We start from the raw sequence: 112,671 nt of genomic DNA, 5'->3' as shown, positions 1-112,671 counted from the left end.
ATGACGCCCGCTCCGATGGTCACCCGGCCCGTCGCCGCGTCGGCGGTGATGGTGTCCATGTCGCGCATGTCGATGATGAGATCGTGCGAGGTGGAAAAACCCGAATAGGAGTGGCCGCCGCCACGGATGGCGAAGGGCATGTCGTAGTCGCGGCACCATTTTACGGTGTCGGCGACCATTTCCGGCGTGCGGCAATAGGCGATGCCGGCGGGTCGCACCTCGGCGAAGCGCAGATTGTTCGGCATGGCGGCGCCGTCATAGTCGCTATCGGTCGGCCGGGTCAGGCCATCGCCCAGAATGCGCGCCAGCACCTGCCAGCGGTCCGGTCCCGTGGCGGCGGCAAGCGGAGTCGCTTGTTCGGCCAGCGCAGGCGGCAGGGCCAAAGCCCCCAGAGCCGCCGAACCGGTGGCCAGAAACTGCCGCCGCGAAACCGTCCCACCAAAGACCATTGCCCTGCCCTCCTCGGCTTTCGGCCTCTGCATGGCACAGGTGCCGTTAAATCCAGGTGCATTTTGTCCCTCGGAATGATGCCAAGTCCTTGCCATGCGCATTGCTCCCCTTGGCGCAAACTTGTAGATCGGCAATAACGTGACCAGATAGGGTGACTTCACCCTGACAAAGGCCATTACCGCGCATGACCGACCTGAAACTTCTCGCGCTCGATTCGGAAGATCTCGAAGTCGTCTCCGCCCATGTTCAGGATGCGGTGATCCGCGTATCCGACATGGGCTATGCCAAGGGCGATAGACGCTTCGCGCTGTTGATGAACCGCTTCGACTGGAGCACCGGACAACCCCGCGGCAAAGGCGTTCGCAAGCGTGCGGGCATGCATTTCAACGCCGTCAACCACGTCGCCTATGCTGGGTTCGATCCGGCGGCGCCCGAAGGCGTGCTCGAGCTGCTCGCCATCCATTTCACGCCCAGTGATGCGCCAGCCGGCACCATCGAGCTCAGCTTTTCCGGCGGCGGCACGGTACGGCTCGGGGTCGACTATATCGAAGCGCGCCTTGCCGATCTGGGCGCAGCCTGGGCCGCTTCGGCCAAGCCCGCCCACTCTCTCGACTGACGAAAGTCCGCTTATGCCTCTTCGCCTCGACAGCGCCGACACCGATTTCGAACAGCGCTTTTCTGACCTTCTTGCCGGCAAACGCGAGGCCAGCCAGGAAGTCGGCGATGTGGTGGCCGGCATCATCGCCGATGTGCGCAAGCGCGGCGACGAAGCGGTGGTGGAACTGACCAACCGCTTCGACAAGGCGGATGTATCGGCCCAAACCCTGCGCTTCACGCCCGAGGAAATTGCAGCGGCCTCCGCAAGGGTGACGCCGGAGGTGCGGGCGGCACTGCAGACCGCCCATGACCGCATCAAGGCGCATCACGAAAAGCAGAAGCCGGTCGACCACGTCTACACCGACGATATCGGGGTGACGCTGGGCTCGCGCTGGACTGCGGTCGACGCCGTCGGCATCTATGTGCCCGGTGGCCTGGCCTCCTATCCTTCATCCGTGCTGATGAATGCGGTGCCTGCCCATGTGGCGGGGGTCAAGCGCATTGCCATGGTGGTCCCCACCCCGAACGGCCATTATTCGCCCGCCATCCTCGCGGCAGCCGAGATTGCCGGCGTTACCGAGATTTACCGCATCGGCGGCGCGCAGGCGGTGGCCGCCCTTGCTTACGGCACCGCGACCATTCCACGTGTCGACAAGGTGGTGGGCCCGGGCAATGCCTATGTCGCCGCCGCCAAGCGGCAGGTGTTCGGGCAGGTGGGCATCGACATGATTGCCGGCCCCTCCGAAGTTCTCGTCATTGCCGATGGCTCGGCCAACCCGGCATGGGTCGCGGCCGACCTTATTGCCCAGGCCGAACATGGCGGCGGTGCGCAGTCGATCCTCGTCACGACGGACCCGGGCCTAGCCGATGCCGTGGCGGCCGAAGTCGACCGCCAATTGAGTCTGTTGCCAAAACAGTCGATTGCCCGGGAAGGTTGGGAAGAGTTCGGTGCCATCATCACCGTTGACTCGCTCGACATCGCGACCGAATTGGCCAATCGCATTGCCTCTGAGCATGTGGAACTGGCGGTGGACGATCCGCAATCGCTGGTGCCTGCCATACGCCATGCGGGCGCGATCTTTCTGGGCCATCATACGCCAGAGGCCATTGGCGACTATGTCGGCGGCTCCAACCATGTGTTGCCCACGGCACGGTCGGCGCGCTTCGCCTCGGGGCTGGGCGTGCTCGACTTCGTCAAGCGCACCTCAATTCTGGGGTGCACGCCGTCTTCGCTGTCGGCACTGGCCGATGCCGCGGTAACCATCGCCGAGGTGGAGGCGCTCGACGGCCATGGCCGCTCCATTTCCATTCGTCTCAATCGGTGAGCGTATCCATGGGTACAGAGCAGAAGGTGACCGACAAGGACAGGCTCGTCACCGTCACGCTCGACCCCAATACCATTACCTCGATCAATCCCGACGAAGTGCATGAATGGCGGATCGCCATTTATGACCTGCTCGAGGACAACAGCTTCCGCCCGGCTCGCGTCGCGGCGGAAGGTCCGTTCGCCCTTCACGTCTCCATTGTCGGCAATTTCATTGTGCTCGACGTGCGTGATCCTGAAACCTTCAAGCCGATCGCCGCGCACTATCTCTCGCTCACCCCGTTCCGACGCTTGATTCGCGACTATTTCCGCATTCGCGACGCCTATTACGAGGCCATCCGCTCGGCCCAGCCGTTCCAGATCGAGACCGTCGACATGGCCCGGCGGGGCATGCATAACGAGGCCGCCGAGCTGTTGCGGACGCGGCTGACCAACAAGCTGATCATCGATCTCAACACGGCGCGTCGCCTGTTCACGCTCATCTGCGCGGTGCAGCCCTATGCCAGCCGCATCGACGAGGCGACCAGCGAACTGCCCACTGTGCTGTTCGTTTGCTCGATGAACTCGGTGCGCTCCCCCATTGCCGCAGCGCTGGCGCGCCAGGCTTTCCCGGGCCGCGTCATTGCCCGCTCGGTGGGCGTAAATGGCGGCAAGGCCGATGGTTTCGTGCATGAGGTGATGGAAGAGATCGGCATTGATATGTCGATCCACACGCCCCATATCCTCGACGAACTGGTTGCCAACCATTTCGATCTCGTCATCACCCTTTCCGACGACGCCCCCGAGGCCGTCGAACGCAAGGGGCTCGAGGCCGGCGCCATCGAGCATTGGAAGGTCGAAGATCCGTCCCTTGTCGAGGGCAGTCGCGAGCTGGTTCTCAACGCTTATCGCGAGCTTCGAGACGGTTTGAGACGGCGTGTGCGCGAGCGTTTGGAACCCTTGGTTTCCGGTGGTTCACAAACCGGTTGATTTGCAGTAGGTTCCGCCCAAATTTACGGCCCTGCCCGCCCTTTCTGCGCGGCTCGGGGCCTTCCCAGGAGAAAGTATGGCCAAGGAAGAAGTGCTCGAATTTCCGGGCGTGGTCACCGAATTGCTTCCCAACGCGACCTTTCGGGTCAAGCTGGAAAACGATCACGAGATTATCGCCCACACTGCCGGTCGCATGCGCAAGAACCGCATCCGCGTTCTCGCCGGCGACAAGGTGCTGTGCGAAATGACCCCTTACGACCTCACCAAGGGTCGCATTACCTATCGCTTCAAGTGATCTGAGCGCATGTCCAGCCGTCCCGACCTGATCCTGGCATCCGCCTCGCCGCGCCGGCTGGCCCTGCTGAACCAGGTGGGCGTGGAGCCGGAGCATCTGGTGCCAGCCCATGTGGACGAGACGCCGGAAAAGGGCGAGCTGCCCCGCAAATTGGCGCAGCGCCTCGCCGACCTCAAAGCCCTCACCGCACAGCACAAGGCGCGCATTGCCGGCTTCGGCTCCAATGCGCTGGTTCTTGGTGCGGACACGGTGGTGGCCGTGGGTCGGCGCATCCTGCCCAAGGCCGAGACAATGGAGGAGGCGACCGATTGCCTGCGCCTGCTCTCTGGGCGTTCACATCGCGTTTATACTGGGGTCACACTCATTACCCCTTCGGGCGCAAAGCGTCAGCGCTTGGTCGAGACCCGCATCCGTTTCAAGCGCCTCTCCAATCGCGAGATGGAGGCCTATCTGGCCAGCGCCGAATGGCGCGACAAGGCCGGTGGCTACGCCATCCAGGGCATTGCCGGGGCATTTGTTGTAAAGATGTCAGGATCTTACACCGGTGTCGTCGGCTTGCCGCTCAACGAAGTCACCCAGCTTCTGGCCGGTGAAGGCTATCCCGTCCATTTCAACTGGCTCAACCAATCGAGCCATTCAGGCGTGTGATGAACACCCCTGCCGCCAAGAAATGTCCCATTTGCGGCAAGTCCGCAGTGGAGAAATTCAAGCCATTCTGCTCAAAACGCTGCGCCGACGTCGACCTCAACCGCTGGCTCAGCGGCAGCTACGCCATTCCCGCACGCGATGATGAGCCACAGGCAGACGGCGACGAGGAGATCTAGTCTCGCCAATTACGGCACAGTAATTATGCCACCGAAACGGGGCAGGTAAAAACCGGATCGGTAGAGATTGACCGGCTGGTCGAAGACGATCCCGTAGAGCGGAGTGTAGGAATAGGTCGCCTCCGCAGCAATCACCATATGCCCCTTGGCAATATCGATCATCGCTTGCGGCAGCGGATAGGCGCTGTCGCGCGGATATTGAGTGCCAACGGTATAATCGCTTGCCCCTCCCACATATTCGCGCGACCAAGCGACCTTGGCCTCGCCGGAGCTGGAGACGGAGATGGCTGTTACGACCTGACGCACCTTGCTGGCGTCATAAGGGGTCATGATGCCGCTGGCGGCGCTGAAGAAATCGCGCATCTGGGCGCGAGTCAGACTGGTATTGGTACGTGAGACAAGGTCTCCCATCGACGAAGCGACGGATTGCACCTTGCGATCCATTGAGATCAGCGCACTCGCCTCCATGGTGCCGATATAGACCAGCAGCATGACCGGCAGGATCAGGGCAAATTCGACGGCAGCAGAGCCTTTTCTGGCACGCAGGAAGCGGGTGAACATGGCGGGCTTCTTGACAAACGGACGCATCAGAACGGCTCGTTCTGGAATACGGTCGCGGTCCCGATCAGGCGCCGGCCATCGCCAAGGTTGGACATGCCAAGCGGGCCAGCCTGCAGATAGACCGGATAGCGATAATGCACCTGCACCAGGACGACACTGCGCGAGCCGCCGGGTTGCCATACCTCCGGCACGAGCCAGTCGCAGTTCTCCGCGCAAGTGGGATCGACGGGTGGCACGACCGTGGCGGATTGGAAATTCACCACTTCGGCCACACGTACATGCAGACCCGAGCAATCGGCATAGAGATTGTAAAGCCGATCGCAGACAGCGGCACGGAATGTGTCGATCGACGTTGTCGGATTGAACTGGCCGGTACGAATACTGCGCGCAGCGTCGTTGACGGCGCTTTCTAGCACCTGGCTGGCCAAAAAAATCACCGATGTCTGGAGGATGCCCGCGACAATCAGAAAGAAGGGAAAGGACAATAGAGCGAACTCAATTGCCGTCGCGCCATCCTCATTGCGCATGAAGCGGCGACGCCAGGCCCTGCCCGATCTTGCGGATTTGTTTAACAACCCTGTCGCCATGCCCCACGCGCCTCGTCTGCCACAAACCTAGGTGGGCAGAGCTAATCATTGGTTAGAACGCGCCGAATTGGGGCAGTTTCGGCAGAGACAGTTGCCAGCCGGTTAAGTCATGCCCGAAGGTCTTGGTCAGTTGGCTGTCGATTGCACGAGCTGCGAGGAGGCCAGCGCGGTGCTGGAAAAGCCATTGTCGTCACCCATCATCACCAAGGGCTGGCAAACCGGCGCGCAGGCGATACTGGTGCGGCGCTGCCCCTGGTAAACGGTCGTCACTCCCGCCTGCATCTGCGCGACTTCAACCAGGGTGTCGGCAATCGGCTGGCCAGAGCTGTCGAGGATGATGAGATTGGTCTGGCCGTAACTCTTGCCGGTCAGGATCAGTGTCAGTGGATCCTGAATGGTGACGTCGGCAATGCCAGGGTTGCCGACGATAACAGTTGCCGCCGGCGCGCTGATGCGCAGCACGCGCGCCATATTGACGTTCACATTGATGGGGGCGCCATCCTGGGCAATGGCCGGCGCCGGTGACAGCGAGCCAGCCATGGCAAGACCGATAAGGGCGGCTATAAATCGAGACATGGCGACATTCCGGCAACTGATACGCAGGCCCTACGATCTGACAGAATGGTAAATACTTCGAAAACGAGTAATCCAAGTCCTCGGCACCGCCAAACCGGCAGGCACAGGTCCATATGAGTATCGCACCGGAGGCGCCAGCACAGTGGAAGCGCCCTATACTATATATGGACAAACTAAAGCTGCAAATGTTGCGGATAGCAATTGATAAAAGACAAATCTTCTCATTAACCTATTGTCGACTATGAATAATGGGAGGCTCCATCGCGACCGGATCGGTGCGCCGATTAACGCTCTTTCAATAGGTCAGGGCTAGGGTTTGCTCATGTTCGTTGTGTGACGTGTCCGACATAGCCGTCACCCGAGAACGTGTAAAAAGGAGCCTGGGAATGAACATTTTCGCACGTTTCGCGCAGGACGAGTCGGGCGCGACCGCAATCGAATACGGCCTGATCGCCGCACTTATCTCCGTTGGTATCATCGTCGCCGCGCAGGCGCTGGGTGGTAACCTCGGCAGCCTGTTCAACGGCATTTCTGATGTGCTGGGTGACAGCGTAAACAACATGAATACGCCAGCCGCACCGGCCGCTGGTGGCGGCAGCTAATAGTTGCCGGCAACAAGCCGCTAGATTTGAGGGAGGCCACGAGGCCTCCCTTTTTATTTTGAGCTTTGTTAACCGCGCTTTGGCAGGGTGAGTAGACGCCTGATTGTTACGAGTCCACCGCCATGTCCACGATCGCCCTGTTGATCTTTCCGCTGCTGATGGCTTTTGCCGCATCGTCCGATCTATTGACCATGCGGATCTCCAACAAACTGGTGCTGTTGCTGGTCGCCAGCTTCTTCGTCGTTGCCATCGCCATCAACCTGCCGCTGCAGCAATTTGCCATGCATGTGCTGTGTGCGCTGGCGGTGCTGGCTGTGGCGTTCGGGCTTTTTGCTCTGGGCTGGATCGGCGGCGGTGACGCCAAACTCGCGGCGGCGACCACCCTCTGGCTCGGCTTTGGGTTGGCCCTGCCCTATCTCGTCTACACAGCCCTGTTCGGCGGCGTCCTGACGCTGCTGATCCTGGTTTTGCGCCGCGTGCCACTCACCCCGTTTCTGGCGCGCTATCGCTGGCTCGAGCGGCTGCATGACAGCAAGCAGGGCATCCCCTATGGTATCGCCATGGCGGTCGCCGGGCTGATGACCTATTCGCATTCGGCCATCTTCCTCCACCTCACTGCCTGATCTTCGCAGCTCTTTCAGCGGGCTTTCAAGGGTCGTGCCATGCACGACCCTTTTGCATTTTGGCGTCACCTCATCAGTAAAACGACGAACAGCGGGCGTCTTCATTCGCAAAACGCAAGCATTCACAGTTCATTAACCTATCCTGAAAAGGAGCGATTAACTAAACTTTGACCCTTTCACTCCATAGTCGATCCGGTGGAACTGGGGCTGCATGGCCCGCGGACAACCGGAGTGTGGTCATGAAGCCGGCGCGTATTATCCTGTTGGTAATTGCCCTCGTGGCTGGCGGCCTTGCCGCTTTCCTCGTCACACGCGGCAATCGCGCACCGGCACCACAGCAGGTCGTTACCCAGGTCGTTCCCGAAGCCAGGACCCAGGTGCTGGTGGCCAAGGGGCCAATCGGCATTGGTGAGCGTCTCACCACCAATTCGGTCGAATGGCAGGACTGGCCGGAAGGCGCCCTGCGTCCCGAATATGTCACCATTGCCGCCATGCCCGAAGCGCCATCTGAGCTGACCGGTTCGGTGGTGCGCTTCGAATTTTTCCCAGGCGAGCCGATCCGTGCCGCCAAGCTGGTCAATGCAGACCAAGGCTATCTCTCGGCCGTCCTATCGTCTGGCATGCGCGGCGTCTCGGTGGGCGTGACGGCAGTGTCCAGCGCCGGCGGCTTCGTGGTACCGAACGACCATGTGGACGTGGTTCTTACCACCTCGACCAATATGGGGCAGCGCTCCGAAGTCATCCTGTCCAATGTGCGCGTTCTCGCCATCGGCAAGCGCCTGGGCGAAATGGGCGCCAGCGGCGGGAGCGAGCAATCGGAGAATGGCGCCCCGGTGCCGGTAACCTTCGACAAGAACACCATTGCCACTCTCGAGCTCGATCCGGCCCAGGCCGAGACCTTGATCAACGCCTCGATGCGTGGCCAGCTCAGCCTGACGCTGCGCGCGGTAACCGACTTCAACCGCCCTGATATGGGGCGCCCCACAACGGCCAACCAGGCCGTGCGCCTCATCCGCTTCGGCAAGGAACAGTCAGTGATGGCCGGCGTCGGAGCTGGCGGCACCATGCCCGACCAGCAGCAGTTTGCGGCCGACTATTCGTCCGATAGCGACTACGTGTCGTCGGATCCCGAGATTCAGATGGCGCCCGAGGCGCCCCAGGTCCTCCCGCAGTAGGGGGCGGAGATGCAGATGCGCAAGTCCATGACCATGCCGAAATCCTTTTTCCGCCGCACCCTTGGTGCCACGCTGGCGGGCGCGCTGCTGGCCACTGCAGCGCCGGGCCTGCCGCTTGTGGCGCAGGATGCGCAGATCGCCATCGCGGCTGGCGCTTATGGCGCGACCCGCAAGGTGGAGGTGCAGCTCAACAAGTCGATGATCGTCGACCTGCCCGCAGGGGTGGCCGAAGTGATCGTGTCGCAGCCCGACCTTGCGGCTGCGATCATGCGGACCAGGACGCGTGCCATCATCCAGGGCGTGCGCGGGGGCGACACCAATATCTTGTTCATCGACGATGCCGGCCGCACCATCCAGGTGCTGGACGTGCGGGTGATGGAAGAACCCTCCCAGGTCGGTAGCGCACTCGAAGCAGCCTTGGCCCGGGTCATTCCCGGATCGCACATCAAGGTGGAGTCCGTCACCTTGGGCGGATCGACCAATCGTGTCGTACTGACCGGTTCTGTGCTCTCCACCGAGGACAAGGACCGCGCCGTAGCGGTGGCGGTGCAGTTCGCAGGCTCTGCAGAGAACGTCGCCAGCATTATCGATGTGTCAGGGCCGCAGCAGGTGATGCTGCAAGTCACCGTCTCGGAAATCCGCCGCGACGTGGCCAAGCAGTTGGGTATAAATCTGTCCGGCACGGCAACTATCGGCAATGTAAGCCTCGGTTTCAATAGCCCGCAGGCGACCGGCACCGGCTGGGGCGTCGACAATGCCACCGGTGGATTCCCGATCGGCAACGTTCAGCTCAACGCCGCCATCAAGGCGCTTGAGACGCGGGGCGCCGTGCATGTGCTAGCGCAGCCGACGCTTACCGCGATGTCTGGAAATAAGGCAGACTTTATGGTGGGCGGCGAGATTAGCTACGCAAGCGGCATCGACCCCACAACAGGAATCCCAATATACACCCTCAGAGACTACGGAATTAAGCTCAATTTCACACCAACTGTGAAGAGCAACGGCTCCATCGGCCTTACCATGGAGACAGAGGTTTCCGAACCTATTGCCAACGCCACACTATCAACGAGAAAAGCTTCAACAACAATTGAGCTCTCTCCTGGAACAACTCTAGCAATTGGCGGACTCCTTGACAGCAGAACAAGCCGATCGATTGATCAGCTTCCCGCCCTAGGCAATATCCCAATTCTCGGAGCCCTATTCCGGTCCAATGAATATAAGAGCCAAGAAACGGAATTAGTGATCATTGTGACTCCATATTTGGCATCGCCTACCCCTGCCAACACCGTCGCCGTTCCGACCGATTTCAGCGTGCCAGCCACGGATGCGGAAGGCGTTTTTCTTGGTGCTCTCGAGCGGCGCTATGGCGTCGTCGGCGGCGGCGAGATGCGTGGCGGCTTCAACGGTTCAGTCGGCTTCGTGCTCGACTAAGCCCTGACCCGCACCACGCCAGGAGTTCAGACCAATGAGTTTCCTCACCCCATCCGTCACCCCCAAGGCAGAAGAGCCGGCAGCAGAGATTGCCGCCGGCGCCCGACTGGTGCCGCGCATCACCATCCAGGCATTCTGCGAACATTCCCAGACCGCCCAGATGGTGGAAAGCGCACTGCACGACCGGCGCATGTCCAAGGTGGCGCTCACCACCCATAATGGCGGGATTGAAGGGGCGGTGGAGACTTACAAGTCCAACCCCACCCCCAATCTGATCATCGTCGAAACCTCGCTGCCGCCCGAAGCCATTCCGCAGGCGCTGCAAAGCCTCGCCGAGGTCTGCGACGCCTCGACCAGCGTGATCGTGCTCGGCCACTTCAACGACGTGATGCTCTATCGCGAGCTGATCCGCTCGGGCATTTCCGAATATATCGTGCTGCCGGCCTCACCGCAGCTGATCGTCACGGCCATCACCGAGCTCTATGCGGCCGAAGGCGCTGCCCCCATCGGGCGGACCATCGGCTTCATCTCGGCCAAGGGTGGTGCCGGAGGCTCCACAATCACGCACAATGTAGCCTGGTCCATTGCAACGACATTGCGCCAGGACTGCTTGATCCTCGACATGGACCTGCCTTTCGGCACGGCCGGCCTCAACTTCAACCAGGACCCGCCGCACGGACTGGCCGATGCACTGCTGGCCAACCAGAAGGTGGACCAGACCATGCTGGACCGCCTGATGAGCAAGGCGGCCAACCACATCAACCTGCTGACCGCGCCCGCAACGCTTGATCGATCCTGGGATTTCGAAGAGCGCTCCTTCGAGCAGATCATCGAGATCTGCCAGAAATCGGTGCCCGTGATTCTGCTGGACATCCCACATGTGTGGAGTGGCTGGACGCGGCACACGCTCGCCGCCATCGATGAGGTGGTGATCGTGGCCGAACCCGACCTGGCCAATCTGCGCAATGCCAAAAACCTCGCCGACACCATCAAGGCGCTGCGTCCCACCGAAAAAGCCGTGAGTCTGGTGATCAACAAGCATGGCGTGCCCCGCCGGCCCGAGATCAATCCGAGCGAGTTTGCCAGCTCGGTGGAATGCGCGCTGATCGGCCAGATCGGCTTCGATGCAGCCTTGTTCGGCACTGCCGCCAATAATGGCCAGATGATCGCCGAGGTCTCGGCAAACAACAAGGCCAACGAGATCTACCGCGCCATCGGCATGCATGTCACCGGGCGGCAGGCCTCACACAGCGCCAGCAAAGCGACAAGCCTGCTGACCACCCTGCCCGCTTTGTTCAAGAAGCGGGCCTGAGACGCCACCGCCACTGACGACCAAGGACGGAACCATGTTTGGCAAGCGCACAACATTCGGGGGCAATACCCCTGGGGTCGGAGAAGTCCCCAGGCCCATCGCCAGCCCTCCGCCTTCGACGACCGCTGCCGCCGCTTCTGCCCCTATCCGCAGGGCGAGCGACACCGATGGCATCGGTGCGCGTGGCCGTACCACCGACGAGGTGCTCGACGTCCGCGCACCGGTGGACGCCGCACGTGACCAGAACTATTTCCAGACCAAGTCGGCCATTTTCAACGCGCTGATCGATTCCATCGATCTCAGCCAATTGGCCACGATGGAAAGCCAGGCGGCGCGCGAGGAAATCCGCGACATCGTCGCGGAGATCATCGCGCTCAAGTCCATCGTCATGTCGATCTCCGAGCAGGAAGACCTGCTCGAGGACATCTGTAACGACGTGCTCGGCTATGGTCCGCTGGAACCGCTGCTGGCGCGCGACGACATCGCCGACATCATGGTGAACGGGTCGCAGAAGTGCTATATCGAAGTGGCCGGCAAGGTGCGCCTCACCAATGTGCGCTTCCGCGACGACGCCCATTTGATGAATGTGTGCCAGCGCATCGTGAGCCAGGTCGGCCGTCGCGTCGATGAAGGTTCGCCCATCTGTGACGCCCGCCTGCCTGACGGCTCCCGCGTCAACGTCATCGCGCCGCCGCTCGCCATCGACGGCGCCGCACTCACCATCCGTAAATTCAAAAAAGACAAGCTGACCCTGGGCCAGCTGGTCAAATACAATTCCATCTCGCCTGAAGGCGCCGAAGTGCTGCGCATCCTTGGCCGCGTCCGCGCCAATGTGCTGATTTCGGGCGGCACCGGCTCGGGCAAGACGACGCTGCTCAATTGCCTCACAGCCTTCATCGAGAAGGACGAGCGGGTCATCACTTGCGAAGACTCCGCCGAACTTCAGTTGCAGCAGCCGCATGTGGTGCGCCTCGAAACCCGCCCGCCGAACCTTGAGGGCGAGGGCGAGATCACCATGCGCGATCTTATCAAGAACTGTCTGCGTATGCGGCCCGAACGCATCATTGTCGGCGAAGTGCGCGGCCCGGAGGCCTTCGACCTTCTGCAGGCCATGAATACCGGCCATGACGGATCGATGGGCACGCTGCACGCCAACTCGCCGCGCGAGGCGCTGTCGCGTCTGGAGTCGATGATCACCATGGGCGGCTATGCCCTGCCCAGCCGCACGATCCGCGAAATGGTCGTGTCGTCCATCGACGTCATCGTGCAGGCGGCGCGCCTGCGCGACGGCTCCCGCCGCATCACCCACATCACCGAAGTGCTGGGCATGGAAGGCGATGTGATCGTGACCCAGGACGTGTTCGTCTACGACATCATGGGCGAGGATGCAGGTGGAATGCTGCTGGGCAAGCACCGCTCAACCGGTATCACCAAGCCGCAATTTACCGAGCGCGCCCGCTATTTCAACGAAGAGGCCAATCTGGTCGAGGCGCTGGAGAAAGCCAATACCGAACAGCACGAGCTTTTGGGGCGTTGAGCATGCAAACTCTCCTGCTGGCCCTGCTGTTCGCAGTCTTCATCGGCGCCCTGGGCTTTGCCCTGGTGCCATCGGCCCTCGGAAATAGCCGTGCCGATACACGGCGCAAGCTCTATCAGGGCGATATCAGTGCCGCCCGCCGCGGCCAGAACGCCGACCGCACCCGCGACCAGCGCCGCAAGACCGTGCAATTGGCGCTCAAGGCGCAGTCCGACGAACTCAATACCAAGAAGCGGCTGACGCTAACCGACCTGCTGTTCCAGGCCGGAATGACCATCACGCCTGCAACGTTCATCCGCAACAGCATAATCTTCGGCGGCGGCCTGTTCTTGATCCTGCTGGTTGTGCAGATACCCTATTATTTCGCCGCCATTTTCGCTGTTGCCGGCGCCTATCTGCTGCCGCGGCTCTATGTGAAACATAAGCGCAAGCGCTATCAGGACCGGTTTCTCGATGAACTGCCCAACGCCATCGAGGCGATCGTGCGCGGCATCAAGACCGGCCTGCCGCTCAACGATTCCATGCGCGTGGTGGCCAAGGACACCAAGGAACCGGTAAAATCCGAATTCGGCCGCGTGCTGGACCAGCAGAGCTTCGGCTTCTCGATGACCGAGGCGGTGCAGGTGCTGCTCGACCGCGTGCCGCTGCCGGAGGTCAATTTCTTCGTGGTGGTGATTTCGGTGCAGCAACAGGCCGGTGGCAATCTGTCCGAAGCACTGGGAAATCTGGCGCATGTGCTGCGCAATCGCAAGAAGATGAAGCAGAAGGTCAAGGCGATGTCGTCCGAGGCCAAGGCTTCGGCCGGTATCATTGGATCGCTGCCGATCGTAGTGGCCATCCTCGTTTCCGTCTTCTCGCCGGGCTACCTGCAGCCGTTGTTCACCACCCCCATCGGCATGCTCTGTCTGGGGATCGGAGGCATCATGCTCTCGCTTGGCATTTTCATCATGTATCGCATGGTCCAGTTCGAGATCTGATCGGTGTACGGGACCCAGGAGACGTTCACGTGAGCATTATCGATATGATCACCCAGCGCGATTTCCTGATCGCGATGCTGGCCGCCATTTCGGCGGGTGCGGTGGTTTTCACCTTCGGAACCTCGTTCATCGGCAAGCGAGAGGTGAAGGGCCGCATCAAGCGTGTGGCACTGGAACGGGACAAGATGCGCGCCGAGGAAATGGCGCGCCTGCGAGGTGGCACAGTTTCGGATTCGCGCAGTTCCATTCGCCGCGGCTCTGAGGCCAAGAGCTATATGAAGAACGCGGTCGAGCGGTTCGACCTCAAAAAGGCGTTTCAGGACGACACCACCATCGACAAGCTGGCCACGGCCGGCTTTCGTGGCCAGGGGCACCTGACGAGTTTCCTGTTCCAGCGCTTCGCCACGCCGCTGGCCATCTTCGCCGCCGTCGCCTTCTATCTGCTGTTCGTCTCGTCCGGCGATCGGCCGGTCTATCTCAACATCGTCTATGCCATTGGTGCGGGCCTGATCGGATCATACCTGCCGATCCTGATGTTGAAGAACTCCACACAGAAGCGGCAGGCCTCTATCCGGCGCTCCTGGCCGGATTGCCTCGACTTGCTGCTGCTTTGTGTCGAAGCCGGCATGTCGATGGAACACGCCTTCAAGCGGGTAGCCAAGGAAATCGGGACGCAAAGCGTTGAACTTGCCGAGGAACTGACGCTGACCACAGCCGAGTTGTCCTTTCTCGAAGACCGCACCCGCGCCTATGAAAATCTCGGTCGCCGCACCGGGCTCGACGGCGTCAGGGCGGTGATGACAGCGCTGATCCAGGCGGACCGCTACGGCACATCCGTGGGCCAGGCGCTGCGCGTCATGGCCGAAGAAGGTCGCGAAGCCCGCATGATGGAAGCCGAGAAGAAGGCAGCGGCCCTACCGCCCAAGCTGACGGTACCGTTGATCATTTTCTTCCTGCCGGTGCTGTTCATCGTCATCCTGTCGCCCGCCATGATCAAGGTGTTCGCAGGCAGCGTCGCCTCGACCATCAGCGGTGGCTGATGTAAAAATTGACACTCAACCTCAAGTTTTGCTAGTCAACGGATCGGTCGCCGATCGGTGAAGGCGAGACGTGTTGTCTCCCTGTCCAGACAGGCCAGCAGAAGAGCGTCCGGCCATAGGAGGCAGGCGCTCCGGAGGAAGTTTGCGATGCGCCGTTTTCACCTTGTTTCGTCCCTTCTCGCTCTCACCCTGATGGGGAGCCAGGGCGCCTATGCCGCAGACGAGGCGGGAATTCTCGAGACTTATGCCGACATCGCGCATGCCGGTTACGAGGACAGCCTGATCTCGGCCAGGGCGTTGCGAGAGTCCATCGACGCGCTTGCGGCCAAGCCCAGCGACGACACCCTTGCCGCTGCGCGCGCGGCCTGGCTCGCGGCCCGCGTGCCCTATCAGCAGACCGAAGCCTTCCGCTTCGGCAATCCGTTGGTCGACGCCTGGGAGGGTAAGGTGAATGCCTGGCCGCTGGACGAAGGGCTGATCGATTATGTCGACGCACGCTATGGCAGCGAGTCCGATGAGAATGCCTTCTACACCGTCAACGTCATCGCCAATTCCGATATCTCGGTCGATGGGCAGAGCGTCGATGCCACCACCATCACCCCTGAAGTGCTGGGCGCATTGCATGAGATTGGCGGTGTCGAGGCCAATGTCGCCACCGGCTACCACGCCATCGAATTCCTGCTCTGGGGGCAGGATCTCAATGGGACTGGCCCGGGCGCCGGCAATCGCCCGGCCAGCGATTTCGATACCGCCAATTGCACCGGCGGGCATTGCGACCGACGCATCCAATACCTCGAAGCCGCAGCCGATTTGCTGATCTCAGATCTTGAAGACATGACCGGCCAGTGGGCCGAAGACGGAGAAGCGCGCCTTGCCATCATCGATGGCGACCCGACCTCCGGTCTCACCGCGATCATGACCGGCCTGGGCTCGCTGTCCTATGGCGAGATGGCCGGGGAGCGGATGAAGCTGGGGCTCCTGCTCAACGACCCAGAGGAGGAACATGATTGCTTCTCCGACAACACGCACAACTCGCACTATTATGACGTGCTGGGCATGCAGAATGTCTGGAATGGACGCTATCAGCGCATCGATGGTTCGGTGATAGAGGGTCCATCCATGGCCGACCTGATGACGGAGCGCGATGCAGCACTGGCCGACGAGGTCAGCCAAAAGCTCAGCGACACGGTGGCAGCCGCCAAGGCGCTCGTGGCGCGTGCCGAGGCAGGCGAGGCCTATGATCAGATGATCGGTGAAGGCAATGTGGAGGGCAATGCGGCAGTGCAGGCGGTGATCGATGGGCTCATCGCCCAGACGCGCAGCTTCGAGCGGGTCATTGCCGATCTCAACCTGGCTGATGTGACTATCGAGGGCTCGGACAGCCTCGACAATCCCAACGCCGTGTTCCAGTAGTCGCAGGCAAATTTTCCAGCAAACGTGAGGCCCGGCGGCTCCCCTGCCGGGCAAACCCCTGTCGGACGTTTTCCGATGCGCCTGCGCCCCAGCCTGTTCGCCCTGCTTTCCGTGATGCTCGCCGCAGCCACGGCCACAGCGCTCGACAACCAAAACCGCACCGATCTCGACGCCGCCGATCTGGCACGGGTGACGCGCGTAACGGCGCCGACCGTGGCCTTTGACAAGCCCGAAGCGTTCGAGGCAAAGCAGGCGGGCGCCGCGACTGTCGATGTCAGGCTGGACAGCAATGCGTTCTCCCTGCCCTCGGCCAATCTCGATTTCGAGGGGCAGCAGCAGTTCCTCCTGGGCAATGGCATTTTCCGCAAGGATTGGGTTTCGGCACCTTCCTCCACCCAGGCCTCCGACGGGCTCGGGCCATTGTTCAATGCCCGCGCTTGCCAGTCCTGCCACATCAAGGACGGCCGTGGACATGCGCCGATGGGGCCCGACGATAGCGCCACCTCGCTTCTGGTGCGCATTTCGGTCGAGCCAACCCCCGAACAGGCCGAGGCGATTTCCGAGGGCCGCCTCACGGCTGCGCCCGACACCATCTATGGCGGCCAGATCCAGGATGGTGCCGTTGCCGGCCTGCCGCCCGAGGCGCGCATAAGGTTCACATACGAACCTGTGATCCTCGCCCTTGCCGGGGATGAGAGCATCGAATTGCGCCGGCCGAAACTGGAATTGGTCGACCCCGGCTATGGGCCTTTTGCCGACACGCTGCGGTTCTCGGCCCGCGTATCGCCACCGATGATTGGGCTCGGTCTGGTCGAAGCCATCGCCCGCGAGGATATTCTGGCCAAGGCAGATCCCGACGATGCTGATGGCGACGGCATTTCTGGCCGAGCCAATTGGAGCTTGGACGCCGATGGCGAGAGGCGGCTTGGCCTTTTCGGGTGGAAGGCCGCTCAACCCAGCATTATCCAGCAGACGGCCCACGCCTTTGCCGGTGACATGGGGTTGAGCACGCCGATTTTGCCCGACCACTATGGCGACTGCACCGCAGCACAAACGGCGTGTCGCGCGCTGCCGCATGGGGCGCAGCCCCAATTTGGTGCCGAAGAAGTGCCCGGCGACCTGCTTGATCTTGTGGCGTTCTATTCGCGCAACCTCGCCGTTCCGGCGCGACGCGATATCGATGACCGCGATGTTCTGGCCGGCAAGGCGCTGTTTTACGCCAGCGGCTGCACGAGCTGCCATACGCCCAAATATGTCACCCGGCGCGACGCCGGCCATCCGGCGCAACAATTCCAGCTGATCTGGCCCTATTCGGATTTTCTGCTGCACGACATGGGACCCGACCTGGCCGACGCACACACCGAGGGTCTGGCCGCAGGCAGTGAATGGCGCACGCCGCCGCTTTGGGGCATCGGGCTCAGCCAGTTGGTCGATCCGCAAGCCAGCTTCCTGCACGATGGCCGCGCCCGCACCCTGCTGGAGGCCGTGCTTTGGCATGGCGGCGAAGCCCAAGCGGCGCGCGACGCCGTGATTGGCATGTCGCCGGCCGAGCGGGCACAATTGGTCCGTTTTCTGGAGTCGCTCTAATGCGCAAGGCACTGGTGCTGATTGCATTTCTGCTCACCCCGCCGGCCATGGCCGACGAAACGCTGCTACCCGCCGATCTGGGTGAACGTGTCGTGGAGCGCTTCGTGGCGCCGACCGTTACGGGATTCAGCGCCGCAACCGAGGCGTTGGTCACGACGAGCGACGCGCTTTGCGCAGCCCCATCGGTGGCGCATCTGGCAACCACGCGAGCGGCATTTGGCGAGGTGGTCGAAAGCTGGGGGCGGCTGTCAGTTTTGAGGTTCGGGCCACTGGTGTCGGACAACCGCTTCGAAACCGTGTTCTTCTGGCCCGACCCGCGCGGGGTGACACTCAAACAGGTGCAAGCCGCCCTCTTGGAGCAGGACCCGAACGTTACCGATCCCGAAACCCTGGCCGGCAAGTCAGTGGCGCTGCAAAACCTGTTCGCACTCGACTATCTGCTCGCTGGCACCGATGCTGAGATGCTGGCGACGGGCGATGCGCACCGCTGTGCCTATGCTCGGGCCGTTGCGGTCATGCTGTCCCGCCACGCGCATGCTATCGCCGCCGGATGGTCGGAGGACGCGCCAATCGGCGGGAGTTTCCGCGATCCTGGCGAGGACGGATATTTCCGCAGCCAGACCGAAGTCATGGGAGAGCTGGTCAAGGCGCTGCTGACGGGTGTCGATTTCGTCCGCTCTGCCGAACTTCTGCCTCCGCTGGGCGAAACGATTGCTGACGCCCGCGGCAAGCGGGCGCCACTCTGGCGCAGCGATCTGACCGTCGCACTGGTGCGGGCGCAGCTCACCGGCCTTCATGACCTGCTCGAGGCGACCGGGCTCAATGAGAGCCTGCCTGACGCCAATGTGTCGCCGGTGCGCAATGTGCTGTTCAACCTCGAGCAGGCGGCAAAGGCCATGGATGGCATTACCCAACCGGCAGAGGCAGCCTTTGGCGAGGTGGAGAGCCGCAAGCGGCTCGATTTCGTGGCGCTGCAGCTGGGCTATTCCAGCACAGCTATCGGCGAAGACATGACGGCATCTCTCGGTCTGGCGATGGGCTTCAATGCGCTTGACGGGGATTGATCGCCGCACCTTCCTGGCACTGGCCGGGGCAAGCCTGATCGCGCCCGGTCTGAGAGCCGGTGAAGACGAACCGCTATTCCTCGGCGCGCGCGGGCAAGACGGGCGCTTCGAGGCCGCAGTAATCGATGAGCGCGGGCGTGACCGGCTGGTGCTGCCGCTCGAAGCGCGCGGGCATTCGTTCGCGCTCGATCCCACCGCGCGCCGCGCCGTGGCCTTCGCGCGCGCGCCCGGCCGCTTCGCCATGGCCTTCGATGTCGATGGCAAGACAGCGCCGGTAGCCATAGCCGCCAGCCCTGACCGGCACTTTTTCGGCCATGGCATTTATGCCGATGGCGGCCGATTGCTCTTGGCCACCGAGAACGACTATGAGGGCGAACGCGGCGTCACCGGACTATACGACGCCAGCGACAGCTATCGCCGCATTGGGGAACTGCCGACCGGCGGCATCGGCCCGCACGAAATCCTGATGGCCGCCGACGGGCGGACTGCCATCATCGCCAATGGCGGCATTCTGACCCATCCCGATTATGACCGCATCAAGCTCAATCTCGGTACGATGGCACCCTCCATCGTCTATCTCGACATTGCCTCGGGCGAACTGATCGAGGAAGCGAGCCTGCCGCAGGCGCTGCATCAGCTCTCCATTCGTCACATGGTGCTGGATGCGCGCGGCGATGTCTGGTTCGGCTGCCAGTTTGAAGGCGACCCGGCTGTGGCTCCGCCCCTGGTCGGGCGGCATCGACGTGGCAACGCCATTGAGCTTTTCACCGCGCCCAGCACTATCCACCGCGCCATGCGCAATTATGTGGGCTCCGTCGCCATCGACCCGGCAGGCGATATCGTTGCGACCTCGGCGCCGCATGGCGGCATAGTGGTGTTCTGGGACAGCGCCACCGGACGGTGCATGGGCACGCTGGATTTGCCCGATGGCTGCGGGGTGGCTCCCTATTCTGCAGGAGAATTGCTGGTGTCGAGCGGGCGGGGCGAGCTCGTCGTCGCTACGCCGGACGATCAACGTGCACTGGTGCCGGGCGGCGCGGCTTGGGACAACCACCTGCGCCGTATCTGAGCGCCATGCTTGCTCCATGGGACTTGGCATGGCACAAGCCGATCATCCTTCCTCCGGCGTGATAGAGACCATGCACGATACCATCATCCCAGTCTTCGACCTTGGCGGCGTCTTCGTCGATTGGAACCCGCTCTATCTGTTCCGCAAGCTATTCGAGACCGAGGAAGAGGCGCTCTGGTTCCACCAGAACATCTGCACCGGCGACTGGAACCTTGAATTCGACGCCGGCGAGATCTATGCCGAAGGCGTTGCCAAGCTCGTTACCCGCTTTCCCAAATACTGGCGCGAAATCAAGGCGTTCGATGAGCGCTGGACCGAGACATTCGGCCCGTTCATCCAGGGCACGATCGACATCCACAACGAACTGATCGAGCAGGACATCCCCACCTTCGCCATCACCAATTTCTCCTGGGAGAAGTGGATGACGCGGCTGGGCGAATGGCCGTTCCTGGAAAAGTTCGATGGCGTCATCGTCTCCGGCCTTGAAGGCCTAGTGAAACCCGATCCGCGCATCTATCGCGTCTTCTGCGAGCGTTATGGCATGGCGCCGGAGAGCTGCGTCTTCATCGACGACAGCGAACCCAATATCGTGGCAGCCCGCAAGTTCGGCATGCATGGCATCCACTTCAAGGACCCGGTGCATCTTCGCGCCGACCTCATCGCGCTGGGCCTGCCGCTCAAGGCGAAGTAAGACCGCTCGGGCGCCCTGTGGCCTTTGCCACACATCGTCACACTCGGGTTTGACCCGAGGGCGCTTCAACCAGCACTTACCGGAACCGGCCACCCTTCTGGATCACTTCGATCTTGTAGCCATCTGGATCGGTGGCGAAGAAAAATCTGGCCACCGACACCTCGCCATTCTTGAAATCCACCAGCTTGCCGGCGGTCAGGCCTTCGGCGGTGAAGCGGGCATGTTCCGCCTCGATATCGTCGACCACTACGGCCAGATGGCCATAGCCGTCGCCCAGCTCATAGGGGGCGGCGCGGCCCTTGTTGATGGTCAGCTCCAGTTCGAACCCAACCTCTTCGCCGGCCATGTAGATCAAGGTGAAGGTCTCGAAATCCAGGCGATCTTTGACCGTGAGGCCGAAGGCCCTTTCGTAGAAGCGAACCGAACGCGCCTCGTCGAGGACACGGATCATGCTGTGGACGAGCTTGGCCATGGGCTTTCCCTGCACCTGGACGGCTACTTGGTGCCGTACATGCGGTCGCCGGCATCGCCGAGACCAGGAATGATGTAGCCGCTTTCGTTGAGATGGCTATCGATGGCCGCAGTGAAGACAGGCACATCAGGGTGCACTTCGGTGAAGTGTTTCACCCCTTCCGGAGCGGCCAGAAGGCAGAGGAAGCGTATATCGGTGGCCCCGACCTGCTTGAGCTTTTCCACCGCGACAGTGGCAGAATTGGCTGTAGCCAGCATGGGGTCGACGACGATGATCAGGCGATCCTCGAGGCTCGACGGCGCCTTGAAGTAATATTCCACCGGCTCCAGTGTTTCGTGGTCGCGATACATGCCGATATGGGCGACACGGGCGGCGGGAACGAGATCGAGCATGCCATCAAGCAGGCCGTTACCGGCGCGCAGGATCGAGGCGAAGACCAGTTTCTTGCCCTTGATCGCCGGCGACTTCATCGGCGCCATCGGAGTTTCGATGTCGATCAGCTCCAGCTTGAGGTCGCGCGTCACCTCATAACACATCAGGTGCGCAATCTCGCGCAACAGACGCCGGAACCCCGCAATCGAGGTCTCCTTGTTGCGCATGATGGTCAGCTTGTGCTGGATCAGCGGATGATCGAGAACCGTGACATTACCCGCAATTTCGCTCATCTCGATCACCTCGGCACAGGAGTTTTCAAAGGAAGGACTTGCCGTGGCGGCCGGGGGCCAGGCCCAGCCAGGCGGCAATGCTTTCGCCAATATCTGCGAAGGTTGAGCGAATGCCAATCTCTCCCTGCGCGAGGGCTGGGGAAAAGACCAGGATCGGCACTTGTTCGCGTGTGTGATCGGTGCCCGGCCAGGTCGGATCGTTGCCATGGTCGGCCGTCAGCACCAAAAGATCGTCGTGGCGCATTTTGGCGATGAGTTCGGGCAGGCGAGAATCGAAGAGCTCCAGCGCCGCCGCGTAGCCGGGCACATCGCGGCGATGGCCGTATTCGCTGTCGAAATCGACGAAATTGGTCATGATGAAGGCGCGGTCGCCGGCCATTTCCATGGCCTCGAGAGTCTTGTCGAACAGCTGCGGAATGCCCGTGCCCTTGATCTTGTGGGTGACGCCGGAGCCAGCATAGATGTCGGAAATCTTGCCGATGGCGAAGACGGAATTGCCCGCTGCCGCATTGCGATCGAGCAGGGTCGGCTCCGGCGGGGCAATGGCGAAGTCGCGGCGATTTCCCGTGCGCTTGAAGGTCTCAGGCGTCTCGCCGACAAAGGGCCGGGCGATGACGCGACCGATATTCAGCGGCGCAGTCAGCTCGAAGGCGACCTTGCAGATCTCATACAGCCGGTCGAGCCCAAAATGGGTCTCGTGCGCGGCGATCTGGAACACGGAATCCACCGAGGTGTAGCAGATGGGCTTGCCGGTGCGGATATGCTCCTGGCCCAGCTCAGCGATGATGTCGGTGCCTGAAGCGTGCTTGTCACCGAGAATGCCGGGGAGATCGGCGCGGCGGATGAATTCCTCGACCAGTTCGGCCGGGAAGGATGGCACGGTCTGGGGAAAATAGCCCCATTCGAACGGCACCGGCACTCCAGCGATTTCCCAGTGGCCTGATGGCGTGTCCTTTCCCTTGCTGACCTCGCGCCCGACGCCGAAGCGGCCGCCTTTCGGCGCGTCCGAGAGGCCTGGTGGCAATAGGCCGGTGGAGAGCTTTATGGCGGCGCCCAGGCCCAGGGCATCCAGATTGGGCACATGCAGGGCACCGGCGCGCAAGCCGGCGCGGTCAGCCTTGCCTGCTGCGGCCCATTCGGCGATATGGCCGACAGTGTTGGAGCCCACATCGCCATAGCTCTCGGCATCGGGCGCGCCGCCGATACCAACGCTATCGAGCAGGCAGACTATGGCGCGAGGCATGATTTCACTCCTTGAGCGGGGGACAGCTTAGCGCGTCCTCTGATATTCGGCGAAGCCGTCTCCGCACAGCGCGGGAGCGGCACCAATTCGGGTTCAGCGCTTGGGCTCTACCCGCCCGGCGATCAGCGGATGGGCTGGCAGATCGCCACCCAAGACATAAGCAGCCTGAAGCCGTTTTTCAGCGTCGGCGGCGCTGCTTTCGTCAGCGGCGTGGATGCGCGCTATTGGCGTCCTCGGGTCGACCATGGCGCCCAGGCCGGCCAGCCGGTCGAAACCGACGCGATGATCGATGCTGTCGGTCGGCGTGGCGCGGCCGCCGCCCAGCGCCACCACAGCCATGCCCACGCCACGCGTGTCGATGGCGGAAATCCTGCCCTGCCCCTTGGCGAAGACATCGCGGACAATGGGTGCCGGGGCGAGATAATCGTTCATGCGCTCGACGAAATCGGCCGGTCCGCCCAGGGCATGAACCATGATGGAGAAACGCTGCGTCGCCCGGCCACTGTCCAGTGCCGAGACGGCCAGCAGTTTGCCGGCATCCTGCGTGAGTGCCTTGCCGGTCATGACCGCCAGTTCGGCGCAAAGCGCCAGGACGACTTCGCGCACGCGAAAATCCTGATGCGCGCCAGTGAGGAAATCCACTGCATTGCGCACTTCAAGCCCATTGCCGGCGGCACTGGCAAGCGGTTCGTTCATGTCGGTGATGAGGGCGCCAGTGTTGAGGCCGGCGCCATTGGCCACCGTTACCAGGCTCTCGGCGAGGTTTTGGGACTTTTCCAGCGTCGGCATGAAGGCGCCTGAGCCGGTTTTCACATCGAGGATGAGCGCATCGAGACCGGCGGCCAGCTTCTTGGACAGGATAGAAGCAGTAATGAGCGAGATGGATTCGACCGTGCCCGTCACGTCGCGGATGGCGTAGAGCGTCTTGTCGGCGGGTGCGAGGTCGGCGGTCTGGCCGATAATGGCGCAGCCGGCACTGCGGACCACCTGGCGGAACAGATCATTGTCCGGGCTGGTCTGGTAACCGGGAATAGCGTCGAACTTGTCGAGCGTGCCCCCGGTATGCCCGAGACCGCGACCGGAGATCATCGGCACGTAAATGCCCATGGCGGCCAGGATTGGCGCCAGCATCAGGCTGACATTGTCGCCGACGCCGCCCGTCGAATGCTTGTCAGCCACCGGCCCGTCGAGATCGGACCAGTCGAGCACTGTACCGCTATCGCGCATCGCCTTGGTCAGTGCCACGCGCTCATCCATGCTCATGTCGTTGAAATAGACCGCCATGGCAAAGGCGGCGGCCTGGGCGGGGGACACGGTGCCCGCGGCGAAGCCGGCGATGAACTGGGCAATATCGGCATCAGCGAGAGCCTTGCCGTCGCGCTTCTTGATGATGACTTCTTGGGGGAGGAAGACCATGAGATCTCGCTGGTTGCGGCCCCCTCACCCGCTCTTCGGGCACCCTCTCCCCGAGGGGAGAGGAATGGCTCGAATGCGTGGTCAGGGTGGAGCCTTTTCTTCCCCCTCTCGGGGAGAAGGTGGGGCGGCGCCGGTTGAAGGGGCCTAAGCCCCGTAGGGAATCCAGACGTTCTTGACCTGTGTCGCCCTGCCCAGGAGATAGTCGCCGGCAAAGCGCGGATCGGCGAGATCGTAGGCAAGGCCGCGAGTGGTCCAGGTCTGCTTGAGATTGCCGGTGGATGCCTTCTCGACCATTGCTGAGGCTTCGGCCGAGCCCATGAACCACATGCCGTCAACGCCATCATGCTCGGCCATAGTCTTGGCAAGTGTCAGGCTGTCGCCGGTGACGATATTGACGACGCCCGAGGGCATGTCAGAGGTTTCCAGCACCTGATAGAAATCGGTCATGGAGAGCGGGCTGCGCTCAGAGGGGACAAGCACCACGGTATTGCCCATGGCGATGGCTGGAGCAATCAGCGCCACAGAGCCGAGCAGCGGCTTTGCGACCGGTGCGACGATGCCGAGCACGCCGAGCGGCTCGACCATGGCAGCGGCCACCATACGCTGGGGTGGGTTATGGATGGCGCCATCATATTTGTCGGCCCAGCCGGCAAAGCCGAACAGGCGCTCGACGGCGAGATCGACTTCTTTGCCACCATCCTCGCCGGTCTGTGACTTGATGCGGGCCGCGAACTCGTCGCGGCGATAGTCGAGGTTCTCCGCGAGAAAATAGAGGATCTGCGCGCGAGAATGCGCCGCGGTGGTGCCCCAAGCCAAGGCCGCGCGGGCGGCCTCGACGGCATTGCGAATATCCTTGCGATTGCCTTCGCCGACTTCGCCAATCAGCGCGCCGCTGGGCCCCAGGACCGGGCGATTGTAGGCACTGTCGGGGCGGGCCTGCTTGCCGCCGATATACATCTTGGCCGTCTGGTCGAGATGACCAGCGTCCAACGGGTTGGCCGCTCTCGCCGACGCAGGCTTGGCTGCAGGGGTCGGTTTGAGGTCTTTTTCCCAGACGGGCTTGAGGTAGGACGCCATGCCTTCGCGGCCGCCCTCGCGACCAAAGCCGCTTTCCTTGTAGCCCCCGAAGCCGACAGCGGCGTCGAAATTATTGGTGCCGTTGATCCAGACCACGCCAGCCTTGATCTTGGGCGCGATATCGAGCGCCAGATTGATATTCTCGCTCCAGATGGTGGCGGCGAGGCCATAGCGGGTATTGTTGGCGAGGGCCACCGCCTCTTCGGGCGTGCGAAAGCTCATGGCGACCAGCACCGGCCCGAAGATTTCCTCTTCCACCAGCGTATTGGCGGGGGAGACATTGGTGACGAGCGCCGGCTTGAGGAAGCAACCCTTGACCGGCAACGCCCCATCGGGCTCATAAACAACCGCGCCCTCGGCGACGCCGCGCTTCATCAGGTCCCTGATGCGCTCGACCTGGACCGGAGCGACCAGCGCGCCGATATCGACGGATTTGTCGAGCGGATCGCCGACGCGCAGATTGGCCATGCGCTTCTTGACCTTGGCGATGAAGCGCTCCTCGATGCTCTCCTGCACCAGAAGGCGCGATCCGGCGCAACACACCTGCCCCTGGTTGAACCAGATGGCTTCCACCAGGCCTTCGACGGCGCTGTCGAGGTCGGCGTCCTCGAAGACGATATAGGGCGACTTGCCGCCCAGCTCGAGCGACAGGCCTTTTCCGGAGCCTGCAGTGGCATCGCGAATAATCTTGCCGACTTCGGTCGAGCCGGTGAAGGCGATCTTGTCGATGCCGGGATGATTGACGATGGCCGCGCCGGTATCACCCTCGCCGGTGACGATGTTGACCACGCCCTTGGGCAGGCCGACCCGTTCGCAGATCTCAGCGAACAGCAAGGCGGTGAGCGAGGTAAATTCGGCGGGCTTGAGCACCACGGTATTGCCGGCAGCCAAGGCAGGGGCAATTTTCCACGCCAGCATCAAGAGCGGGAAATTCCACGGAATGATCTGCCCGCAGACGCCATAGGGCACCATGCCGGGGAATTCGGAGGCGAGATGGGTAGCCCAGCCGGCGTGATGGTAGAAATGGCGGGCGGCGAGCGGGATATCAGCGTCCCGGCTTTCCCGGATCGGCTTGCCATTGTCCATGGTCTCGAGCACGGCAAAGAGCCGGGCATGCTTCTGGATCATGCGGGCGATGGCATAGAGATATTTGCCGCGCTCATAACCGGACAGCGCACTCCAGCCCTTGAACGCGGCGCGAGCCGCCTTGACCGCTGCGTCCACATCCTCGGCGGTGCCATCGGTAATTTCAGCAAGCGAGGCGCCGGTGGCCGGATTGTCGGCGGCAAAAGTCTTGCCGGGCCTGGTCCACTGGCCATCGATGAAATGGCCGAACTTGCGAGCCTTGCTGTCCAGCCAGGCAATGGCCTGATCTGGCGCCTCGGGCGCCGGGCCATAATCGAGGCTGTCGAAGATTTGCGCGATCTTGTTCATGTTTGAAGGCTCCTCGGTCCTTCTCCGACCCTTCTCCCGCCGTCATTGCCCGGCTCGACCGGGCAATCCAACTAGCGGAGGCAGGGTCTGGATTGCCGGGTCGAGCCCGGCAATGACGACTTAAAGGGAAGTGCAATTCCCTTCGAACTCAGTTCATCACACCATCGGCTGGCGATAATCTGCCGCGTAATGGCCGGTCAGGCCATGCTCAAGCTGCCGCTCGATATCGGTGAGCAGGCTCGATGCGCCGAAGCGGAAAAGATGCGGCTGCAGCCACTGGTTGCCCAGTTCTTCCTTCATCAGCGCCATATATTTGAGCGCGTCGCCCGCCGTCGCGATACCGCCGGCTGGCTTGTACCCGATCTCGATGCCGGTCTCTTCGGCGAACCAGCGGATCATGCGGATCATAGTCAGCGAGGTGACGAGATTGGCGTTGACCTTTTCCTTGCCGGTCGAGGTCTTGATGAAATCGGCGCCGGCCAGCATGCAGACCAGGCTCGCCTTGGCGATGTTGGTCTGGGTGGCGAGTTCGCCAGTACCCAAAATGGTCTTGATGTGCGCCTCGCCGCACGCCTTGCGGAAGGATTTGACCTGGTCGTAAAGCGCCTGCCAGTCGCCGCGCAGCACCATGCCGCGCTCGATGACGATATCGATTTCCTTGGCACCGTCTTTCACCGAGGCCTCGATCTCGGCGATCTTGGTTTCGACCGGAGCCAGGCCATGGGGGAAGGCGGTCGACACGGCGGCAACTGGAATGCCGGTGCCCTCAAGCGCATCCACCGCCGTCTTGACGAAGGTGTGGTAGACGCAGACCGCGCCTGGCAGGACACGCAGATCGCCAATGCCCAGCTTCTCCCGGATTTCGGCGCGTAATGGATTGCGTGCCTTGGCGCAAAGACGTTCGACGCGGGCCGGCGTGTCGTCGGCATTGAGCGTCGTCAGGTCGATCATGGTGATCGCCTTGAGCAGCCAGGCCAACTGATAGTCCTTCTTGACCGTGCGGCGCGCACCGATGGAGCCGGCGCGGCGTTCCAGCGCCGAGCGGTTCATGCGGATACGTTCGACCCAGTCGAGATCGAGCGGATAACCGGGATTGCGCTTATGGACCGGTTCGGAAGATTTGGTATCGACGACCTTGAGACTCATAGCTCCTCCACCAGGGCGGGAATGAGCCGCTTGAGCTTTTCCGCCCCCTGTACCGCCATGGTTTTAGTGTGTTCATGGCTGATTTTTTCGTTCGACAGGCCCGCACCCATATTGGTGATCGAGGAACAGGCCCAGACCTTCATGCCCAGAAAACGCCCGAGGATGACTTCGGGTGCCGTGGACATGCCCACGGCATTGGCGCCAAGGCGAATGGCCATCTGGATTTCGGCGATGGTCTCGAAGCTCGGGCCGGAATACCACAGGTAAATCCCCTCCCCGACCGCAAAACCGAGACGTTCGCCAATGGCCTTGGCCTTGTCGCGCAGGTCGGGGTTGTAGCAATCGACCATGTTCACAAAACGGCGGTCGGTGGGTTCACCGATCAGCGGGTTCATGCCGGCGTAGTTGATGTGGTCGGAGATCAGCATCAGGTCGCCGGGCCGGTAGCGCTCGTCAAGCGAGCCCGCCGAATTGGTCAGCAGCAGGGTTTCGGCCCCCAATTCGGCCATGGCCTCGAGCGCCGGGCGCATTGCGGCGGCGTTGCCGTGTTCGTAATAGTGCTCGCGGCCGGTGAGGATGGCGATGCGCTTGCCCCCCATCTGCCCGATCAGGAGATCACGGCCGTGGCCGGACACGCCACCGCCAGGAAAACCCTTGAGCTCGGAATAGGGTATGGTGACCTTGTCTTCGAGCAGGTCGCCGACGGCCGAAAGTCCCGAGCCGAGCACGATTGCGGCTGAGATGGGGTCCTTGCCGGCGATCTTCTGAATAGTCTTGGCTGCCTTGGTCATTTCCCCAAAAACTCCGGTCCGAAAGAATGGGGCAGCAACTGCCCGAGTGTCTGCACCAGTGGCGTGCCGTCTACGCCGTGCGAGATGATTTCGACGTCAAGGTCGGCAAATTCGCGGATGCGCTGCCGACAGCCGCCACAGGGGGTCACCGGCGTGCTGCCGGGTCCAGTGACGTAGACACGCTTGATGCGCTTGCCACCACCGGCCAGCATGGCGGCGATTGCGCTGGGCTCGGCGCAGTTGCCGACGGGATAGGCAGCGTTCTCGACATTGCAGCCGGCATAGATCTTGCCGTCATCGGCAAGAATGGCGGCGCCCACCTGAAAGTTCGAATAGGGCGCATAGGCGTTGGCACGAACGGTTTCGGCGGCCTCAAACAGGGCCTTGTCCAATTCTATATTGCTCATTGCTCTGGCGGCGACGTTGCCGTCACCGCTCCTTGGTATAGGGCACGCCGCCGGCCTTGGGCCCGACGGCCTTGCCGATGAAGCCGGCGAGCAGCACCACGGTCAGCACATAGGGCAGCGCCTGGATGGCCTGCACCGGAATTTCTATGCCACCAAAAGATGCACCCTGGAGACGGATCTGCAGCGCATCGAGAAAGCCGAACAGCAGGCAGGTGAACATGGCCGGAACCGGCTTCCACTTAGCAAAAATCAGCGCTGCCAGGGCGATGAAACCCTTGCCGGCGGTCATGTTGTTGCCGAAGCCAGAACCCTGGGCGATGGAGAAATAGGCCCCAGCAAAGCCGCAGAGCAGGCCGGTGATCAGCACAGCCTGATAGCGCAGCTTCACCACCGAAATGCCGGCTGTGTCGACGGCCTTGGGGTTTTCACCCACGGCGCGCAGGCGCAGCCCGAACCGCGTGCGATAGAGGACATAGGCGGTGATCGGCACGGCGAGGAAGGCCACATAGACCAGGATATAGTGCCCGGAGATCAGCTCGGAATAGATGGGGCCGATAATGGGCACGCCCGCGGCTTCCTGCGCGAAAGGCAGGTTGATGGTGCCGAAACGGCCATCACCGGACAATTGCGGCGTACGGCCGCCCTGGCGGAACCATTGCTGGCCGAGGAAGGTGGTGAGCCCCGCCGCCAGCATATTGATGGCGACGCCGGCGATCAGTTGGTTGCCCTTGAGTGAGATGGCGGCAGCGCCCTGCAGCAGGGCCGTCATGATCGAAACCGCGAGCGCAGCGAGCAGGCCGAGCCAGGCCGAACCGGTGACAGCGGCAATGGCGCCCGCAGCGAAAGCCGCCGCCAGCATCTTGCCCTCCAGGCCGATATCGAACACGCCGGAGCGTTCCGAATACATGCCGGCGAGACATGCCAGCAGCAGCGGCGTCGACAGACGAATGGTGGCATCGAGCAAAGAGAGGAGCATCTGCATGTCCATGGCTCAGCTCTCCGACTTCACGGTTTCGCGGGCAACGGCTTCAGCCTTTTGCTCGGGCGAAAACAGCATCAGGGTGCGTTGCAGGCCGGGGCGGAACAACCCCTCCATGGCGCCTGTAAACAGGATCACCAGAGCCTGGATGACCACCACCATTTCGCGAGTCAGCCCCGGCACCACATATTGCAGCTCGTTACCGCCCTGATAGAGCGCGCCGAACAGCAGGGCCGCCAGTGCAATGCCAATGGGGTGATTGCGGCCCATCAGGGCCACGGCGATACCAACGAAACCGGCATCGGCGACGAAGTCGAGCACCAAACGGTTCTGCACCCCCATCACTTCGTTGAACGCCACCATGCCGGCCAGCGCGCCGGAAAGGGTCATGACGATCATGATGATGCGGCTATTGGACATGCCGGCATAGCGCGAGGCCGTGGGATTGTACCCCAGCGTGCGCAGCGCATAGCCGAACTTGGTGTGCCAGATGAGGATATAGACCGCCACCAGCGCCACCAGCGCCACCACGATCGAAAGATTGACCGGGGTATGCTGGAAAGCAGGAATGAACTCGCCCAGCTTGGGCAGGCGTCCGCCTTCGGCAAAAGTGCGCGATTCCGGGCCCATCACATTGGCCGGCTTGAACACGCGATTGAGCATGTAGACCATCACCGCCGAGGCGATGAAATTGAACATGATGGTGGTGATGACCACATGGCTGCCGCGCTTGGCCTGCAACCAGCCGGGGATGAAGGCCCAGAGGCCGCCCATGAAGGCTGCGGCGAGGAAGGCCAGCGGCGCGACGATCAGCCAATGGGTCTGATCGAGTGCCAGGGCAACCGTGGCGACCCCGAGGCCGGCGATATAGGCTTGGCCATTGCCACCGATATTGAACAGCCCGGCATGGGCTGCAAGCGCCACCGCCAGACCGGTAAAAACGAAATTGGTGGCGTAATAAAGCGTATAACCGATGTTGAAGCCGCTGCCGAAGGCACCGACGACAATGGCTTCCATGGCCACCAGCGGATTCTGGCCGATCATCAGCACGACAAGGCCGGACACCAGGAAGGCCAACGCCAGATTGAGCAGCGGCAGCAGGACCACATCGGCCCAGCGCGGCAGCGGTTTCAGCGCGCTCATTCTGCCGCCTCCTTGTTGCCGATACCGGCCATCATCAGTCCGAGCTCGCCTTCTGTGGCGGTGGCCGGATCGGCCTCGCCGACGATGACGCCGTCGAACATGACGAGGATGCGGTCCGAGAGCGAGCGGACTTCGTCCAGCTCGACGGAAACGAGAAGAATGGCCTTGCCCGCATCGCGCATCTTGATGATCTGATTATGGATGAACTCGATAGCGCCGATATCGACGCCGCGTGTCGGCTGGCCGACGACGAGCACGTCGGGATTGCGCTCCATTTCGCGGGCCAAGACGATCTTCTGCTGGTTGCCGCCGGAGAACAGCGAGGATTTGAGATTGATATTGGCGGGACGCACGTCGAAGGTCTTGATCCGCTCGGCCGCTTCCTGCTTCACCGCGGCAATATCGAGGAACATGCCGGCACCATATTCGGGCTGGTCCTGATAGCCGAGAATGGAGTTTTCCCATTCGGCGAATTGGGTGACGAGCCCCATGCGCTGGCGATCCTCGGGCACATGCGCCAGGCCTGCAGCACGAGCCCGCGCGGCGCCGTCATCACCTTTCAACTGCATTTCAGCGCCGTTGAGCAGCACCACGCCCGACTTCTGGTCGCGCATGCCGGTAATGGCCTCGAGCAGTTCGGACTGGCCGTTGCCGGACACGCCGGCGATGCCGACGATTTCGCCGGCACGGACTGAGAAGCTCACATCCTTGACGCGCACCACGCCCATGTCGTCGGCGACGGTGAGGTTCTTGACCTCGAGCATGGTCTTGCCCGGCTTGGCCTCGCCCTTTTCGACGCGCAACAGCACCCGGCGGCCCACCATCAATTCGGCGAGCTGTTCGGGATTGGTTTCAGCGGTCTTGACCGTCGCCACCATTTCGCCCTGACGCATCACCGACACGCTGTCGGTAATGGCCATGATCTCGCGTAGCTTGTGCGTGATGAGGATGACGGTCTTGCCTTGTTCGCGCAACGTCTCGAGCACGCGAAACAGGTCGTCCGCTTCCTTGGGCGTCAAGACGCCGGTGGGTTCGTCCAGAATCAGGGTTTCGGCGCCGCGATATAGCGCCTTTAGGATTTCGACGCGCTGCTGCTGGCCCACAGAGATATCCTCGATGGTGGCGTCCGGGTCCACTTCCAACTGATATTCGTGCTCGAGCCGGTCGAGTTCCCGGCGAGCGCGATCGAGACTGGGCTTGATGAAGCCGGAATCCTCGGCGCCGAGCACGACGTTTTCGAGGACGGAAAAATTGTCGACCAGCATGAAGTGCTGGTGCACCATGCCGATACCCAGCGCCAAAGCCTGGCGGCTGTCGGTGATATTGGCCTCGCGCCCATTGACGCGGATAGTGCCGCTGTCGGCGGTATAAAATCCATAGAGAATGGACATCAGCGTCGACTTGCCGGCGCCGTTTTCCCCCACGATGCCGTGGATGGTGCCACGCGCGACCTTGAGATCGATGTCCTTGTTGGCATGTACGGCACCAAAGCGCTTGTTGATCTTCTCAAGCTCGATGGCCCAGCCGTTTGCCGGTGCGGATACAGCGGCCGTTTCCGGCCGCTGCAGATTGCTGTTATCGCTGCCGCTCATGGGCTGAGTGCTTTAGAGCGGGCAGTTCGAGTCGGTGGTATAGTCGTGGACCGAGATCTCGCCGGCGATGATCTTGGCCTTGTAGTCGTCTGCAGAGGCCTGCATTTCGGCGGTGATCAGGTCCTTGTTGTTGTCGTCAAGCGCATAGCCAACGCCGTCCTGGGCCAGACCCAGCACGGTGAGACCCGGCTTGAAGGTGGCGTCGTCGGCAGCTTCGGTCATGGCGTTCTGAACGGCGACGTCGACGCGCTTGAGCATCGAGGTCAGCACCGAACCCGGATGCAGGTAGTTCTGGTTGCTATCGACGCCGATCGAGTACTTGCCGGCATCGGCCATCGCCTGCAGCACGCCGAGGCCCGAACCACCGGCAGCGGCAAAGACCACGTCAGCCCCCTGATCCATGGCGGCCTTTGCGAGTTCACCGGCGGTGACCGGGTCATTCCAGGCGGCAGGCGTGGTGCCGGTATAGCTTTCGATCAGCTTGATGTCGGGATTGACGGCCTTGGCGCCCTGAGCGTAGCCGCAATAGAACTTGTGGATCAGCGGCACGTCCATGCCACCAACGAAGCCGACGGTGCCGGTCGCGGACTTTTCAGCAGCGAGAACGCCGACCAGATAGGAGCCGGTATGCTCGTCGAACAGGATCGACTGCACGTTCGGCTGGTCGACGACGGTGTCGATCACGACGAAATTGGTATCGGGGAATTCCTTGGCAACGTTATCGAGGGCGGCGGTCCACATGAAACCGGCCATCACGATCGGGTTCGCACCCTGACCGGCGAAGCGGCGCAGGGCCTGCTCGCGCTGGGCATCGTTCTGCAGCTCGAGATCCATGAAATTGCCGCCGGTCGCGGCCTTCCAGGCCTCGGCACCATTAAAGGCCGCCTCGTTGAACGACTTGTCGAACTTGCCGCCCAGGTCATAGATGACCGCCGGATCGGCCAGAGCCGCACCGGTCAACACCGCGCTGAGAGCAACGCCGCCGGCAATGGCCTTGGTGAAGGTCGAGATTTTCATTGTTGTCAGTCTCCCTGTCTCGCACCGAGCGCCTGGACCACGTTCCGGCCGACAAGCTCGCTGCGCTAACAGAGGATAAAATCGTGCAATGATCGCGCCCGCAAGAGGGAAAGCAGGAAATTTTTCCGAATGGTCAAAATTCGAACGCCCCGCATGCAACTAAGGCATGCCTTTGCCCAAGTCTTGCGCAATGAAGGATTTACCAGCGCGCCAGAAGCGCAAAGAACAATTCGCCGAGATCAGCATCGGCATAGAGCGTAACCATCACAGCCAGGGCGGCGATGACATAAAGGGCGAGGCTGTCGCGAGTACGGGTGGTCATGATGGCATTTGAAACAAATTGGACGGAACACGCCCTGTCTCTACCGCATGGCCCGCGGCCAGATTGTGGCCATGCCGAGACCATGCAAGCCATGGTAAACAAAGGCTAAATTCAGCCTCAGCCCACAGGCTCGACACCAGGGTCCAGCGGGGTCACCACAGCGCCGATGGCATCACCGAACCGCTCGAAAAAGCCATCGATGATCTTCTGCGCCGAATTGCCGATAACGGCCCTGCCCAGCTTCATCAGCTGACCGGAGCCACCGCCATTGGCAACGAACTCGAGCAGCGTGTTCTCACCCTCATCGGCGAGGCTGATATCGGCCGATCCTTCGGCAAGCCCCAGCAGTCCACCCTTGCCGCGCCCGGCGAGCGTATAGCTGCGCGCTGCATCGATGTTGGAGAGCTCCAATTCCCCCTTGAAGGTGGGATGCATGACGCCGAGATTGACCTTGATTTCGAGATCAAGTGTGCGCTCGCCCGACCAGGCGATCATGCTGCATCCGGGGATGGTGGCCTTGAGCACATTGGGGTCGTTGAGGGCGAGCCAGACTTGCTGTCGCGAGGCGGCGATGATGTAGCGTCCACCGAACTCCATCAGCGATTGTTTCCGTGGTGTGGGCACAGAGAATTCGCAACCGCATTCCAGTGGCGTAGCGACAATTTCATTCCGATCCGTCCGCTCTTTACGTGAGGCTTTTTCGCACCAATATGAAGTAAATAGTGGCCGGGTCTGCATGTTGCAATTGTCAGCGGGGCCCGCGCACGCAATCTAGGGCGCGAGGGCGTCCTGCGCCCATAAGGCCTATGATCGGGGAGCCAAGATGACCGACCAAGTGAATACCGCGACACCTGCCACCGCAACGGCCATGCCGGCCATTGCCGAAAAGCCGCTGCAGTATCTCGACAAGGCCGTCAACGCCATCCGCGACCTGGGCATCTGGCCCGAACAGCAGGGCGAACAGCCCATCACCGGTCTCCTCAGCCAGATCACCGAGCTGGACGAAACCCGCGTCATCCTGATTGGCCGCACGCTCAGCCAGGCGAGCGCTTTCAACGAGGTGGTCCGCGAGCAGGTCGCCGCCATGAAGATCGGCGAGCGCTACGAAGACATCACCAAGGGCTTCGACAGCATTCGCGACGACGCCAAGATGATGGTCGACCAGTTGCAGAACAACAAGATCGACCTGGTCGAGCGCGTCCAGAACGTCTGGATGAAGGTGAGCCGCGGCGATATCGCCACGCGTTTCAACAAGATCCGTGACACCTATCTCGACGTCACCAAGGACACCAAGGACCAGATCGACCGCGAGCAGATCATTCTCGAGGCCTATCGCGACTTCCGCGGTGCGCTCAAGCAGGCCGAAGTGATGGCACTCGAAGTGCTTCACACCGCCGAGCAGCGGTTGGGCGAGAAGAAGAACGTCCTGCAGAAATCCGCCGATGAACTGGCGGCCTATGCCGGCGACGTGCCGGCCGACAAAGCCCGTCTCGAAATGGCGCGCGACGAGCGTCTGCGTGAAATGCAGAACGAGGAAAAGCGCTACCAGATCGCCAAGGACCTCTCGGACAATCTGACCATTTCCTACAATACGTCGGAAGTGGTGATGGCACGTCTGATGCAGACGACCAACGCCAAGGAGCGTGTCTATCAGCAGTCGATCTCGTTCTTCTCGACCAACGAAACGGTGCTGACTGCTCTTTCCGCCTCGTTCACCGGCATGTTCGGTCTGCATGAATCGACTGAAACGCTGAACGCGATGAAGGAAGGCATGTCCAAGTCGCTCGAGACGCTCAGCGAAATCGGCGACAAGGTGCAGGAAGAAGCCATCAAGGCCGGTTATGGTCCGACGGTTCGCGCCGATGCGGTCAAGAAGCTCGTCGACTCGGTGGTCAACTTCCAGGAGAAGAGCCGCACCATCATCAACGAGATGCGCGTCGCCTCCACCAAGAACTCCGCTGAAATCCGAGACGCCGTGGAAGATGGCAAGCGCCGGCTGGCCACTCTGGCCGCCGAAGGCAATGCACTGCTTCTGGAAACACGGAACTGAGGCCAAGGTTAGGACAGGTTACGGCATCGCATGAGTGAGGCCACAGCCAAGACGGCTGCCCCCCTGGATGAAGTCATGCTGGCGATGGACGTGGTCGACACGCTCCGTCACCGGCAGGACCTGGTAACCCGCGAACTCAGCGGCGCCTCCCGAGAGGCGCAACTGATCGAGCGCCTGCGCGCAATCTATCAGCAGCAGGGCATCGATGTGCCTGACCACATTCTGAAGGAAGGTGTGTCGGCACTGGCGGAGAGCCGTTTCGTCTACGAGCCTCCAGCCCCAGGCCTGGGCACGACATTGGCGCGGCTCTATGTGGGCCGCAAGACATGGGGCAAGCCGGTTATCGCCGGGTTCCTGGCACTCGTCGTGCTGGGGATCGGCTATTTCGGCGTTTGGCAGCCCTATCAGAACGGGCAGGCCGAACAGGCCCGCATCGAGCTGAGCCAGGGACTGCCGGCGCAGATGGATGCGCTCTACCAGACCATCTATGAAGAAACCAAGGTGCAGCAGGCCGTGGTGCAGGCCGATGCATTGATGGCGCGCGGCAAGGCCTATGCCGCCGAGGGTAACCGCACCGGCGCCGAAGATATCGTGGCGCGTCTCACCGGGCTGCGTGACCAGTTGCGTCAGGACTATACCTTGCGCGTCGTCAACCGCTCGGACGTGCAGTCGGCCTTCTGGACCTTCCCGGAAATCAACACCGACGCCACCAACTACTATCTCGTGGTCGAGGCCATAGATGCCGATGGCCACACGCTATCGCTACCAATTCTCAACGAGGAAAACGGGGAAACCGAGACGGTGTCCATGTGGGGCGTGCGCGTGCCCGAGAGTGTCTATAACGCCGTGGCTGCCGACAAGCGCGACGACGGCATCATTCAGGCCAATGAAGTGGGCCGGAAATCGGATGGGTTCCTGGAAGTCGAATATCTCATGCCCGTGCTTGGCGGCGCAATGACGCGGTGGTGAGGACATGAGCATCCGTGGACCCGAAGCCCTGGCGAGCCTGGAAGAGGCGATGCGCGACATCCGGCGCGAGGAGGACGAAATCTCCCGCCGCCTGGCGCGCACGGCCGAGAAGATCGGCAAGATCAAGGAAAGCGAAGCCGAGCTCTTTCGTCAGCTGGCGCAATTGCGACTCGATCCTGCGATCCAGGGCGAGCTGGATGGCCGCATTTCGACGGCCGAAACCAAGGCGCGCGCCATGCTCAAGAGCCATGCGCGCGACGTGGAGACCGCCGAGCAGACGATCAAGGATGTCGATGTGGCGCGCGCTGCGCTGGTCGAACAGCGCAAGGCGGCCAATGAGCGCTTCGAGGATCTGCAGGGTCAACTGAAGGCTCTCAATGACCGGCAGGTTGCCGCATTGGCCGATGACGCCGCTTTCCAGGCCAAGCGTAGCGAGGCCGAGGAACTCGATCGCGTCGCCGAACAGTCGATGCGCAAGACCGAACAGGCCGAGACCGACCGCGAGGAGAAGGGGCGGCCTTATCGCGACGATCCGCTGTTCATGTATTTGTGGGAAGCTGGCTACGGCACCTCCAATTACCGCGCCAACAATCTGATTCGCTATTTTGATGGCATGGTGGCCAGTCTGGTCGGTTTCCAGAAAGCGCGGCCGAACTTCGCCATGCTCAATGAAATTCCGATGCGGCTGCGCGAGCACGCCGAGCGGCAAGAGGCGAATGCCCAGGCGGCCGAAGCCGAACTCGAGGCCCTGCAATTGGCGGCCGTCGATGCGGCCGGCGGCAAGCCCATCCGCGCGGCGCTCGCTGCCGCCCAGGCCGAAATCGAAAAAATCGACGCACAGATCGTCGAATGCGAGGACAAGCGCGACACAGCGGCCAAGACCCTTCAGGACCTGGCCGAGGGGCGCGATCCTGCCTTTGAAAATGCGGCCAGTACTTTGGCCGAAGCGCTTGGCCGCGAGGATATCCAGACGCTTCTGGCCCAGGCACGCCTCACCCGCACCGGCCAGGACGACACTATTGTCGCCCAGATCGATGAGGCGCGCGCCCGCATCCGCGAAGAAGACGAAGAGAGCCGCGAACAGCGCGAGCGCCTCAAGACGCTGGCGGCGCGCCGGCGTGAGCTCGAAGACATTCAGTGGGAATTCAAGAAGCAGCGGTTCGACGATCCCCGTTCGAGCTTCCGCGAGGACAAGCTGGTGGGTGACCTGCTCAACGACTTCCTGCGCGGCGGCATCACCGCGGCCACCTACTGGGACCATTGGCGCAAAAGCCAGAACTGGGCCCAGGGCAGCGAATGGGGTGCCGGTTACAAGCCCACCCGTCAACAGCGCGACAATTCCCCTTGGCCGCAGGGCGGTGGCAGCACCTTCCAATGGCCCGACAGCAGCTTTGGCAGCGGCCCCTCGGGTGGCAAGAACAAGCCCAAGGGGGGCGGTTTCGGCGGTGGCTGGGGCGGTGGCAGTTCAGGCAGCAGCAGTGGTGGTGGCGGCTTTTCGCGTCCCCGCACCGGCTCGAGCGGTACGCGCAAGCATTCCGGCTTCAAGACCGGCGGCGGCTTTTAGGCTGTTGTGAACGCGCGCAGGTGCCTTGGCGGCAGCGCCGGGTTGGCTGTTGCTGGACGATGAGGACTGATCAGTTGACCGGCGGCGTTGCCATCAGCTCCCAGACATTGCCTTCGCTGTCCTCGAAATAGGCAGAATATCCCCATTCGGACTGCGTGCCGGGGGTCAGGACGGCGCCACCAGCCAGCAGAACGCGATCCAGGATGGCATCAACAGCCTCGGCACTTTCGGCGCGATGGCTCAAGACGAAACCCGGCGTGCCGGCAATGGCTTCCGGCTTTCCCGCAGTCTGGGCGATCTGCTCGCGCGGGAACAGCACGAAGGAGAATTTGTCGTCGAAGAAGAAGGCGACATGGTCCTCCCCCGCCCCGATCTGGTCGTCACCGATATCGAACAGCGTGCGGTAGAAGCCGAAGGCGCGTTCGAGATCGTCCACACCGATGGTGATGATGGAAATTTCCGGCTTCATGTCCGCGTCTCCTGAAATCCTGAAAAGACGCTAGCACAGCCAAGGCAGGCACTGCCCCGACCCGAAGGCGTTTTCAACGGCAATCGGGGCTTGCGTCAGCTCTTGTCGCCGCTGGTCGAGAACAGCGCCTCGAACTGGCCTTCCTCGATGCGGGCGGCGGCGATCACCGCCTGGGTGCGACTGTCGACATCGAGCTTTTGCAGGATGGCGGAGACGTGGGCCTTCACCGTCGCCTCGGAAATGGTGAGCTCATAGGCGATCTGCTTGTTCATGAGGCCATCGCTCAACATCATCAGGACGCGCACCTGTTGTGGCGTCAGCGTCGCCAGCCGCTTCATCAGCGCCGTGTGATCGTCCTCGCCACCCAGCGTGGTCCCCGCCGGAACGAAAACCTCACCGGAGAGCACAGTCTCGATGGCGCGACGGATTTCGGTGGGGCCTTCGGATTTGTGCAGATAGCCGGCAGCGCCCAGCTCGAAGGCGCGGCGCACCACGGTGGAGTCCTCCACCGCCGAGATGATCATCACCGGAATATCGGGATATTGCGCACGCAGCAGCAGCAGGCCCGAAAAGCCGCGCACGCCCGGCATATTGAGATCGAGCAGCACCAGGTCGCAATCGCGGTCGGCATCGAGCGCGGCGCTCAGGCTGTTGAGATCGCCAGCTTCCTCGACACTGACCGTGGCATCACCGCCCGCAAGCGTCTGCCGCAGCGCGGCCCGAAACAGCGGATGATCGTCGACAATGATGATACGGCGGCGCGTCATATAGGCCCCAACTCCCCTGCGATATTCTATTAAACCGGAAAATTAACGAATCCAGCCCGTGGCTCTTGCATATTGCAGCAATGCTTAACGGCTTCTTTACCATGTTTTCTCAAGAGTAGCCGTTAGACCTTCGTGTTGAATCGCGGGGGAACCGTCTTTTGCTGACAGGGACTTACCATGGCCCGCGCCTATCCGAATCCGGACTATGCCGACACGGCCCACGACCCCAGCGCCGGGGAGTGGCATGCGCTGCGTGGTGAACTGGTCGCGCTGCTCGACCAGGTCGAGAGCCGATATGGCCAGGTTGAGGCCCCTGAACCGGCGATGAGCGGCCTGGCGCAGCGGGTACGACATCTGCGCGATCAGGTCGGCGGCAGTCCCGAATCCAGCTCGCGGCGACGCGATGCGCTTCGGTCGGTCAAGCGCGCGGTGGACCGGTTCAACGAACGCGATGCCGGCCCCCTGGCTGAGCCGCAGGACGACCTGACCGCTGCCATCGCCGAAATCCGCAGCCGCCAAGGGCCGATGACCCTTGCCGCCAACGGAAGGCGTGCTTCCGATATCGTGCCCGATTTCCGCGAACTGGGCGGCCTTATCGGCGGCATGAGCCAAAGGCTCGAGCGCCTCGAGGGGGAACTCAAGACACAACGCTCCAATGGTGGCCATGTGCGCGAGGTGGCAAGCCAGGTCGAACAGTTGACCCATGTAGTGGAGCTTTTGGCCGGCGCCGTCGGCGAAACCGGCCAGGTCAAGCGCCTCGAGACCCAGATCGCGGCGCTCGGCGCCATGATCGAAGATGCCCCCAAGGTCGATCTCGGCGCGGTCAATGCCCGTCTCGACGACGTTTCGGCCACCGTTGCCAAGCTGGCCGAACTGCAGGCCCAGCAGATGGAACGCGAGATCGATCGCGAGACGCTGCGCGCCAGCCAGCCCAGGACGGACGCGGCCGACAAGCTGGCCCCGGCCATGCATTCGATCGAAGAAAGCGTCCGCAACGTCTATGATCGCATCGACGCCATCGAGCGCAACGTGGCGCTGTCGAGCGGCGACTTCGAGCGGCTGACCAGCGAAATGGCTGCCTTTACTCAGGCGATGAAAGACAATGGTGCGGCGCCCTCGACGCTGATGAACCGCATCGAATCGCTGGCCGAGCGGCTGGAGGGGATCGACAGTTCCGATGGCGAAGTGCACGCCCTCAAGGGCGACATCGCCGCGCTGCGCGGCGCCATCATGCAGACCATGGAGCCGCGTTTCCTGCGGCTCGAGAGCCAGATCGAGGCGCTGAGCGACAAGCTCTCACCTGTTGACACCAGCATGGTCGAGAACCAACTGAAGTCGCTGATGACGCGCATGGATGATGCTGGCGCCCAGTTGGACGGGCTCGCGCGGCTCTACTCCGCGGTCGAGGACCGCCCCGACTTTGAATCGCTGGCCTCCCTGGTCGCCGAGCGCACCAGCGAAGCCATGGCCCGCAAGGTTCCGGCTCCGGTCGCCATGTTCGGCCCCGAAAGCCTCAAGAGCATTGAGGACCGATTGAGCGGCTTGATCCGCTCGGCCGGCAAGACGCCCGACTACGAAGCGCTTGCCGATCTCGTGGCCACCAGAACCTCCGAGGCCGTGGCGCGCTCGGCCCCGCTGACACAGCGCCAGGGCAGTGACACCCAGATCGATGCGCTCGAACAGCGCATGACCGCCTTGCTTAACACCACCGGCAAGGACACCTCTGAACGCCTGGCACGTCTGGAAGCGGTGCTCAGCGGCCGGATCGAGGGCACAGCCACACCACCGCGTCCGGCCAAGCAACAGCCCGCCCGGGTCGCTGCCTTCGAGACCGACGAGGCGCTCGATAGCGAGTTGCGTGCCGAAGAGCAGAAAAATGCCCTCGACAGCATGCTGGCCAACCTGTCGCGCGACCGCAGCGACTCCATGCCGAACAATCCTGCAGACGACAAACCGCTGGTCGATCCCGGCTTCAAGGATACGGCGCCAGTGCGTTCGGCTCTTGCCGCCAAGGCCGCTGCCCGGCCGCGTCCGGCCGCTGAAGTGCCCGCTTCCGTTTCGCAACCGGCTGCGCCGCGCTTTGATCCAAACCAGGTTGAACGCCCGCCCCGTCCGCAGTCGAGCTTTGCCTCGACCGAACGCGACCCATTTGCGCCTCCGGCCTCTTCAGCCGCTCCGCTCATGGGCAATGCCGAGCCCGTCGTGCCAGCGTCGAGCACCAGCACGTTCGTCGCAGCCGCGCGCCGCGCCCAGCGCGCCCGGCAGGAGCAGACCGCCGCCCCGGTCGAGACGAATTCCCTGTTCGGCCGTGCCCTTGCCCGCGTGATGCCGAAAAAGGATGCCGGGGCCGAGACGGATGCCGCAGTCGCAATGTCCGCGGCGGCCGCACCTCCGGTTGAGGCTGTTACCGCACCCGTTGCCAAGCCCAGGCGCGAACCCAAGCCGCCCAAACCCCCGAAGGAGCCAAAGGCGCCCAAGGTCAAGCAGGCGCCAATCGATGCAGACAGTGGTGAGGCAAGCGAGAGCTTCCTGACGCGCCATCGCCGCCCGCTGCTGCTGGCCGCGACGCTGGTCGCTGTCTCAATGCTCGCCCTCAACTTGGTCATGCAGCGCATGAGCACCAATTCGGCACCCGCCGCCCTGGCCAGCCAGAGCAGCACGGCTCCCGAGGCCTCGAGCAATCCGCCCGCGTCAGACGATCAGTCGTCCGTGCCGCCGCGGGTGATCGACATGATCGACACGACCGCTGTCGGATCGATCAATCCCGGCGCGCCGATGACCTTCTCGCGCGCTGCGACCACCCCGCCAATGCCACCTTCCCTGCTGATTGATGCATCGTCTGCGGCCGAGAGCAGTGACCCCACGGTTCCGCCTGGCGCCGCTGCCAACACGGCGCCCGAAACCTTCGAGCTGCCGCCGGAGGCGCTTGGACCCGAACCGCTGCGCCAGGCCGCTGCTGATGGCGACGCCCGCGCCCAGTTCGAGATCGCTGCCATCTACACGGAGGGCCGCGCGGTCGAGCAGAATTATGGCGAGGCCGCCAAATGGTATGAGCGCTCCGCCGCGCAGGGTTTCGTGCCCGCGCAATATCGGCTGGGCAATCTTTACGAGGCCGGTACGGGCGTCGAGAAGGATGTCGAGCAGGCCCGTCTCTGGTACCAGCGTGCGGCGGAAGCGGGCAACCGCATGGCCATGCACAATCTGGCGGCGCTCTATGCCGGCGGGCAACTGGGTGACCAGCAGTTCGAGTCCGCCGCCGAGTGGTTTACCCAGGCCGCAAACCGGGGCATGACCGACAGCCAGTTCAACCTGGGCATGCTCTATGCGCGCGGTTTGGGCGTGGAGCAGGATTTCGAGCAGTCCTACAAGTGGTTCTCGCTGGCCGCCCGCAGCGGCGACAAGGATGCCGCGCAGGCCCGCGACGATATCGCCAAGTCACTGACCGCCGAGGCCGTCGGCCGGGTCAACGACACGGTCAAGGCCTGGAGTCCGCAATCCATCGAGCTGGCGGCCAACTTTGCACCCATCGGCACCTGGATGAGCACGTTTGATCCGGGCGAAGCCATTGCCAACAAGGACGTGGTACTGCGCGTTCAGCAGGCGCTGAACCGCCTCGGTTTTGATGTTGGCTCGCCCGATGGACTTCCAGGCCCCAAGACGATGCAGGCCATCCGCGACTTCGAGCGCGGTACCGGCATGAGCGAAAGCGGCAAGGTCAATCCGCGCCTTCTGGCCGTTCTCGGCAGCCAGCCGGTGTAAGCGGGAAAGGCGCTTTCCTGTCGTCGGCAATGGCGACAGGAATACGTTAAATCCTTGTTTCGACGCGTTTTAAGCGCCCGGACGGTTGCGGTGTCCATACGAACCGATCTAACATGAGCCGACCGTGACCCGAACCTCGGTTCGGGTCATTTTTCTTATATTCGCCGGGGCCTTGACCTCTTGTTGACGGACCATCTCCTAAGATGGCCGCCGTAACGCATTTTGACGGGACCCAAGGGTTTGCAGATCTATCTGCCAATCGCCGAGCTTTCCGTGAACCTCTTCTTTCTCGTGGGGATTGGAGGGGCGGTCGGCTTCCTGTCGGGCCTGTTTGGCGTCGGTGGCGGATTCCTGTTGACCCCACTGCTGATCTTTTCGGGTGTGCCGACTTCGGTGGCCGTCGCCTCGGTGACCGGCCAGGTGGTGGCGGCCTCCTCCTCGGGTGCGCTGAGCCATTATCGACGCGGCGGCATCGACCTGCATCTGGCAATGTATCTGATCCTGTCCAGTATTCTGGGAGCCTTCGGGGGCGTAGCCGCCTTCTCGCTCTTGAGCAGTGCCGGCCAGCTCGACCTGTTCATTTCTCTGGGCTTCCTCATCCTGCTCGGCTTCGTCGGCGTGCTGATGCTGCAGGAATCGGTGCGCTCGCTGATCAAGCAGCGCAAGGGCATTGTGGTGCGCGAGCGCCTGCCCAACCAGCACAGCTGGATCCATGGCCTGCCATGGCGCGTGCGTTTCAAGAAGAGCCGGCTCTATATCAGCGTGCTGCCGGTATTGGTTATCGGCGTCTTCATCGGCTTTGTCGGCGCATTGCTGGGGATTGGCGGCGGCTTCATCATGGTGCCGGCACTGGTCTATCTGCTGCGCGTACCGGGCAATGTGGTGATTGGCACCTCGCTGGCCCAAGTCGTGGCGATGATGGCGGTAACCACCGTGCTCCATGCCGTGCAGAGCCAGAGCGTCGATATTCTGCTCGCCTTCTGCCTGATGGTGGGGGGCACGGCCGGCGCGCAGTTCGGCGCCGCTGCCGGCAAGCATCTGCGCGGCGAGCAATTGCGCGGACTCTTGGCGCTGCTGGTTCTGGCCGTCGCTATTCGCTTCGGCCTGTCGCTGACGCTGACGCCAAGCGATGTGTTCAGCATGGCGGTGATCGGAGGGGCGCGATGAGAGCGCTGCTGGTCCTGCTTTTCGGCCTTTGTCTCAGCTTGCCCGCCACCGCGGCGCGGCTCGTCTCGACGCTGTCCAACGAAACCGTCGAAATCACCTCCAGCTTCGATGGCGAGCGCATGACGTTTTTCGGCAATATCGCGCCCGACGCGGGAGCCGAACAGCGTTACGTCGAAGGCCCGTTTCATGTGGTCGTGGTCATTCTCGGACCGACGCAGGACAGGGTGGCGCGCGAAAAGACCCACAATTTTGGCATCTGGCTCAACACCGACCAGGTGACGTTCCGCCGGTTTCCAAGCTATTTCCACGTTCTGTCCAGCACCCGCCTGGGCGATATCACGACGCTCACCACGCTGACTGACAATCTGATCCTGCCCGAATCCTACGCCATGGCGCCGAACGCATCCGGACTGGTCAAAACCCTGACCTTCGGTCGCGAGCTCATTCGCCTGATGACGCAGGAACAGCTCTTCGGCGTGCAGGAAAGCGGCGTGAACTTTCTGTCCGACACCTTCTATTCCGCCCAGCTGACCCTGCCCAGCAATGCGCCGCCCGGGCCCTATATCGCCCAGACCTATGTGTTCAAGAATGGCGAGATCATTGCCCGCAAGTCGGAGGGCTTTGCCGTGCGCAAGATCGGCTTCGAGCGTTTCCTCGCGCAATCGGCGACGCAGTTTCCGTTGCTTTACGGCCTCGCCTGCGTGGCGCTGGCGCTGTTTACCGGCTGGCTAGGCGGCGTGATCTTCAGGCGCTGAGACCTGCGCTTATCCCCGTACCAGGCGCTTGATCGGCACCGGATAGGTGCGGTCTCGACCCAGCATGGTCACTTCCAGCGCCGGCCAGTGAAAAAGCCCGACAAAGGGCGGCGACATGATGTTGATTGCCCCGGTCGAAGCGCCGTAAGCGGGCAGGATCATCAGCCTGTTGTCATGTACGAAGCATGGCTTTCGCGTCGAGCGTCCCTCAACGGCGATACGCGCGGCGGGGTGCAGATGGCCTGAAATGACTCCCGTCTGGCCCTTGCGCGGCTCGTGCACGAAGGTGAGGCCGGAGAGCGTCAGCTCCGGCAGGCAGGTGCCGCCGATGGCGTGCGGCGCCGGATCATGATTGCCCGACAGCCAGATGCACTCGGCGGTCTCTACCAGCGTATCAAGCCGCAGCCGGTCGGCCTGGGTCAACAAGGCGCTGGAATCGGCGCGATGGAACGTGTCGCCCAGCGACACCAGGCGTCGGGCGCCGGTGCGCCGCATGTCGGCTTCCAGCCGACTGAGCGTCATGCCGGTATCATAGGGCGGCAGCATCTGCCCGCGGCGGGCAAAGCTGGCCATTTTCTCGAAATGAAGGTCGGCGACAAGGAGAGTGGATTGGGCGTGCCAGAACAGCCCGCCCGAGGGCAGCGGCTCAAAGTTCTGCCCGGCAAAGCGCAGCAAGGCGGTCTCCGTCTGTTCGGCTATGGAATAGGAGTAGTTCAACCGCGCCTGCGCAAATCACTGTGGCCCCGAGCCTTTCCCGCATCTAGCAGATTCGCCTTATGTTCTCAAACGAGGTGTGCATTGCCGCAATCATCTTTACCAATTCGAGGCGGGCAAGCGCATAGCCTTGGCCAAAAGGGAGACGACAGCATGATACGCTATCATCGCGCCGGCAGCCTCACGCGGCGGCAAGTTCTGGCCTGGGGCAGTGGCACCGCCCTCGGTCTCGTCCTGGCACAGGGCGGGTTCGCTGCCGAAGAGGTGAGCCTGGATGAATTCATGGCCTTGTCCGAGCGCCTGTTGGGCGGCGGCGCAAGCCCATCGGATCAGTATGGTGCCGATTATCTCCAACACCTGCTGGACGAGGGACTTGGGGCCGACCTCGCCGCACTCGCGAAAGGCGGCAGCGACAGCACACTCGAAAGCCGCATCATTGGCCAGTGGTACACCGGCCTTGCCGCCGACGACACCGTCGTCACCTATACCGATGCGCTGATGTGGGAGGCACTCGACTATACCAAGCCCATGGGCTGGTGCGGCGGGGAAACGGGCTATTGGGCCGATGCGCCCGAAGGGGAGGCTTGAGCCATGGCCGACATTATGGCGGATGTTATCATCGTAGGGTCCGGTGTCGCCGGCGCCTTGATTGCCCACCAGCTGGCCGCAGCAGGCGTCAGCGTTGCAATTCTGGAAGCGGGTGATCCGGTCGACCGGGCGGAAGCGGTGGACACATTCCACGCCGCCGCCATCAAGACCCCTGAATCTGCCTATCCTGTGGGGCCGGATGTCGACCATCCTCTGGCCTGGAACCCCGACTATTACTATCGCCAGACCGGTCCGGATAAATTCAAGAGCACCTATGTGAAGGTGGTGGGCGGCACGACCTGGCATTGGCTGGGTACCGCCATCCGCATGTCGCCCGAGGATTTTGAACTCAAGAGCCTGCATGGCCGGGGTGAGGACTGGCCCTTGAGTTACGACGATCTCGAACCCTACTATGTCCGCGCCGAGGAAGAGCTTGGCGTTTCGGGCGCTGAGGGCTCGCCGCCGACCGCCCATCGGTCGGCCGGTTTTCCAATGCCTCCCATTCCGCAGACCTATCTCGACAAGGTGTTTGCCGAAAGGCTGGCGGGAACCGAGTATATCGTCACCCCCACGCCCCAGGCGCGCAACTCCATCGACCGTGACGATCGACCCGGCTGCTGTGGCAGCGGCAGCTGCATTCCCGTCTGCCCGGTGCAGGCCAAATATGATGCCACCGTGCATGTCGACCGCGCCGTGAGCAAGGGCGCCGAACTGCACGCGGCGATCACGGTGACCCGCGTGGAGATCGGCGCCGATGGTCGGGTCGGTGGCATCCAGTTTAGCCGCCGCGATGGCACGACCGGCACGGCCGCGGGCAGGCTCTATGTGCTGGCCGCCCATGCCATGGAGACACCGCGCCTGTTGCTGGCCTCGGCTGGTGAGCATGCCCCGCAGGGTGTGGCCAACAGCTCGGACCAGGTCGGACGCAATCTGATGGATCACCCCAGCCAGCTCAGCTGGGCAGTGACCACCGACCCGGTCTGGCCCTATCGCGGCCCGCTGTCGACCTCGGGCATTGAGAACCTCGGCACCGGAGCCTTCCGTGCCGACCGGGGAGCGTTTCGCATCGAGATTGGCAATGACGGGCACAGCTGGCCCACCGGAGCGCCGCTCAGCACAGCGGCCAAACTCGCTACCGAGGGATTGCGCGGCAGCGAACTCGATGCGCGCCTGCGTCACGATACGTCGCGCCATGTCCGCCTGGCGGCGTTGGTGGAGCAATTGCCCGACCCGGAAAATCGCATCACCCTGCATCCAAGCGAGACGGACCGATACGGCGTCCCGCTGCCGCAGATCCACTATTCCGTCGACACCTATGTGCAGGCAGGCCTCGAGGCTGCGGCTGCCGCACATGACGACATCTTCGCCGCGCTTGGCACCAGCGAAGTGCACCACGCCGAGGCATTCAACGGCTCAGGGCACATTATCGGCACCTGCCGCATGGGCAATGACCCGGCCAAGTCGGTTGTCGACGCTGAACTGCGTGCCCACGATCACGACAATCTGTTCATCGCCGGCTCGTCCGTGTTTCCGACATCGGCCACCGCCAACCCCACTCTCACCATCGCTGCACTCAGCCTGCGGGCGGCTGAGGCGATCAGGAAGCAGTTGGGCGCTTAGGACGGGACTATCTCACGCACGCGTGCCGAGGGATTCGCGCAGCAATTCCTCGGCGGCGTCTTCCATGGCGGATTCTCGACCCTCTCCGAAAATCGGTTCCTTGCCGATATCGAGCATTACCGGCACGGCCAGCGGTGAAATCTGCGCCAGGGGTTTATGGACGATATGTGAGCGCACGCGCGCCAGCATCTGGCCTAGTCGCTCGATATCGAGCAGACCACGCGCAGCGTCGCGCCTCGTGGCCTGGATCAGGATATGGTCAGGCTCGTGCTGGTAGAGCACGTCATAGATCAGGTCCGAACTCATGGTGATCTGCCGCCCGGTCTTCTCCTTGCCGGGGTGACGCCGTTCAATGAGGCCGGCAATAATGGCGCAGTTGCGGAAGGTGCGTTTCATCAGCGCCGATTCATCGAGCCAGGCCTCGAGGTCATCGCCCAGCATATCCTCGGAAAACAGCTCATCGAGCGAAAGCCGACCGGTGCGGATCAGAGCCGATAGATCGCCCAGCCCCCAGACCGCCAAGGCATATTCGGAGGCGACGAACCCCAGCGGCCGCGCTCGCATGCGCTCGAGGCGTCGGGTCAGCAGCATGCCCAGCGTCTGATGCGCCAACCGACCCTCGAAGGGATAGCAAACGAGATAGTTCTGCGTGCCACGCGGGAAGGTTTCGACCAGGAGGCTGTCGCGTTTGGGCAGCACGGAAATCTGCTGCTGCAGGCGCAGCCAGTCGGAGACCTGATCGGGCAGTTTGGGCCATTCGCCGGGGCTGTCCATGATGCGGCGCACCCGCTCGGCCAGATAGGTGGAGAGCGGGAATTTGCCGCCCATATAGGACGGAATCTTGGGGTCTTTCGAAAAGGCCCGCGACACGAAGGCCTCGTTATCCTTCATGCCTTCGAAAGCGACGATCTCGCCGCCGAACATGAAGGTATCACCCAAGGACAGCGTGCCGAAGAAATACTCTTCCATTTCCCCAAGCACGCGCCCCCCTGCCCCGATAGGACCGGTGGTGCGTCCTGTCTTCTGCTCCTTGCTGCGCACCAGGCGTACCCGCACCATCGGCTCTTCGATGATGGTGCCGATATTGAGCCGGTATTGCTGGGCCACCTGCGGATTGGCGATACGCCAGGTGCCGTCCGGCGTCTGCTTGAGCCGTGCATAACGCTCGTAGGCGCGCAAGGCATAGCCACCAGTGGCGACGAAATCGAGGACCCGGTCGAACTGGCTGCGCGGCAGGTCACGATAGGGCCAGGCACGGGTGACTTCAGCAAAGAGGTCATCGGCGGAAAAAGCATCGGCGCAAGCCATGCCGAGCACGTGCTGGGCCAGGACGTCATAGCCGCCGGGCAGAGGGTCTTCGCTATCCTGGTGGCCTTCGGCCACCGCCTCCACAGCGGCCTCGCATTCCAGCACCTCGAAGCGGTTGGACGGCACCAACAGCGCTTGGGATGGATCATCGAGCCTATGATTGGCGCGGCCGATGCGCTGCAACATGCGCGAGGAGCCCTTGGGCGCCCCCACCTGCACCACGAGATCGACATCGCCCCAGTCGATGCCCAGATCGAGCGTCGAGGTGCAGACCACGGCCTTGAGTCTACCGGCCGCCATGGCCGCCTCTACCTTTCGCCGCTGTTCGACCGAAAGCGAGCCATGATGGAGGGCAATGGGCAGCATGTCCTCATTGATGTCCCAAAGGCCCTGGAACAGCATTTCCGCCTGGCTGCGGGTATTGACGAAAAGCAGTGTCGTCTTGTGCCGCTTGATCACCTCGTAGAGTTCGCGATGCGCGTAATTGGCCGAATGCCCGGCCCAGGGCAGCCGCTCCTCGGTTTGGAGAATGGCCAATTCCGGCGGGGCGCCGCCGATCATGCGCAGCAATTCTGTCTGCCGCTGCGGCAGGGGCTGAGCGATCCAGTCGCGCAGGAGATCGGGGCGGGCAACGGTGGCGGAAAGCGCGGTGATGCGCATATCCGGCGCCAGCTTGGCCAGCCGCGCTAACCCCAGCGCCAGAAGGTCGCCACGCTTGCTGGTCACCAGGGCATGGAGCTCGTCCAGCACGACACGGCGCAGCGTCCCGAACATCAGTTCCGCATGCGGATGGGAAATGAGCAGCGCCAGTTGCTCGGGCGTGGTTAGCAGAATCTGCGGTGGCTTGACGCGCTGGCGCGCCCGCTTGGCGGCAGAGGTATCACCGGTGCGCGCCTCGACCCGGATCGGCAGGCCCATTTCGGCGATGGGGGTCGAGAGATTGCGCTGCACGTCAACCGCCAGCGCCTTGAGCGGCGAAATGTAGAGCGTGTGCAGGCCCTCGAAGTCGCCATCAACGAGATCGGCCAGTGTGGGCAGGAAGCCGGCCAGGGTTTTTCCGGCGCCGGTGGGGGCGATGAGAAGCTGACTGGCGCCGGATTGATAAGAGCTGAGCACGGCCAATTGGTGTTCGCGCGGCGCCCAGCTTCGAGAGTCAAACCATTCGGCGATGATGGGCGGGAGGGTTGGCGCCTGAGACATGCTTGCCCTTACCCGTCTCGGCCGACAACAGGTGACGCCATGCCGGGCACTTCCCGATGCGCCTTGGTCTCGTCCAGACGGTGGCCTGCGGCACACCGAAAGCGCGCTTGCGCACTCGGTCGGGCTGAAAGGGATGGCGATAAACTTGCCAAGGAGCACCTAATACAAATCACCAACAAACCTATATGATGGGCTTGCGCCTGCCAAATGGAGTGGACCGATGACAGAAGACTATCGCCCCGAACAGCGTTCCCCGCTGGTGCGCTTTATGGGCGGCAGCCCGGTGGCCGTGATCATCAGGCTGCTCCTGCTTTCCCTTGTCGTCGGCTTCATCATGTCGTTCTTCGACCTCAATGTCGGCGATCTGGTTCGCACCGGCATGAGAGTGTTCCGCGACGCTTTGCGCGACGGGTTCGGCATGTTCCGCGGCATGGGCGGCTATATCCTGACCGGCGCTGCCGTCGTCGTTCCGATCTGGCTGATCATGCGTCTGACAAGGGCACGCTGAAAATGACCGCACAGACCATTCACCTGACGCCGCAGACCGCTTTGGCGCGACTTGTGCCGCATATTCTCGAAATGGAAAGTCAGGCTGATGGGCGCCGCATCGCTATTGGCATGGCAGGCGGCCCGGGCACTGGCAAGTCGACGCTGGCGGCGGAGCTGGTGACCATGCTCAATGCCGTGCGCCCCGGCAGCGCGGCACTGGTGCCCATGGACGGCTTCCACATGAAGCATGCCAAGATCGAGGCCATGGGCGCTACGGACCGCAAGGGCGCGCCGCACACCTTCGAGGGGGCGGCCTTTGTCAGCTTCCTGCATCAGCTCAAGCATGCCAATGGCCCGGTCAGCGGCCCGGGTTATAGCCGCAAGATCGAAGATACGGTCGATGATGCCTTTACCGTGCCGGCTGATGTGCGAGTACTGGTGGTCGAAGGCAATTACCTGTTGCTGACCGAAGGGCCCTGGGCCGGCGTCAAGGCTCTGCTCGACTATGCGGTGTTCGTGCATGTGCCGCGGGACATCGTTCAGGCGCGGCTGCTGAAGCGCCACGGCGAGGAAGGGCTTTTCACCGAGGAACGTAACCGCGCCCATATCGAGCGCAATGATTTGCCCAATTACGATCTGGTTGAAACCTCACGCGACCGGGCCGACGTGATCTTCGAAATGGACGTCGAGCGCTAAGCGCCGCATCGAAGCCGTACTGTCACACGAATGGCACGTGCTGCATGACATGAGGAGATTGAGACTTGCCGCGTGACAGGGCAAAGCTGTCTCCGATTGTCCGTCCGAGTCTCCCGATGTCCTCCCGTCCACAGCATCCCTTTGATGTCCGCTCCGCTGACATCTGGAAAATCGCCCTCCCCGCCTCCATCGCCTTCATCACCGAACCCATGGTGGGGCTGGTCGATATTACCGTCATCGGCAGATTGGGCGATGCCGGCATGCTCGGCGGGCTGGTGCTGGGCGCTTTGGTATTCGACGTCTTGTTTTCGCTGGCGTTTTTCCTGCGTATCGGCACTGCCGGCCTCGTGGCGCAGTCCGTGGGCGCCCGTGACCCGCGCGACGGGCTCCTGCATCTCAGCCGTGCGTTGATCCTTGGGGTCGGCATCGGGCTGCTGATGATCGCCCTGGCAATCCCCACCCTATGGCTGGCGGTGCATTTGCTCGCGCCTGAGGCCCGCGTCGAAACCGCGCTATCCGACTATTTCTACTGGCGCATCTGGTCGGCGCCATTTTCGCTGATCAACTATGCCCTGCTCGGCTGGTTCTATGGCCGGGCGGCCGCCAAAACCGGCATGATGCTGCAATTGCTGCTGCATCTGTTCGACATCACGCTCTCCATCTGGTTCGTGCACGGTCTGGGCTGGGGCGTACCGGGTGCAGCCTTTGGCACGGTGATCGGTCAAGCGGTGGCGGCTGGGGTCGGCCTCTCGCTCGTAGCACGCCATTATGGTGGCGTTGGCGCCATCATGGCCCGGATCGCGCCGGGCGAATTGCGCGATGCCACAGCGATCCGCCGCATGTTCGGGCTCAGCCGCGACTTGATGATCCGCTCCATGGCGCTGATGGGCGCCTATGCCTGGTTCGCCGCCCAGGGCTCGCGCATGGGCGAGGTGCCATTGGCAGCCAATGCAGTGCTGCTCAACCTGTTGATGGTCGTAGGCTATTTCCTCGACGGCATTGCCCAGGCGGCCGAGCAGCTGACGGGGAAGGCCGTCGGGGCAAATTGGCGCTCCGCATTCGATCGGGCCTATCGGCTCTCCATGCTGTGGGGCCTGGTGATTGCGCTGGGTCTAGGCCTGGTCTGGTACGTGTCCGGACCGTGGATCATCGGCTTCATGACCACCAATGAGGAGGTGCGCAGCTACGCCTTGGCCTATCTGCCCATCGCGGCGCTCTGCGCCTTCACCTTCATGCCGGCGTTTGTCTATGACGGCATCCTCATCGGCACGACGCAGAACGTCGTCATGCGCAATGGCATGATCGCCTCGCTGGTGGTGTTCCTCGCTGTCGCTGCGGTGCTACAACCCGCTTTCGGCAATTGGGGATTGTGGGGCGCGCTCCATTGCTGGTTCGTGGCGCGCGGCCTCATCTATTTCTGGGCGCTGGAGCGCAAGACGGCCGGTTTATTCGACCCGGCCTGATGCCCACTCTTCGACCTTGGTGCCGACCAATTCGGAAATATTGGTCTTGCCGGCGGCACGCACGCCCGATACCAGGCCCCGTTTGATCCGATCCAGCAGGTCGAGCCCACCGAACACCAGGGCCGAATAGAGCTGGATGGCGTTGGCGCCGGCCTCGAATTTGGCCAGCGCGGTCTGCGGTGAGTGGATGCCCCCAACCCCGATCAGCGGTAGGGCACCGACGCGCTGACGCATCTGCGCCAGGCGCTGGGTTGAGAGTGTAAAAAGCGGCTTGCCCGAGAGCCCGCCAGTTTCTCCGGCATTCTCCATTCCAGCCACCGCATCGCGGCCGATGGTGGTGTTGGAGACGATAAGTCCATCGAGGTCGGTAGCAAGGATCACGCGGGCGATGGTGTCCATGCCGGCTTCGTCGAGATCAGGCGCGATCTTGAGCAGGACGGGAACGCGGGTTTTCGCCTTGGCGCGGGCCGAAAGGACTTCGCCCAGCAGTCGGCGCAGCGCTTCATCGGCCTGAAGGTTTCTCAGGCCTGGCGTATTGGGCGAGGAGATGTTGACGGTGAGATAGTCGGCGAGATCGGCAAAGCGGCTGACCCCAAGCACATAGTCGGCGACGAAGTCATCGCTGTCCTTGTTGGCTCCGATATTGACACCAAGGGCCGCAGGAACGCGCAGCCCCTTGAGCCGCTCGAAAGCGGCATCATGGCCCTCATTGTTAAAGCCCATGCGATTGATGACGCCTTCGGCCGCAGGAATGCGGAACAGGCGCGGCTTGTCATTGCCCGATTGCGGGCGCGGCGTCACCGTGCCGATTTCGGTCATGCCGAAACCCATCAAGGCCAGTTGGCGGGGGACTTCGGCATTCTTGTCGAAGCCGGCTGCCATACCCACGGGGTTGGCCAGGTCGAGGCCGCAAAGCTGGGTTGCCAGCTCAGGCGGATCCTGGTGCTCCTGCTGGGGCGCCAGCCCCAGGCGCAGCGCAGCGATGGTCGCGCCATGGGCGGTTTCGGCATCCATGCGCAGCAGTGTATCGCGGGTCAGGGTCTGCAGGCCCGGTAGACGCAGCAGCGGAGAGAAGGCCGAAAAGATCACTTTACGTCCTCCGGCAGTACACAATCCCCGTCCGCCGAGACGCTGATGGGTCGCTCCCAGGCAATGCTGCTCAGCTTGAGCGGACCACCATAGAGATGGGGAAACATCTGCCCGCCGCGCGATGGCTCCCAGACCAGACCAGTGCCCAGATCAGCGATACGCACCGCCAGAAGCACCAGGTCCGACTGACCCTTGAAATGCAGGCGCAGTGTCTCCGCCAGTTGTGCCGCCGTCGAAAAGTGCATGTAGCCATCCGTCGCATCGATGGGCATGCCGGAGAAACTGCCGGACTGGCGCGCCGGCGCATAAGCGCTGGCAGTGGCGATCTTGTAGATGAATTCCGGCTGGGTGGAGGCTGTCGACATCGGGCGGCCCTGCGGGTGAACGGGAATACGCGCAGCGGTTTTGATCGGCTTTGCCCGGAAAGACAACCGGATAAGCGCAGAGCCAAAGGTAAAGGATAGCTTTACAAGACCCATGGGGATGAATACGGTAGGACATCATTCCTTGTTCGAGACTCATTTCCTTTCGGGGATCCTTTCATGTTGTCACATAGGGCCATTTGGGACGGCATCGACGCCATGGCGCGTCGGCACGGCCATTCGGTTTCGGCGTTAGCGCGGCTGGCTGGCCTCGACGCTACGGCGTTTAACGTGTCCAAACGCGTCAGCAAGGACGGTCGGGAGCGCTGGCCGTCCACCGAAAGCATCGCCAAGATTTTGGAAGCGACCGGGGAAGGTTTTGACACCTTTCTGTCCGGCACCGGCGCCTATATGCAAACCTCGGGCTTTGCCGAGCCGGCGCAGCGGACGGTGCCGCTTTTGGGGCTTGCCCAGGCCGGGGCCGGTGGTTTCTTCGACAGCGCCGGTTTTCCGGTCGGTCAGGGCTGGGACGAAATCGTGCTGCCGACGCCGGCGGATAATGGCATCTATGCGCTTGAGGTGACCGGCGACAGCATGGAGCCGCTCTATCGTGAGGGTGACCGCATCGTCGTCTCCCCCACCGAGCAGGTGCGTCGCGGCGACCGCGTCGTGGTCAGAACGCGAGAGGGTGAAGTGATGGCGAAAATCCTCCACCGCCAGACCGCCCGGCAGATGGAACTGCATTCGATCAACCCCGCCTATGAACCGCGCGTGCTCGATCTGGCCGACGTGGAATGGGTGGCGCGCATCATCTGGGCCAGCCAGTGAGGATAGCGCCCGCCCGGAAAGAGGACGAAGCGGACTGGTGTGCCATGCGCTCCGCGCTGTGGCCGAGCAGTGCCAATGGCGAGCACGCCGCCGAAATCGCAGAGCTTCTGGTCGATGCTGGCACTACCATCAACCTGATCGCGCGCGACCAGGACGGGCGAGCCCTTGGTTTTGCAGAGGCGGCGCTGCGGCACGACTATGTCAATGGCTGCAAGACCTCGCCGGTGCTTTTCCTCGAAGGCATTTTCGTCCATCCGGACGCACGCGGCCAAGGCGTAGCGCGACGGCTGGTCGACGCGGTGGCGGCCTGGGGGCGCGACCAGGGATGCACCGAATTCGCTTCCGACGCAGGCATTGCCAACACGTCCAGCCACGCCATGCACACAGCGCTCGGTTTTGCCGAAACGCAACGCGTGGTGTTTTTCAGGAAGACGCTGGCCTAGCCTCGCGGTGGCACCGATGCGCCACCGCAAGGCTACTATGGAGCTAGTTGCACCCCGCGCGGGCGAACAGATCGGCCAGGATTAGCGGCGTCGCAGGGGTTTCGTTCCAGTTGGCGCCATCCGGCGCTCCCGCCTTGAGTGCGGCCACCGCCACATCTTCCGAGAGATTGAAGCTTTTGGTGCAGTTGACGGGCCGGGCGCCACGCGCCACCGCCTCAGACACCATCATTCCCGCGGTTTCGCCAATGCCGGCGAGATAGGCGATGATGGTGTTGCGGGCCTTGGCGTCGGTGCGGGCCAGGTCGACCATTTCCATGACCTGGGTCACCGAAATGCGTCCGGTGCTGGTGGTCGGCGCCGCATGAACGGGCAAGACCATCAGGGCGGAAAGGGCTAGAGCAGTTCCGATACGCATTGAACATTCCTTATTGTTTTGCGATAATTTCTACACCTCATTCAAAATTTTCTTATTGTCAAACGATAATTTTTGCACCACTATAAGTGCAGCATCGATGAAGGCGAGACGCAGCAGATGACATATCCGGCATTTCAGGAAACCGGCCAGGTGCCAGTGGAACCGCGCATGGCGCTGCTGTTCAATGGACTGGGTGTGGCGGGCGTAGCGCTGGCGGCTCTGCTGCCGATCACCACAGTTTGCTACTGGCTGCTGATTGATCCGGATTCGGTGCGCAAGATGACGGCGCTAGGACCGGAATTGCTGCCTGATATCACCCTGCCGCAAAGACTGGCGGCGGCGCTGGTGGCCTTGTTGTCGGTTCTTCCGCTGGCTTGGGGCATGGCGCGGCTACGGACTTGCCTTGTGAGCTTTGCTGCCGGACGCCCATTTGCTTCCGAAGGGATTGCCGGCCTGCGCGATTTCGCCCTGGGCGGCCTTATCGCTGCGCTTGCTCAGGCAATCGGCCAGACGGCGATGAGCCTGGTCCTTACCTGGACAGCCGCACCCGGCCACAAGCAGGTATCCATACAATTGGACAGCAACACCATGTTATTGGCTTTGTTCGCCGGCACCATAGCTGCGCTCGCCTGGGCCCTGGAAAAGGCTGCTGCCATCGCCGAAGAAAATCGGCAGTTCATCTAAAGATGGGGATCAAGGTAAACTTGGCCGTGGTCCTGGCGCAGCAGAATGTGAAGTCGAAAGACCTCGCCGAATATATCGGTATCACTGAAGCCAATCTCAGTCTGCTCAAGCAGGGCAAGGTGAAGGGTATCCGCTTCGACACGCTCGAGGCGGTGTGTCGCTACCTCAACTGCCAACCTGGCGACATCCTCGTATTCGAGGACGAGCGCTAATCCGCACCGGGCACAGTCCGGTATTGCGGCAGACCGTCGGCGATCTCGTAATAGTCGCCTTTGTCGCCGACGAAAATATGCTGGGCGAGACGGGTACCGGTGGGCGTGTCGAAGGCGCCGAGATTGATGCCAATCCAGTCGGCACCGTCACGATCGAAGAACAGCGGCGATCCGCAGGTGGCGCAGAAGCCGCGGCGAACCTCGGGCGAGGAGCGATACCAGCGCACCGCCTCTTCGCCGCTGATCGTCAGCTGGTCCCTGCCGACATCGACGCCGGCTTCGTAGTGCCCGGTCGTGCGCCGGCAGATCGAACAATGGCAGGCGGATGCCTCCGGCATGGTACCGGAGACTTCGAAGCGTACTGCGCCGCAGAGGCAGTGACCGCGATGCGCTTCTTCACTCATTTGGCCAGCATCTTGCCCGCCAGGGCATCGGCGATCAGGCGGCGGGTATTGTCGATGCCGTAAAGCGCGGCGAAGGAGCCGAAGCGCGGACCGCGTTCCTGGCCGATCAGGACCTGATAAAGCATCTGGAAGAAATCGCCGGAGACGCCAGGGCCGCCCGTCGGGCTCTTCTTGGTGTGGTCCTGATAACGCTCGATCTCACGCGCCACATCCAGCGCAGCAGCTTGGATGGTTTCGTTATCGGCATCGGCAGGCAGTCTGGCGAAGGCGGCCGACAGCCCCTCGAGCGCAGCGCGCTCGACCTCGTCGGGCGCCCGATAGCTCTTCTTCACGAAGTCGCGGAAGTAGCGCATGGCGTAGCCGACCAGCGCATCGAGATGCGGATGGGTCCTGGCCGAAATGCCAGGCGCATAGGCCGAGATATAGCCCCACATGACCTCTGGCGTTTCCGGGTTGGATGCTGTGGCCAGATTGAGCAGCAGCGCGAAGGTGACCGGCATGTCCACCTTGGGCACATTGCCGTAGTGAACGTGGAAAGCCGGGTTCTCGAGGCGCGCGGCCACATCCTGCTTTTCATAGGCAGCCACATGCGCGAAATACTCGTCCACCGCGCGCGGGATGACATCGAAATGCAGGCGCTTGGCGACGCGCGGCTTCTGGAACATGTAGAGCCCCAGGCTTTCGGTCGGCGCATAGGTCAGCCATTCATCGATCGTCAGGCCATTGCCCTTGGACTTCGAAATCTTCTGGCCTTCGCTGTCGAGGAACAGCTCATAGACGTAATGCTCGGGCGGGGTGCCGCCGAGGATGGCGCAAATGCGGTCGTAAATATTCTGGTTGGTCTGGTGGTCCTTGCCGAACATTTCGAAATCGACGCCGAGTGCAGCCCACCGCATGCCGAAATCCGGCTTCCACTGCAGCTTCACATGGCCGCCAGTGACCGGAACGGTGGTATCGCGGCCATCTTCGTCGGTGAAGGTCACCGTGCCGTCCTTGGCGTTGACTTCCTTCATCGGCACGTAGAGGACCCGGCCCGAAATCGGAGAAATCGGCAGGAAGGGCGAATAGGTAGCCTGACGCTCGGCGCCCAGCGTGGGGAGCATGACGCCCATGATGTCGTCATAGCGCTCGGCGGCGCGGCGGAGCACGGTGTCGAACTTGCCGGAGCGATAATAGTCGGTGGCGCTGGCGAATTCGTAGTCAAACCCGAACGTATCGAGGAAGCGGCGGAGCATGGCATTGTTGTGGGCGCCGAAGCTCGGATATTCATTGGTCCAGGGGTCCGGCACCGCGGTCAGCGGCTTTTGCAGATGCGGCTCCATCGCCTCCTTGGAGGGAACGGTGTCGGGGATCTTGCGCATGCCGTCGAGATCGTCGGAAAAGCACAGAAGCCGGGTCGGGATCTGGTCGCGTGTCAGCAGGCGAAAGGCCGTGCGCACCATGGTGGTGCGGGCGACTTCGCCAAAGGTGCCGATATGGGGCAGGCCCGATGGGCCATAGCCGGTTTCGAACAGGGCCTCACCCTTGCCCGATTTTTCTAGCCGTTTGACGATCTTGCGCGCTTCCTCGAATGGCCAGGCGCGCGCGGTCTGCGCGGGCTCGAAAAACGACGGATCAAGGGCGGGCAAAGCGGCAGAAGACACTGGCAGAGCAGCCTTTCGGGACGGAAGGGAAAGATGAGCACGGGTAAGTGCACGTTCTGATGTGCGGCGTCAATGTCGCAGGTGGTTGCGCCAGCGGCGGTCAGAGCCTAGTTCTCATAGATAGCGCTCGCAAACCGGACCGACCGATGACCTCTGCCGCACAAGACGCCCTGATCGACATCATGATCGTTGCCGCCACATCCGACAGCGCCATCACCGAGAAGGAATTGACCCGCATCGAAGCCCTGATCGGCCGGTTGCCGGTGTTCGAAGGCTTTGACAAGAGCCGGCTGGAAGAGGTCGCCAATCGCTGCGCCGACAAGCTCAATGGTCTGGACGGGCTGGACCTGGTGCTGGACGACGCCGTCGCCGCAATTCCCGTCAAGCTGCAGGACACCGCCTATGCCCTCGCTGTTGAGGTCACGGCGGTCGATCTCTTCCTCGAGCAGGAAGAACTGCGTTTCCTCGAAATGCTGCGCGATCGGCTGAGCCTAGACCGCCTCACCACCGCCGCCATCGAAGTGGCTGCCCGCGCCCGGCATCGCAAGCTGCCGGCCTAGTAGAACCCCACCGGGAACCACCGCAGGTAGAGTTCGTCGAGCGTGCCATTGCTCTTGAGGCGCACCAGCGCCCAATCGATGGCATGACGGATGGCGTCATTCCCCGCCGGCACGGCGATGGTCAGCCCCTCGCCGAACAGGTCGGGCCGGAAATAGGGGTCTCCAGCAAAACCGCAGCAGGCGACATTGTCGTTGAGCCAGAAAGCCGCCCGCATGGCATCGCCGAAAAAGGCATCGACGCGGCCGGTGCGCACCGCATCCAGAGCCTCGATTTCACTGGCAAATGTCGTCACTTCCGCCTGTGGCAGATATTTCGCCATGAACTGGGCGTGGGCACTGCCGGCGCGCACCGCCACGGTCTTGTTGGCCAGAGCGGTGGCCGAAAAACTCGGAATATCCACCGCCCGCGTAACGAAACGCCCCGGCAGCGCCAGATAGGTGGATGAGAAGTCGAACAGCGCACCATTGTCCGGGGTAATCGCGAGCCCCGCAATCAACGCATCGCCCTGCCGGTCGGACAAAGCGTTGGCGGCCTGGTCCCAGGGCCAGGCCTGGAGCGTACAGGCCACATTGACTTCGACACAGATGCGCCGCGCCAGATCGACATTGAAGCCGACAAGCTCTCCGCTGGCATCGCGGAAGTTGAAGGGGGGGAAATCCGTGGTGGTCAGGAAGCGGATCGCGGGAACCGGCTGCAGGTTGGGCAGGATTTCCCGCGCATCGGGATCGGCATGATAGGGAATGGGCTGCGCGAAGGCGGGCGCGGCGAGGAGGAGTGCCGTGGCCGTAGCTGCAAGCGCTCGCCACCACTTGGCAAAACGCTTGACGCTTTCGCCGCGCGTCACCCTCGGGCCTGACCCGAGCGGACTGTTCTTAGCGAGAGCAAGCAAAGTGAAAGGCCCTCGGGTCAGGCCCGAGGGTGACGGCCAGCGCATTGCATGCACCTTGGTGGCCACGCCTTTCATCAGACCTGATCCAGCCCATACATCAGATCGGCGATCAGATCGTCCGGATCTTCGAGGCCCACCGAGAGCCGCAACAGGCCCGGGGTGACGCCGGTTTCCAAACGCACCTCCTCGCTGAGCCGCGCGTGGGTGGTGGTGCGCGGATGGGTGATCAGCGATTTGGCATCGCCCAGATTGTTGGAAATCAGGATCACCGCCAGGTTGTCGGAGAGCGCAAAAGCGCCCTGCTGCCCGTTCTTGACGTCAATGGCGAGCAGGGTCGACCCCCGCTTCATCTGCCGCTTGGCCAATTCATATTGCGGATGGGAGGGGTGGTGCGGATAGATGACCCGCTCCACCTTGGGATGGCCGGCCAGCGCCGCCGCCACCTTTTCCGCGCTGTCGGTCATGCGTTCGACGCGCAGGGCATAGCTTTCCAGCCCCTTGAGCAGCACCCAGGCGTTGAAGGCACTGAGCGTCGCGCCCGTCTGACGCAGGAACATGTGCACATCGCCTTCGATCAGTTCCTTGGACCCCAGAACGATGCCGCCAAGCACCCTGCCCTGCCCGTCGATATGCTTGGTCGCCGAATAGGTGACGAGATCCGCGCCCAGTTCCAGTGGCTTCTGGTAAAGTGCGGTAGAAAAAACATTGTCGACGATGAGCTTGGCGCCATGCGCATGGGCGATCTCGGCAACCGCCCTGATATCGACCAGCTCCAGCGTCGGATTGGTCGGCGTCTCGATGAAGACTACCTTGGTGTTGGGGCGCATGGCGCGGGCGAAGTTCTCGGGGTCCCGGCCATCGGCCAGCGTCGACTGGACGCCGAAACGGGGTGCGTAATCTTCCACCACATAACGACAGCCTCCAAACAGCGCCTGGGCCGCGACGATGTGGTCTCCTGCCCGCAGCTGGCTCATGACCGCATTGGTTACCGCCGCCATGCCGGAGGCAAAGGCCTTTCCGGCCTCGGCGCCTTCGAGCAGCGCCATGCGATCCTCGAACATGTCGACGGTGGGATTGGCAAAGCGCGAATAATTGTGACCGCCCGGGATCTTGTTCTGGAACAGGAGTTCGGCATGTTCGGAACTGGGATAGGTATAGCCGGAATTGAGGAACAGCGCTTCGCTGGTTTCGTTGAAGGGTGTCCGCATGCCGCCGCCATGGACCATCTGCGTTGCCGGAGAGAGCTTTTGCGGGTCGTGCAGGGGATTGTTGGTCTTGGACATGGATCACGCTTTCAAAACAAAAAACCGGCACGCGAAAGGCGGCCGGTTCCCAAACGGTCTTTAGCTATTTCTTTTAAGTGGCTGCAAGCGACCGGCCAAATCACCACTGGACGAGCGGATTTAACGACATAGGGGCCATGGCGTCAATCGTGATGGTTTGCTAGGGAAAGCCGACGAGCATCGTGAGTAAGTTGCATGAGCCAGGCTTGGCCCAAGGGCGTCTTTCCGGCGCGAATGATCGAACAGCTGCATCAGGAGGGCGCCATAAGCTCGGTGCGCCCGTTCGACCACGACCAGGTGCAACCCGCCAGCCTTGACCTTCGACTGGGCAAGACCGCCTTCCGCGTGCGCTCGAGCTTTTTGCCCGGCCCCTCCCATTCGGTGGCCGAACGCATCGAAGCGCTCAAGCTGCATGAGATCGACCTCTCCAGGGGCGCCGTGCTGGAGCGCGGCTGCGTCTATCTCGTTCCCCTAGAGGAAAGCCTCGCCCTGCCAGCGGGCGTCAGCGCCTCGGCCAATCCCAAGAGCTCCACCGGTCGCCTCGACGTCTTTACCCGCGTCATCGGCGATCGGGCGCGGGGCTTCGATCAATTGCCCCATGGCTACAATGGCCCGCTCTATCTCGAAATCAGCCCGCGCACCTTCCCGATCCTGGTCCGTACCGGCTCGCGTCTCAGCCAGATGCGATTCCGGGCCGGCGATAGTCGCCTGTCGGTCGACGAACACCAGGCGCTGCATGCCAGCGACACCCTGGTGATCGGTGGCGACCAGCCGGTCGATCACGGCGTGGCGCTGTCCATCGACCTCCTGGGCCAGGGCCGCGATGGGCTCATCGGCTTCCGCTCAAAGCGCCACACCGCCGTCATCGATGTCGACAAGAAGGCGGCGCTGGACGTGCTCGATTTCTGGGAGCCACTTTATGCGCGCGGCCGCAGCGAGCTGATCCTCGACCCCGATGAATTCTATATCCTCGTCAGCCTCGAGGCCGTGCACGTTCCGCCCACCCATGCCGCCGAAATGGTGCCTTTCGACCCGCTGGTCGGCGAGTTCCGCGTGCATTATGCGGGCTTTTTCGACCCCGGCTTTGGTCATTCCGCCGCCGGTGGTACCGGCAGCCGCGCCGTACTTGAGGTGCGCAGCCGCGAAGTGCCGTTCCTGCTCGGGCATGGGCAGATCATTGGCCGGTTGATCTATGAAGAGCTCGCCGAAAAACCGGACCGCCTCTATGGCACCGATCTCGGCTCCAACTATCAGGCGCAGACACTCAAGCTCTCGAAGCACTTCAAGCCCTTCGGCTGAGGCGTCATCACAACGGCTTGACGCCCCGCCCGATTTGCCGCATCTATCGCGCCGTTGCGGGTGTATCTCAATGGTAGAGAAGCAGCTTCCCAAGCTGATGACGAGGGTTCGATTCCCTTCACCCGCTCCATTTCTCTATTTCTAGAGCTTTGCAGCTGGGATGGCGCCGAAGATTGGGGCCAGTGACTGGGGGCCTGCGCCGAGTTCCCATCTGACACTGTGCAATCGGCCCCGCTCGGTGCGCTCGATGGCGCAGTACGGTGCCGGCACCTCTGAGGTTGGCATGGCGTCGAGCTTGGCTTCGTCCAGCAGGCGATGCCATTGGGACACCGTTCTGCGGCTATGGACACTGCGTATGATTATCGGTTCCGCACGCGGCTGCCAGACATAGATATTGGTGGCGCCATCCTGGCTGGCAGCAACGCCAGTACGGGTGCCGTCTGCAGTGACGCAATAGGCATCGAGCTCGCGCGCAAACGGCTCGTCGGCAAAAGCCGGCATTGCTATCGCGCCGAGAAGTGCGATCATGACGCGCGGCGTTGCGAGCTTATTCCTACGTCCTGGGTTTCGTGTGCAAGTTGACCCGAACATGGTCCCACCTCTTCATCTATCCTCGATGATGGGACGCCTCATCTCGCTGAAATCTTGGTCCATGGCAGCCATGACTGTGCGTTGCCGAAAAAGTCTCGCTTGCGACCAAGGTCGGGGGGCCCGGCATCGTCTCATCAACAGCAAGGCCTTTTGCCTGACGCAGGAGTTGACCCATGTTTCGCCAAACCATCGCCGCTACCGCATTGCTGGGGCTGATGTCCATCGCGCCGGCCCATGCCCAGCCTGTAACGGACTATCTCGGCATTCCCGGCCCGATCACAGTCGGCGAAACGCGCTATGAGCTGGCCTGGTCGTCCAATCCGCAGCCAGGCTATTTCAAGCAGGAATACCTGCCAGAGGGCAGTGCGCCCGAAAGTTACAAAAGCATGGTCATCGTCGAATTCCTGAGCACCGACATGCCGCTGACCGATGTCGTCTCGGCCCAGGCGTCGATGATCGAGCAGCGCAAGGCGACCGATCCGGTTGCCAACATGGCCATCTTCAACAATCCGGACAGTGACGAAATCCTGCTGGATTTCCTGCTCTCCGCCAAGGACGAGAAGGGCGAATTCATTCTCGAATGGAACGGCTATCGCTATGCCGCAGGTGAGTTCGAGGGGCAGCAAGGTGCGTTGCTGTTTGCGGTCAGCGAACGTGCTTATGGCAATGCTGCCTCCGAAGAATTCCTCAAAAATCTGCGTGATTTCAAGGCGCAGCGGCTGGTGGATCTGACCAGTGCCGACCTCCCCGAGCTGAAATGACGTTTCAGCACCTGGAGATGACGATGACACCGGCCATTCGCCCCGCACTCGCTTTGGTATTCCTCGCGGCCTCCGTCGTTTCGACCCACGCGGATTGGGAAGGCACACAATGGGGCATGTCGCCTGAGGCTGCGCTGTCCGTTATGGAGGGTGCGCAGGCGCATCAACCGGCTGCATCTGAAATATTCGAGTTTGACGGCGCCAAATACGATCCGCTGGTCATAACGGAGCACAGCATCGGCGGCATTGCCGGCGAAGCCGCATTGCTTTTCGACAGCGACAAGGCATTGCAGTTTGTGGCGTTCAGCCCGACGGACCTCACCCAATGCGATGCTCTGGCTCAAGAGCTTGCTGCCATCCACGGATCGACCGAGCCGAGCGGGTTCGGCTCGACGGCCATTTATAATTGGGACGATGGTGTCAACGTCGTCCGGCTGACCAATTCGGTCGATATCGGCATCTGCAATCTCACCTGGGGATCTCACTAAAGCAAGGCTCCGGGGTGTTCAGCGCCCCGGAGCCAAAGTCGCCTAGCTGGCTCCGATCTGCAGGACGCCGGCCTGGCCGCGGAACATCGGCTCGATCAGAGCGCGATAGGCGGGGTTTTGGTCGACACCGTCGCTATTGATGGTGACGGAAAATGTCGCGGCGCAAAGCCCGTCCACGCCTTCAACCGTTGTCGTAGAAACATTGCCCTGCGCCGTGTCACCGGCCATATCAGCCCACCGCGCTGCGATCTTGCCGACGGCATCCTCGGCACTGCCGCAGTCGGGATAGGTCAGGGCGATATCGACGCCTGGCTGTTCGCCCTGCACATCGGCAGCGATGCCGCCGAGATAAGGCGGAATGCCTTTGTCCAGCGCCGCCATCTGCTCCTCGATACGTTTTTTGGTCGCCTCGATATCTGGAGAACCGGACAGCAGGGCCCCATGATCAATCCCCGCCATGCCGAAGAGCGGGGAAATCACCAGAGCCTGAACCACAGTGTTGTCACCGACCGACTGGTCGAGCCCGGCCAGAGCCGTTTCGATGATTGCGTTCTCACTTAGTCCGGGCTGCTGCGCAGCGGCGAGCATGGCCGTTTGCGGCGTGCCGGTCTGGACGATGTTGCTCCCCTTGGCCGCGGCGAACTGCGCCGCACCGATCCCGGTACGCCAGGGATCGGCAGGGTTGCGCTTCGCCGGGTCCATTCGCAATGGCTCACCATTGCCGACAACGCCCGCGGCCGCGCTCTCGAAGCCGAGCCCCTCTAGCGCCACGATCATTTCGGTTGCAGCCGCTTCGTCAGCGAGCCCCCAGAAGCTATAGACTTCGGGTGGGCGGCCATAGCCGGTGAAATAGCGCACTTGGTCCAGCGTCGTGCCAGCCTTGGCTTCCCATTCGGCCGGGGCGGAGTATTGCAGGCTCTCCAGTGCCGGAATCTGAGCGCCATGCATGAGACGCATGTACGGCTGTGCCTCGCCCTCGCCTGGCGACAGCGCCAAAACCGCCCGAATATCGATGAAATAGGCGAGATCGCCTCTATCCTCGAACATCAGCGTAGCCGGCAGGTGGTCGAGACTGTCGCGCAAGGCATCAAGGCTGCCTGCGAGTGCGGGGATCGAGGTTGCGAGCAACAGGCTGGCGGCGATGGCGCTCCGGCGCATGGATGTCTCCTTCATACATTGGTTCTGTAGGTCAGACGCGCCAGCGACGGCTCACCTTGGTCCGGGTTCGCGCTTTTTGCAGGTTTTTCACCAGCGGCACCAAGGTCGGATCGACACCACACGTCCTATCAGCAACAAAGGAAGGACCTGGATCATGAAACGCGTGCTGCTTTCTCTCCTCATGGCGACCGCCCTGTCCGTCGCCGCTCCCGCGCAAGAAGCGCCGAATCCCGAACAGCTCAGCAATGCGGAAATCGTTGCGCAAGCCGCCGATCTGCATCCCTCCGCCCTCTATATACTGTCGGCTCGCCTCTTGTCGGCCGGCGAAGGCCAGGACGCGGCCAATTGGATGTATGCCGGCCAACTGCGCTATCGCTTCCTGATCACGGCCGGCGGCGAGGCCGCGCGCAAGGAGGAGGTGCTGTTTAGCGCGCTCAGCGAACAGGTGGGCCGACCCGTCAACGAGTATATTGCCGGCGATGTCGACGAGTGGCTCGCCGCCATGCAATGGGCACTCGATTGGGATGCGACCAACGACAACACTATCACCTCCAAGACCGATCATGCCGACGCGCTCACCCAAGTTCGCGACGGGCTCAAACGCTTGATGGCCGATGTGGAAAGCAATCGCGACAGCATTCCCAAGGAACGCGAGGCAAACGGCCTCGAAAATCGGTGAGGCTGGTCCCATGCGCCTTCACGCACTTGCGCTGGTAACCGCGATGCTGGCCCTTGCCGCACCCATAGAGGCCGCAGAAATCCAACGCCTCAGCGTCGGCAAGACCAATATATTCTGCGTCAAGGCGCCTTGTCCCTGGCGCGGCATCGCGCCTGCAGATGCCGACAGACACGGGCCAGCAGACCTGATGTGGTCGCGACAACAGCTGCCACCGTTGATCGCGCGCGCCGACGATGCCGATGCGATCAGGACGGCCTGGGACGCCGACGGGTGCCTGTTGGTTGACGGCGCGCTGATCGATAGCCAATTGCGGATCGACGCGATCGTGGGTGAGTGCCCATGACCCAGCGACTCGCCCTCGCTCTCGCCCTCTGTGCAGTGCTGGCCCCATCGGCACTTGCCGACGACATCTCCGATTTCACCGATGCGTTGGGCCAGGCGGCGACGGGGGCCATCGTTGCCCGGGCCTATATCGAGGCCTGCGACAAGCACGCCCCAGATGGTCAACAGGGGCGCCGGGACGCCCTTGCCGGTTGGAGCCACCGGGTAAACCTGGCGGGCTATGAGCGGTTTCTCGACGCCGCCTATGCGGTGATAAATACGCTCGAAGCGGAGCTCGAGGACAATCGCGCCCGAGCTCAGGCGCTGGTCGATGCCGATGTCGCGGAAAACGCCGCCGTGTGCAGCGATCTGCGCGCCACGCTCGAGGGCAATGCCATGTTCGATATCGCTCCTCCAATCCGTTATTTGCTGCGCAATGCCGAAGACTTCGGCGTCGTGGTTCCTGAAGCCCCTACTGCGTCGGCGAACCAGGACGAGGCGGTGGTCCCGCTGATCGCCCTCTCTGCCCAACTTGAGGACAAGATGGACGAGATCGGGTCCAAATCCGGGGCCCAGGAGGATCGCAATCTGCGCAGCGCGCGCGAAGAGCATGCCGAGGCGTGGCTCAAGCAACGCCCAACCCTGGCGGTCCTTGGTCGCATCGTTACAGACAATGGCTTGCGCGAATGGCGAGGCGACCAGCAGTCGTCGTTCCTCCTCACCTGCCGGTCATTTGCCAGTGACGATCAGGAGTCCGCAATGGCGCGCGATCTCGGTGAGAACCGCGTTGTTGTCGGCGATATCCGCTGGGTCCGCGACCTGCGGCAAGGTGGCGAACTCAGCCTGGACGATTGCCGGGTCCTTGCGGATGCCGGCGACAGCTTGGCATTGTTGGGCCCGGCAGACGATAGTGCCGGTTTGATGCTGCGGCCACTGGACTATGACGAGGCGTTTGCCGGACCTGGGCAAGGCATTGCGCCTGATGCAGTGGACCGGGTGCTTTATGACGCTGATTTCACCAATCGTCTCGATGGCTTCGGCAATGGCTACACGCAGCGTGACGAGGACATCTATGTGCTGTTGCGCGATGGGACTGCCTATCGCCACAAGTGGAACTTTGCCTTCACCGATCTCAATCTCGACCTGTCCCGTCTGCGCGAGCCCGAACGCTGGTTCACCTGGCAGGATCGTCGTGGCGAGGTCACGCTGATCCAGAGCGGCGGGCCGGACCAGGGCACCGAGATCGATGTGTCTGACGCCCGGCGGCTGACGCCGGCTCCCAAAGGACTGAGGCTCGACGAAACCTATTACTATCTCAACATTGGCATGGGTGGCGGCCGCAGCGATCGCGAATATGTCTTCGCAGCAGACGGCCAGGTGCAGTATTCACGCAGCGGCTTCGTGGCCGGCGCCTTTGGAACGTCCTACATCATCGTGGTCGGAGGAGATGAGGACATTTCCACCGCAGCCTATGATTTTGATGGATTCACCTTGCTGGTCGACGGACCCGAAGGGCAGGAACGGCACTTCTTTGCGTTGATCGATGGACAGGAGGCCGGCCGCCCCGACGAAATCCTCATCAATGGCCAGGTGCACTGGCTGAAGCAGGACGAGTAATGACCCTGCTCGCAGGCGCGCTATCCCAAAGTTCTTCGGACCCCATGCGCCCCGCCATGAGGGCTAAATGGCTGGGCAGAACGACAAAAAACTCACTTTCGCCACAACCATTTTGCTTCACTGGCATTATCGCTATGGGCCAGCGGGGAGTTTTGGGCAGGGTGCGACTTGTTGACGGGGACAATTCCGAACCGTCCGACACGACCGAACAGCTTATCGAACGGGTCAAGGCGGGCGACACTAGGGCATTCGAGCGGTTGGTCTCGGAGCACTATCGCTTCATCTACAAGACGGCATTTCGCTGGCTGGGCCATAAGAGTGATGCCGAAGACGTCACGCAGTCGGTTTGCCTCCGACTTGCCGACGCCATGCACCGGTTTGACGGGCGCTCGAAATTCACCAGCTGGCTTTATAGTGTCACCCTCAACGCCGTCCGCGACCTGCAACGCAGCCACCAGCGACAGGGCAAGCAGATCGCCGCTGTGTCGGTCGTGACCCGCGAGGAAATCGACGCTAACCAGGAAGACCGACTGCGCGTCAACGATATCTGGCGTATAGTGCGGCAATTGCCGGAGAAACAGCGGGACGCCGTCCTGCTGGTCTATGGCGAACAACTCTCGCAGGCGGAAGCAGCCGTGATCATGGGATGCAAGGAAGTGACAGTTTCCTGGCACATCCACAATGCACGCAAGTCGCTGAAGGACTTGCTATGAGCACAGATCGTGACCCCCTGGAACTGCTCCCCGGCTTTATCGATCCGGAACCCGATCCAGTGGTGATGCATGCCGTTATCGCCCAGAGCCGGGAGGCTTTTGCCAATCGGCATGGCCGCGCCCGGGCCGTTGATGGATTTTCGCTGTCGCGCTGGCTCAGGCGCTCGACCACCTGGGTGATTGCTGCGGGGGCCTTGGCGGCTTCGATTGCCGCGGTCATCGTGGTGGCACCCAATTTCAGCCGCACTGCCACCGAAGGCCACGATATGGTGGCCGATGTTTCGCAGGAGCCCCAGCCCAGCGCGCCAACCCTATCGCGCGGACGAGACCCGGTTACCGAGACCGTACCGCAAGACGGCGGCACCCGCATGGGCGCACAGCCGACGCCCTGGGCCATGCCGACGCCCGGAGCGCCGTCGCCGCAAGTGGTGTCATCTTTCCAGGGCGATGGCATCGTCATCGGCACGCGGCTCGATGCCACTGCCCTCGAAATCTACCTGCCTGAAATCTCAGGCGAGCGGACCATCGACGTCCAGAGTGTGATGCCGGGCGAAACCGTAGAAATCCTGTCGGCCTTCGCCACGCCGGATGGCGCTCTCATCGCTGTGCAGTTCCGGGTCAACGATGTGCGCTTCTGGCGTCTATACAGCAAGCTCGACGGGACATTCGCGCGCGACCCGGAGCGTTCAAAGCTGGTTTCGGACGCGCCCGACAAAGCCGAGGTGAACAGGCGCCTCGCGGCGCCCTGACCCCGCTGGCTTGCCGCTAGCGCAGCGGACCATCGCGCTCGCCCATAAGCGCCTCGATAAGCCGGTGCGGCACGGTGAGATCCCACCACAGAGCATCGGCATCCTCGGCCATTTCGGTTAGCGGGCGCAGAAGGCTCGCCCTCGCAAAGACCAGGTGCGGAATGGGCAGGCGCAGGCTGAACCAGCCATGCTCGAAACGCGCCGTCAGATAGAGGCCGGGATGGCGAGCGGCCAGGGTCAGCATGGCCTGTCGAAATGCGGGCGTCAGCAGGGTTTCGGCGGAAGCCGACTGGTTGGCAATGGTGTCGAAGACGCGGTCAAAGACAGGATCGACCTCAAGGCGCTGCGCGGTGGTGCCCGAGACCTGTCGTATCAGATCGTCAATTCTGCCGGCAAAACCTGAACGTGGCACCAGGTCCACACGACCAGAAAAGGCCTGTGGCACTGCCACCTCTACCGACATCACGTAGTCGAGCTGGCGCGGCCGGTTGCTCACACGCTTGCGCCAGATTGTCATCTCACTCAGCCGATAGTCGACGTCGTGGTAGCGTCCTTGGCTGCGCCAGGCGGTGAAGCGGGCCCCTTCAGGGCTGAACAGATCTGCGAACCACCGCTCGACGTCCACCGCGCCCCAGCCCGCGGAAAAATCGGCCTGGCCCCAGCGCCCTCCAATTGCAGGTGCAAGTACCGCAATGGCGAGATCGCGCCAGAGCCTTTGCGAAAGCTGCCAGAGCGCAACAGCCACCATGGCTGCCGCGATGGGCCAGACCAGGCTGCCATCAAGCGCCGGGCCCGCTCCCAGGGTCAAAAACGTAGCCAGGGACAGGTTGAGGGCGGATGAAAGAGTGTGCAGGCGGCGAGGCTCGGCTGCGGTCAAAATGGCGTCGACCGTACCGCGCTCGACGCCGCTGGCCAGTGGTGCCGCTGTTGGCTGGCTCACTTCGCGTGTTCCCTGAGATAACGGTCCAGAAGTCCGGTGAGGGGCGAATGTAGCAGATTGCCGCCGAGACGCGGTGACGGATCATAGCTGAAGGCGAAATCATACCGTCCGCTACGTTCAACCGTCAGGTCCAGTACTGTCCAGGTTCGACCATCTGTCGCGGCCATGGCATCCCGCAGGGCAAGCAGATGGGACTTACTGCTCATGCTGAGGCGAAAGTCGAGATCTTCCAGGGGAGCGCCTTGCTTGCGCGCGAGGACCGAAGCCTGGGTGCTGGAGCGGCGTCCGTCCTCGACCAGCACCTCGTGATTGACCGCAAGATAGACCCAGTCGCGATCCTCCCAAGTGCCATCCTGCAGATCGGTGACGTCGGCAGCGACGGCTTTTACGGCCGCAGCTTGCAGGGCAATGAGGTCAGGCACAGATTCGGCCTTGCCGACGCCTGGGAAAAGTCGCTTAAACATGGCCGTATCTTCCTTGGTCATGGCTGGCGTGGTCAAAAGTGCTGGCGAGATCACGAACGCCAATGCAATGCCGCGCAACGCGTTGCGGTTAGATAGAGGGATCATGGCGTGGTTCCGGTGGGGCGTGACTCAGTGCCCCGGCCGAGAGGTCGGCTGCCTGGCGATAGGCCTTCATCACCGCATCGTTCGGCGCTGTCGAGAAGCTGTAAAGTGGCACGGTCGCCATCAGCCCGTGTGCATAGCGGGAACGACCCGGCATCAACACCCCGAGCACCGCCTGCATGGGCGCCAGCCACCACGAATAGCGCGGTTCGCAATCGCTGACAGAGAGCACCACCTTGCCACCGCTTTGCCGCTCGGTCACCTTCTGCATGGGCGCGACAATGTCATAGCCTACGGACCGGAAATGCATATGCCCCTGACTGAAACCTATGGCGGCATTCCAGTAGTCGCTGCAGATGATGAGGGACAGCAGAGCCGGCAGCGCGAAGATGAATAGCGGCCACAAAGGCAGACCGGCTTCGACAAATCCCGGCGTCGAGGCGCCAGCCATGATCACCACCAGCAGGGGAAAGACGAAAGCGACCAACCGGCGGTGCAAGGGCATAAAATGCATGGTCATCAAGAATTCCTCTGCATCACATCAAACCGATCGGTTTCAGATGAGACGCATCGGGTAAGCCAAACCTTGGTGCAAAAACCGACCAAGGTTTTGAGGATGCCAGGCGTCCTATCTCGGCAGACCGCGACTTGGCCGCGAGGGCCAGGCGGCGAAACGACAGTAAAGGATGAGCTTCATGGGGCGCGGCGCCATCGTTCACGGCATTCCGCTTATTGTCGCCATCGGCGCCGGGTTGCTGCTGGCGCCTTGGATCATGGGGGCTTCGGCGATCCAGGGTGACGCCGGCGCGCGGGGCTATAATGTTGGCGTGGTGGCGCTGTTTCTCTATCCGGCCAGCTATCAGTTGCTCATCATCGCCTGGGGCATTTGCCGCTGGCAACGCTGGCCGCTGCAAGGCTTGCTCCTGCAACTCATCTGGCTGAGCCTGATGCTCTTTATCGCCGCCATGAGCTATGCGCTCGTCGATCTGCAGGAATATTTGAGAAGCAGCGAACCCTAGGCGAGACTATCGCAACGGGCCCTGCGCGGTGGTGATCTGCCACTGGGTCTGACCGCCGAAATAGCCCCCGGCGATGCGCGTCCAATATTCCTCGCTGTCGAGGCCCATTTTGCCGACACCAAGCGCTGCGTCGGTCATGATATCCTGACCGAGATTGCGATCGATCAGCAGCGCGATGAGCGGCGTCTCGTTCTCGCCACCCTGGCGCTCGGGCATGTTCCACACAATGCCTTCGGCGTCTTGGCTGGCTAGGCCCGCGGCCAGGGCAACTTGCAGCGCCAGAACCGCCGGGCGCAACTCCTCTTCGCCTTCCGAGAAGGTCGACGGTGTCAGCGGCGGATAAGCGACCTCAGGCAGTGCGGCGTCGAGCGGCTGCCATTCACGCCAGTCGGCAAGCGCGTCGATCGTATCGAGCGAAAGGCAGGCGCGGATCAGACAATTGCGCCGCGTCGCCGACTTCTCGGTCAGCTCCCGCCGGCTCGCCGCCAGCAACAATGCCGCGGACTTGGCGGTCGGCTGGGTGACGAAACGCCAGATGACGCTGGGGCCCACACCAAAGGCCTCGGGGGGCGCGGTGTTCTCCTCGCCATAGGCCAAGGCCGTTTCCACGCGAATGGCCGGGCCGAGATTGAAGCGTTCGACGCTGATCAGCGAGAGCACGACGCCATCGACGGTCTGCTGATTGTAGCGCAGCAGGTAGCGCAGACGCGGCAGCGGTTCTTCCTGCAGATCGGTCAGCAACAGGGCCTTCTCAAGCGGCGAAATATCGGCATCGAGCGGCACCATCGCATTGGGATCGCCACCGAGCAGATCGCCCAGCGCGCCCTCGATATGCTCCAGGGGCATCACCTCGAAACCCTCGGCCGCGACGAATGCCTCAGCCGCCTCCACAATGCGGTCCTGCGCCCAAGCGGGAAGCGCCATCATGCTGCCGATCAGCAGCATGATGGCCGTGACCATGGAGACAAAATGCTTGTTCATCAAAATCTCCGCCGTCCGGACCACAGGCTGGCAGCCCACTGCGCGCGCGCACCACTATTGGCACGAAAGACGCGCGAGCGCCTGGTCGAACATCGCCGCGGCGTGATGCTAGACCGATTTTTGGCCTGTCGCCTCATTCAACTGGATGAGGCGATGACCATGGTCAGGGCGCCCCAACCGCCTCATCAGACGCGATCGAAGTTGCTCGGCAGGATAATCATGTCCCGGATCGTCACGGCGCGCCTGCGGCTCAGCATGAAGACGATGGCTTCGGCAACATCCTCTGGTTCGATGAGACCACCCGCTTCTCGGGCCTTGCGCAGGTTTTCGGCGGGCCAATCGGCAAGCAGAGCCGAGACCACCGGACCAGGCGAGATTTGGGCAACCCTGATGCCATGCGGCAGCAATTGTCGGCGCATACCCTGGACGAAGCTGGTAATGGCCCACTTTGATCCCGAATAGACTGGCTCCCAATAGGTCGGGAAATGGCCAGCGACCGAACAGGTGACCACGATGTCGCCGGCGCCGCGTTCGATCATGTGTGGAACGGCCGCATGCACGTTCTTCATCACCGCATTGACGTTGAGATTGAGCATGCGGTCGATGGCTTCAGGTGTCGTCTCGGACAGATCGCCGCCGATATAGGTGCCGGCATTGCAGTGCAAGATATCGATCTGGCCAACCGCGGCAAGGATCTCGGGCACCATGCGCGCACAGCTTGCCGGATCGAGCAGATCCGTGACCTGAAAAAGGCAGTTGGGACCGAGTTCGGCGGCGAGATCGCGCATGGCGCCCTCGTTGCGATCGACGATCACGACCCGGGCGCCCTCGGCCAACAGAGCCTTGCTGGTGGCAAGACCAATCCCGGATGCCGCGCCGGTGACGACGGCGGTCTTGGCTTCAAACAGATGGCCCATATGCGTCTCCGAGTGCAGGCCGCGGCGCCGCCTGGCCGATGCCAAGGTCGATGATGGCGATATTGAGCAGCCGAGCCATGGAATTATAGGCACCCTCGCTGTCGCGCATGCGGATACGGTCGATGACCTCGCCATGATTGGGCAGCGAGGCGCCTGGCTCGCGCGCCCGCGAAATGGTCAGGCGGAAGGAATAGGCCAGCGCCGCACCGATAGTATTGGACAATTGCTGGAAGACGATGTTGCCGCTGGCGCGCAGCAGCGCCGTGTGAAAATCGATATCGGCCTTGTTGAACGCCTCGAAATCCTGGTTCGCCTTGAACCGGCTCATGCGGGCGAAAGCATCTTCTAGGGGTGCAATATCGGTCGCCGTGGCCCTCAGGGCAGCGAAGCGCGCGGCGGCGGGTTCGATCACCTGCCGGGCTTCGATGAGGCTGAGTACGAGCTCGGCGCTGGGCTGCAGCTCCATCGACCAGGCAAGGAGATCGGGATCGAGCAGATTCCAGGCCTCGCGTGGCTGCACCACCGTGCCGACTCGCGGGCGCGTGGTCACCAGGCCCTTGGAGCCCAGCACCTTGATGGCCTCGCGCACGGCACTGCGGCTGATATTGAAATCGAGGCAGAGATCGGGCTCGGGCGGCATGACTGCTCCGGGCGCGATCTCATTGCCCAGGATCCGTTGCGCCAGCGTCTTGACCACGTGTCGATGCACGCGTGGCTTCAGCAATGGCTTGACGGTTTCCTCGATCATCAGGCGACCTTTCTCGGCACGCAGGGCGACACAGCTATTCGTGGTAGAGAACAGAGCGGCCGCCGTCGATGGCAATCGATGTGGCATTGATGAACGGCGCCTCGTCACTGGCGAGAAATACCGCCGTCATCGCCACTTCCATCGGCTTGCCGATGCGCTTGGGCGGATGCAGATCATAGGTGCGCTGCCGCTCCGCCGCCGGATTGGCAAAGGTGTTCCAGTAATCCACCGCAAGATCGGTTTCGATATAGCCCGGCGCAATGGCGTTCACCCGAATATTGGCGCCAGCATATTCAATCCCGAGCGCCCGCGTCAGCCCCAGAAGCCCATGCTTGGCGACCGGATAGGGGAAGGTATGGGGGATGATTGTGCTGCTGTGGGAGGACGCGATATTGACGATGCTGCCGGCTTGCTGCGCCACCATGCCAGGTAGCACTGCCCGACACATGCGCCAGACGCCTTCAAGGTCGACGGCCATGCAGCGCTGCCATTCTGCATCTGAGGTTTCCAAGGGCTCGTGGAAGACATTGATCCCGGCATTGTTGACCAGAATATCGATGCGGCCATACCGCTCGAGCACCTGGCTCACACAATCGGATACCGACTGATTGAGAGTGACATCGGTGCGGATGAACCAGGCAGCGCCCCCAAGCCGCGCCGCAGTCGCCTTGCCGCTTGTCTCATCCAGTTCGGCAATGACGACCGCGGCACCTTCGCGCATGAAGGCCTCGGCTATGGCGGCGCCGATACCCCTGCCCGCTCCGGTGATGATGGCGATCTTGCCGCTGAGACGCATGTTACCAATCCACGATGGTGCCGTCGGGCATGACGGCGTTCTGGGTGTGCAGGACTTCCTGGGCGAAAGGGTGCTTGGCACATTCGGTCTCGTCAACAACGATGCCGAGACCGGGCGCATCCGGCACCTGCCAGAAGCCGTCGACCATGCGGATCGGGCCCTGGACGACATCGAAATACCACGGCACTGCCCCCACCATTTCTTCTTGGATGACATGGTTCGGGGTCGAAACGGCAAAGTGCAGCGCGGCGACGCCGGCAATGGGACCGAGCGGGTTATGCGGCGCCACACCGATGCCCAGCGTTTCGGCACGGGCGGCGACTTTCTTGGCCTCGAGCAGACCGCCACAATGGCAGATATCGGGCTGCACGATATCGATGGCTCCCGTCGCGAACAGCACTTCGAAATCGGTACGGTCGATCAGTCGCTCACCGGTTGCCAGCGGCACGCTGGTCTGCCCGGCGAGGCGCTTGAGGCTTTCGAAATCGGCGGGTGGGACCGGTTCTTCGACGAACATCGGACGCGCTGGCGCCAAGGCCTCGATATAGGCCAGTGCGGCTCCGGCAGAGGCCGGGCGACCATGGAAATCCACCATGATCTCGATCTCATCGCCCACGGCCGCGCGCATTGCTTCCATCATGCGGGCGACCTTGTCCACCTGCGGCAGCGGTGCGTGATAGTGGGTATAGGGGACAAACACCGCCTTGAAGGCGCGATAGCCGTTTTCAACCACTTCGCGAGCGCGCTCAACGATCGGGTCGATGGAATCGGTCTCGTAGACGGCCCGCATATCGCCCATGCCGAGATGGGTGTAGACGCCCACCTTGTCGCGGACTTTGCCACCGAGCAGTCGCCAGACCGGGACATCAAGGTGCTTGCCCAGGATATCCCACAGCGCCAGCTCAATGCCTGACACCGCGCTCATGCCCACTGCACCGAGACGCCAGAAGCTTTGCTTGGTCATGACGCGCACCGCCTGCTCGATGTCGCGCGGGTCCCGGCCCAGCAGAAGCGGCGTAAGGTCGTCGACTGCGCCGACAACGGCGCGCGTCTTCCATTCGAGCGTTGCCTCGCCCCAGCCGAAAAGACCGGGCTCGTCGGTTTCAACCTTGACGAAAACCCAGTTCCGCATTTCGGCATTGACCACGCGGGTCGTGATGGCTGTGATTTTCACGCGTCACCCATAAATCAGATTATTAAATGCTAGATGCACCAGCCGAAACGGTCAAGTCGCCGAATTTATCTTGACAGCGCCATTAAACATCAGATTATTAAATTCATAAAACGGAGGATAAGCATGGCCACTGGCCGCGCTGGCAAGACCCTGCATCGTATGCGCCGCGACACCGCCTTCTACTGGTCGGTGGCGCCGTTCCTTTTGATCTTCCTGGTCTTTTCCGTTTTTCCGGTGCTGTTCTCGCTCTATCTCGGCTTCAATCGCTGGGACGGCTTCACCGATCCGCAATGGGTCGGGCTCGAGAATTATGGCCGGGCGCTGCGCGATCCGGTGTTCCAGAAGGCCATCGGCAACACAATCTATCTGTGGTTCTGGTCCAGCGTGGTCACCATCGGCCTGGCGCTGGGCATTTCGGTGCTGATCAACGACTATGTCGCCTTCGGCAAAAGCTACTTCCGCATGGTGTTCCTGCTGCCGCTGCTTGTGGCGCCGGCGATCGCAGCCATCGTGCTGAGGGTGTTCTTTTCGGCCAATGGCGGCATCGTCAACCTGCTCTCGGGGGCGATGACTGGCACGCCGAGCTATTTCGACTGGCTCGGCTCCGAGGCCTTCATCAAGCCGCTGGTCGTTCTGCTTGTCGTGTGGCGCTGGACCGGCTGGTACATCATCATCTTCATGGCTGCGCTGCAGTCCATCCCCCGCGACATCTATGAGGCTGCCCGAATGGATGGCGTTGGCCGCTGGGCCATTTTCAGCCGCATTACCCTGCCGCTGCTGCTGCCCTCCGTCGCCTTTGCGGCAATTACCGCGACGCTGGGCGGATTGCAGATGTTCGACGAGCCCTATGTGCTGACGCAGGGGCTGGGTGGCACCAACAATTCGGCAACGACCTTGGGCATGTATCTCTTCGCCACCGCGTTCACCCGCCTCAATTTCGGCGTCGGCTCCGCTGTTTCCTGGTACATTTTTGCTGCGGTTGTCATTCTCACCCTGCTTTACCAGGCTGGCCTGAAACGCCTGCGGGGAGCCTCGGCATGATCCGCTCCCTCATCAATCGCGAAAAGCGGTTCAATCTTGTCGTCACCCTGGCGCTCGTCTTGCTCAGCATCGTGTTCATCCTGCCGATCTATTGGACTGCTGTTTTTGCGACCCGCACCATCGGCGAGGTGTTCCAGTTCCCGCCACCGCTGTGGTTCGGCGATAATCTGGTGCAGAACTACAAGAATATCGAGGCGGTGTTTCCCCCTTTCCGTCCGATCATCAATTCGCTGATCGTTGCCATTCCCAAGACTGTGGGCCTGGTACTGGTCAGCGCCCTCGCCGGCTACGGGCTCTCCCGCTATACCCGCGCGCCGGGGCACAAAACCGTGCTGGTCGTCACCTTCGCGACGCTGTTCTTCCCGCCATCTCTGGCGCTGATCCCGTTCTTCCTGCAGATGAACGCCATCGGCTGGCTCAATACCTATTGGCCGTTGATCCTGCCCGCCCTGGCATCGGGCTTCGGCGTGGTCTGGATGTACACCTATATCGGCTCCACGGTGCCCAGGGAGCTGTACGAGGCCTCGGAAATGGACGGTGCCAAGGGCCTGGCGACCTTCGTCTTCGTGGTTCTACCCATCATCCGCCCGGGCCTTGCCGCACTCGCGGTCTGGACGCTGATCAGCACCTGGAACGACTTCCAGATCCCGCTCGTCGTCATCAGCGACGGCACCAAATTCACCGTTCCGCTGGCACTGACCACGCTCTCCACCACCCACTATTCCGACATGCCGGCGGTGATGTTGGCAACGCTGATGGGTCTCGTCCCCGTCTTTATCCTGTTCGCGCTGCTAAGCCGCCAGTTCATCGCCGGCCTGACCGCCGGTTCCGTCAAATGACGCCTATGCAAATGGAGGATTTGCTATGAAGACCGTTCTCAAGGGGCTCGCTGCCATGGCGCTCGCCGGCGCTATCAGCCTGCCCGCTCTGGCCCAGGACGCGCCAGACACATCGATTTCCGGCACGATCAACGTGCTGACCTGGCCCAACAACGATCGCACGTTCCAGGCCCTGCTGCCCGCTTTCAACGCGGCCTATCCCAATATCACCGTCAACATCCAGGGCATTCCCCAGGCCAACAATGCCTATCTCAACGCCGTTCAGCGCGCCATGCTCGCGGGCGGCGGCACCGATGTCGCCATGATCGAGATCGGCATGATGGCACTGCTGCGCGACAAGCCGCAATGGGTCGACCTGGCCCAGGCGCCGTATAATGCGGGTGAGTTCATCAACGACTTCGCTGGCTTTACGGTCGCCAATGTCACGCTGCCCGATGGCAAGATTTCGGCCCTCCCTAAGCATACCGGTCCGGGTGGCATGTTCTATCGCTCCGATATCTTCGGCGAAGCGGGGCTGCCGACCGATCCGACCGAAGTCAGCGCGCTGTTTGCCGACTGGAATACGTTCCTCGAGGAAGGCAATAAGCTGGCTGTGCCCAATGAGCGCTGGCTCATCGGCAATGGCGAAGAAATCGTGCGTGCCTATATCGCGCAGAAGGGCGTGTCCTATTTCAACGCCGATGGCCAGTTGCAACTCGACGATCCCGCCTTCCGCGAAGCGCTCGAACTGGTCAAGACCGCCGGCGAAGCTGGTCTGATTTCGCCCTTCACCGCCTGGAGTCCGGAATGGCAGGGTGCCTTCCAGCGCGGCCAGCTGGCCACCGTGCTCTATGGCAACTGGTTTGGCGGCCTGCTCAAGCGCGCCTATGCCACCGACCAGTCCGGCAAATGGGCCGTGACCCAGGCCCCTGGCGTCGATGGCAAGCGCTCGTTCAACTCGGGCGGCGATTATATCGGCATCCTGGAAGGCTCGCAGAACAAGGAAGCGGCCTGGGCCTTTGTGAAATGGCTCGTCACCAACGACGAAAGCCTCAAGCAGCAGTACCAGAACGACGACCTCTACCCGGCCTATACGCCTGCCGGCACCGCCGACTGGATCAACTTCGAAGATCCCTATTATGCCGGCGAAAACGTCAACACCATTTTCGCCCCGGTGCAGGCCGAGATGACGCCCTTCACGCTCAACGCCCTGGACAACAACGTCTATACGGCACTCGGCACGGCCATCAACAATGTGGCACGCGGCGTTCAGTCGGTTGATGATGCCCTGGCCGCCATCAAGGCCGAAGTCGAAGCCCAGATGTAAGGCGACGGGGGCGGGCTACGGCCCGCTCCACCCCGCCCTATCCACCACCGGACCAGCCCCGAGATCGACCATGCTTACTTCCATCCCGCTTGAAGGCGAATGGGCCTTTGCCTTGGACCCCGACAATCGGGGCGAAGCCGAGCAATGGTTCCAGCGTGACCTCGTGGACACCATTTCCCTGCCCGGCAGCGTCGACGAGGCGAAAAAGACGCCACTTTCGCGCTTCCGGACCATGGCCCATCTCAGCCGGCGCCACCCCTATATTGGCAAAGCCTGGTATGCGCGCCGGTTCGACGTGCCGGAGGGGCTGGAAGACCATTTCTTCCACATCGCTCTCGAGCGTCCGCATGGCGAGGTCAATATCTGGCTCGATGGCTATAAGCTCGGCCGCGACGAGAGCCTGTCGACCGCTGTGCGCATGCTCGCCGGCAAGCTCTCCGCCGGGTCACATTCGCTGGTGATGATGATCGACAATTCCCGCTTCGAGGCAGTTGGCGAAGCCATCATTCGCGACCATGCCCTGATGGGCGACGTCGCCCATTCCAAGACCGATCACACCCAGACCAATTGGAACGGTGTTGTCGGCTATTTGCGTGTCGAGGCGGCAAGGCAGCAGATCGCCCGCGTCGATGTCGATGCCCGCAGCCATAAGGCGAAAATCGATATCGAACTCGACGTCTTCGACGCCGACAATCGCTGGCCCACCTGGTGGCAGGGCGAGCACGACAATGAACTGGTGCTGACCTTCACTTTCGCGGGTGAGGACACGCCGCTGGAAGTCCGTCAGCCGATCGCCGTCGATAGCGGTTTCACCAAGCTCTCGCTCGAGGTCAACCTTCCCGAACGCGCGCGGCTATGGGACGAATTCGATCCGGTCGTGCACGCGCTGCGCGTCGAATGGTATCGTGACGGACAATTGCAGGATCGGTACGAGACCGCCTTCGGCATCCGCGATTTTACGAGGGACGGTCGGCACCTCGTGCTCAATGGACGACGCGTGTTTCTGCGCGGCACGCTCGACTGCGCCATTTTTCCGCTCACCGGCTACCCACCAACCGATCACGCAGGCTGGGAGAAGGTGTTCGGCACGGCCAGGGCCTATGGGCTCAACCACATTCGCTACCACTCCTGGTGTCCGCCAAAGGCGGCCTTCGAGGTGGCAGACAGAATGGGGATCTTGCTGCATGTCGAAACCCCCGTCTGGCCGGTTCTCGGCGCCGATCCCGCGCTTGATCGCTACATCCATGCCGAGGCCGAGCGCATCGTGCGAGACTATGGAAACCACCCCAGCTTCGTCATGCTCTGCGTTGGCAATGAAGTGAACGGCTCAGGGACCCACAGCTTTCTCGAACGCTTTATCGACAAGTGGCAGGCCCAGGATCCGCGACGCCTCTATACCGGCGGGTCGGGCTGGCCCACGGTCAAGCGCGCCGACTACATTTCCAAACCCGAGCCGCGTAATCAGCGCTGGGGCGAGGGCCTCGATGGCCGGCTGAATGCCCGGCCGCTGGAAACCATGACCGACTGGAGTGAGTGGGTGGATGCCGTGCCCATGCCGCTGGTCAGCCATGAAATCGGCCAGTGGTGCGTCTATCCCGATCTTGAAGAAATCGCCAAATATACGGGCGTGCTCGAAGCCCGCAATTTCGAGATGGTGAAGGCCGATCTCGAGGCCAAGGGGCTGGCAAATCTCGCGCACGCCTTGATGATGGCAAGCGGCGCGCTGCAAAGCCAACTCTACAAGGAAGAGATGGAGGCGGCGCTGCGCACACCGGACATGGCCGGAGTTCAGCTTCTCGGCCTGCAGGATTTCCCTGGCCAGGGCACGGCGCTGGTGGGCGTGGTCGACGCCTTCTGGGACGAAAAACCCTATGTGACGCCGGACCAGTTCCGCGAATTCTGCGCGCCGATCGTGCCCCTTCTCCGCGCCGAGCGCTTCGTGCTCAGTGAGGGTCAGTGTTTTGCCGCAAAGGTACAACTCGCCCAATTCCATGCGGTCCCGTTGCCGGCTGGACAGCTGCGCTGGCGCCTCATTGATGCGGATGGCGTTGCTGCACGTGAAGGCACCCTTGCTCATCATGGTCTCGCCAGCGGTGCCCTGCACGATCTCGGAACCATCGAGATTGACACCGCCGGATTGCATGCCCCGGCGCGATATGAGGTGGTGATCGACTTGCCGGGCACCGACTACCGCAATCGCTGGGCACTCTGGACCATGCCTGCGCCCGGAGAGGCTCTCCCCCTGCCGATCATTTCGGCGCTGGACGCTGACGCTCTCGCCAGGCTTGCTGCGGGCGAAACCCTGGTGTTGACGCCTCCTCCCGAGGCGCTAAAACCCAATGCCATTCTCGGCCATACCGCCGCCTTCTGGAATACGCTCTGGACCGATGGGCAGGCACCGCACACGCTGGGGCTGCTGAACGATACCAGCCATCCGCTGTTCCGGAATTTCCCCTCGGCGACCCACACCGACTGGCACTGGTTTGAGCTCAGCTTCCGCCGCCGGGCACTCGATATCGCCGGCACGGCCTTCCGCGCCATCGTTCGCGTCGTCGACGACTGGAACGAGAACCGCGACCTGCTGCTGCTCGGCGAGGCGCAGGTCGGCAGAGGCCGGCTGATCATCTCGGCTATCGACCTTTCAGGTGCGCTCGAGAGCCGACCGGTGGCGCGGGCCATGCGCACAGCGCTCGCAACCTATCTGCAGTACCCCGCTGCCGCCCCGCAGCTTACCCCAGACGCCGTTCAAACCTGGTTCGAAAGGATCACCCAATGACCGCTATCGAGCTGCGCGATGTCCGAAAAAACTTTGGTGGTGTCGCCATCATCCACGGTGTCGACCTTGCGATCGAAAACGGGGAGTTCGTGGTGTTTGTCGGCCCCTCGGGCTGCGGCAAGTCCACCTTGCTGCGCATGATCGCCGGGCTTGAAGACGTCTCGGCCGGTGACGTCTTGATCGATGGCAGCGTGGTCAACGATATCGAACCTGCATCACGCAAGCTGGCCATGGTGTTTCAATCCTACGCGCTCTACCCACATATGAGTGTCGAGCAGAATATGAGCTTCGGCCTGCGCATGACCGGCACGTCGAAGGACGAAACCAAAAAGCGCGTTGCCGAGGCCGCCCGCATCCTGCAACTCGACCAGTTGATGCGCCGCAAGCCGGCGCAGTTGTCAGGCGGCCAGCGCCAGCGCGTCGCCATCGGCCGCGCCATCGTCCGCCAGCCGCGCGCCTTCCTGTTCGATGAGCCGCTCAGCAATCTCGACGCCGAATTGCGGGTGCAGATGCGGGTCGAGATTGCCAAGCTGCATCAGGATCTTGGCGCCACCATGATCTATGTCACCCACGACCAGGTCGAGGCCATGACTCTGGCCGACAAGATCGTGGTGCTGCGTTCAGGGCGCATCGAGCAGATCGGCAGCCCGGCGCAGCTTTATGCCGACCCCGACAACATCTTCGTTGCCGGCTTCATTGGCTCGCCCAAGATGAACCTCATCAATGCCACCAGCGATGGCAGAATTGTTTCGGCTGGCGGCATCACCCTCGACTTTGCCGGCCTGGCGCTTCCATCCGGCAGTGTCACCGTCGGCATCCGACCTGAACAGTTCGATGCGCCTGTTACCGCGCCCCATGGTTTTGCCGTGACAGCGCAGGTGGTCGAGAATCTCGGCGGGACGTCCATTGTCCACTGCGCCCTGCCCGACGGCCAGATCATATTGGTCGAACAGCGCGGCGCAGTCCGGACCAAAGCGGGCGAGGCGCTGCGATGCGCCTTCGACCCCGCCAATGTCCTGCTTTTCGACGCAGAGGGCCGGCGCCTACGCTCCCATTAAATGGCTTCCCACACTGCAGGCAGCGCCGCTTGACATTTAACTAAACGCGTATATTAAACGCGTTTAGTTAAACAAGAGGCGGATGAATGGCCAGGCCAGCACTGACCGATGCGGAAGAGCGCGCGATGCGCAGCACTATCCTGCTGCAAGCCGCGCGCATTATCGCGGCCCGCGGCTATAGCGCTCTATCGATGCGCACGCTGGCGCTGGAAGTCGGGCTGTCGCCTGGCGCCCTCTATCGTTATTTCGCCAGCAAGCAGGAGGTTCTGGCTGCCCATGCTTCCGAAGCGGTCGAGGACATGACTGCGCGGCTGCAATCAATTGCCAGCGCATCCCTGCCACCCGTGCAAACCGCACGCGCCATGCTGCTCGAATATTGCCGCTTCTGTGCCGAGGACCCCGATCGGTTCCGCGTGCTGTTTTCCCACGAAGCAGAAGAAGCGGCGCGCTGCAGCACGCGCTCTCCCGCACCCAGCGTGGAAGAGGCTTTTGCACTGGCAGAGCGGCAGGTGCAGCTCTGCCTGGACAGCGGCGACTTTGAGGCGCCGTCGGCGCGCGCGGCGACCCTGGTCTTGTGGGCCTGTGCGCATGGTCTGGTGAGCCTGTGGAGCACGATCACCGAGATCGAGATCGGCGACAGCCAGGCCTTCTTTGAAATGGGCATTTCGACGGTCCTGCGCGGACTGCGTTCTGAGAGCATCAACACATGAAGAAGATCGGTTTTGTATGCCTTGCCGCGCTGAGCCTGGCGCTGGCGGGGTGTTCCGCGCAGTCCGATGAGCATAGCGATGCAGTGGCCGAGCACGTGCGGCCGGTGCGCATAGTGGTTGCAACGCGCTCAGCGGCTACCGCAAACCTCGTCTATACCGGCGAAGTTCTGCCACGCACGCAAACCGGCTTCGGCTTCAAGATGGGCGGCAGGCTGATCGAGCGGCTGGTGGATGTCGGCAGCACAGTGGCGCCCGGCGATGTGCTCGCCCGACTCGACCCGATCGATATCGAAAACCAGTTGCGCAGCAGCGAGGCCGATTTGGCCAGCGCCGAGGCGGGCCGCGACACTGCCCAGGCCGCCTTCAACCGCCAGCAGACCCTGTTCGGCAATGGCGTGATCACCCGGGCGCAGTTCGAGGCTGTTGAGCTCGAATTCAACGCCGCAAAGGCGCGCGTCACCAATGCCGAAGCGGCGCTGGACATCGTGCGGGAAAATCTCAAGCAGACCGAACTCAAGGCCACCGCCGCCGGTGTGGTGACCCAGATTGACGGCAATGTCGGGCAGGTTGTTGCGGCCGGCCAGCCGGTGGTGATGATTGCCTCGAACGACCAGCGTGACGCTGCCTTCGATATACCCGAGCAATTGCTCGAGCCCAAATTCTCCGCGGCCGCCGTGGAGGTGGCGTTGTTGTCATATCCCGACATTCGCTTCTCCTCCCATATCCGCGAAGTGAGCCCGATTGCCGACCCGACCACCCGAACCTACCGAGTGCTGGTGGAGCTGACGGGCGCACCGGAGCAGATGTTCCTGGGCGCCGCCGTGACTGGCACCATCGACCTCGGCGGTGGCGATGTTTTCCGCCTGCCGTCCAGCGCCATCACCAGCCAGGACGGCAGACCGGCAGTGTTCGTGGTCGACCCCGAGACGCTGACGCTCGAGCGCAAGCCTGTGGCGCTGGCGCAGCAGACCAGCGCGCAAATCATTGTCGGAGATGGCCTCAACCAAGGAGACCTGGTGGTCACTGCCGGGGTCAGCAAATTGCGGCCCGGCCAAAGCGTGCGGCTCGAGGACGGCCAGAAGTGATGAGCCAGCCACAAAAGCCCAAGCAGGGCTTCAATCTTTCAAGCTGGGCGCTCAACAACCAGTCCTTCGTTGTCTTCCTCATGCTGCTGACGGTGCTGGCTGGCACCTTCAGCTTCCTCAACCTGTCCCGCGGTGAAGATCCGCCCTTCACCATCAAGACCATGGTGGTTTCGGCAGCCTGGCCGGGCGCGACCATGCAGGATACTGCGAGTCTCCTCACCAATCTCATCGAGAAAAAGCTGGAGGAGACCCCGAACCTCGATCACGTACAAAGCTATTCGCGGCCGGGAGAAGCTGTGGTGTTCGTCTATCTGCGCGACGACACCAAGCCGGCCCAGGTGACGGATGCCTGGTATCAGGTGCGCAAGAAGATGGACGATCTCGTGCCGCGCCTGCCCGAGGGCGTGCGCGGCCCGTTCCTCAATGATGAGTTCGCCGACACTTTTGGCATCATTTACGGTTTCCAGTACGAAGGGTTCAGCGCCGGAGACATCCGCCAGCGCGTCGATAACGTGCGGACACGCCTGATGGCGGTGCCCGATGTCGGCAAGATCGAACTGATCGGCGTGCAGCCCGAACAGATCACCATTGCCTTCCAGACCCGCAAGCTCGCCGCGCTCAACCTCAATATCGATGCAGTGATCGCCAGCCTGCAGGAACAGAATGCTGTGGCGCCGGCCGGCACCATCGAAACCGCATCGGAAAAAATCGCTGTCACAGTCGATGGGGCCTTCACCAGCGAAGACAGCATCCGCAAGGTGGTGCTGCGTGTCGACAACCGCTTCGTGCCGCTCACCGACATTGCCGAGGTTTCTCGTGGGCCAATCGATCCACCATCGCCCGGCTATCGCGTCAACGGCAAGCCGGCCATCGGGCTCGCCATCTCGGTGGCCGAGGGCGCAGACGTGCTCAAATTCGGCAAGGAGATCGACGCGGTGATGGCCGAAGTAACTCCCGACCTGCCTTACGGCATCGATGTGGTGAAGGTGGCCGACCAGACCGAAGTGGTGGACCACGCCATCGAGCACTTCATCAAAGTGCTGCTGGAAGCCATCGCCATCGTGCTGGCCGTGTCATTCCTCTCCCTCGGCACGCGCGCGGGCCTGGTAGTCACCGTGTCGATTCCTTTGGTTCTGGCCATGACCTTCATCGGCATGGAACTGGCCGGCATCGGGCTCCAGCGCATTTCGCTGGGGGCACTGATCATCGCACTGGGGCTTCTGGTCGATGACGCCATGATCACGGTCGAGGCAATGGTTGGCAGGCTCGAGCATGGCTGGGAAAAGTCCCGCGCCGCAACCTATGCCTATGAAACCACCGCCTTTCCGATGCTCACCGGCACGCTGGTGATGATCGCCGGCTTCGTTCCGGTGGGCTTTGCCGCCTCCAGCGCGGGGGAATATTGCTATTCCCTCTTCATGGTGGTGCTGATTGCCCTCAGCACCTCATGGATCGTCGCAGTGGTGTTCGCACCGCTTCTGGGCGTTTGGATCCTGCCCAAGACCGTCAAGCCACACAAGGAAGGCGGCGGCAGGATCATGCGCGGCTATGCGCGTATACTGGACCTCGCTCTCAAGCACAGGCTGGCGACCCTGTCGCTTGCCGTACTGGCCTTCGGCGCCTCGCTGGTCGGCTTTACCCAGATCGAGGAGCAGTTTTTCCCAACAGCCGACCGCCCGGAGCTGATGGTGAGCCTGACCTTGCCGCAGAACGCCTCCTATGCGGCCACCGACGCGGATGCCCAAAAGCTCGAAGCATTCCTTTTGGACGACGCCGATGTGGACCATTTCTCCACCTATATCGGTTCTGGCGCCATCCGCTTCTATCTACCGATGGACCTCCTGCTCACCAATGACAACGTCACCGAATTTGTCGTCGTCGCCAAAGGCCTGGAGGCGCGAGACCGGCTGCAGGCGCGGCTCGCGAACTATCTCGAGAGCGAATTTCCCGAAGCGATTTCGCGCGCATCGCCACTCGAACTCGGACCGCCGGTGGGCTGGCCGCTGAAGTTCCGCATCACCGGGCCCGACCATGCCATGGTGCGTGACCTATCGATGCAGTTCGCCAATCTGCTGGCAGAAAACCCCTCGACGCGCGGCATCAACCTGACCGCCGGCGAACCCCAGCGCAGCGTGGACATCGAGATCGACCAGGTTCGCGCCCGCGCCTTGGGCATCTCCTCCAAGGACATCGCCTCGCTGACCGCCACCGTCTATACCGGCGCGCCTCTCACCCAGTTGCGCGAAGGCGACCAGCAGATCGAAGTGATCGTGCGCGGCGACACCACCGACCGTTCGGACCTCGCCACCATCGACAATCTCCAGATCTCCGCTCCCAACAACCGCTCGGTGCCGCTCCGCTCCATTGCCACGGTGAGTCACGGCGTCGAAGACCCCATTATCTGGCGTCGCAACCGCCAGGCGATGATCGTTGTCCAGGCCGATGTGGCGCCGGACATGAAGGCGGCCACGGTCGTCGAGCAGATGCGGCCCGCCATCGCCGACTTCCAGGCCGGACTGCCCGCCGGCTATGCTGTGGACATTGGCGGGGTGGTGGAGGAATCCGCCAAGGGCAGCGAGTCAGTCTTCGCCATGCTGCCCGCGACCCTGCTGATCATGATGACGCTGCTGATGATCCAACTGCGCAGTCTGGCGCGCATGGCCCTCGCCATCTTCATGGCGCCTTTCGGGCTGATCGGCGTGGTCATTGCCTTGCTGGCCACCGGGGTGGCCATGGGTTTCGTCGCCCAGCTCGGCATTATCGCGCTGGCCGGGATGATCATCCGCAATGCTGTGATCCTCATCGAGGAGGTCGACACCAATATTGCCAACGGAATGGAGCCTGATGCGGCGATCCGGGCGGCGTCGCTGCATCGGGCACGCCCGATCGTGCTGACTGCCTGCGCAGCGGTGTTGGGTATGATCCCAATCGCCACCAGCGTGTTTTTCGGACCCATGGCCTTCGCCATCATCGGCGGGCTGGCGATAGCCACCTTCCTGACGCTGACCCTGCTGCCGGCGGCATTCTCCATGCTGCTGCAGTGGGAACGTCGCAAGGTTATGGCAACTGCGGCATCAGCGGAGATTGAGGCGAGCGCATCATGAAGGCGACACGGCGGGGACGATCGTATTCCCCGCCGATCATCGATCTGGCTGGGGCGATTGCTGGTCCTTGCCGAACGTGTGGTCCAGGAAAATGGCTTCGATGTCATCCAGCTGAGACTGCCAGTCCAGATTGCTTTCGACGCCCCAGATGCGCAAGGCAAAGAGGCCCTCGACCGCGAGGAAAGCCGCCTTGGCGGTTCGGGCCTCCTGCGTGTCCCCCATCTTTTCGAGGATCGCACTGTACCATTGCACCGTGGACAAGCGGTTCTTGGGGTTCTGCATGTAAGCGATCATCAGGCCCGCCATCTTTGCGCCAATGACAGCCTGCGAAGAGCGCATTGCGGCAATGTAGGCGCGTACGAACCCGATCGGCCCGACCGTCTGAACGTCTGGAATCAGTGCGTCAAATTGCGTGGTCCACCGATCGACAAGCGCCCGGATCAGATCATCCTTCGAGGCGAAGGCGTACTGAACCCCACCCTTGGAGATGCCCGCTGCCTTGGCCAGAGCGTCGATCGTCAGTGTTTGAGGCCCGTCCGCATTGACGATTTCCTCGGCAATAGTCAGCAGGCCGTCCCGGCTGATTGTCGGTTTTCTGCCCATGCATTTTTCCCTTGAGAGCGTCGTTCGGCACGATTGCATTCCATACGTATGTATTTATATGGAGCGCTCTGGTTTTTTCAATCTGGTGATTCAATGTCTGCCCATTACCGCGACCCCAAGCGCTGGCTGGTCCTCATCGCTGTCATGTTGGCGTTTCTTCCGGTCGTCATCGATATGACCGTCCTTCATGTTGCCGTGCCCACTCTGACACAGTCATTGGGCGCATCCAGCACGGAAGTGCTCTGGATCATCGACATTTATCCGCTGCTGATGGCGGGCCTGCTGGTTCCGATGGGAACGCTCGCCGATCGGATCGGCAACCGCAAGGTGTTGCTGACCGGTCTCACCATCTTTGGCACGGCCTCGGTTATCGCTGCATTTTCACAAAGCGCTTCGATGCTGATCGCGGCGCGTGTGCTGCTGGCGCTCGGCGGCTCCATGATCGTGCCCTGTGTACTGGGGACCATCAGGCGCACCTTCGAGGATGATAGCGAGCGCGCAATCGCATTGGGCATGTGGGGCACGGTCGGCTCGGCAGGAGCCGCCGTAGGCCCGTTGGTCGGTGGCGGCCTCCTCGAGCACTTCTGGTGGGGCTCGGTCTTCCTCATCAATGTCCCGGTCATGCTGCTGGTCGCCCCCACATGCTACATGCTGCTGTCGCGCCATGAGCCGACATCGAGCGGGAAGTGGGCGCTTGGCCAGGCTCTGCTGCTCATCGCCGGAATGATCTCGCTCGTCTATGCCGTGAAAGCAGGTTTTAGCGGTAGCCAGCCTATGGTCATCCTGCTGCCGATCGTGGCGTTCGGCCTGGCCATGCTCTGGCTCTTCGCCAGAAAGCAGCTTCGTTCGGACAATCCGATGCTCGATCTCTCCCTGTTCTCCCATCCGGCAATCGTCGCCGGCATGGTCATGGCCCTGGTGGCCACCGGCGCCCTTGCCGGTGTGGAACTGACCCTGGCTCAGGAACTGCAATATGTCATCGGCAAGACGCCGCTCGATGCCGGCCTGTTCATGATCCCGATCATGGTCGCCGCGGGTATCGGGGGGCCGATCGCGGGCTTCCTCTCCAACATGTTCGGCCTGCGCCTGGTGGCCACCGCTTCGCTGTTGGTTGGGGCAGCGGCGCTGGCATTTCTCGGCAGGGCGGATTTTCATGACCCAGGCCTGTTGGTTCCGCTCGCTCTGGCTGTTGTCGGCCTAACGCTCAGCATCGGCCTGACCGCGTCGTCCATTGCCATTATGGGCTCGGTTGAGCCCGAAAAGGGCAGTGCCGCAGGGGCGCTGGAAGGCACGGGCTACGAACTTGGCACCGGCCTCGGCATCACGCTTTTCGGCGTGTTCATGGCGAGCGTCTTCAGCCAGGCATTGCAGGTGCCACCGGACCTGACGCAGCACTTGGCGCAACAGGCGAGCCGCTCGATCGGCGATACCTATCTGGTGGCGAGCCAACTCCCTGCCGAACAGGCGGCGGCCCTGATTGCTGCAGGGAAGGCGGCCTTCAGCGCCGCTCACGTCACCTTACTGAGCGTTGCAGCGAGCGTGATTGCCGTGCTTGCGATCGCCGTCTATTTCCTTTTGGCGAGCTATCGCAAACCGGCGTGATTGGTGGGCAAGCGAAGGCGTCAGCCGCATCACGGCTGACGCCCAGACCTATCCAGTATTGGCGGGCGCTGCGGGCTCGCCACCTCTAAATATGGGTGCGCATCTATATTCTTTGCCGCTCACTCCAGCTTGGTGGCGCCGTCCTGCGCCGCGAAGTCAAAAATCTGCCTGGTAGCCAGAGCCGCGGCGCCCTGCGCCCAGGAATTGTCGACCCAGTCCGGCATGATCGGCGGCGGCGTCCACAGCATGCCTTCGGCCAGCGCTTGGCGCATCGGGTCGAACAGGAAGTCTCCGAAGGCCACGGCCTCGCCACCGACCACGATGATTTCCGGATCGATCACATGGCAATAGACAGCGAGCACACGACCAATGCCGCGACCCGCCTCGGCCAAAATGTCCTTGGCCAGAGTGTCGCCGGCCTGAGCCGCTGCAACCATGTCGAACCGCGTCACGCCAGGTGACTGGCCGGAGGCCTTCTGCCAGCGCGCAACTATGGCCGGCTCGGCAAAATGGGCCTGCAGACAGCCCCGACGGCCGCACTCACATGTGAGGCCAGATGGATCGTGATTGGTATGGCCAATCTTGCCTGCGGAACCGGTGAAGCCATGATGCACCGCCCCTTCGATGATTACCGCGCAACCGATGCCGGCCACGATCGCCAGAGCGCCGACCGTCTTGTGATGAAGTCCAAGGCGAAACAATTGCTGCGCCAGGGCAAAGGCGTTGGTGTCATCCTCCGCCCAGACGGGCACATGCACGCGCTCCGCAAGCATGCTGGCAATGGGGACATTGCGCCAGCCAAAGCGATGGCTTTCCCGACAGATCCCATCCTGCACCGACCCCGGCACCGCGATGCCGATGCCGATCAACCGCGATGCTTCAGAACCGCCTTCGGCGAGCAGGGCCTGCACAGCCCGGGCACAGATATCCGCAACCGTCTCCGGCGCCTGGTCGGGAAGAGAAAAGGTCCGGGTCAGAAGCGGGGTGGTCGAGAGGTCGGTCAGGACGCATTCCACGCTACCGACCATGACCTTGAGGCCCACCGCAAGCAGGCCGGAATAGTTGATCTCGACCGGAATCGGTCGGCGACCGGTGGCGCCCTTGCTGGGTGGCCCTTCGACCAGCAGGCCCTCTTCGATGAGATCGCCCACCGCGAAGGTCACGGTCGCTCCGCTCAACCCTACCGCCGCAGCGATTTCGGCGCGACTGAGAGCCCCGCGCTCCCGCAGCAGGTTCAGGATCAGGCGCCGGTTCAAGGCGCGGGCGGTCCCCTGATCAATCTTCATCGCCAAAGCCTCGTTTATTAGTTTTGTAAATGTCATCTGGCTGATCGTCTTCATGCTGGCGCCGCCTGCCGGGCTGGCAATCGCCTTGCTGGTGAACCAGCAGATCCGAGGCATGCGCATCGTCAAGTCGCTGTTCTTCGTCCCCCTGGTACTGGCCTCGGTGGCGGTCGGCGTTGTGTTGACCTGGGTCTACACCCCCGAGCTCGGTCTCCTGGCAATCGTCTTCAAGGCGTTCGGCGCCACGGCACCAGCTTTGCTTTCAGACGAAAACCTCGTCACCTTTGCGGTGGTTTTCGCTGCGCTCTGGCCGCAGATCGCCTTCTGCATGGTGCTCTATCTGGCCGGCCTCAACAGCCTGTCCGATGATCTCATCGGTGCTGGTCGCGTCGATGGTGCCAAGGGCTGGGACATGCTGCGCCATGTCGTCTTGCCGCAGCTCACCCAGGTAACCTTCATCGCCATCGCCATCACGGCCATTGGCGCCTTGCGATCGTTCGACATGGTGTCAGTGATGACCCAGGGCGGCCCGTTCGGCTCCTCGCAGGTGCTCGCCTATCAGATGTACGAGCAATCCATCTTTTCCTATCGCTTCGGTTATGGCGCGGCCATCGCCACGGTTCTGTTCGCCATCATGCTGGTGTTCATCCTGTGGTATCTGGGCCGGATCATGCAGGCCGAAGATCGGAGCGCATGATGTATCCACGTCCCATTCCCAAGACCGCACGTGGCCTGCGCGCCGCCTATATGACGCTGGTGGTTGCCATCCTGCTGCTTTGGCTGGCGCCCCTGTTTGCCATCATGCTGACCTCGGTGCGTGCCGCCAGCGATATCGCCACCGGCAATCTGTGGGGTTGGCCCACGGCATTCGGCCTCGTCGACAATTATGTCGGCGTGTTCACCCAGACACCGATGGCGCGGTTCTTCGTCAACTCCCTGCTGATCACCGTACCATCCGTGGTATTCGTGCTGGCGCTCTCGACCCTTGCCGGGTTTGTGCTGTCGAAATTCACCTTCCGCGGCAGCATGGTGCTTTTCGCCATCTTCATCGGCGGTAACTTCCTGCCGGCGCAGATCATGATGATCCCGGTGCGCGACCTGATGGTGAAGCTGGGGCTCTACGACACCACCTGGGCGCTGATCATCTTCCACACCGCGTTTCAGACCGGGTTCGCCACCCTGTTCATGCGCAACTTCATCGCGGCGCGGCCCAAGGAACTCTTTGATGCGGCACGTGCGGAAGGCGCCTCACCGGCACAGATCCTGATGCATGTGGTGGTGCCCCTGGTCCGGCCCGCACTGGCGGCGCTGGCCATCCTGCTCTTCACCTTCATCTGGAACGACTATTTCTGGGCGGTGGTGCTGACCATCAGCGACAGCGTCAAGCCGGTGACGGCGGACCTGGCCAATCTGCGCGGGCAGTATGTGTCCGCCTGGAACACCATTTCGGCAGCCACGGTGATCGTCGCGGTACCGCCGGTCATCATGTTCTTCCTCATGCAACGTCACTTCATCGCCGGCCTCACCATGGGCGCGGTGAAGGGCTAAGGCGAGAAAGCGAGCAATCATGTCCAGTCTCGAACTCCGCAACATAGAAAAGCGCTATGGCGCCTACCATGCTTTGCGCGGCATCAACCTGACCGTGGAACCCGGCGAGTTTATCGTCATGGTCGGGCCCTCCGGTTGCGGCAAGTCCACCCTCCTCAAATCCATCGCCGGTCTCGAGTCGATCGACGGCGGACAGATGATCATCAATGGCCGGGACGTGACCCACGCCGACCCGGGTGACCGTGGCATTGCAATGATTTCCAGCCCTATGCGCTCTATCCGCATATGACGGTCGCCGAAAATATGGGCTTTGGCCTGCGCATGGCACGCCGTCCGAAGGCGGAGATCGAGGCCGGCGTGCAGCGCGCCGCCAAAATCCTGCGGCTGACCGATCAGCTCGACAAGCTGCCAAAGCAGCTTTCCGGCGGCCAGCGCCAGCGCGTTGCCATCGGTCGGGCCATCACCCGCTCGCCGGAAGTATTTCTCTTCGACGAACCGCTTTCCAATCTCGATGCGGCGCTGCGCACGCAGATGCGGGTGGAGCTCTCCACTCTGCATGCCCAGCTCGGCGCCACCATGGTTTATGTCACCCATGATCAGGTGGAGGCCATGACCATGGCCAGCCGCATCGTGGTGCTCAATCTCTCGCACGAGGCACGCAGCGTTGCCAATCTGCCCGCGGGTGAGGCCCTGGTCGGGGCAGCGTTCCGCACCGGCGAAGTGGCCACCCTGCCCGGCCATGAATGCCTGATCCTGGCTCTGGCCTAGCAAACGCCATCGCCCGCCTGGTGCCTTGGCGTCAGGCGGGCGATGATTTCAGCGCCGGCTCTCCTGCGGCGTCAGGCCGAAGCGGCGCTTGTAGCAGGTGGCGAAATACTGGCTGGACGTGAAGCCCGCCTCCAAAGCAATTTCGGTCACCGAGACATTGGCGCGTTCGCTCAGCCAGCGCTTGGCCGCTTCGAGGCGGATCATCTGCAGATAGCGCACCGGCGTCATATTGGTGATCGCCTGGCAATGCTGGGAAAACTGGGTGCGTGACAGGCTACATTCAGCCGCCATGTTTTCCAGTGTCCAATCCTCGTCCAAGGCATGCGACAGGCGATCGAGGAATATCTGTACCGTACGCTTGGAGCTGGCGAGATCGGCATCGAGCTGGGGCGACTGGCTTTCCAGCTGTTCCATGAACTGCAACAACAGTGTCGAGATCGAAAGCCGCATCCGGGTTTCGCTGCCCACCACATCGTTGCCAGCAACAATCTGGGCGATGTCGTGGAAGGTGCGCGCGACCTCGCGGCTGGCCGTCAATACATGCTGCTCGTTGCGCGACAGCAGCGTGGTGAGCCGGTCGATGTCGCGCTCCGACCAGGCCATCCAGTCGGGCCACAGCCAGTTTTCGTGCGGGCGGCGCACGCCGACGTCGAACAGCACCCAAACGATCTGGCTGGCACCGACATGCGGATCGCCGAACTGGTGCAATTGCCAGGGGCGGACCACGAACATCTGGCCTTCGCTGACCTCGTGGCGCTGGCCGTCGATTTTGAGGATCATGCTGCCGCGCGCCATATAGGCGATCTTGACCCCCTCATTGCAGTGCTCCTTGAGGCCCCAGTCCTGCATGCGCGCCGCGTCCCAGCCGCCGACGGAAAGCACCTGCGGCAGTGCATCACCCAGGGGCCGTCCGGGATATTTGCGCCGCGTCCAGGCGCTGAGCATCACCTTGCCAGCCAGCGAGGCCTCATACAGATCCGAACAATTGCCCGCATACATGAGCGCACCCGGCTCGGTGAACACCGCCGGCCGCAAGAGGGCTCGCGCCTTCGCCTCTGCATTCATGCCTGATCTCCCCCGTATAATTTTTACCAGTGTGCGTTTTCGAACGCATCGCCATTTTGCTTGCGCCATGATGCACATGTTCCGCAGCCAACCGCAAGGTGGGTTTGGAACCGCCAGACGCCCGAAAATGCGGCAGATCAAGCTGCGCCATGGGTGATGGCTATTGGAGGACATGAGCGCAACGCCGCACAAGGCGACGTTCGTTTTTTGCCAAAGCGACATGCGACCCATGATGTTGCACGCACTGGCAATGACGACAGGCGCGAGGGGGAAGCATGAAGCTCGGCATCAATCTGCTGTGCTTGACCGATCTGGTGACGGAAGCGCACCTGCCGATGATCGAAAAGATCAAGGCGGAAGGCTATGACGGCGTGGAAGTGCCGGTGCTGTCAGGCGATCCGGATCACTATGCCTGGCTCGGACGCGCGCTCGACGCCATGGGGCTCGAGCGTTGCACGACCTCCATTATCCCCAGCCCCGATGTCAGCCCGATTTCGAACGATGCGGAGACGCGTGAACGGGGCCGCCACCATCTCGACTGGGCGCTCGATTGCGCCATCGCCCTCGGGGCGCAGAGCGTCGGCGGGCCCATCCATGCCCCGATCGGCCATTTCTCCGGTGCCGGTCCGACCGAGGACGAGCTCGCCTTTGGCGCCGAGGCTCACCGCGCTCTTGCCGAGCGGGCACAGGCCAATGGCATCTATCTCAGCCTCGAACACCTCAACCGTTTCGAGACCTATTTTCTCAACACCACCACGCAGTGTCGTGACTATGCGCGCCGCGTTGATCACCCGGCCTGCCGGATCATGTACGACACCTTCCACGCCAATATCGAAGACCGCGACCAGGTCCAGGCCTATGAGACCGTGGCGCCGCATGTGGGCATCGTGCATGTGTCGGAAAATGATCGCGGCATTCCCGGGCGTGGCCATATCGATTTTCCCGCCATCCTCGGAGCGGTCCGCCGCTCCGGCTATGATGGCTGGGTGACGCTGGAGGCCTTTGGCGCTGGCCTGCCCGCGATTGCCGCGGCCACCCGCGTCTGGCGCCCCCTGTTCCCCGATTACGAAACCCTGTTTGCCGAAAGCGCGGCCTATATCCGCCGCACCTGGGACGAAGCCGGGGCGGAGCGTGCGGCATGAGCGGAGCGCCCGTCATCGAGATGCGCGATATCTCGAAGTCCTTCCCCGCCGTCAAGGCACTGAGCGGGGTCTCGTTCAGCTGTCGGCGCGGCGAGGTGCATGCGCTCTGCGGGGAAAACGGCGCCGGCAAGTCGACGCTGATCAAGATCCTGTCGGGCGTCTATCGACCTGATGAGGGTGAGGTGCTGATCGAGGGCCAGCCGCAACAGTTCCGCCATCCACTGGCCGCACTCGAGGCGGGCATATCGGTCATCTATCAGGAGTTCTCGCTGCTGCGCGAACGCACGGTGGCGCAGAACCTGTTTTTGGGGCGTGAGCCCCGGCGTCACGGGCTGATCGATGCGCGGGCAATGGATGCAGAGACGCGCCGTGTGCTTGGCCTTTTCGGCATTCGTCATGGCATTACCCCTGATACGCTGGTGGCCGATCTCGACGTCGCCAGCCAGCAGATGGTCGAGATCGCCAAGGCGCTTTCGCTCAATGCCAAGGTCATCGTCATGGACGAGCCAACCGCCGCCTTGAACGAGGCGGAATGCGAGGTGCTGTTCGCTCTGGTGGAGCGGCTGCGCGCCTCCGGCACGGCCGTCATCTACATCACCCACCGCATGCGCGAAGTGACGCGACTGGCTGACCGCGTCACCGTCATCAAGGACGGCACCGTCGCGGCCAGTTTCGACCACATGCCCACTCCCGACGCCATCGTACGCGCCATGGTAGGCCGCGACATCGCCGCCTATTATCCGGAACCAGCTGCCGCAGCGGACATTGGCGAGACTGTGCTCAGCGTCAGCAATGGCGGCAATTCTGCGCTGCACAACATCGACCTGCAGTTGCGCGCAGGCGAAATCGTCGGCTTTGCCGGCCTGCAAGGCGCCGGGCGCAGTGCCCTGGCCATGGCGCTGTTCGGAGCCAACCCGCTCACCACCGGCAGCATCAGCCTCCACGGCCAAGAGGTGCGCTTCGGCTCGCCGCGCGACGCCATACGCGCCGGGATCGGTCTGTTGCCCGGCGACCGCAAGGGCGAGGCGCTGGTGCTGATGCAATCGGTGCGCGACAACGCCATGCTCAGCGCCCGCAGCTTTGCTGCACTGCTGGGCAGACGCGATGCCAATCGCTTCACCGATCTTAAGGGTATGGATGCGCTGCTCGACAGCATGAAGGTGCGCGCGCCTTCCTATGAGCAGGAAATGCGCTTTCTCTCCGGCGGCAACCAACAAAAGGCGCTTGTGGCCCGCTGGCTGGCGCTCAAGCCCAAGGTGCTGATCTTCATCGAGCCGACGCGTGGCATCGATGTCGACGCCAAGGCCAGTATTTATCACCTGATGCGCGAGCTGGCGCGAGCCGGCACGGCCATCATGATGGTGTCGTCCGACCTGCCGGAAATTCTGGGCGCCTCGGATCGCATTGTGGTCATGCGTGAAGGCCGCATCGCCGGCACCTTTGACCGCACCGCCACCGAGGCCGAGTTGATGCTGGCCGCCACCGGCCAGGCCCAAGGGGTTGCTGCATGAGCGAGATCAGCCAGTCTTCCAGCAGGCCACGCCGCCTGCGTTTCGACCGCCACGCCTCGGCCATTCTGCTGGTGGCCGCGAGCCTGCTCTATATCGTGCTGATCGTCGCCCTGGGACAGACCCGGTTCCTGACGCTCGACAATCTCGTGGCCATCCTCGGACGCTCGATCACCCTGGGCATTACCGCGATCGGGCAGACTTTTGCCATTCTCGTTGCCTCCATCGACCTCTCCGTCGCCAGCCTGATCTCGGCGTCGGCCGTGGTGACATCAGTGGTGATGAATGGCGATCCGGCCATGATGTTCCCGGCCATATCAGCAGTTTTGGCGCTGGGGGCGATTGTGGGGCTCATCAACGGGCTGGTCATCAGCAAGCTCGAGGTCAATCCGCTGATCGCGACGCTCGGCATGTCGCTGATCATCCAGGGCGTGCTCTCCTATTATTACAACAATTTCGCCGGCAATGTGCCCGCCGAGTTCCAGATCTTCGCCTACGGCGCGGTGGGGATCGTGCCCTATTCGCTTATCTTCATGTTCGTGCTCGCCGGCCTCGCCTGGTTCGTACTGCGCTTCACCCGCTTCGGTTCCAATATCTATGCCGTGGGCGGCAATCAGGACGCCGCCCGCCTGGCCGGCATCAACACGGCGCGCGTCGTCATCGGCGCCCATATGCTGTGCTCGCTCTGCGCCGCGATTGCCGGCATCTACCTGGCATCGCGCCTGCGCTCCGGCGCACCCTGGATCGGTGCAGAGGGGGTTTACGACCTCGAATCCATCGCTGTCGTCGTCATTGGCGGCACCGTGCTGGCCGGTGGACGCGGCGGCATCTGGGGCACCATGGCCGGCGTCATCATTTTCTCGCTGATCGACTCCATCTTCAACGTCCTCGGTGTCGATGCCTTCGTCAAACAGGTGCTGCGCGGCATCATCATCGTGGTGGCCGTTGCCTTCTATGCCGCCCGTTCCAGGAGGCCGGTGGCATGACCCAGGACGTTCTTTCCCAGGGCGCCGAGCCGCGCCGTCGCCTGCCGCAGATCAACCCGGTCTACATACTCGTCGTGGTGCTTATCCTGGCCATCGTGGTGATGAACCCGGCCTTTGGCGAGCCCACCGGTTACATGAATTATCTCAAGCGCGTGGCTGCGCTCGCCATTCTCTCGGGTGGCGCGCTCTATGTCATCATCTCGGGTGGCTTTGATCTCAGCGTCGGCTCGACCATGACGCTGACTGTCATCGGCTCCTCCATGCTCGCCAGCAACGATCCCAATTCCACCTATTGGATCATTCCGCTGATGCTGGGCATTGGCGTGGTGATCGGGGTCATCAACGGCCTGGTGGTCAGCTATTTGAAAGTGCCCTCGCTGATCGCGACGCTGGGCATGATGATCTCGCTCAATGGCGTTGCCTTCATGTGGTCCGGCGGCGCACCACGCGGCTATCTGCCCGACACCTTCCGCTTCTTCGGCCGCTACAACATTGCCGACCTGCCGGTTATCAGCATCCTGCCCATCGCAGTCATCTGCCTCGTGGTCTTCGGCGCCATCCTGTGGTGGGGCCTGCATCGCACCAATTTCGGGCGCCTGCTGCATGCGGTGGGCGACAACCAGCAGGCGGCGCGCCTTGCCGGCGTTCCGGTGGAACGCATTCGCATCTCCGCCTTCGTCGTCTCTTCGCTCACCGCAGTTTTGGCGGGTGTGATCCTCGGCGGCCGGGCCGGCGTTTCGGTCAATATCGGCTCGGGTTTCGAATTGCAGGCCATCACGGCCGCGGTGATCGGGGGCGCACAATTGCTCGGTGGGCGCGGCTCGGTGCCCGCCACCATCGCTGGCGCCCTGGCGCTCGAAGCCATCTTCACCCTGCTCAACCTCCTGGGACTGGCGCAGCCGGTCCGGTTGGTGGTGCAGGGACTCATTCTCATCGGTGCCGTGGCTTTCGCCACCTATCAGCGGCGACGCGGCGGCCGATGAGCGCAGGCGCGCGGCCCCCGGGCTGCCCGTCACCACAAGGTCTGACAATCTCACGAGGGAGGATACCGTGAAGAAAACCATCCTGGCAGCTGCCGTTCTGGGCATGCTGACCGGCGCCAGCTTTGCCCAGGCGCCGAATTTCGATGACCCGGCCGAGTTCGCCAAGCAGCGCGAACAGCTGACGGGCGCCTTCAACGGCCCGGCCGACAAGCCCTACCTGCAATATGCGGGCGAGGCGATGGTCGACACCTCCGGCTTCAAGAAGGATGCGCCCTGGACCGTCTGCTTCTCCAATGCAGGGGTCAACAATCCCTGGCGCGTGGTCGGCTATACCGACATGACCGAGGAAGTGAAGCTGCATCCCGAGATCGGCACCTTCACCCATGTCGACGCCGAAGGTTCCGACGACAAGCAGATCGCCGATATCGACGACCTCTTGGCGGGCGGCAATTGCGATGTGCTGATCGTCTCGCCGAACTCCACTGCAGCGCTGACTCCCGCGGTCGAAAAGGCCTGTGCGGCCGGCCTGCCTGTTATCGTCTTCGACCGCGGTGTCACCACCAATTGCCCGGTGACCTTCGTGCATCCGGTGGGCGGCTACGGCTTCGGCATCCAGGCAGCCGATCACGTCATCGCCAATGTCGCCTCGGGCGGCAAGGTGTTGATGCTGCGCATCTCGCCCGGCGTTGACGTGCTGGAGACCCGCGCTTCGGGCGCCCGCAACATGTTCAAGGAAGCCGGCCTCACCATTCTGGGCGAAGAGTTCACCGGCGGCGACAACGCCAAGACCAAATCGATCGTGGAAGACTATCTGCAGCGCGGCGCCATCGACGCGGTGTGGATGGATGCCGGCGCCACCGCCGTTGCCGCTGTCGAGGCTTTCGAAGACCAGGGCTTCGATGTCCCGGTGGTCACCGGCGAAGACCAGCAGGATTACCTGCAGAAGTGGCGCGATATCGGCTTCAAGGGCGTCGCCCCGACCTACCCGACCTATCAGTGGCGCACGGCCATCATCGCTGCTGTGAACACGCTCAAGGGCGAACAGGTCCCCGGTCCGGAATGGGTCCTGCCCCAGCCGGTGATCACCCAGGACGTGCTGGACCAGTACATCAACGAAAAAATGCCGCCCCTGCACTATGCCATGTGCGGCTGCGAAGACATGCCGAACTACCCCCAGGCCTGGGGCGGCAGCCAGTAAGTCCTTCCCAACGAGGACCAAGGGGCGCCTTCGGGTGCCCCTTTTTTGTTTTTGCACCACACGCCACGCACTGAGACGTCGCCTACGGTCAATTAGTCCAACTAATTTGACACCGTTGGAGATCACATCGGCACTCATCGGCTAATTAGTCTGCTTTTTTGGCTTGCGCGTGTCAAAAAATTGTAATTAGTTTGCTCCCGGCGGTTTCGCCAAGGGAGGAAATCATGAAATTTGGTCGCTGGGCGCTGTCCGCCCTGATTGCATCCGCATGCCTGTGCGGCACGAGCTTGGCGCAGGATCAGCTGAGCATTGGCTTTGCCAATCCCCTGCCCGCCTATCCGGTCTGGGCCGAGGCGGACAAATGCTTCAACGACGCCATTGCCGCTGCCGGCATCAAGGGGCAAACTTCGGGCCCGACCGGCCTGCAGGTCGACAACCAGTTCGTGCTCGACCGCATCTCGCAATATATCGCCACCGGCTCCAACGCCTTGATCGTCGTGCCGATCGACGGGCCGATGTATGAGCCGCTGATGAAGGAAGCCAAGGAAAAGGGCATGTGGGTGGTCACCCTGAACACGGGCGACACCACCTCTACCCAGGATGTGCAACTGGGCACCGACTACGCCAATCAGGGTGCACTGGTCGCCGAGAACCTGGCCAAGCGCGAGGGCGAGCAGAACGTCATCATCGTGGGCAATCAGCCCACCGGCGTGCACCGCGTTTTCGTGGACGGCTTCCTCAAGGGCGCCGAGGCCTATCCGAACGTCAAGCTCGTGGTCGAGGCCTATGACCAGGGCGATCCGGCCCAGACCGTCGACGTGGTTTCCCGCGCTCTGACCGCCCATCCGGAAGCCAATGTCGTGCTGTCCTGGGAAGGCAATATCGTCTCCGGCATCACCACGGCCATCAAGGAAAAGGACCTGGTCGGCAAGGTCGTCGCCGTGGTCAACGACATCACCCCCGAAGTCGTGGCCGGCATCAAGGAAGGCACGATCTACGGCACCAGCAAGCAGAATTTCTGCGGCATGGCCTCCGGTGCGGTCGACGCCATCGTCAAGCTGTCCAAGGGCGAGAGCGTGCCGAAGAACATCGACACCGGCATCACCTTCGTCACCTCCGAAAACCTCGAGGCAGAACAGTGATCGCTGAAGCGGTCCCCCACCATCAGGCCACCGGCAGCAATGCCGGGGGCCTTTCGCTCGCGGGTATTTCCAAGTCCTTCGGTCAGGTCCAGGCCCTGACCGATGTCGACCTCGAAGTGGCCCCGGGCGAAATCCTGGCGGTGGTCGGCGACAATGGCGCCGGCAAGTCGACGCTGATCAAGACCATCAGCGGCGTGCACCGTCCCGATACCGGAACCATCGTGGTCAATGGCGAAGCCCGCCAGTTTCGTTCGCCCGCCGATGCCCGCCAGGCCGGTATCGCCACCGTGTTCCAGGACCTCGCTCTGGTCGAGGTTCTGGATGTTGCCACCAATATGTATATCGGCCAATTGCCGCGTCGCGGCTGGTTCGTCGACCGCGGCCGCATGGAGCGCGAGACGCGTTCTTTCCTCAACGAGCTCAAGGTCACCGTAAAGTCGGTTCGCACGCCGATCGGCATGCTGTCGGGCGGACAACGCCAGATCGTTGCCATTGCGCGCGCCATGCGTACCGGCGCCAATGTCATCCTGCTCGATGAGCCCACGGCAGCTCTCGGCGTCAGGGAAACCGCCCACGCCGCCAATCTCATTCGCTCGCTGCGGGACCGGGGCTGCGCCGTCATCTGCATCAGCCACGATATGGGCTTTGTGTTCGATGTGGCCGACCGCGTTCAGGTCATGCGTCTTGGCCGCGTGGCTGGTGTGCGCAGCATCAGCCAGACCGATCGCAACGAAGTCATTTCTCTCATCACCGGAGCTTCCGATGGCAAGTAATGCCGACGCTGTCGCAGCGACCGCTTCGCTGGATTCGGAAACCACTGCGCGTGGCCGTCTCACCGGGCTGATGCAGAATGGCGGCCTCTTTGCCGTCATCATCCTCATCGCCATCATCTTTCAGATTCTCAACCCGGTGTTCCTGAGCCAGGGCAATATCATCGAGATTTTCCGCTCGGGCGCGCTCTATTTCATCGTTGCCTGTGGCGCCACCCTGGTTCTGGTCGGCGGCGGGCTCGACTTTTCCGCGGGCGCCGCCTTTCCGCTCGGGGGCATTGTTGCCGGCGGGCTGATGCTGGCCGGGCTCCCCTGGCCGCTGGCTCTGCTGCTCGGGGTCGGAGCGGGGGCGCTTGCCGGCGCCATCAATGCGCTGGTGATTACCCGATTCGAAGTGCCACCGCTGATTGCCACCTTGGGCTCGTTCTTTGCCATTGGCGGCGCCATCACCGTCTATACCGGTGGCACCAATCTTTTCGGCTTTCCGGACGCTTTCAACGTGCTGGGCCAGGGTCGCCTCTTCGGCATTCCCTTCCTCGTCTACTATGCCGTCATCTTCGGCATCGTGTTCCACGTCCTGCTGGAACACACCGTGTTCGGCTACGAAACCCGGATTACCGGCGGCAACCGGCTGGCCGCATCGGCCAATGGCGTGCGGGTGAAACTGCTCGATCTGCAGCTTTATGCGCTTTCGGGCGCCACCGCGGCTCTGGCTGGCATCATGTTCATGGCGCGCACCAGTACAGCCTCGCCGGCAGCTGGCGGTTCGGCCCTCACCTTCCAGGTGATCACCGCCATCATCATCGGCGGTACCAGCCTCTTCGGCGGCACCGGTTCTATTATCGGAACGGCGCTTGGCACGCTTCTGTTTGCCGTGCTCAACAACGGCCTGGCTGTGGTCAACGTCAATCCGCTCTACCAGAACATCTTCATCGGGGTCATCCTGGTGGTCGCGGTGGCCTTTGACCAGGTGCAGCGCAAGCGCCGATTCGCGCGGCGTTAGAAGGGGGACCGGGCCTGCCATGGCATTGTTAATCAGCAGGACCAGCCTGGGCGGCACCGACGCCCGGGTGACCAACGACCTCGCCGCGGCGCTGGACCGCGTCAACCTGGCGGTCACGCATGTCATTGACGACACCGTGATGAGCGTGCCGGACTATCGCGCCTGGTTCGATGAGTATGCTGCGCTCATCGTTCCAGCTTCGGCCCGGCCCGCGATGCGGACCGAAGACCGGGAAGCCGGCAGTGCCAAAGCGCGGGTCGCCGTTCGCGTCTACGAGCCGGCTTCGGTTGGGGCGATCATGGTCTTTGCCCATGGCGGGGCCTGGTTGATGGGCAATGTGGAAACCCACGACCATATCTGCCGCTGGCTGGCCCAGCATTGCGGCATCAGGGTGATATCGGTGGACTATGCCCTCGCTCCCGAGAGGCCGGCACCCTATGCGATAGAACAGGTGGCAGGGGTCATCGAAGAGTTGCTCGCAGACACCGGCCTGCCCGTATTCACCGCCGGTGACAGCGCCGGCGCGCAGATCATGAGCCTGGCCCTTTTGCGTCTCGACCCTGCCCTGCGGGCGCGGATTGCCGGTTTCATTTCCATTTACGGTGCCTATTCGCCGCGCATGAACCTGTCGTCGCACATCTTGTTCGGCGATGGACGCTTCGGGCTGTCGAGAAAGCAGATGTCCTGGGCCTGGAACCTCTACGCCCCGCATCTGTCGGTCGAAGAGCGCGACAGCCTCACCCCGCTGGCGCTGGATCTCGCCGACTTCCCGCCGACCCTCTGCATCGGCGCCGAATGCGACCCACTGCTCGACGATACGCTGGCTCTTTACTCAGGCCTCGCCCGCGCCGGTCGCGACGTCACCCTGTCGCTATGGGCCGGCATCAACCATGGTGCACTGCATTTCGTCGGCTTTGTCGACAGCGTCACTGCGGCCGCGCAGTCAATCGTCCAATATATCCGCTCGCGCATTCCGGGCAGTTTCGAGCATATGGGCGGCGGCCGAGACATCGAAGCCATTGCCGTGGACGAGTTGGTGCAATTGCCCATGCTCATGGGCAATTTTCACGGCCATCACCGCATCGAAACCCCACACCTGACCTCGCGCACCAGACGGCACGGCACCCTTGCCCATAGCATCGGACGCGATATCGTCGCCGGCAAATACCCGCCGGGCACCTTGCTCGATCCGGAGCAAGGCGATGGTGAGGACCTTTCGGTGTCACGCGGCTCATATCGTGAAGCCATGCGAACCCTTGCGGCCAAGGGATTGATCACCGCCGCGCCGCGTGCGGGCACCCGCGTGGCCCCGCGTGCGTCTTGGCGCCTGCTCGACCCCGATGTCTTGGCCTGGCTGTTCGAAGGCGGCCTCGACGAGCACGTATTGCGCGAGGCCTTCGAGTTCCGCAAGGTCGTCGAACCCAGCGCCGCAGCCCTGACCGCCACCCGTTCCACGGCTGCGCTGCGCGCGGCACTTGCCGAGGCCGTGCTGGCCATCACCGAAGGCACGCCCGACGACAGCGCCTGGGGCGAGGCGGTGGTGCGCTTCCACGAACTGATGCTGCAGGGCAGCGACAACGAAATTCTCGCTGCTACCTGGCCGGCCATCCAGGTGGTCGTCAGCTGGAGCGTCGCCCTCGCCACAGCCGCGGGTCGGCACAGCATGGCGCGTGACCGGGCCGGCGACTATGCCAGCCTGCTCGACAAGATCACCCTGCGCGATGCCTCCGGCGCCATGATCGCCATGGCCCGCCTCATTGATGGCGCCATGTCCGATGTGCTGGTCCTGCTCGGCTCCCAACAGCGTCGCGAGGGTTAGACCCTGCAGCCAAGCGTGAAAGCCCAAACGCAAGCGGCCGGCTCCACTTAGAGCCGGCCGCTTTCACAATGTTGCTCTGCTCGATCAAGCAGCTTTTTCGTTGACGTCGCCGCTGTGGCGGATTTCGGTGCCCAGCACCTTAAGGCATTCGCGGATGAAGGCGGCCAGCGCCGTCCAGCCCTTGGCCGAGACCATGGTGCCGTCGACATAGGCATCGGTGGGCGAGAGGTCGATATAGGTGCCGCCGGCCAGGGTCACTTCCGGCTCGCAGGCGCCAAGTGCCGCGACCTTCTTGCCGCGCACCACGCCATCGACGGCGACGAGGATCTGTACGCCGTGGCAGATGGTGAAGATGGGCTTTTTGGTCTCGTGGAAGTGACGGACCATGGCCTGCACGCGCTTGTCGGTGCGGATATATTCGGGGCCGCGGCCGCCGGCGGCGTAAACCGCGTCATACTCTTCCAGGCGCACTTCGCTGAAGGTTTTGTTGATCAGGGCGTAGTGGCCCATCTTTTCGGTATAGGTCTGGTGACCTTCGAAATCGTGCAGCGAGGTGGCGATCAGATCGCCCGCCTTCTTGTCCGGGCAGACGACGTGGACCGTGTGGCCCACCGCTTCCATGGCCTGCTGATAGACGTAGATTTCGTATTCCTCGGTGAACTCACCGCACAGCATGAGGATTTTTTTGCCACGCATTTTCGGGTCTCCAAACGACAGATGAGGGTTGGACCGCGCCGGGGCGCGGTCCATTGTGCAATCAGAACGGGGAATCGGGGAAGTAATACTCTTCCGCATTGTCCTTGGTGATCAGCGGTGCGTCGAGCTTGACGTTACCGCGGACCGGGGCCTGCCCATTGAACTGAGCGGCGGTCATGTAGATGGCCGTCTTGATCATGGACGGCGGATAAGGCGTCTCGATCGGGGTCATGGGGTCGCCCGCCATCACCTTCTCGATGATTTCCTTCATGCCATTGCCGCCGAGCGCATATTTGATCTCGGTACGGCCGGACTGCTGGATGGCTTCGAGCACGCCGAGCAGCATGTCGTCGTCATTGGCCCAGACCGCGTCGATATGCGGGTACTTGGCCAGATAGTCCTGCATCAGGCTGAAGGCTTCGTCGCTGTTCCAGTTGGCATACTGGATGTCGAGAATCTTGATGTCGCTGCCTTCCAGACCTTCCTGGAAACCCTGGATACGCTCGTCGTCGATGACGGTGGGGATGCCGCGAAGCACCACCACGTCACCCTTGCCGCCGAGAGCATCGACGAGGAACTTCGCCGTGGTCGAACCCACTGCGATATTATCGCCGGCGACATAGAGATCCTGAATTTCAGGATCGGTCAGGCCACGGTCGACGACGGTGATGAACGTACCTCTATCCGCAACTGCCTGAACCGGACCAGTCAGTTCGTCGGAGGAGAATGGCAGGATGACAAGTGCATCGAGATCGCCGGTAGCGGTCAGGTCCTCGAGCGCGCTGACCTGGGCCGCAGCCGAAGGCGAAGTCTTGACGACGACCTGGATGTTGGGGAAGGCAGCCTGGATTTCTTCAGCGGCCTTCTGGGCATGATAGACGACGCCGCCGGTCCAGCCATGGGTGGCTGCGGGAACCGAGACGGCAATCGTCCGGGTTTCCTGAGCGAGAGCGGGAACGGCCAGAAGCAGGCCCGCCAGTGCGGTCGCGGCAAACAGATGATGTTTCAATGTGGTTTCCTCCCAGAAATATATGGACCTAAGGCATTGTGCAGACGTGGGGTCCGGTCACGGCTGCTTTGAGAACCTCTGTACGAGCATGGCGATGATGATGATGACGCCCTGCACCGCAGCGACGAGGTATTCGGAGATGAAATTGGAGAGCACCATGAGGTTGGCGATCATCTCGAGGATGACGGCGCCGGCAACGGTGCCCCAGATGCGGCCCTTGCCACCGCGCAGGGCGGTGCCACCGATAACTACCGCCGTGATCACCTGCAGCTCCCAGAGCTGACCGGTGGTCGGCGTGGCGGCGCCGAGACGCGGCACGTAGCAGATAGCGGCGATGGCGACGCATATGCCCTGGATGACGAAGGCCATGGTGCGGATGCGACCAACCGAGATGCCGGAGAACCGCGCCACTTCCTCATTGGCGCCCACCGCGGCGCAGCGGCGGCCGAACTTGGTCTTGTAGAGAATGAAGGCACCGACCAAAGCCACGGCAATGGAGACGAGGATCGGGATCGGGATGCCGACGAAACTGCCATAATAGACCGGGCGGAAGGGCTCGCGCAGACTGCGGTCGAGAGGAATGTTGCCGCCATCGGACATGAAGGTGATCAGCGCGCGAAAGATGCCCATCGTGCCCAGGGTGACGATGAACGGCTCGATCTTGCCGATGGTGACGATGAGCCCGTTGAACAGGCCGCACAGCGCCCCCACGCAAAGCACCAGCGCCATGCCGGCGATGATCGCATTGCCGCCCAGGCTGGGCACCATGGCATTCATGAACATGATCATGATGCCGGTGACGAAGGCAGTCATCGAGCCGACCGACAGGTCGAGTCCCCCCGAGGAAATGACGAAGGTTGCCCCCACGGCGATGATGGCGATGAAGGCCGAGCGCGTGACCACATTGGTGACATTGGTCGCCGACAGGAAGTCGGGATTGATCAGCACACCCACGATGGCCAGGATGGCGAGGGCGATGAAGGGGCCGATATCGACCCAGTTGATGCGAGCCAGCAAGGACTCGCGCGTCGGCGTCGCCGTGATATCGCTCATTGGGGATGTCCTCCTGGCGCGGCGTGAGTTCCGCCGCTTGTGGCCGCCAACACGACGGCTTCTTCAGTGATCGCATCATCGGCAAATTCGGCGACGATCCGTCCGGCCCGCATCACCAGGATGCGGTCGCACAGGCCCACCAGTTCCTGCAGTTCGGAGGAGATGACGATGCAGGCCTTGCCGGCACGGATCAGTGCGTCGATGAATGCGTAGATCTGGCTCTTGTTGCCGATATCGATGCCACGGGTCGGCTCGTCGATAATGACGACCTTGGGGTTGAGCATCATGATCTTGGCGAGCAGCAGCTTTTGCTGATTACCGCCGGACAATTGCCCGGCCTCGAGGCGCTTGGAGCGAACGCGAATATCGTATTCGTCCACCGCGCGGTCGAGTTCGCGCTGTTCCAGCGACTGCTCGATATAGGGCTTGCGATAGAGGCGGGAGAGCGCCGTCAACACCAGGTTGGGCGCAAGGCGTTCGCGCAACAGCAGACCCTTGCCCTTGCGATCCTCTGTCAGGTAGCCGATCCCGGCATCGACGCCATCGGCGACCGAGCCGATCTTGACCGACTTGCCCTCGACCCGTACCTGCCCCACCTTTGCGGGACGGAGGCCCAAAAGACCCTCGAACAATTCAGTGCGCCCCGCCCCGATCATGCCGCCCAGGCCCAGCACTTCGCCGGGACGCGCGACCAGCGAGGCATCTTCGACGAATCCGGGCACGTTGAGATGGTCGATCTCGAGCACCGGCTGTTGAGAGGAGGTGCCACGCTTGGCGGGATAGAGCATGGAGAGCTCACGCCCCACCATCAGGCGGGCCATGTCCTCCTGGCTCACCCGATCGGCATCGAAGGTGCCGATCATGTTGCCGTCGCGCAGGACGGTGACGCGGTCGGCCAATGCCTCCACCTCGTTGAGGCGGTGTGAGATATAGAGAACCGCCACGCCCTTGTCGCGCAAACCGCGGACGATGCCGAGGAGGGTGTCGACCTCGGTAGTGGTCAGAACGGCAGTGGGCTCGTCGAAAATTACCAACCGATGCTCTTCGAGCAAAGCGCGGGCGATCTGCACCAATTGCCGCTGAGCGATGGGCAGGCTGCGCACCAGGGCGCGCGGCGAAGCGGTGCATCCCAGATCGGCCAGCCGCTCGGCCGCGATCCGCTCCATGGCCCGATCATCGACAATACCGTTGCGGGTCATTTCCCGGCCGAGAAACAGGTTCTCGACCACGGTCAGCCCATCGGCCAGCAGGATTTCCTGGTGCACCAAGGCAATGCCGGCATGCTCGGCGGCGGCGGGATTGGGAAACTCTATCGGCGCGCCGGCAAACTGCATGGCGCCTTCGGTGGGCTTCACATGGCCGGAGATCAGGCGCATCAGCGTCGATTTTCCGGCCCCGTTTTCGCCGATAATGGCGTGGATTTCGCCCGGCCGGATATCGAGATTGACGTCGGAGAGCACGCGCACCGGACCATAGGCCTTGCCTAGCCCGGACAGCTGCATCAAGGGCGCAGCAAGCGGCGGCACGTCAGTCTCGACAATCATCTCCGCCGCGCTCATTCGTCGAATACCGGCAGCAGGCGGTCGCGGGACCGCTCGATATGGGCGCGCATCGCTTTTTCGGCGCCGTCGGCATCGCGGGCTTCGAAGGCTGCGATGATCGCCTCGTGCTCGGCCAGCGCCTCCTCGGTCACCCGCGAGTGGAACATCAGGCGGAAGATGTGGAAGTGCACATGCTGGTGGTTGAGTGTGTCGCGCACCAGTTCATTGCCCGCCACCTGCATGATCATGTCGTGGAAGACAGCGTCCTGGCGGGCGAACTGGGAATAGCGAGCGCGCTCGTCACCGCTTTTGGCGCGGCGTCCCATGACGCCCGCAGCCTCGGTGAGCTCGGCAACAGATTCAGCGGTCAGCCTGGCCACCGCACGCCGCGCCGCGTCCGGCTCGAGCAGAAGACGCAATTCATAGAGATCGGCAAACTGCTTGGCCGTGATCTGCGGGGACGCACTATAGCCCACCAGATGGGTCTTGTTGACCAGCCCCTCCGCCTCAAGACGACTCAGAGCCTCGCGAATAGGAGTCTGGGAGACCCGCAATTCCCGCGCCAAGTTATCGACGGTGATGCGCGAGCCCGGCGCGATCTTGAGCGCCATGAGCTGCGAGAACACGGTCTCATAAACCTCGGTGGCGAGGCTATGGCGCTGGATGGCGGACGCCGGTGCGGCGCTGGCGCTTTGGGCTGCCGGAAGCTCTTTGGCC

At 62.4% G+C, this 112,671-nt stretch carries 110 protein-coding genes, 1 tRNA gene, 3 pseudogenes and 1 riboswitch (2 of these 115 running past the window's edge); of the genes and pseudogenes, 67 read left to right on the top strand and 47 right to left on the bottom strand.

Going from position 1 to position 112,671, the window contains the following annotated elements:
- On the bottom strand, positions 1-449 hold the 5' end (the start) of the coding sequence (locus DEVEQU_RS03565) for an FAD-binding oxidoreductase (protein ID WP_126149191.1). It extends 1,048 nt beyond the left edge of the window; the window shows 449 of its 1,497 coding nt (coding positions 1-449); its start codon is at positions 447-449; the stop codon falls past the left edge of the window.
- Positions 450-634: 185 nt separating this feature from the next.
- Between DEVEQU_RS03565 and DEVEQU_RS03560 the strand changes: the two genes are divergently transcribed.
- From DEVEQU_RS03560 to yacG, 7 genes and pseudogenes are all read left to right on the top strand, one after another.
- Positions 635-1,066, top strand: coding sequence for a DUF2948 family protein (locus tag DEVEQU_RS03560; RefSeq protein ID WP_126149190.1), 432 nt, complete (start codon positions 635-637; stop codon positions 1,064-1,066).
- Positions 1,067-1,079: 13 nt separating this feature from the next.
- On the top strand, positions 1,080-2,372 hold the full coding sequence (hisD, locus tag DEVEQU_RS03555; protein ID WP_126149189.1) for a histidinol dehydrogenase: 1,293 nt from the start codon (positions 1,080-1,082) through the stop codon (positions 2,370-2,372).
- Positions 2,373-2,380: 8 nt separating this feature from the next.
- Positions 2,381-2,854: pseudogene (locus DEVEQU_RS20070) on the top strand (UPF0262 family protein); the annotation flags it as partial.
- A 6-nt stretch (positions 2,855-2,860) separates the two neighbouring features.
- A complete protein-coding gene (locus tag DEVEQU_RS20065) occupies positions 2,861-3,340 on the top strand; it encodes an arsenate reductase/protein-tyrosine-phosphatase family protein (protein ID WP_223214087.1) in 480 nt (159 codons plus the stop codon).
- A gap of 76 nt (positions 3,341-3,416) precedes the next feature.
- Positions 3,417-3,635, top strand: coding sequence for a translation initiation factor IF-1 (infA, locus tag DEVEQU_RS03545; RefSeq protein ID WP_046103343.1), 219 nt, complete (start codon positions 3,417-3,419; stop codon positions 3,633-3,635).
- 9 nt (positions 3,636-3,644) lie between these two features.
- A complete protein-coding gene (locus DEVEQU_RS03540; protein ID WP_126149187.1) occupies positions 3,645-4,283 on the top strand; it encodes a Maf-like protein in 639 nt (212 codons plus the stop codon).
- The gene (yacG, locus tag DEVEQU_RS03535) at positions 4,283-4,459 is read left to right on the top strand and encodes a DNA gyrase inhibitor YacG (protein WP_126149186.1); all 177 of its coding nucleotides are present in this window, start codon (positions 4,283-4,285) and stop codon (positions 4,457-4,459) included. Before DEVEQU_RS03540 ends, yacG begins: the two co-directional genes overlap by 1 nt.
- A gap of 9 nt (positions 4,460-4,468) precedes the next feature.
- On the opposite strand, the gene DEVEQU_RS03530 is transcribed toward yacG, so the two are convergent.
- From DEVEQU_RS03530 to DEVEQU_RS03520, 3 genes are all read right to left on the bottom strand, one after another.
- A complete protein-coding gene (locus DEVEQU_RS03530; protein ID WP_164550222.1) occupies positions 4,469-5,047 on the bottom strand; it encodes a TadE/TadG family type IV pilus assembly protein in 579 nt (192 codons plus the stop codon).
- Positions 5,047-5,607 (bottom strand): TadE/TadG family type IV pilus assembly protein, encoded by a 561-nt coding sequence (locus DEVEQU_RS03525; RefSeq protein WP_126149184.1) that lies wholly within the window; start codon positions 5,605-5,607, stop codon positions 5,047-5,049. Before DEVEQU_RS03525 ends, DEVEQU_RS03530 begins: the two co-directional genes overlap by 1 nt.
- Before the next feature lie 126 nt (positions 5,608-5,733).
- Positions 5,734-6,183, bottom strand: coding sequence for a pilus assembly protein N-terminal domain-containing protein (locus DEVEQU_RS03520; RefSeq protein WP_126149183.1), 450 nt, complete (start codon positions 6,181-6,183; stop codon positions 5,734-5,736).
- A 386-nt stretch (positions 6,184-6,569) separates the two neighbouring features.
- Between DEVEQU_RS03520 and DEVEQU_RS03515 the strand changes: the two genes are divergently transcribed.
- From DEVEQU_RS03515 to DEVEQU_RS03455, 13 genes are all read left to right on the top strand, one after another.
- Entirely contained in the window at positions 6,570-6,785 is a 216-nt protein-coding gene (locus tag DEVEQU_RS03515; RefSeq protein ID WP_126149182.1) for a Flp family type IVb pilin, read from the top strand.
- A 122-nt stretch (positions 6,786-6,907) separates the two neighbouring features.
- The gene (locus DEVEQU_RS03510) at positions 6,908-7,408 is read left to right on the top strand and encodes an A24 family peptidase (RefSeq protein WP_126149181.1); all 501 of its coding nucleotides are present in this window, start codon (positions 6,908-6,910) and stop codon (positions 7,406-7,408) included.
- Between the two features lie 239 nt (positions 7,409-7,647).
- Entirely contained in the window at positions 7,648-8,583 is a 936-nt protein-coding gene (gene cpaB / locus DEVEQU_RS03505) for a Flp pilus assembly protein CpaB (RefSeq protein ID WP_126149180.1), read from the top strand.
- 15 nt (positions 8,584-8,598) lie between these two features.
- Positions 8,599-10,014 carry a type II and III secretion system protein family protein gene (locus DEVEQU_RS03500; protein ID WP_164550221.1) on the top strand — a complete coding sequence of 472 codons (1,416 nt, stop codon included), beginning with the start codon at positions 8,599-8,601 and terminating at the stop codon, positions 10,012-10,014.
- A 34-nt stretch (positions 10,015-10,048) separates the two neighbouring features.
- Positions 10,049-11,326: an AAA family ATPase gene (locus DEVEQU_RS03495; RefSeq protein WP_126149178.1), complete on the top strand. Its 1,278-nt coding sequence runs from the start codon at positions 10,049-10,051 to the stop codon at positions 11,324-11,326.
- A 34-nt stretch (positions 11,327-11,360) separates the two neighbouring features.
- Positions 11,361-12,863: a CpaF family protein gene (locus DEVEQU_RS03490; RefSeq protein WP_126149177.1), complete on the top strand. Its 1,503-nt coding sequence runs from the start codon at positions 11,361-11,363 to the stop codon at positions 12,861-12,863.
- A 2-nt stretch (positions 12,864-12,865) separates the two neighbouring features.
- Positions 12,866-13,840 (top strand): type II secretion system F family protein, encoded by a 975-nt coding sequence (locus tag DEVEQU_RS03485; protein WP_126149176.1) that lies wholly within the window; start codon positions 12,866-12,868, stop codon positions 13,838-13,840.
- A 29-nt stretch (positions 13,841-13,869) separates the two neighbouring features.
- Entirely contained in the window at positions 13,870-14,880 is a 1,011-nt protein-coding gene (locus DEVEQU_RS03480; protein ID WP_126149175.1) for a type II secretion system F family protein, read from the top strand.
- Positions 14,881-15,027: 147 nt separating this feature from the next.
- Positions 15,028-16,293, top strand: a complete 1,266-nt coding sequence (locus tag DEVEQU_RS03475) for an imelysin family protein (protein ID WP_126149174.1) — start codon at positions 15,028-15,030, stop codon at positions 16,291-16,293.
- Positions 16,294-16,368: 75 nt separating this feature from the next.
- Complete coding sequence (locus DEVEQU_RS03470) at positions 16,369-17,880, top strand: di-heme oxidoreductase family protein (RefSeq protein WP_126149173.1); 1,512 nt, start codon at positions 16,369-16,371, stop codon at positions 17,878-17,880.
- A complete protein-coding gene (locus DEVEQU_RS03465; RefSeq protein ID WP_126149172.1) occupies positions 17,880-18,944 on the top strand; it encodes an imelysin family protein in 1,065 nt (354 codons plus the stop codon). The genes DEVEQU_RS03470 and DEVEQU_RS03465 overlap by 1 nt, the downstream gene beginning before the upstream one ends.
- On the top strand, positions 18,925-20,013 hold the full coding sequence (locus tag DEVEQU_RS03460) for a DUF1513 domain-containing protein (protein WP_126149171.1): 1,089 nt from the start codon (positions 18,925-18,927) through the stop codon (positions 20,011-20,013). The genes DEVEQU_RS03465 and DEVEQU_RS03460 overlap by 20 nt, the downstream gene beginning before the upstream one ends.
- 28 nt (positions 20,014-20,041) lie before the next feature.
- Positions 20,042-20,704 (top strand): HAD family hydrolase, encoded by a 663-nt coding sequence (locus tag DEVEQU_RS03455; RefSeq protein ID WP_164550220.1) that lies wholly within the window; start codon positions 20,042-20,044, stop codon positions 20,702-20,704.
- 76 nt (positions 20,705-20,780) lie between these two features.
- On the opposite strand, the gene DEVEQU_RS03450 is transcribed toward DEVEQU_RS03455, so the two are convergent.
- The 14 genes from DEVEQU_RS03450 to DEVEQU_RS03390 all read right to left on the bottom strand — a co-directional run bounded on the left by DEVEQU_RS03450 (position 20,781) and on the right by DEVEQU_RS03390 (position 35,005).
- The gene (locus tag DEVEQU_RS03450) at positions 20,781-21,176 is read right to left on the bottom strand and encodes a VOC family protein (protein ID WP_126149169.1); all 396 of its coding nucleotides are present in this window, start codon (positions 21,174-21,176) and stop codon (positions 20,781-20,783) included.
- 23 nt (positions 21,177-21,199) lie between these two features.
- Entirely contained in the window at positions 21,200-21,841 is a 642-nt protein-coding gene (upp, locus tag DEVEQU_RS03445; RefSeq protein WP_126149168.1) for a uracil phosphoribosyltransferase, read from the bottom strand.
- 25 nt (positions 21,842-21,866) lie between these two features.
- Positions 21,867-23,084 (bottom strand): phosphopentomutase, encoded by a 1,218-nt coding sequence (locus tag DEVEQU_RS03440; RefSeq protein WP_126149167.1) that lies wholly within the window; start codon positions 23,082-23,084, stop codon positions 21,867-21,869.
- 93 nt (positions 23,085-23,177) lie between these two features.
- On the bottom strand, positions 23,178-24,500 hold the full coding sequence (gene deoA / locus DEVEQU_RS03435) for a thymidine phosphorylase (protein WP_126149166.1): 1,323 nt from the start codon (positions 24,498-24,500) through the stop codon (positions 23,178-23,180).
- A gap of 144 nt (positions 24,501-24,644) precedes the next feature.
- The gene (locus tag DEVEQU_RS03430; protein ID WP_126149165.1) at positions 24,645-27,011 is read right to left on the bottom strand and encodes an aldehyde dehydrogenase family protein; all 2,367 of its coding nucleotides are present in this window, start codon (positions 27,009-27,011) and stop codon (positions 24,645-24,647) included.
- Positions 27,012-27,167: 156 nt separating this feature from the next.
- Positions 27,168-28,157, bottom strand: a complete 990-nt coding sequence (deoC, locus tag DEVEQU_RS03425) for a deoxyribose-phosphate aldolase (RefSeq protein WP_126149164.1) — start codon at positions 28,155-28,157, stop codon at positions 27,168-27,170.
- On the bottom strand, positions 28,154-28,948 hold the full coding sequence (locus DEVEQU_RS03420; protein ID WP_126149163.1) for a purine-nucleoside phosphorylase: 795 nt from the start codon (positions 28,946-28,948) through the stop codon (positions 28,154-28,156). Before DEVEQU_RS03420 ends, deoC begins: the two co-directional genes overlap by 4 nt.
- Entirely contained in the window at positions 28,945-29,355 is a 411-nt protein-coding gene (locus DEVEQU_RS03415) for a cytidine deaminase (RefSeq protein WP_126149162.1), read from the bottom strand. The genes DEVEQU_RS03420 and DEVEQU_RS03415 overlap by 4 nt, the downstream gene beginning before the upstream one ends.
- A gap of 22 nt (positions 29,356-29,377) precedes the next feature.
- Positions 29,378-30,337: an ABC transporter permease gene (locus DEVEQU_RS03410; RefSeq protein WP_386849544.1), complete on the bottom strand. Its 960-nt coding sequence runs from the start codon at positions 30,335-30,337 to the stop codon at positions 29,378-29,380.
- A 9-nt stretch (positions 30,338-30,346) separates the two neighbouring features.
- Positions 30,347-31,477, bottom strand: a complete 1,131-nt coding sequence (locus DEVEQU_RS03405) for an ABC transporter permease (protein ID WP_126149160.1) — start codon at positions 31,475-31,477, stop codon at positions 30,347-30,349.
- Positions 31,474-33,069 carry an ABC transporter ATP-binding protein gene (locus tag DEVEQU_RS03400; protein WP_126149159.1) on the bottom strand — a complete coding sequence of 532 codons (1,596 nt, stop codon included), beginning with the start codon at positions 33,067-33,069 and terminating at the stop codon, positions 31,474-31,476. The genes DEVEQU_RS03405 and DEVEQU_RS03400 overlap by 4 nt, the downstream gene beginning before the upstream one ends.
- A gap of 12 nt (positions 33,070-33,081) precedes the next feature.
- Complete coding sequence (locus DEVEQU_RS03395; protein ID WP_206437779.1) at positions 33,082-34,086, bottom strand: BMP family lipoprotein; 1,005 nt, start codon at positions 34,084-34,086, stop codon at positions 33,082-33,084.
- A 199-nt stretch (positions 34,087-34,285) separates the two neighbouring features.
- Complete coding sequence (locus tag DEVEQU_RS20210) at positions 34,286-34,408, bottom strand: hypothetical protein (protein ID WP_268907371.1); 123 nt, start codon at positions 34,406-34,408, stop codon at positions 34,286-34,288.
- A gap of 117 nt (positions 34,409-34,525) precedes the next feature.
- On the bottom strand, positions 34,526-35,005 hold the full coding sequence (locus DEVEQU_RS03390; protein ID WP_164550219.1) for a CoxG family protein: 480 nt from the start codon (positions 35,003-35,005) through the stop codon (positions 34,526-34,528).
- 226 nt (positions 35,006-35,231) lie between these two features.
- On the opposite strand from DEVEQU_RS03390, the gene DEVEQU_RS03385 reads away from it, so the two are divergent.
- From DEVEQU_RS03385 to DEVEQU_RS03375, 3 genes are read left to right on the top strand one after another with little or no spacing between them, the layout of a single operon-like run.
- On the top strand, positions 35,232-36,458 hold the full coding sequence (locus tag DEVEQU_RS03385; RefSeq protein ID WP_223214085.1) for a cell surface protein: 1,227 nt from the start codon (positions 35,232-35,234) through the stop codon (positions 36,456-36,458).
- 30 nt (positions 36,459-36,488) lie between these two features.
- Complete coding sequence (locus DEVEQU_RS03380; RefSeq protein WP_126149157.1) at positions 36,489-37,427, top strand: DUF6384 family protein; 939 nt, start codon at positions 36,489-36,491, stop codon at positions 37,425-37,427.
- A 4-nt stretch (positions 37,428-37,431) separates the two neighbouring features.
- Positions 37,432-38,991, top strand: a complete 1,560-nt coding sequence (locus tag DEVEQU_RS03375; RefSeq protein ID WP_126149156.1) for a hypothetical protein — start codon at positions 37,432-37,434, stop codon at positions 38,989-38,991.
- A gap of 70 nt (positions 38,992-39,061) precedes the next feature.
- Here DEVEQU_RS03375 and DEVEQU_RS03370 read toward each other — a convergent pair whose 3' ends face one another.
- Together DEVEQU_RS03370 and DEVEQU_RS03365 are read right to left on the bottom strand one after the other, a co-directional pair.
- Positions 39,062-39,460 carry a VOC family protein gene (locus tag DEVEQU_RS03370; protein ID WP_126149155.1) on the bottom strand — a complete coding sequence of 133 codons (399 nt, stop codon included), beginning with the start codon at positions 39,458-39,460 and terminating at the stop codon, positions 39,062-39,064.
- 95 nt (positions 39,461-39,555) lie between these two features.
- Positions 39,556-40,227 carry a response regulator gene (locus tag DEVEQU_RS03365; protein ID WP_126149154.1) on the bottom strand — a complete coding sequence of 224 codons (672 nt, stop codon included), beginning with the start codon at positions 40,225-40,227 and terminating at the stop codon, positions 39,556-39,558.
- Between the two features lie 177 nt (positions 40,228-40,404).
- Between DEVEQU_RS03365 and DEVEQU_RS03360 the strand changes: the two genes are divergently transcribed.
- From DEVEQU_RS03360 to DEVEQU_RS03350, 3 genes are all read left to right on the top strand, one after another.
- Positions 40,405-43,986 carry a peptidoglycan-binding protein gene (locus DEVEQU_RS03360; protein WP_126149153.1) on the top strand — a complete coding sequence of 1,194 codons (3,582 nt, stop codon included), beginning with the start codon at positions 40,405-40,407 and terminating at the stop codon, positions 43,984-43,986.
- 240 nt (positions 43,987-44,226) lie between these two features.
- Positions 44,227-45,153 (top strand): sulfite exporter TauE/SafE family protein, encoded by a 927-nt coding sequence (locus DEVEQU_RS03355; protein WP_126149152.1) that lies wholly within the window; start codon positions 44,227-44,229, stop codon positions 45,151-45,153.
- Positions 45,150-45,908 (top strand): TIGR02186 family protein, encoded by a 759-nt coding sequence (locus tag DEVEQU_RS03350; protein ID WP_126149151.1) that lies wholly within the window; start codon positions 45,150-45,152, stop codon positions 45,906-45,908. The genes DEVEQU_RS03355 and DEVEQU_RS03350 overlap by 4 nt, the downstream gene beginning before the upstream one ends.
- A 9-nt stretch (positions 45,909-45,917) precedes the next feature.
- Here DEVEQU_RS03350 and pdeM read toward each other — a convergent pair whose 3' ends face one another.
- Positions 45,918-46,625: a ligase-associated DNA damage response endonuclease PdeM gene (gene pdeM, locus DEVEQU_RS03345; protein ID WP_126149150.1), complete on the bottom strand. Its 708-nt coding sequence runs from the start codon at positions 46,623-46,625 to the stop codon at positions 45,918-45,920.
- Positions 46,626-46,775: 150 nt separating this feature from the next.
- Here pdeM and DEVEQU_RS19820 point away from each other — a divergent pair, with 150 nt between their 5' ends.
- A complete protein-coding gene (locus DEVEQU_RS19820) occupies positions 46,776-47,210 on the top strand; it encodes a sugar dehydrogenase complex small subunit (RefSeq protein ID WP_164550218.1) in 435 nt (144 codons plus the stop codon).
- Positions 47,211-47,213: 3 nt separating this feature from the next.
- Positions 47,214-48,830: a GMC family oxidoreductase gene (locus tag DEVEQU_RS03335; protein WP_126149148.1), complete on the top strand. Its 1,617-nt coding sequence runs from the start codon at positions 47,214-47,216 to the stop codon at positions 48,828-48,830.
- Positions 48,831-48,842: 12 nt separating this feature from the next.
- Here the strand turns inward: DEVEQU_RS03335 and DEVEQU_RS03330 are convergent, their stop codons facing one another.
- Positions 48,843-51,338: a ligase-associated DNA damage response DEXH box helicase gene (locus tag DEVEQU_RS03330; protein ID WP_126149147.1), complete on the bottom strand. Its 2,496-nt coding sequence runs from the start codon at positions 51,336-51,338 to the stop codon at positions 48,843-48,845.
- Positions 51,339-51,558: 220 nt separating this feature from the next.
- Between DEVEQU_RS03330 and DEVEQU_RS03325 the strand changes: the two genes are divergently transcribed.
- From DEVEQU_RS03325 to DEVEQU_RS03315, 3 genes are all read left to right on the top strand, one after another.
- Positions 51,559-51,846: a DUF6460 domain-containing protein gene (locus DEVEQU_RS03325; protein ID WP_126149146.1), complete on the top strand. Its 288-nt coding sequence runs from the start codon at positions 51,559-51,561 to the stop codon at positions 51,844-51,846.
- Between the two features lie 2 nt (positions 51,847-51,848).
- Positions 51,849-52,523: a nucleoside/nucleotide kinase family protein gene (locus DEVEQU_RS03320; RefSeq protein ID WP_126149145.1), complete on the top strand. Its 675-nt coding sequence runs from the start codon at positions 51,849-51,851 to the stop codon at positions 52,521-52,523.
- 116 nt (positions 52,524-52,639) lie between these two features.
- Positions 52,640-53,986, top strand: a complete 1,347-nt coding sequence (locus DEVEQU_RS03315) for an MATE family efflux transporter (protein ID WP_126149144.1) — start codon at positions 52,640-52,642, stop codon at positions 53,984-53,986.
- Here the strand turns inward: DEVEQU_RS03315 and DEVEQU_RS03310 are convergent.
- Both DEVEQU_RS03310 and DEVEQU_RS03305 read right to left on the bottom strand, forming a co-directional pair.
- Complete coding sequence (locus DEVEQU_RS03310) at positions 53,969-55,033, bottom strand: quinone-dependent dihydroorotate dehydrogenase (protein ID WP_268907372.1); 1,065 nt, start codon at positions 55,031-55,033, stop codon at positions 53,969-53,971. The genes DEVEQU_RS03315 and DEVEQU_RS03310 overlap by 18 nt on opposite strands.
- A gap of 38 nt (positions 55,034-55,071) precedes the next feature.
- Positions 55,072-55,440, bottom strand: a complete 369-nt coding sequence (locus tag DEVEQU_RS03305) for a DUF952 domain-containing protein (protein ID WP_126149143.1) — start codon at positions 55,438-55,440, stop codon at positions 55,072-55,074.
- A gap of 177 nt (positions 55,441-55,617) precedes the next feature.
- Here DEVEQU_RS03305 and DEVEQU_RS03300 point away from each other — a divergent pair, with 177 nt between their 5' ends.
- A complete protein-coding gene (locus DEVEQU_RS03300; protein ID WP_126149142.1) occupies positions 55,618-56,265 on the top strand; it encodes a S24 family peptidase in 648 nt (215 codons plus the stop codon).
- The gene (gene aac(6') / locus DEVEQU_RS03295; RefSeq protein ID WP_164550217.1) at positions 56,232-56,708 is read left to right on the top strand and encodes an aminoglycoside 6'-N-acetyltransferase; all 477 of its coding nucleotides are present in this window, start codon (positions 56,232-56,234) and stop codon (positions 56,706-56,708) included. Before DEVEQU_RS03300 ends, aac(6') begins: the two co-directional genes overlap by 34 nt.
- Before the next feature lie 43 nt (positions 56,709-56,751).
- Here aac(6') and DEVEQU_RS03290 read toward each other — a convergent pair whose 3' ends face one another.
- The gene (locus DEVEQU_RS03290; RefSeq protein WP_126149140.1) at positions 56,752-57,123 is read right to left on the bottom strand and encodes a chlorophyllide reductase; all 372 of its coding nucleotides are present in this window, start codon (positions 57,121-57,123) and stop codon (positions 56,752-56,754) included.
- Between the two features lie 117 nt (positions 57,124-57,240).
- On the opposite strand from DEVEQU_RS03290, the gene DEVEQU_RS03285 reads away from it, so the two are divergent.
- Both DEVEQU_RS03285 and DEVEQU_RS03280 read left to right on the top strand, forming a co-directional pair.
- Positions 57,241-57,807, top strand: a complete 567-nt coding sequence (locus tag DEVEQU_RS03285; RefSeq protein ID WP_164550216.1) for a hypothetical protein — start codon at positions 57,241-57,243, stop codon at positions 57,805-57,807.
- Between the two features lie 2 nt (positions 57,808-57,809).
- Positions 57,810-58,019 carry a helix-turn-helix domain-containing protein gene (locus tag DEVEQU_RS03280; protein WP_126149138.1) on the top strand — a complete coding sequence of 70 codons (210 nt, stop codon included), beginning with the start codon at positions 57,810-57,812 and terminating at the stop codon, positions 58,017-58,019.
- Here the strand turns inward: DEVEQU_RS03280 and DEVEQU_RS03275 are convergent.
- Complete coding sequence (locus DEVEQU_RS03275; RefSeq protein ID WP_126149137.1) at positions 58,016-58,423, bottom strand: GFA family protein; 408 nt, start codon at positions 58,421-58,423, stop codon at positions 58,016-58,018. The genes DEVEQU_RS03280 and DEVEQU_RS03275 overlap by 4 nt on opposite strands.
- Positions 58,420-60,066, bottom strand: coding sequence for a lysine--tRNA ligase (locus DEVEQU_RS03270; RefSeq protein ID WP_126149136.1), 1,647 nt, complete (start codon positions 60,064-60,066; stop codon positions 58,420-58,422). Before DEVEQU_RS03270 ends, DEVEQU_RS03275 begins: the two co-directional genes overlap by 4 nt.
- Before the next feature lie 146 nt (positions 60,067-60,212).
- Between DEVEQU_RS03270 and DEVEQU_RS03265 the strand changes: the two genes are divergently transcribed.
- On the top strand, positions 60,213-60,626 hold the full coding sequence (locus DEVEQU_RS03265; RefSeq protein ID WP_126149135.1) for a tellurite resistance TerB family protein: 414 nt from the start codon (positions 60,213-60,215) through the stop codon (positions 60,624-60,626).
- Here the strand turns inward: DEVEQU_RS03265 and DEVEQU_RS03260 are convergent.
- Together DEVEQU_RS03260 and metZ are read right to left on the bottom strand one after the other, a co-directional pair.
- A complete protein-coding gene (locus tag DEVEQU_RS03260; protein ID WP_164550215.1) occupies positions 60,623-61,471 on the bottom strand; it encodes a transporter substrate-binding domain-containing protein in 849 nt (282 codons plus the stop codon). The two genes, DEVEQU_RS03265 and DEVEQU_RS03260, sit on opposite strands and share 4 nt — an antisense overlap.
- Before the next feature lie 119 nt (positions 61,472-61,590).
- Entirely contained in the window at positions 61,591-62,799 is a 1,209-nt protein-coding gene (gene metZ, locus DEVEQU_RS03255) for an O-succinylhomoserine sulfhydrylase (RefSeq protein ID WP_126149133.1), read from the bottom strand.
- A gap of 41 nt (positions 62,800-62,840) precedes the next feature.
- A riboswitch (SAM riboswitch) is annotated at positions 62,841-62,916 on the bottom strand.
- A gap of 78 nt (positions 62,917-62,994) precedes the next feature.
- Here metZ and DEVEQU_RS03250 point away from each other — a divergent pair.
- Positions 62,995-64,098, top strand: a complete 1,104-nt coding sequence (locus DEVEQU_RS03250; protein WP_126149132.1) for a 2'-deoxycytidine 5'-triphosphate deaminase — start codon at positions 62,995-62,997, stop codon at positions 64,096-64,098.
- Positions 64,099-64,154: 56 nt separating this feature from the next.
- Positions 64,155-64,228, top strand: a tRNA-Gly gene (locus DEVEQU_RS03245).
- Between the two features lie 11 nt (positions 64,229-64,239).
- Here DEVEQU_RS03245 and DEVEQU_RS03240 read toward each other — a convergent pair.
- Complete coding sequence (locus DEVEQU_RS03240; protein ID WP_126149131.1) at positions 64,240-64,626, bottom strand: hypothetical protein; 387 nt, start codon at positions 64,624-64,626, stop codon at positions 64,240-64,242.
- A 236-nt stretch (positions 64,627-64,862) separates the two neighbouring features.
- Here DEVEQU_RS03240 and DEVEQU_RS03235 point away from each other — a divergent pair, with 236 nt between their 5' ends.
- Both DEVEQU_RS03235 and DEVEQU_RS03230 read left to right on the top strand, forming a co-directional pair.
- Entirely contained in the window at positions 64,863-65,450 is a 588-nt protein-coding gene (locus tag DEVEQU_RS03235) for a hypothetical protein (RefSeq protein WP_126149130.1), read from the top strand.
- A gap of 23 nt (positions 65,451-65,473) precedes the next feature.
- The gene (locus DEVEQU_RS03230; protein ID WP_126149129.1) at positions 65,474-65,938 is read left to right on the top strand and encodes a hypothetical protein; all 465 of its coding nucleotides are present in this window, start codon (positions 65,474-65,476) and stop codon (positions 65,936-65,938) included.
- Positions 65,939-65,980: 42 nt separating this feature from the next.
- On the opposite strand, the gene DEVEQU_RS03225 is transcribed toward DEVEQU_RS03230, so the two are convergent.
- Positions 65,981-67,096 (bottom strand): hypothetical protein, encoded by a 1,116-nt coding sequence (locus tag DEVEQU_RS03225; RefSeq protein WP_126149128.1) that lies wholly within the window; start codon positions 67,094-67,096, stop codon positions 65,981-65,983.
- A gap of 154 nt (positions 67,097-67,250) precedes the next feature.
- Here DEVEQU_RS03225 and DEVEQU_RS03220 point away from each other — a divergent pair, with 154 nt between their 5' ends.
- The 5 genes from DEVEQU_RS03220 to DEVEQU_RS03200 all read left to right on the top strand — a co-directional run bounded on the left by DEVEQU_RS03220 (position 67,251) and on the right by DEVEQU_RS03200 (position 71,175).
- The gene (locus tag DEVEQU_RS03220) at positions 67,251-67,775 is read left to right on the top strand and encodes a hypothetical protein (RefSeq protein ID WP_126149127.1); all 525 of its coding nucleotides are present in this window, start codon (positions 67,251-67,253) and stop codon (positions 67,773-67,775) included.
- Positions 67,776-67,818: 43 nt separating this feature from the next.
- Positions 67,819-68,118 (top strand): hypothetical protein, encoded by a 300-nt coding sequence (locus tag DEVEQU_RS03215; protein WP_126149126.1) that lies wholly within the window; start codon positions 67,819-67,821, stop codon positions 68,116-68,118.
- Positions 68,115-69,713: a hypothetical protein gene (locus tag DEVEQU_RS03210; protein ID WP_126149125.1), complete on the top strand. Its 1,599-nt coding sequence runs from the start codon at positions 68,115-68,117 to the stop codon at positions 69,711-69,713. The genes DEVEQU_RS03215 and DEVEQU_RS03210 overlap by 4 nt, the downstream gene beginning before the upstream one ends.
- A 161-nt stretch (positions 69,714-69,874) precedes the next feature.
- The gene (locus tag DEVEQU_RS03205) at positions 69,875-70,426 is read left to right on the top strand and encodes an RNA polymerase sigma factor (protein WP_126149124.1); all 552 of its coding nucleotides are present in this window, start codon (positions 69,875-69,877) and stop codon (positions 70,424-70,426) included.
- Positions 70,423-71,175 (top strand): hypothetical protein, encoded by a 753-nt coding sequence (locus DEVEQU_RS03200; RefSeq protein ID WP_126149123.1) that lies wholly within the window; start codon positions 70,423-70,425, stop codon positions 71,173-71,175. Before DEVEQU_RS03205 ends, DEVEQU_RS03200 begins: the two co-directional genes overlap by 4 nt.
- Before the next feature lie 16 nt (positions 71,176-71,191).
- Here the strand turns inward: DEVEQU_RS03200 and DEVEQU_RS03195 are convergent, their stop codons facing one another.
- From DEVEQU_RS03195 to DEVEQU_RS03185, 3 genes are read right to left on the bottom strand one after another with little or no spacing between them, the layout of a single operon-like run.
- Complete coding sequence (locus DEVEQU_RS03195) at positions 71,192-72,115, bottom strand: DUF3137 domain-containing protein (protein ID WP_126149122.1); 924 nt, start codon at positions 72,113-72,115, stop codon at positions 71,192-71,194.
- Positions 72,112-72,684, bottom strand: a complete 573-nt coding sequence (locus tag DEVEQU_RS03190) for a hypothetical protein (RefSeq protein WP_126149121.1) — start codon at positions 72,682-72,684, stop codon at positions 72,112-72,114. The genes DEVEQU_RS03195 and DEVEQU_RS03190 overlap by 4 nt, the downstream gene beginning before the upstream one ends.
- Positions 72,668-73,201, bottom strand: coding sequence for a hypothetical protein (locus tag DEVEQU_RS03185; protein ID WP_126149120.1), 534 nt, complete (start codon positions 73,199-73,201; stop codon positions 72,668-72,670). The genes DEVEQU_RS03190 and DEVEQU_RS03185 overlap by 17 nt, the downstream gene beginning before the upstream one ends.
- Positions 73,202-73,367: 166 nt before the next feature.
- On the opposite strand from DEVEQU_RS03185, the gene DEVEQU_RS03180 reads away from it, so the two are divergent.
- On the top strand, positions 73,368-73,700 hold the full coding sequence (locus tag DEVEQU_RS03180) for a hypothetical protein (protein ID WP_126149119.1): 333 nt from the start codon (positions 73,368-73,370) through the stop codon (positions 73,698-73,700).
- Positions 73,701-73,706: 6 nt separating this feature from the next.
- On the opposite strand, the gene DEVEQU_RS03175 is transcribed toward DEVEQU_RS03180, so the two are convergent.
- The 5 genes from DEVEQU_RS03175 to dgoD form a co-directional block, all read right to left on the bottom strand.
- Positions 73,707-74,681: a hypothetical protein gene (locus DEVEQU_RS03175; RefSeq protein ID WP_126149118.1), complete on the bottom strand. Its 975-nt coding sequence runs from the start codon at positions 74,679-74,681 to the stop codon at positions 73,707-73,709.
- A 185-nt stretch (positions 74,682-74,866) separates the two neighbouring features.
- A complete protein-coding gene (locus tag DEVEQU_RS03170; protein ID WP_126149117.1) occupies positions 74,867-75,598 on the bottom strand; it encodes an SDR family oxidoreductase in 732 nt (243 codons plus the stop codon).
- Entirely contained in the window at positions 75,582-76,346 is a 765-nt protein-coding gene (locus DEVEQU_RS03165) for a FadR/GntR family transcriptional regulator (RefSeq protein WP_164550214.1), read from the bottom strand. The genes DEVEQU_RS03170 and DEVEQU_RS03165 overlap by 17 nt, the downstream gene beginning before the upstream one ends.
- 34 nt (positions 76,347-76,380) lie before the next feature.
- Positions 76,381-77,142 carry an SDR family oxidoreductase gene (locus tag DEVEQU_RS03160; RefSeq protein ID WP_126149115.1) on the bottom strand — a complete coding sequence of 254 codons (762 nt, stop codon included), beginning with the start codon at positions 77,140-77,142 and terminating at the stop codon, positions 76,381-76,383.
- Between the two features lies 1 nt (position 77,143).
- Positions 77,144-78,316 carry a galactonate dehydratase gene (gene dgoD, locus DEVEQU_RS03155; RefSeq protein WP_126149114.1) on the bottom strand — a complete coding sequence of 391 codons (1,173 nt, stop codon included), beginning with the start codon at positions 78,314-78,316 and terminating at the stop codon, positions 77,144-77,146.
- Positions 78,317-78,439: 123 nt separating this feature from the next.
- On the opposite strand from dgoD, the gene DEVEQU_RS03150 reads away from it, so the two are divergent.
- The 8 genes from DEVEQU_RS03150 (at position 78,440) to DEVEQU_RS03115 (ending at position 90,235) form a co-directional block, all read left to right on the top strand.
- The gene (locus DEVEQU_RS03150; protein ID WP_126149113.1) at positions 78,440-79,357 is read left to right on the top strand and encodes a carbohydrate ABC transporter permease; all 918 of its coding nucleotides are present in this window, start codon (positions 78,440-78,442) and stop codon (positions 79,355-79,357) included.
- The gene (locus DEVEQU_RS03145; protein WP_126149112.1) at positions 79,354-80,196 is read left to right on the top strand and encodes a carbohydrate ABC transporter permease; all 843 of its coding nucleotides are present in this window, start codon (positions 79,354-79,356) and stop codon (positions 80,194-80,196) included. The genes DEVEQU_RS03150 and DEVEQU_RS03145 overlap by 4 nt, the downstream gene beginning before the upstream one ends.
- A gap of 25 nt (positions 80,197-80,221) precedes the next feature.
- Positions 80,222-81,502 (top strand): ABC transporter substrate-binding protein, encoded by a 1,281-nt coding sequence (locus DEVEQU_RS03140; protein ID WP_126149111.1) that lies wholly within the window; start codon positions 80,222-80,224, stop codon positions 81,500-81,502.
- Positions 81,503-81,572: 70 nt separating this feature from the next.
- Positions 81,573-84,278, top strand: coding sequence for a sugar-binding domain-containing protein (locus DEVEQU_RS03135; protein ID WP_164550213.1), 2,706 nt, complete (start codon positions 81,573-81,575; stop codon positions 84,276-84,278).
- The gene (locus DEVEQU_RS03130; protein ID WP_126149109.1) at positions 84,275-85,336 is read left to right on the top strand and encodes an ABC transporter ATP-binding protein; all 1,062 of its coding nucleotides are present in this window, start codon (positions 84,275-84,277) and stop codon (positions 85,334-85,336) included. Before DEVEQU_RS03135 ends, DEVEQU_RS03130 begins: the two co-directional genes overlap by 4 nt.
- Positions 85,337-85,422: 86 nt before the next feature.
- Entirely contained in the window at positions 85,423-86,046 is a 624-nt protein-coding gene (locus tag DEVEQU_RS03125) for a TetR/AcrR family transcriptional regulator (RefSeq protein WP_126149108.1), read from the top strand.
- The gene (locus DEVEQU_RS03120; RefSeq protein WP_126149107.1) at positions 86,043-87,131 is read left to right on the top strand and encodes an efflux RND transporter periplasmic adaptor subunit; all 1,089 of its coding nucleotides are present in this window, start codon (positions 86,043-86,045) and stop codon (positions 87,129-87,131) included. Before DEVEQU_RS03125 ends, DEVEQU_RS03120 begins: the two co-directional genes overlap by 4 nt.
- The gene (locus DEVEQU_RS03115; RefSeq protein WP_126149106.1) at positions 87,131-90,235 is read left to right on the top strand and encodes an efflux RND transporter permease subunit; all 3,105 of its coding nucleotides are present in this window, start codon (positions 87,131-87,133) and stop codon (positions 90,233-90,235) included. The genes DEVEQU_RS03120 and DEVEQU_RS03115 overlap by 1 nt, the downstream gene beginning before the upstream one ends.
- 36 nt (positions 90,236-90,271) lie before the next feature.
- Here DEVEQU_RS03115 and DEVEQU_RS03110 read toward each other — a convergent pair whose 3' ends face one another.
- Positions 90,272-90,838, bottom strand: a complete 567-nt coding sequence (locus tag DEVEQU_RS03110; protein WP_126149105.1) for a TetR/AcrR family transcriptional regulator — start codon at positions 90,836-90,838, stop codon at positions 90,272-90,274.
- Positions 90,839-90,931: 93 nt separating this feature from the next.
- Here DEVEQU_RS03110 and DEVEQU_RS03105 point away from each other — a divergent pair, with 93 nt between their 5' ends.
- The gene (locus tag DEVEQU_RS03105) at positions 90,932-92,440 is read left to right on the top strand and encodes an MFS transporter (protein ID WP_126149104.1); all 1,509 of its coding nucleotides are present in this window, start codon (positions 90,932-90,934) and stop codon (positions 92,438-92,440) included.
- A gap of 119 nt (positions 92,441-92,559) precedes the next feature.
- Here the strand turns inward: DEVEQU_RS03105 and DEVEQU_RS03100 are convergent, their stop codons facing one another.
- Positions 92,560-93,732 (bottom strand): ROK family transcriptional regulator, encoded by a 1,173-nt coding sequence (locus DEVEQU_RS03100; protein WP_126149207.1) that lies wholly within the window; start codon positions 93,730-93,732, stop codon positions 92,560-92,562.
- A 22-nt stretch (positions 93,733-93,754) separates the two neighbouring features.
- Here DEVEQU_RS03100 and DEVEQU_RS03095 point away from each other — a divergent pair.
- The 3 genes and pseudogenes from DEVEQU_RS03095 to DEVEQU_RS03085 all read left to right on the top strand — a co-directional run.
- Positions 93,755-94,420: pseudogene (locus tag DEVEQU_RS03095) on the top strand (carbohydrate ABC transporter permease); the annotation flags it as partial.
- On the top strand, positions 94,420-95,271 hold the full coding sequence (locus DEVEQU_RS03090; RefSeq protein WP_126149206.1) for a carbohydrate ABC transporter permease: 852 nt from the start codon (positions 94,420-94,422) through the stop codon (positions 95,269-95,271). The pseudogene DEVEQU_RS03095 and the gene DEVEQU_RS03090, both read left to right, overlap by 1 nt.
- Before the next feature lie 19 nt (positions 95,272-95,290).
- Positions 95,291-95,913 (top strand): annotated as a pseudogene (locus tag DEVEQU_RS03085) (ABC transporter ATP-binding protein); the annotation flags it as partial.
- Positions 95,914-96,087: 174 nt separating this feature from the next.
- Here the strand turns inward: DEVEQU_RS03085 and DEVEQU_RS03080 are convergent.
- Positions 96,088-97,104, bottom strand: a complete 1,017-nt coding sequence (locus tag DEVEQU_RS03080) for an AraC family transcriptional regulator (RefSeq protein ID WP_164550212.1) — start codon at positions 97,102-97,104, stop codon at positions 96,088-96,090.
- A 275-nt stretch (positions 97,105-97,379) separates the two neighbouring features.
- Between DEVEQU_RS03080 and DEVEQU_RS03075 the strand changes: the two genes are divergently transcribed.
- From DEVEQU_RS03075 to DEVEQU_RS03035, 9 genes are all read left to right on the top strand, one after another.
- On the top strand, positions 97,380-98,246 hold the full coding sequence (locus DEVEQU_RS03075; protein ID WP_126149102.1) for a sugar phosphate isomerase/epimerase family protein: 867 nt from the start codon (positions 97,380-97,382) through the stop codon (positions 98,244-98,246).
- On the top strand, positions 98,243-99,757 hold the full coding sequence (locus tag DEVEQU_RS03070) for a sugar ABC transporter ATP-binding protein (RefSeq protein ID WP_126149101.1): 1,515 nt from the start codon (positions 98,243-98,245) through the stop codon (positions 99,755-99,757). The genes DEVEQU_RS03075 and DEVEQU_RS03070 overlap by 4 nt, the downstream gene beginning before the upstream one ends.
- Entirely contained in the window at positions 99,754-100,740 is a 987-nt protein-coding gene (locus DEVEQU_RS03065) for an ABC transporter permease (RefSeq protein ID WP_126149100.1), read from the top strand. Before DEVEQU_RS03070 ends, DEVEQU_RS03065 begins: the two co-directional genes overlap by 4 nt.
- Entirely contained in the window at positions 100,737-101,723 is a 987-nt protein-coding gene (locus DEVEQU_RS03060; protein WP_126149099.1) for an ABC transporter permease, read from the top strand. Before DEVEQU_RS03065 ends, DEVEQU_RS03060 begins: the two co-directional genes overlap by 4 nt.
- A gap of 67 nt (positions 101,724-101,790) precedes the next feature.
- Positions 101,791-102,921 carry a substrate-binding domain-containing protein gene (locus DEVEQU_RS03055; protein WP_223214082.1) on the top strand — a complete coding sequence of 377 codons (1,131 nt, stop codon included), beginning with the start codon at positions 101,791-101,793 and terminating at the stop codon, positions 102,919-102,921.
- Positions 102,922-103,145: 224 nt separating this feature from the next.
- Positions 103,146-104,063, top strand: coding sequence for a sugar ABC transporter substrate-binding protein (locus DEVEQU_RS03050; RefSeq protein WP_126149098.1), 918 nt, complete (start codon positions 103,146-103,148; stop codon positions 104,061-104,063).
- On the top strand, positions 104,060-104,836 hold the full coding sequence (locus tag DEVEQU_RS03045) for an ATP-binding cassette domain-containing protein (protein ID WP_211199028.1): 777 nt from the start codon (positions 104,060-104,062) through the stop codon (positions 104,834-104,836). The genes DEVEQU_RS03050 and DEVEQU_RS03045 overlap by 4 nt, the downstream gene beginning before the upstream one ends.
- Positions 104,826-105,836, top strand: coding sequence for an ABC transporter permease (locus DEVEQU_RS03040; protein ID WP_126149097.1), 1,011 nt, complete (start codon positions 104,826-104,828; stop codon positions 105,834-105,836). The genes DEVEQU_RS03045 and DEVEQU_RS03040 overlap by 11 nt, the downstream gene beginning before the upstream one ends.
- A gap of 19 nt (positions 105,837-105,855) precedes the next feature.
- The gene (locus DEVEQU_RS03035; RefSeq protein ID WP_126149096.1) at positions 105,856-107,655 is read left to right on the top strand and encodes an alpha/beta hydrolase fold domain-containing protein; all 1,800 of its coding nucleotides are present in this window, start codon (positions 105,856-105,858) and stop codon (positions 107,653-107,655) included.
- An 84-nt stretch (positions 107,656-107,739) separates the two neighbouring features.
- On the opposite strand, the gene DEVEQU_RS03030 is transcribed toward DEVEQU_RS03035, so the two are convergent.
- From DEVEQU_RS03030 to DEVEQU_RS03010, 5 genes are all read right to left on the bottom strand, one after another.
- On the bottom strand, positions 107,740-108,351 hold the full coding sequence (locus tag DEVEQU_RS03030; RefSeq protein ID WP_126149095.1) for a DJ-1/PfpI family protein: 612 nt from the start codon (positions 108,349-108,351) through the stop codon (positions 107,740-107,742).
- Positions 108,352-108,412: 61 nt separating this feature from the next.
- Positions 108,413-109,360: a substrate-binding domain-containing protein gene (locus tag DEVEQU_RS03025; RefSeq protein WP_223214081.1), complete on the bottom strand. Its 948-nt coding sequence runs from the start codon at positions 109,358-109,360 to the stop codon at positions 108,413-108,415.
- A gap of 57 nt (positions 109,361-109,417) precedes the next feature.
- Entirely contained in the window at positions 109,418-110,413 is a 996-nt protein-coding gene (locus tag DEVEQU_RS03020; RefSeq protein ID WP_126149094.1) for an ABC transporter permease, read from the bottom strand.
- Complete coding sequence (locus DEVEQU_RS03015) at positions 110,410-111,972, bottom strand: sugar ABC transporter ATP-binding protein (protein ID WP_126149093.1); 1,563 nt, start codon at positions 111,970-111,972, stop codon at positions 110,410-110,412. Before DEVEQU_RS03015 ends, DEVEQU_RS03020 begins: the two co-directional genes overlap by 4 nt.
- On the bottom strand, positions 111,969-112,671 hold the 3' portion of the coding sequence (locus DEVEQU_RS03010) for a GntR family transcriptional regulator (protein WP_126149092.1). 2 nt of this gene lie beyond the right edge of the window; only the last 703 of its 705 coding nucleotides appear in the window; the start codon is cut by the window's right edge — 1 of its three bases falls inside, at position 112,671; the stop codon is at positions 111,969-111,971. The genes DEVEQU_RS03015 and DEVEQU_RS03010 overlap by 4 nt, the downstream gene beginning before the upstream one ends.

The sequence above is a fragment of the Devosia equisanguinis genome, assembly GCF_900631955.1.
GTDB lineage: Bacteria > Pseudomonadota > Alphaproteobacteria > Rhizobiales > Devosiaceae > Devosia > Devosia equisanguinis.
This window is presented reverse-complemented; position numbering and strand designations above follow the sequence as displayed.

Coding starts and splice junctions, on each gene's coding strand:
- DEVEQU_RS03520 (WP_126149183.1), bottom strand. CDS start 6,183: ATGTCTCGATTTATAGCCGCCCTTATCGGTCTTGCCATGGCTGGCTCG.
- DEVEQU_RS03465 (WP_126149172.1), top strand. CDS start 17,880: ATGCGCAAGGCACTGGTGCTGATTGCATTTCTGCTCACCCCGCCGGCC.
- DEVEQU_RS03395 (WP_206437779.1), bottom strand. CDS start 34,086: ATGAAAATCTCGACCTTCACCAAGGCCATTGCCGGCGGCGTTGCTCTC.
- DEVEQU_RS03090 (WP_126149206.1), top strand. CDS start 94,420: ATGTATCCACGTCCCATTCCCAAGACCGCACGTGGCCTGCGCGCCGCC.
- DEVEQU_RS03300 (WP_126149142.1), top strand. CDS start 55,618: ATGTTGTCACATAGGGCCATTTGGGACGGCATCGACGCCATGGCGCGT.
- DEVEQU_RS03030 (WP_126149095.1), bottom strand. CDS start 108,351: ATGCGTGGCAAAAAAATCCTCATGCTGTGCGGTGAGTTCACCGAGGAA.
- DEVEQU_RS03235 (WP_126149130.1), top strand. CDS start 64,863: ATGTTTCGCCAAACCATCGCCGCTACCGCATTGCTGGGGCTGATGTCC.
- DEVEQU_RS03105 (WP_126149104.1), top strand. CDS start 90,932: ATGTCTGCCCATTACCGCGACCCCAAGCGCTGGCTGGTCCTCATCGCT.
- DEVEQU_RS03210 (WP_126149125.1), top strand. CDS start 68,115: ATGACCCAGCGACTCGCCCTCGCTCTCGCCCTCTGTGCAGTGCTGGCC.
- DEVEQU_RS03145 (WP_126149112.1), top strand. CDS start 79,354: ATGATCCGCTCCCTCATCAATCGCGAAAAGCGGTTCAATCTTGTCGTC.
- DEVEQU_RS03160 (WP_126149115.1), bottom strand. CDS start 77,142: ATGCGTCTCAGCGGCAAGATCGCCATCATCACCGGAGCGGGCAGGGGT.
- hisD (WP_126149189.1), top strand. CDS start 1,080: ATGCCTCTTCGCCTCGACAGCGCCGACACCGATTTCGAACAGCGCTTT.
- DEVEQU_RS03165 (WP_164550214.1), bottom strand. CDS start 76,346: ATGATCGAGGAAACCGTCAAGCCATTGCTGAAGCCACGCGTGCATCGA.
- DEVEQU_RS03430 (WP_126149165.1), bottom strand. CDS start 27,011: ATGAACAAGATCGCGCAAATCTTCGACAGCCTCGATTATGGCCCGGCG.
- DEVEQU_RS03370 (WP_126149155.1), bottom strand. CDS start 39,460: ATGAAGCCGGAAATTTCCATCATCACCATCGGTGTGGACGATCTCGAA.
- DEVEQU_RS03385 (WP_223214085.1), top strand. CDS start 35,232: ATGACCGACCAAGTGAATACCGCGACACCTGCCACCGCAACGGCCATG.
- DEVEQU_RS03500 (WP_164550221.1), top strand. CDS start 8,599: ATGCGCAAGTCCATGACCATGCCGAAATCCTTTTTCCGCCGCACCCTT.
- DEVEQU_RS03285 (WP_164550216.1), top strand. CDS start 57,241: ATGACATATCCGGCATTTCAGGAAACCGGCCAGGTGCCAGTGGAACCG.
- DEVEQU_RS03080 (WP_164550212.1), bottom strand. CDS start 97,104: ATGAATGCAGAGGCGAAGGCGCGAGCCCTCTTGCGGCCGGCGGTGTTC.
- DEVEQU_RS03265 (WP_126149135.1), top strand. CDS start 60,213: ATGACCTCTGCCGCACAAGACGCCCTGATCGACATCATGATCGTTGCC.
- DEVEQU_RS03120 (WP_126149107.1), top strand. CDS start 86,043: ATGAAGAAGATCGGTTTTGTATGCCTTGCCGCGCTGAGCCTGGCGCTG.
- DEVEQU_RS03050 (WP_126149098.1), top strand. CDS start 103,146: ATGAAATTTGGTCGCTGGGCGCTGTCCGCCCTGATTGCATCCGCATGC.
- DEVEQU_RS03060 (WP_126149099.1), top strand. CDS start 100,737: ATGACCCAGGACGTTCTTTCCCAGGGCGCCGAGCCGCGCCGTCGCCTG.
- DEVEQU_RS03150 (WP_126149113.1), top strand. CDS start 78,440: ATGGCCACTGGCCGCGCTGGCAAGACCCTGCATCGTATGCGCCGCGAC.
- DEVEQU_RS03540 (WP_126149187.1), top strand. CDS start 3,645: ATGTCCAGCCGTCCCGACCTGATCCTGGCATCCGCCTCGCCGCGCCGG.
- DEVEQU_RS03180 (WP_126149119.1), top strand. CDS start 73,368: ATGAGCTTCATGGGGCGCGGCGCCATCGTTCACGGCATTCCGCTTATT.
- DEVEQU_RS03510 (WP_126149181.1), top strand. CDS start 6,908: ATGTCCACGATCGCCCTGTTGATCTTTCCGCTGCTGATGGCTTTTGCC.
- DEVEQU_RS03175 (WP_126149118.1), bottom strand. CDS start 74,681: ATGAACAAGCATTTTGTCTCCATGGTCACGGCCATCATGCTGCTGATC.
- DEVEQU_RS03350 (WP_126149151.1), top strand. CDS start 45,150: ATGAGAGCGCTGCTGGTCCTGCTTTTCGGCCTTTGTCTCAGCTTGCCC.
- DEVEQU_RS03185 (WP_126149120.1), bottom strand. CDS start 73,201: ATGACCATGCATTTTATGCCCTTGCACCGCCGGTTGGTCGCTTTCGTC.
- DEVEQU_RS03330 (WP_126149147.1), bottom strand. CDS start 51,338: ATGTCTCAGGCGCCAACCCTCCCGCCCATCATCGCCGAATGGTTTGAC.
- DEVEQU_RS03525 (WP_126149184.1), bottom strand. CDS start 5,607: ATGGCGACAGGGTTGTTAAACAAATCCGCAAGATCGGGCAGGGCCTGG.
- DEVEQU_RS03380 (WP_126149157.1), top strand. CDS start 36,489: ATGAGTGAGGCCACAGCCAAGACGGCTGCCCCCCTGGATGAAGTCATG.
- DEVEQU_RS03135 (WP_164550213.1), top strand. CDS start 81,573: ATGCTTACTTCCATCCCGCTTGAAGGCGAATGGGCCTTTGCCTTGGAC.
- DEVEQU_RS03440 (WP_126149167.1), bottom strand. CDS start 23,084: ATGCCTCGCGCCATAGTCTGCCTGCTCGATAGCGTTGGTATCGGCGGC.
- DEVEQU_RS03405 (WP_126149160.1), bottom strand. CDS start 31,477: ATGAGCGCGCTGAAACCGCTGCCGCGCTGGGCCGATGTGGTCCTGCTG.
- DEVEQU_RS03470 (WP_126149173.1), top strand. CDS start 16,369: ATGCGCCTGCGCCCCAGCCTGTTCGCCCTGCTTTCCGTGATGCTCGCC.
- deoA (WP_126149166.1), bottom strand. CDS start 24,500: ATGGTCTTCCTCCCCCAAGAAGTCATCATCAAGAAGCGCGACGGCAAG.
- DEVEQU_RS03015 (WP_126149093.1), bottom strand. CDS start 111,972: ATGAGCGCGGCGGAGATGATTGTCGAGACTGACGTGCCGCCGCTTGCT.
- DEVEQU_RS03240 (WP_126149131.1), bottom strand. CDS start 64,626: ATGATCGCACTTCTCGGCGCGATAGCAATGCCGGCTTTTGCCGACGAG.
- DEVEQU_RS03220 (WP_126149127.1), top strand. CDS start 67,251: ATGAAACGCGTGCTGCTTTCTCTCCTCATGGCGACCGCCCTGTCCGTC.
- metZ (WP_126149133.1), bottom strand. CDS start 62,799: ATGTCCAAGACCAACAATCCCCTGCACGACCCGCAAAAGCTCTCTCCG.
- DEVEQU_RS03490 (WP_126149177.1), top strand. CDS start 11,361: ATGTTTGGCAAGCGCACAACATTCGGGGGCAATACCCCTGGGGTCGGA.
- DEVEQU_RS03415 (WP_126149162.1), bottom strand. CDS start 29,355: ATGAGCAATATAGAATTGGACAAGGCCCTGTTTGAGGCCGCCGAAACC.
- DEVEQU_RS03200 (WP_126149123.1), top strand. CDS start 70,423: ATGAGCACAGATCGTGACCCCCTGGAACTGCTCCCCGGCTTTATCGAT.
- upp (WP_126149168.1), bottom strand. CDS start 21,841: ATGAGCGAAATTGCGGGTAATGTCACGGTTCTCGATCATCCGCTGATC.
- DEVEQU_RS03290 (WP_126149140.1), bottom strand. CDS start 57,123: ATGCGTATCGGAACTGCTCTAGCCCTTTCCGCCCTGATGGTCTTGCCC.
- DEVEQU_RS03320 (WP_126149145.1), top strand. CDS start 51,849: ATGACCGCACAGACCATTCACCTGACGCCGCAGACCGCTTTGGCGCGA.
- DEVEQU_RS03460 (WP_126149171.1), top strand. CDS start 18,925: ATGCGCTTGACGGGGATTGATCGCCGCACCTTCCTGGCACTGGCCGGG.
- DEVEQU_RS03190 (WP_126149121.1), bottom strand. CDS start 72,684: ATGATCCCTCTATCTAACCGCAACGCGTTGCGCGGCATTGCATTGGCG.
- DEVEQU_RS03530 (WP_164550222.1), bottom strand. CDS start 5,047: ATGCGTCCGTTTGTCAAGAAGCCCGCCATGTTCACCCGCTTCCTGCGT.
- DEVEQU_RS03110 (WP_126149105.1), bottom strand. CDS start 90,838: ATGGGCAGAAAACCGACAATCAGCCGGGACGGCCTGCTGACTATTGCC.
- DEVEQU_RS03420 (WP_126149163.1), bottom strand. CDS start 28,948: ATGACCAAGGCAGCCAAGACTATTCAGAAGATCGCCGGCAAGGACCCC.
- DEVEQU_RS19820 (WP_164550218.1), top strand. CDS start 46,776: ATGATACGCTATCATCGCGCCGGCAGCCTCACGCGGCGGCAAGTTCTG.
- DEVEQU_RS03305 (WP_126149143.1), bottom strand. CDS start 55,440: ATGTCGACAGCCTCCACCCAGCCGGAATTCATCTACAAGATCGCCACT.
- DEVEQU_RS03315 (WP_126149144.1), top strand. CDS start 52,640: ATGTCCTCCCGTCCACAGCATCCCTTTGATGTCCGCTCCGCTGACATC.
- DEVEQU_RS03325 (WP_126149146.1), top strand. CDS start 51,559: ATGACAGAAGACTATCGCCCCGAACAGCGTTCCCCGCTGGTGCGCTTT.
- DEVEQU_RS03230 (WP_126149129.1), top strand. CDS start 65,474: ATGACACCGGCCATTCGCCCCGCACTCGCTTTGGTATTCCTCGCGGCC.
- DEVEQU_RS03365 (WP_126149154.1), bottom strand. CDS start 40,227: ATGACGCGCCGCCGTATCATCATTGTCGACGATCATCCGCTGTTTCGG.
- DEVEQU_RS03400 (WP_126149159.1), bottom strand. CDS start 33,069: ATGAGCGGCAGCGATAACAGCAATCTGCAGCGGCCGGAAACGGCCGCT.
- DEVEQU_RS03375 (WP_126149156.1), top strand. CDS start 37,432: ATGAGCATCCGTGGACCCGAAGCCCTGGCGAGCCTGGAAGAGGCGATG.
- DEVEQU_RS03390 (WP_164550219.1), bottom strand. CDS start 35,005: ATGGAGTTCGGTGGACGCTACATCATCGCCGCCTCGCGACAGCAAGTC.
- DEVEQU_RS03225 (WP_126149128.1), bottom strand. CDS start 67,096: ATGCGCCGGAGCGCCATCGCCGCCAGCCTGTTGCTCGCAACCTCGATC.
- DEVEQU_RS03450 (WP_126149169.1), bottom strand. CDS start 21,176: ATGGCCAAGCTCGTCCACAGCATGATCCGTGTCCTCGACGAGGCGCGT.
- deoC (WP_126149164.1), bottom strand. CDS start 28,157: ATGAGTCTCAAGGTCGTCGATACCAAATCTTCCGAACCGGTCCATAAG.
- cpaB (WP_126149180.1), top strand. CDS start 7,648: ATGAAGCCGGCGCGTATTATCCTGTTGGTAATTGCCCTCGTGGCTGGC.
- DEVEQU_RS03515 (WP_126149182.1), top strand. CDS start 6,570: ATGAACATTTTCGCACGTTTCGCGCAGGACGAGTCGGGCGCGACCGCA.
- DEVEQU_RS03275 (WP_126149137.1), bottom strand. CDS start 58,423: ATGAGTGAAGAAGCGCATCGCGGTCACTGCCTCTGCGGCGCAGTACGC.
- DEVEQU_RS03020 (WP_126149094.1), bottom strand. CDS start 110,413: ATGAGCGATATCACGGCGACGCCGACGCGCGAGTCCTTGCTGGCTCGC.
- DEVEQU_RS03485 (WP_126149176.1), top strand. CDS start 12,866: ATGCAAACTCTCCTGCTGGCCCTGCTGTTCGCAGTCTTCATCGGCGCC.
- DEVEQU_RS03410 (WP_386849544.1), bottom strand. CDS start 30,337: ATGCAGATGCTCCTCTCTTTGCTCGATGCCACCATTCGTCTGTCGACG.
- DEVEQU_RS03335 (WP_126149148.1), top strand. CDS start 47,214: ATGGCCGACATTATGGCGGATGTTATCATCGTAGGGTCCGGTGTCGCC.
- DEVEQU_RS03360 (WP_126149153.1), top strand. CDS start 40,405: ATGGCCCGCGCCTATCCGAATCCGGACTATGCCGACACGGCCCACGAC.
- DEVEQU_RS03035 (WP_126149096.1), top strand. CDS start 105,856: ATGGCATTGTTAATCAGCAGGACCAGCCTGGGCGGCACCGACGCCCGG.
- DEVEQU_RS03250 (WP_126149132.1), top strand. CDS start 62,995: ATGAGCCAGGCTTGGCCCAAGGGCGTCTTTCCGGCGCGAATGATCGAA.
- DEVEQU_RS03130 (WP_126149109.1), top strand. CDS start 84,275: ATGACCGCTATCGAGCTGCGCGATGTCCGAAAAAACTTTGGTGGTGTC.
- DEVEQU_RS03115 (WP_126149106.1), top strand. CDS start 87,131: ATGAGCCAGCCACAAAAGCCCAAGCAGGGCTTCAATCTTTCAAGCTGG.
- DEVEQU_RS03125 (WP_126149108.1), top strand. CDS start 85,423: ATGGCCAGGCCAGCACTGACCGATGCGGAAGAGCGCGCGATGCGCAGC.
- DEVEQU_RS03170 (WP_126149117.1), bottom strand. CDS start 75,598: ATGGGCCATCTGTTTGAAGCCAAGACCGCCGTCGTCACCGGCGCGGCA.
- DEVEQU_RS20210 (WP_268907371.1), bottom strand. CDS start 34,408: ATGACCACCCGTACTCGCGACAGCCTCGCCCTTTATGTCATCGCCGCC.
- yacG (WP_126149186.1), top strand. CDS start 4,283: ATGAACACCCCTGCCGCCAAGAAATGTCCCATTTGCGGCAAGTCCGCA.
- DEVEQU_RS03140 (WP_126149111.1), top strand. CDS start 80,222: ATGAAGACCGTTCTCAAGGGGCTCGCTGCCATGGCGCTCGCCGGCGCT.
- DEVEQU_RS03495 (WP_126149178.1), top strand. CDS start 10,049: ATGAGTTTCCTCACCCCATCCGTCACCCCCAAGGCAGAAGAGCCGGCA.
- DEVEQU_RS03075 (WP_126149102.1), top strand. CDS start 97,380: ATGAAGCTCGGCATCAATCTGCTGTGCTTGACCGATCTGGTGACGGAA.
- DEVEQU_RS03280 (WP_126149138.1), top strand. CDS start 57,810: ATGGGGATCAAGGTAAACTTGGCCGTGGTCCTGGCGCAGCAGAATGTG.
- infA (WP_046103343.1), top strand. CDS start 3,417: ATGGCCAAGGAAGAAGTGCTCGAATTTCCGGGCGTGGTCACCGAATTG.
- DEVEQU_RS03040 (WP_126149097.1), top strand. CDS start 104,826: ATGGCAAGTAATGCCGACGCTGTCGCAGCGACCGCTTCGCTGGATTCG.
- DEVEQU_RS03065 (WP_126149100.1), top strand. CDS start 99,754: ATGAGCGAGATCAGCCAGTCTTCCAGCAGGCCACGCCGCCTGCGTTTC.
- DEVEQU_RS03455 (WP_164550220.1), top strand. CDS start 20,042: ATGGCACAAGCCGATCATCCTTCCTCCGGCGTGATAGAGACCATGCAC.
- DEVEQU_RS03070 (WP_126149101.1), top strand. CDS start 98,243: ATGAGCGGAGCGCCCGTCATCGAGATGCGCGATATCTCGAAGTCCTTC.
- DEVEQU_RS03560 (WP_126149190.1), top strand. CDS start 635: ATGACCGACCTGAAACTTCTCGCGCTCGATTCGGAAGATCTCGAAGTC.
- DEVEQU_RS03215 (WP_126149126.1), top strand. CDS start 67,819: ATGCTGGCCCTTGCCGCACCCATAGAGGCCGCAGAAATCCAACGCCTC.
- DEVEQU_RS03475 (WP_126149174.1), top strand. CDS start 15,028: ATGCGCCGTTTTCACCTTGTTTCGTCCCTTCTCGCTCTCACCCTGATG.